The following is a 113,458-nucleotide window of genomic DNA, read 5'->3' on the forward strand; positions in this document are numbered from 1 at the left end:
CCGACAAAATGTCAGGAACAGCAGTCATCAACGGCTCTTCGAAGCTAGATCGGCCCCAGGCGTTCGGCCTCAAGCCAGCCCGCCGGGCAACTTCTCTAGTTTATCCCGCTCGCTCTTGCTTGTCAAATCGGCTCACCGCGACTGTTTAGCGTCTCCGGTCAGCACTCATCAGCAGTTCGAGGAGTGGGAACCTCATCCTAGACCCGAGGGTCGCGATCCTCAAGAGGATCAGGATGGGGGCGGTTCTCCGCTTGAGGGGGGTAAGGCTCTCGGCCTCTCCGCATCCCTGTGGGGCGAACAAGTAATAAGTTACGTGGCTCCCAGGGGTACGGCAAATCCTGCTCGGACCCCGGGCGTGTCGTCCTGCGTTTCCGCGGTTTTCCGCGGCTTCCGGTGGCTGAGCCGGCGCAGGCCGCACGGGGGACGCGCATAGGAGGCGCACGCAGACCAGATCGTGGGGGGAATCAGCCCGCTGCTCGTGCGGCACGCCGCATCGACGACCGCCGCACCTGGACGACCATCGCCAGCGCGACTGTCACGATGCCCCACACGGCGCACGCAGGCGGGAGCACGCGGTATGCCAAATGGGCCACTGTGAAGTCATCGTCGAGCGGGCCGAAGGAAGCGAGGCCCCAAGACCACGCACCGATGAGGGCCGTCGGCAGCGAGAGCCACCACACTCCGCGAACCCACGCGGAGAGGATCCGCTCAACAGGTGCTGTGTTCGCTCGGGCGAACCAGACCAGCATCCAGACGCCGATGATCGCAAGCCCGATCACGCTGGAACCGTGCTGGAGCCAGGCGTATCCCGCCAGCGGACCCCACCGCTGGTCGAGCACCGGGACAAGGGCCACTCCCCAACGTCCCTCATGGGTGAACAGATCCCACACGATGTGAGTCACGACGCCGAAAGCCAGTGACAGGACCGTCATCGTCAGCGCTCGCACCGAGAAGCCACCGGGCCTCGGGAATCCAATCGTCTCGCGGAACGCCCCCGTCGCGGGTGCGTCCCAGTCAACGGGAAGCCGTTCGGCGAGCCAGCGCGGTGACAGCTCGCGAACCGCCGGCCGCAGAAGGCAACGCCACACGAGCAGCAGGACGAAAGCGAGCAGGATCGTCGCCGCGATCCACGTCAGGTCATGCGTGCGGCCGTAGTGCAACGCAAGTCCGCGCACGAACAGCGGCAGATCCGGGGTCATCGCGCCGATCGCGATCGCCGCCGGCACGAGCGGCGTCCGCACGAACGGCAGCGCGACGACAGCGTGGCTCGGCGTGAACGGCATTTCTCAGGCGTCGACGAACACGCCGGCCAGCGTCTTCTTGCCGCGTCGCAGCACCGACACGCCGCCGGGCAGTGCGCCCATGACCTCGGCATCGTCACCCGTGACCTTCACGCCGTCGAGCGAGACGCCGCCCTGCGCGATGGCGCGTCGGGCTTCGGACAGGCTCGCGACGAGCCCCGTCTCGACGAGAGCCTGAGTCACGGGGGTGCCCCGCGCAACGCTGGTGTTCGGCAGTTCGTCGAGTGCCGTGCGCAGGGTCGCCGCGTCGAGCGCGTGCAGATCACCCTGGCCGAACAGCGCATCGGATGCTGCGATCACAGCCGACGTCGCGTCGACACCGTGCACGTAGGTCGTGACCTCGCGCGCGAGTCGCCGCTGCGCCTCACGGCGGAACGGTTCGGCGGCGACGAGCCGCTCGTACTCCTCGATCTCGTCGCGGGTGAGGAACGTGAATACCTTGAGGCGCGAGATGACATCGGCGTCATCGGTGTTGAGCCAGAACTGGTACATCCGGTAAGGGCTGCACATCGCAGCATCCAGCCAGATCGCGTTGCCCTCGCTCTTACCGAACTTCGTGCCGTCGCTGTTGGTGATCAGCGGTGTGCCGATCGCGTGCACCGAGACACCCTCGACGCGGTGGATCAGATCCGTGCCGCTCGTGAGGTTGCCCCACTGGTCGCTGCCACCCGTCTGCAGCACGCAGTCGTACTGGCGGTACAGCTCGAGGTAGTCCATGCCCTGCAGGATCTGGTAACTGAACTCGGTGTAGCTGATGCCGGCCTCGGAGTTGAGCCGAGCTGCAACGGCGTCTTTCTTGAGCATCGTGCCGACGCGGTAGTGCTTGCCGACTTCGCGAAGGAAGTCGATCGCACTCAGCGGCGCCGTCCAGTCGAGGTTGTTGACCAAGCGAGCGGCGTTGTCGCCGTCGAAGCTGAGGAATCGCTCGACCTGTGAGCGAAGGCGGGCGACCCACTCCTGGACCGTTTCGCGCGTGTTCAAGGTGCGCTCGGCCGACGGGCGAGGATCGCCGATGAGACCGGTGGATCCCCCGACGAGCCCGAGCGGCTTGTGGCCGGCCAGCTGAAGGCGGCGCAGCAGGAGGAGCTGTACGAGGTTGCCCAGATGCAGGCTGGGAGCTGTCGGATCGAAGCCGCAGTAATACGTGATCGGGTCGCCCGACAGGAGCTCGCGGAGCGCAGTCTGATCGGTGGACACATGCACGAGTCCACGCCAGACGATCTCGTCCCAGACGTTCTCGAACGTCGGATCGTTGGCGGGCGCGGTCGCGCTCACGAGGCTGGATGACACGCTTTTCAGGTTATCAGCGCAGAAGATGGAGCTCGTGCCGCCCTCAGCGCGCGGCCCACCACACCAGCAGAGCGGCGGCGAGAGCGAGCACCCAGCTGACGAGGCTGCCGACGAGGAAGAACTCAGCCCGATTGCCGTCGCTGCTGTCACGCGAGATCTCGGGGAAGCGGACGATTCCCTTCGCCGCGAGGACCGCAGCGATGAGGGTGTAGGCGCCCGCGAGCATCAGAGCGAAGACGAGCACGCGCTCGAGCGGGCCGATGAGTCGCCCACCCTTGAGACCGCCCGTCGTCGTGGTCTCGGTCTCATCTGCACCCGCCGTGTGCTCGGCGCGCAACGCCGTGCGCACGACGATGTTGCTGGATTCGAGCAGGAACGCCACCGCGCCGGCGACGAGTATCAGCAGGTCGACGGGCACGCTCGTGCCGGGCGCCGGCAGCGCCCACAGCGTGTCGAAGGCGGGGGTCGCGGAGCGAGGACCCGCGACGATGACAGCCGCCGCGACGGCCGCCCCGAGAAGACCGACGGGCCACAGCCCGGCACGGGCGCCGCCTCGGGCCGGCATCGTGAGCACCCAGACCGCGGCGACCGCGAGGGCGACCAGTCCCCAGAGCGCGGCGTCGACGAGCACGGCGACGAGGAAGAGCAGCACTGCGGCGAGCGCCATCGCGATCCCACGGCGGCGCGTGGTCTGGAACTGACGGATCAGGTCGGCGGTGCCGACGGCGAGCAGGGCGAGCCCGGCGACGATCATGCGCGCACCTCGTGAACGAGCTGCGTCAGCCCTTCGAGGATGGACCCTGCGCCGGCAGCCGCGAGCGCCTGCGACACGGCGGACTGACTGATGCCTTCGGCCCGCGCGAGATCCCCCTGCGTTTCGCCGAGGCACCGCCCATAGGTCAGGCGCCGGGCGCGAGCGCTCATAGCCCCCACGATGTGATCGTGCGAGAGCGCGTAGGCGTTCGCGAGGCGGACGGTCTGTGCCATGGCGGCATCATGCCCTGCCGCGGCGACGACCCACGTGCGCGCGCTCGGCGCGGTGCGTTTCTGCAGGCCGTGAACGATCTCGATCGCGTCGCGCGCGGCCCACCAGCCGGGCCCTTCCGAGAGGACGCGTGTGGCCGTGGCGACGGACTCGATGGACCCCACCCCCAGACCGAAACGCAAATCGAGCCCCGGGGGCAGCGCCAGCCTGAGAAGCGCAAGCCACCTCGTCGCGGTCGGCAGGTCGCTGAACACGGCCTCGAACTCGTCGCCGACCGTGGCGCTCATCTTGACGTCGGCCCGACCGAACGCGTGCTCGATCTGGTCGATCACGCGTTCGATCGTGTGCTGCGCCGCCACCCGATCGAGCAGGCGGCGTGAGCCGACGATGTCTGCGATCACGGCTACCGACGGACTCTGCATCCGACGAGCGTATGGGCTCTCAAGGTGCCCGCGCACTGTGCGGCATGATCGGAACCGACGAATGCATCGACCCCCGATGACCTGGAGACTCCCATGATCCTTCTTGCTTCGGCTGCCCTACTGGCGGTGGCGGCCCTTGGAACCGCGACGCTGGTCTCTCGCGCGCGCTGGTCGCAGGACGCCTGGGTCGTCGTCGCCTGTGTCGTGCTGTGCATCGCCGCAATCGTCTTTGTCCTGCTCGCACCCCCGCCAACTGTGTTGGATCGGGTGATCCTCGCCATCTCGACGCTCGGCGCGGCCACGACGGCGGGCTGGCCGGTCACAGGGAAGGTGCTGGAGCGGGCTCTCCGGATCCCGTCGGAGCCGAGCGACGAGCTTCCAGCGACGGGATGGGTGGGCCTCGTCGAACGATTCGGATTCACTCTCGCGCTGATTCTCGGCCTCCCCGAAGTCGCCGCACTCCTTCTCGGCGTCAAGGCGCTCGGCTCATACGCGGTTCCCGCCGAACGCGGAAATACGACTCCCGCCGCCCGCGTCCTGGGAACCCTGACCAGCGTGGGCTGGGCTCTGCTTGCATCGGCCGGCTACCTCATCGCGGCGCAGGACTGACCTCACGCACCTCCGAGGAGCAGGTTGTCCAGCGCGAGCTTGAGCGCCGTCGCGCCTGAGCGCTGAAGCGCCTGCGAGATCGCGGACTGGGACACGCCCTCGTCGCGGGCGATGTCGGCCTGCGACCGGCCGATCCAGTACTCCCCCGCGATCCGTCGATGCCGCGGCGTCATCCGCGTGACGACGAAGTCGCGCGACACGAGGAAGGAATTCACGATGTCGTCCTGCGCGGGCGTGCCACATGAGAACCACGCGCGAAGGTATGGGTGACCGTGGTCCTGCCGGCGATGGACGGCGGCGATGGCCTCGCGCGCGCGCCACCACGCGGGGCCGTCCTGGATCGAGGTGCCTCCCACGCTCCGCTCGACCTGCTGGTACTCCCCCTCGCCGAGCCCGAACCGACAGTCGATATCCGATGGCAGGAGAACACGCACGAGCATCGTGATGCCGAGCGCTGCCTGCGCGGTGGGGTAGACGGACTGGAATTCGTCTCCCGCCGTGGCCCACAGAGGCTCGGCGGGCTCGACGACGGCGTGAGCCACTTCGAAGGCCCGATGGACGGCCACCTGCGCCTCCTGGCGATGGGCCAGATCTCGCGAGCGAACGATGTCGGTGATGACTCCTACGCCATGCATCCCGCCATCATACGCTTATCTGAGTTCAATATAAGGATGAGATCTAATTCAGGCCGAGCGCAAGCGCTGACGCCTGCACGCGTTCGATCAGCTGCGTGCGCTGCTCCGCGACGCGCTGCGGGGCGGTGCCTCCGACCCCATCACGGCTGGCGACCGACCCTTCGATCGTGAGGACGCTGCGCACCTCGGGAACCAGGTGCGCAGACACCTCGGCGAGCAGATCATCGGAGGCATCCTCGAGTCCGATCCCCCGCGTCTCGCAGGCCCGGACGAGCGAGCCCGAGATCTCGTGCGCGTCACGGAACGGGACGCCGCGCTTGACGAGCCACTCGGCGACATCCGTCGCGAGCGAGAATCCCTGGGGCGCGAGCTCAGCCATGCGTTCGACGTCGAAGCGCATCGTCGCGATCATGCCCGCGAACGCCGGCAGCACCGTCTCGAGGGTTCGCACCGAGTCGAAGACGGGCTCCTTGTCTTCCTGCAGATCGCGGTTGTACGCGAGCGGGAGTGCTTTCAGAGTCGCGAGCAGGCCCGTCAGGTTGCCGAGGAGTCGACCGGCCTTGCCCCGCGCCAGCTCAGCGATGTCGGGGTTCTTCTTCTGCGGCATGATGCTCGAACCCGTCGAGTAGCGGTCATCGAGCGTGACGAAGCCGAACTCGCGCGTGTTCCACACGATGATCTCTTCGGCGAACCGCGACAGGTCGATGCCGATCATGGCGGCGATGAAGGCGAACTCCGCGACGACGTCACGGGCCGAGGTGCCGTCGATCGAGTTCTCGGCGGGCCGGTCGAGGCCGAGTTCGGTCGCGACGAGCTGAGGGTCCAGGCCCAGCGTGGATCCGGCGAGGGCTCCGCCGCCGTACGGCGAGACGACGGCCCGCGCCATCCAGTCACGCAGTCGTTCGACATCGCGCACGAGCGGCCACGCGTGTGCCTGCAGGTGGTGAGCGAGCAGCACGGGCTGGGCGTGCTGCAGGTGGGTGCGCCCGGGCATGATGGCACCGGGGTGCGCCTCAGCCTGCGCGACGATCGCATCGACGACTCGCAGGATGTCGCGCGTGATCGTGCGCGCGTGGTCGATCAGATACATCCGCACGAGCGTCGCGATCTGGTCGTTGCGACTGCGTCCGGCGCGCAACTTGCCGCCGAGGTCGGGGCCGACCTCGGCGATGAGCGCCTGTTCGAGAGCGCCGTGCACGTCTTCGTCCGCCTCGGCGGCGACGAGGGTGCCGTCGGCGACTCGGCGGGCGAGCGCGTCGAGTCCGACGTGCATCGCGTGCTCCTCATCGGCGGTGAGGTAGCCGGCCGCGGCGAGCGCCTTCGCGTGCGCGTGCGAACCCGCGATGTCGTACAGCGCGAGGTCCCAGTCAAAGTGCGTCGAGCGACTCAGCACAGCCAGTTCGGGGGCAGGCCCCGAGGCGAATCTCGCACCCCACAGCGCGCCTTCGTTGGTGCCGTGGTCATCTGTCGTCGGGGTGTCGTCACTCACCCCGACAGCTTATCGGCGGGACCGCGTGCGCCCGGCGTCGGTCCGGACGATGAGTCGGGCGATCCGGTCGAACACCCACTCGAGCGGGCCGCGACCGATGAGCAGCGCCCATGCCGTGCAGAACACGACGAGGATCAGCGTCATAGGCCAGAACGGCTCGAGCGCCCGGAAGCCGCTGAGGTCTCCCGCGCGTCCGACGACAAGGGTCGCAATGATGGCCCACGCGACGAGCTGCGCCGTGTAGGCCGTCAGCGGCATGGCGCCGACCGCCCGCAACGGCAGCACGACCCATGTGAGTGGTGTGCGGCACAGCAGCAGGCAGCCGCCGATGACGGCGATCGCGAAGCCACCCGATCCGATGACCTCGAACAGGCCACTCGAATGCGGCTCGACCTGCAGGGCGCCCTCGGTCGCGCCGATACCGCGGCCCACTCCGTAGCCGAAGAGCGACACGACGGTCCCCCACAGCAGCATCCGCACCTGCACGCGCGCCCGACGGATGTCGGCACGCGCGACGCCCAGCCCCGCGAGGACGAACGCGATCCAGACGGTGAAGGGGTAGTGCCAGCCGAGGATGAGCGACAGTTCGGATCCACCCACCGACGACCACACAGGCAGTGCGTCCAGCGATACCTGCACGAAGGGCATGACGACCCCGAGCACTCCCGCGATGATCAGCAGAACGCGCGCCCTGAGTGAGACGAAGGCGAGCGCGAGCAGGAACATGATCGCGTACGCCGGCAGGATGACGTAGACAGGCACGCCCGTCTCGATGAGCACGACGCCGAGGACCCACAGCAGCGCAGCCCGCACGGCAAGGCGCAGCCGCGCGATCATCATCGGCGATCCGCGCAGCGGCGTCGCTCCGCCCGTCACGAGCCCGATCGATACGCCGGCAAGGGTCGCGAACAGGATCGACGAGCGTCCGTCGACGACGGCGATCCATGATTCTGGTTCGGGCCACTCGAACGCGACCTCGATGGCGATGAGGTGGGCGGTCAGCATGCCGATGACGGCGAGGCCGCGCGCGAGGTCGACGCCCGTGACCCGACCCGCGCCGTTCAGTCGCTGCCAGCGCGACGCAAGCCACGTGCGCGATGCGACCGACTTCTCGTTCACCGTCATGGTCGGGTCACCGCTGCCGCAGCAGCCAGACGAGCAGCGCCTTCTGCGCGTGCAGCCGGTTCTCGGCTTCATCCCACACGACACTCTGCGGGCCGTCGATGACGTCGGAGTCGACTTCGTACCCCCGGTCGGCCGGCAGGCAGTGGATGAAGATGGCCTCGGGGTCAGCGAGCTGCATGATCTCCTCGGTCACCTTGTAGGCGCCGAGGTCGCGAAGCCGTGCGAGCTTCTCTTCTTCCTTGCCCATCGACACCCACGTGTCGGTCACGATGACATCGGCACCTGCGGCCGCCTCGATCGCATCGGTGTACAGCGTCACCGACCCGCCCGTTTCGGCAGCGCGGCGATCGGCGTCTGCGATGACGTCGTCGCGCGGCGAGTACTCCTCGGGCGACGCGACGCGTACGTGCATCCCCGCCGTGACGCCGGCCAGGACATACGAGTGCGCCATGTTCGACTTGCCGTCGCCGAAGAAGGCAAGGGTGAGGCCCTTCAGCTCACCCTTGTGCTCGCGGATCGTCAGAAGGTCGGCCAGCAGCTGGCACGGGTGGAAGTCGTCGGAGAGGGCGTTCACGACCGGTACGCGCGTGTCCCGCGCCATCTCTTCGAGGCCCGCCTGCGCGTAGGTGCGCCAGACGATCGCCGCGACCTGCCGCTCGAGCACGCGCGCCGTGTCGGAGGGGGTCTCCTTGCCGCCGAGCTGGCTGTTCGCCGTCGAGATGATCAGCGGCGAACCGCCGAGGTCGGCGATGCCGACGGCGAACGAGACCCGCGTCCTCGTCGAGGACTTGTCGAAGATGACCGCGACGGTCTGCGGCCCCGCGAGGCTCTTGTCCGCCCAGCGGTCCTTCTTGAGCTCGATGGCGAGATCGAGGATCTCGCTCTGCTCGGCCTGCGTCAGATCGTCGTCGCGCAGCAGATGACGGGTCATGCGTTTCCTTCCAGGTCCGCCTCGACGGCCGACAGGGCTGCCGCGAAGAGCGTCTCGAATTCGTCGACCTCGACGTCGGCGATGTTCAGTGCCGGCACGAGCCGGATCGTGCTGTCATTGGGGGCGTTCACGATGAGTCCGCGCTGCATCGCCGCCTCAACGACCTGCTTCGCGACGGGATGCCGCAGCCCGACGCCGATGAGCAGTCCGAGGCCGCGGCATCCGGTCACCAGGGGTGAGTCGATGCGCGCGATGACCTGCGTCAGCTGCGCGCCGCGCTCGGCGGCATTGGCGAGCAGGCCGGACCGCTCGATCTCGCCGAGGACGGCGTTGGCTGCCGCCGTGCCGAGAGCGTTGCCGCCGAACGTCGTACCGTGCGTGCCGGGGTAGAACAGGTCGCTCGCGGCTTCGAACGTGATGAGGGCACCGATGGGGAACCCGCCCCCGATGCCCTTGGCGACCGTGATCGCGTCGGGCACGATTCCCGCGCGCTGGAAGGCGAACCACTCCCCCGTGCGGCCTGCGCCGGTCTGGATCTCGTCGATGATGAGCAGTGCGCCGTGCCGAGCCGTGAGCTCACGGGCCGCTTCGAGGTATCCCGCCGGCAGCTCCACGACGCCCGCTTCGCCCTTGACTGGTTCGAGGAACAGCGCAGCGACCCGGTCATCGAGCGCCGCTTCGAGCGCCTCGATGGTCGAGTCGATGAACTCGACCCCCGGCGTCATGGGCAGAAACGGTTCCTGCATCGCGGGCTTGCCGGTCAGGGCGAGCGTGCCCATCGTGCGGCCGTGGAAGGCGTCCGTGAGAGCCAGGATGCGCGGACGCTCCGTGCCCCCGTGCAGGCGGGCGAGCTTGAAGGCGGCCTCGTTGGCCTCGGCGCCGGAGTTGCCGAAGTACACCCGACCCGCATCGCCCGTGCCCGCGAGGCGCTTGAGGCGTGCCGCGAGCTCGAGCTGCGGCGGCGTCGCGAAGAAGTTCGACACGTGTGCCAGGATCGCCGCCTGCGATGCGACGGCGTCGACGAACACGGGGTGGGCGTGGCCGATCGAGGTGACGGCGATGCCTGCGAGAAAGTCCAGGTAGCGGCGTCCGTCGGCATCCCACACGTGGGATCCCTCGCCGCGGACGAGCATTGCCATCCGCGGTGCGAAGCTGCGAACGAGGTCTCGTCCTTCGTCGTCCTGCCAGGTCATGCGCTCACCACTTCTGTTCCGATTCCCTTGCTGGTGAAGATCTCGACGAGCACCGAGTGCGGCACGCGGCCGTCGATGATCGCGGCCGTCTCGACGCCGCCCTCGACCGCTTCCAGGCATGCGTTCATCTTCGGGATCATGCCCGACTCGAGGTGCGGAAGCATGTCGCGCAGCGCGCTCGAGGTGATGTGCGAGACGAGCGAGTCGCGGTTCGGCCAATCGGCGTAGAGACCCGCGACATCGGTCAGGATGACGAGCTTGGCGGCACCCAGCGCAACGGCGAGGGCTGACGCCGCGGCATCCGCGTTCACGTTGAGCGAATGGCCTGCCTGGTCGAGATCGGGGGCGATCGATGAGACGACGGGGATGCGCCCCGCGGCGATCTGATCGAGCACGGGCTGCGGGTCGACGTTCACGACGTCGCCCACGCGGCCGAGATCGTGCTCGACGCCCTCGATCACGACGCCGCGACGGCGACCGCCGAACAGCCCCGCGTCCTCGCCGCTCAGCCCCGTGGCGACGGGGCCGTGGGCGTTGATCTTGCCGACGAGCTGCGGGTTGATCTGTCCGGTCAGCACCATGCGCACGACCGAGATGGCTTCGGTCGAGGTGACGCGGTAGCCGCCCTTGAACTCGCTCGGGATCTCGAGCCGGTCGAGCATCGACGAGATCTGCGGTCCCCCGCCGTGCACGACGACGGGCTTGATGCCGACGTAGCGCAGATACGCGATGTCGGCGGCGAAGGCGTCCTGCAGCTCTTCGGAGACCATCGCGTTGCCGCCGTACTTGATGACGATGATCTGGTCGCTGAAGCGGCGCAGCCACGGCAGGGACTCGATGAGCGTGATCGCTCTGCGGCTCGCTTCGGCGGGATCGGTGTCCTGGATGTCTGTCATGAGGAGTAGGCGCTGTTCTCGTGGACGTAATCGTGCGTGAGGTCGTTCGTATAGATCGTCGCCGCCGCAGGACCCGTCTTGAGGTCGATCAGCAGGGCCGTCGCGCGCGGCGTGAGGTCGACGTCCTCGCGGGGTCGGTCGGGTCCGCCCTGCGTGCACACGCGCACGCCGTTCATCCAGACATCGACGTCGTACGGGTCGAAGGCCGCCTCGGTCGTGCCGATCGCGGCGAGCACGCGCCCCCAGTTGGCGTCGTTGCCGAAGATCGCGGCCTTGAAGAGGTTGTTGCGGGCGACGGATCGGCCCACCTCGACGGCGTCGTCTTCGGATGCCGCGCCGACGACCTGGATCGTGATGTCGTGGCTTGCTCCCTCGGCGTCGCCCTGCAGCTGCACGGCGAGGTCCGTGCACACGTCGATGAGCGCCCGGCGGAAATCGTCGGGGTCCGGCGTCGTACCCGACGCACCGCTCACCATCAGGGTGACCTGGTCGTTCGTGGACATGCAGCCGTCGGAGTCGAGTCGGTCGAAGCTCACGCGCGTCGCCGCCCGGAGGTGCGCGTCGGCCTCGGCAGCGGTCAGGACGGCGTCGGTCGTGAGGACCACGAGCATCGTCGCGAGGCCGGGCGCCAGCATCCCGGCACCCTTCGCGATCCCGCCGATGGCCCATCCGTCTGAGGTGACCGCGCTCGTCTTGGGCCGCGAATCGGTCGTCATGATGGCTTCGGATGCCGCGGTGCCGCCGTCGTCCGAGAGCTCGGCTATCGCCTGCTCGGTGCCGGCCAGCACTTTGGCGCGGAAGACCTCGTCGCCCGTGCCGATGAGCCCCGTCGAGCACACCTGGATGTCGCCCGCGCTCACGTCGAGGAGCGCCGCCGCCTTCTCTGCGGTCGCGTGCGTCGTCTGGAACCCGAACGCGCCCGTGAAGCAGTTCGCGCCACCGGAATTGAGCACGATGGCCTCGACCACGCCGTCCTGGATCGCGCGCTGCGACCACAGGATGGGATTCGCCTTCGCGCGGTTCGAGGTGAACACGGCCGCACCAACCTTCAGCGGGCCGCGATTGACGACGACGGCGACATCGGGCTTACCGGTCGACTTGAGTCCTGCGGCGACTCCGGCCGCTTCGAAACCTCGGGGTGTCGTGACGCTCACGGCGCAACTCCGTTCACGCTCAGCGCCGTGCCTTCGGCGAGACCGAGCGCGATGTTCATGGACTGGACAGCGGCGCCTGCCGTGCCCTTGGTGAGGTTGTCGAGGGCGGTGACCACGACGACACGGTTCGCGGCACGATCGACCGCGAGACCCATGAGCGCCGTGTTCGCGCCCAGGACGTCGGCCGTGCGCGGGAATTGCCCCTCGGGCAGAACCTGCACGAACGTCTCACCGTCGTACGCGGCCAGCCAGGCGTCGCGGATCGCGGCATCGGAAGCACCGCCGGTGATCGGCGCCGTCGAGGTCGCGAGGATCCCCCGGGCCATCGGCACGATGACCGGGGTGAATGAGATGCGAATGCCCTCATCGGCGGCCACGGGTTCCGCGGCATCCCCGCGATGTCTTGCGGCGGCGAGCGCCTGCCGGATCTCGGGGATATGCCGGTGCGTGCCGCCGACCGCATAGGGATTGGCGGAGCCGAGGATTTCGCTGGCGAGCAAGTTCGTCTTGAGGCTCTTGCCCGCTCCGCTGGGGCCGACCGCGAGCACCGTGACGATGTCGGAGGGGTCGATGACCCCCGCGGCCATGCCCGGCGCCAGGCTCAGGCTGACAGTCGAGGCGTTGCAGCCCGGCGCGGCGATCCGCGTCGCACCGACCAGCCGGTCGCGCTGCTTCATGCCGGCGACCGGCAGTTCCGGTACGCCGTACACCCACGGGTCATGGAAGTCGCCCCCGTAGAAGCGGTCCCAGTCCGACACCGATTCGAGGCGGTGGTCCGCACCGGCGTCGATCACGAGCGCGGTGTCGCCGAGAGCGTCGGTGTACTGGCCGGATTGGCCGTGGGGCAGCGCGAGGAAGACGATGTCGTGCCCCGCAAGAACCTCGGGCGTCGTCTCGCGCAAGGTCAGGTGCGCGAGCGAGCGCAGGTGCGGCTGATGCTGGATGAGTGGCTGTCCCGCGTTCGAATGCGCGGTCACGGTGCGGATCTCGACGTCGGGATGCGCGGCGAGGATCCGAAGGATCTCACCGCCCGCATAGCCGGATGCGCCGGAGACGGCGACCGAATATGTCATGGATTCCACCTTAGAGTCTGGGGTCGGGTGCCTGTGGCGGCGACTCCCGCGTCCCACGACATCGTCGGGGGTCCGCCGCACGGCGGATGACGGGGTCGCCTAGAGTCGGCGTCCGCCCAGACGTCGGCGCCCAGCTGCGCCGATCGCAACGCCCGTCGGCGCGCTCGAGGACCGCGTGCAGAGCGGGAGCGTGGCCGAAGGCATGCGCCGACGATAACCCTCGCGCCGCGGCATCCGCAACTTTCCGCGGAGGCCCGACCGGCTCATCACGCGGCCGTGAGGCTCTCGCGGCGCGAGAACAGCTTGATCTGCAGATCTTCGTCGGTGTCGTAACCGGCGTCTTCGACGACCATCAGCTGAAAGCCGACGGCGTCGCCGGGCAGGCGCTGTTTCGCCAGGTATCCCCGCGCATGCTCGACGAGAGCCCGGTACTCGGTGAGCTCTTCGAACGGCCCCTCGAGCGACTGCATGCGCATGGCGAGCCCGCTCACCACGTCGAAGAACCCCTTGTCGAGCCGGTGCGCCGGAAAATACAGGGCGTGCCACAAGGCCCGCTTGCGATGCTCATGGGTCACCTGCCAGTGATCGGCGGTGCCGTCTGCGCGCACGACTCGCACGAGAACGTGGCCGTCGGTCTGTCCGGGCTCGGGTGCGAAGAAGCGCCAGTCCGGCACGCGAAAGCTCGAGCCGAGCCAGAAGCGCACTCCGATCGGACGAGGTCTTCGCCGCAGAATAGCGGCGCGCCCGCTCGGAGCACAACGGCCACGGGGCTACTCGCGCAGCGTCGCTCCGAACCGCTCGGCTGCGACCGCCACGCCCGCGAGCTTCGCGTCGGTCGCCTCGGCGGCCGTGAGCGTGCGGTCCGGTGCCCGGAAACGAAGCGCGAACGTCAGGCTCTTGCTCCCTTCGGGCACGCCGGGACCGCGGTAGTCGTCGACGAGGCGCAGCGTTTCGAGCAGCTCCCCCGCCCCCTGGACGAGCGCAGCGCGCAGGTCGGCGGCGGCGACGTCGTCCGCGACGACGAGCGAGACGTCCTGCGTCGCCGCCGGGTAGCCCGAGAGTGATGCCGCTACGACACGGTCGCCCGCGAGCTGCAGCACGAGGTCGAGGTCGAGCTCGGCCACGACGACGCGCCCGTGCAGATCGACAGCATCCGCGACGGCGGGCAGCACTTCGCCGACGTAGCCGACCTCGGTGCCTCCGACCGACAGGATGCCGGTCCGACCGGGATGAAGCGCTGCGCGTCGGCCCTGGGCGACCTCGATCTCGACGCCGGCCGCGCTCGCGATCGTGCCGACGGCGTCGAGGGCGTCGGCGACATCCGCCATCACTGCGGGCTGGCCGGGCTGCTTGGAGACGACGGCACCCGTGAGGAGCACCGCGACATGGCGGGGCTGCGGGGGGATCGAGGCGTCGAGGTCGGCGAGCGTGGCCGCATCGGGTCGCACGGCCAACGGCGGCACGGTCGTCGTGCCGTAATCGCGGCCCGGCTCGGGCAGGAACACCGCACCGGTCTCGAACAGGGCGAGGTCGGTGAAACCGCGCGAGTGGTTGCGGTGCGCAACCTGCAGCAGGGCGGGCACGAGAGAGCGGCGCAGGAACGGGTGCTGCCCGTCGAGCGGGTTCGCGAGCTTGATCGAAGGTAGGTGTTCGCCGGACGCCGACCCATGCAGGTCGTTGTCGGCCTCGGTCGTGAAGGGGAAGGACGGGGTCTCGACGTAGCCGGCCGCGGCAAGCGCGTTCGCGACACGGCGGCGGCCCTGCTGCGCGAGCGTGAGCCCGCGACCCGAGGGCGGCGTCGGCAGCACCGACGGGATGCGGTCATACCCCTCGATGCGGGCGACCTCTTCGGCGAGCGTCCACTTGTCGGTGAGGTCCGGGCGCCACGACGGGGGGAAGACGATCCACTCGCCGTCGCGCTCGGTGACCTCGCATCCGATCATCTCGAGAGCCGTGACGATCTCGTCCCGGGTGTAGTCGACGCCGATCAGGCTCTCGACGAACCCTGCCGGAAGCGTGACCCCCGGGATCTGGACCTCTGCGAAGAGCGCTCCCCCGACGGCGGTGTCCAGCGTGCCACCGGCGTACTCGACCATGAGGTCGGCGACGCGACGTGCCGCCACGAAGGGCACGAGCGGGTCAACGCCGCGCTCGAAGCGCCGCGACGCCTCGCTGGGCAGCTTGTGGCGGCGGGCCGTGCGCGCGATCGACACGGTGTCGAAGATCGCCGCTTCGATGAGCACGTTGCGCGTGGCATCCGACATCTCGGTCGTGCCGCCGCCCATGACGCCGGCGAGACCGATGGGCCCGGACTCGTCCGTGATGAGCAGGTCCTCGGCACTGAGCGTGCGCACCTTGCCGTCGAGCGTCTCGAGGGTCTCGCCCTCGGTGGCCCGGCGAACCGTGATGCCGCCCGTGAGGCGATCGAGGTCATAGCCGTGGATCGGCTGCCCCAGTTCGAGCATGACGTAGTTCGTGATGTCGATGAGCACGCCGAGCGAGCGGATGCCGGCGAGCGTGAGCCGCGCGACCATCCACGCCGGCGTCGGCTTGGTCGGGTCGACGTCGCGCACGATGCGCACGGCGAACTCCGACGCTCCAATGCGTCCACGGATGGGCGCATCGTCGCGAACGGCGACCGGGAAGCCCGCGACGGGCTGCTGCAGGTCGCCCCACTCGCGCAGGCCCGGATCACGGAACGCTCCGCCCGTGGCGTGCGAATACTCCCGCGCGATGCCGCGCAGCGAAAGGGCGTAGCCGCGGTCGGGGGTGACGTTGACCTCGACGGCGACGTCATCGAGTCCGAGCAGCGCGATCGCGTCGGTGCCGACCGGCGCGTCGAGGCCGAGCTCGACCAGGCGAAGGATGCCGGCATGCTCGTCCCCGAGGCCGAGTTCTTTCGCCGAGGCGATCATGCCGTCCGACACATGGCCGTACGTCTTGCGCGCGGCGATCGGGAAGGGTCCGGGCAGGACCGAGCCCGGCAGGGTCACGACGACCTTGTCACCGGCGAAGAAGTTGTGTGCGCCGCACACGATGCCGCGCACTCCTCCGTGCTCGGGTCCGACGTCGACCTGGCACCAGCGGATGGTCTTGCCGTTGGACTGCGGTTCTTCGACGAACTCGACGACCTCGCCGACGACGATCGGGCCGGACAGCTCGAACCCGTGCATGCCCTCCTCTTCGAAGCCGACCGAAACCAGAGCCGCCAGGATGTCCTCGGGCGAGGCGTCCGCCGCGACATCGACGTACTCACGCAACCACGAAAGCGGGACGCGCATCAGACCACCATTCCGAACTGCTCACTGAAGCGGACATCGCCCTCGGCCATGTCGCGCATGTCCTGGACATCGCTGCGGAACATGAGCGTGCGCTCAATGCCCATACCGAACGCGAAGCCCGAGTACTCCTCCGGATCGATCCCCGCAGCGCGCAGCACGTTGGGGTTGACCATGCCGCATCCGCCCCACTCGATCCAGCGGGCGCCGCCGGTGAAGGTCGGGTGCCACAGGTCGAGCTCTGCCGACGGCTCGGTGAAGGGGAAGTAGTTGGCGCGGAAGCGCGTCTTGGCCTCGGGGCCGAAGAGCACCTTCGCGGCGTGGTCGAGCGTGCCCTTGAGGTGGGCCATCGTGATGCCCTTGTCGATGACGAGACCCTCGAACTGTGTGAACACAGGAAGATGCGTCGCGTCGAACTCGTCGGTGCGGTACACCCGTCCGGGGCACAGCACGTAGATCGGCAGGTCGCGCTCGAGCATCGAGCGCACCTGGACGGGGCTCGTGTGCGTGCGCATGACGAGGTGTCGGGCGACGGGATCGACGAAGAACGTGTCCTGCATCTGACGCGCCGGGTGGTCGACGTCGAAGTTCAGGGCGTCGAAGTTGTACCACTCGTGCTCGAGCTCGGGGCCCTCGGCGATCTCCCACCCCATCCCGACGAAGATGTCGGCGATCTGCTCCTGCAGCAGCGAGATCGGATGCCGCGCACCCGTGCGGCTGCGCGCGGCGAGCGCGGTGATGTCGATCCGCTCGGCTTCGAGCTGGGCTGCGGTCTCGGCCGCAACGAGCTCCTCTTCGCGAGCAGCGAGCGCCTGCGTCACTCGTCCGCGAGCCTGCCCGACGAGCTTGCCGAACTCGGCCTTGCGCTCGTTCGGGACGTTGCGCAACTGGGCGTTGAGTCTGGCGAGGGGCGAGCCTTCGGCGGAGTGCGCCGCACGGGCGGACTTCAGCTCGGCGGTGCTGCTCGCCGCGGTGATGGCCTCGAGGGCGCTGTGCACCGCGGCATCCACCGCCTCGGGCGTGATCGTGGGGTTCTCGGGTGCGTCGGACACGAGAACCGAGTCTACCGACGCGCGGGGCAGGGTTCCGCGCAGCCGCTACCGCCCGCCTGCTCCTCCAGCCGTGCCATCGAACTTTCCGAGGCCCCGCGCAGCGGCGATCGTCTCGGTGGCCGTCGTGGGTTCCTGACCCGCACCGGGATCGAGGGCGACGACCTTCGGGGAGCGTCGCATGCGCTTCTCGACGGCCGTCGCGACGGCCGACAGGACCAGACACAGGCCGATGTAGATGATGCCGACGACGATGGTCGCGGGCACGATCGGCGAGCCGACGCTGGCCTGCGAGCCCAGGTACTTCGCGTAGAAGAGCAGTTCGGGGTAGGTGATGATGAACCCGAGGGCGGTGTCCTTCAGCGTCACGACGAGCTGCGCGATAATGACGGGCATCATGGCGCGGATGGCCTGCGGCAGCAGCACGAGACGCATGACGCCGGCCTTGCGGAGGCCGAGCGCATAGCCCGCCTCCTGCTGACCGCGCGGCAGCGACTCGACGCCGGCACGGATGACCTCGGCGAGCACCGAGCCGTTGTAGGCGATGAGGGCGATGACGACGGCCCAGTACGGCTCCATGCGGATGCCGAGCACCGGCAGTCCGTAGTACAGCAGGAACATGAATACCAGGACGGGGATCGCCCGCAGCACCTCGACGATCGCGGTGAAAGGCCAGCGCACCCAGGCGTGGTCCGACATTCGGCCGATGGCGAGCACGAACCCGAGGATGAGGGCTCCGACGCCGGCGACGGCGAACGCACTGAGCGTGCGCAGCGTCGCGAGCCCGATCTGCACCCAGACGTTGGAGTAGGTGAAGGCCTGCCACTTCTGCGCCGTGAACTGGCCGGTGTCGAACAGTCGCCACAGCAGCAGGCCGAGGACGGCGGCCACGACGAGGACGGTGATGACTCCGAGCACGCGGTTGCGCGCGATGGCACGAGGCCCCGGGACGTCATAGAGGACGCTGCTCATCGGTTCACCCTCCAACGGTTCTCGAGTGATCGTTGAGCCCAGGAGAGGAGAAGCACGAGGGCGACGAAGATGACCATGACCCAGAGGATGACCTCGAACTGGTTGGCGCCGCGCTCACTCAGATAGCTGCGGATCGAGCCGAGGTTGACGACGGAGAAGCCCGCCGCAACGGTCGTGTTCTTCAACAGCGCGATGAAGACGCTCATCATGGGCGGAATGACCGAGCGGAAGGCCTGCGGCAGCACGACGAGCGTCATGACCTGCCCGAACGGCAGGCCCAGAGCGCGCGCGGCTTCGGCCTGCCCGACCGGAACCGTGTTGATGCCGGAACGGATCGTCTCGGCGACGTAGGTGGCGGTGTACACGCCGAGCGCGCACACCGCGAGGGTGACGTTCGTCGCGCCCGTCAGGCGCAGGCCCAGCAGAGGGGGCAGCGCAAAGCAGAAGGCGAAGAAGACGAGAGTCAGAGGGGTGTTGCGGATCGTGTTGACGTAGATCGTGCCGACGGCGCGTGCGACCGGGATCGGTGAGACGCGCATGGCCCCGACGACCAGGCCCAGGAGCAGAGCGACAGTTCCTCCTGCGAAGAACAGCAGGAGGGTGCCCAGCAGGAACTCCCACCACAGGTCGAGGTTGTCGGTGATGACGCCCACGGGGATCCTCTCAGATGTGATCAGGGGAAGGCGGGGCGGCGCCGTGCGCCGCCCCGCCAGGCCGGATTAGTCGACCTCGGGCTGGGTGCCCGAGATGCCTGCCGGTGCCAGGTGAATGTCGAACAGTCCGGTCCAGACGTCGCCGCCGTCGGTCAGGAGCGTGTTGATCCAGTCGAGGAAAGCCGTGTCGCCCTTCTCGAGGCCGACGCCGTAGCGCTCCTCGCTGAACGGCTCGCCGGCGATCTTCAGCGTGTCGGGCTCGAGCGCGACGTAGCCGGCGAGGATAGCCTCGTCGGTCGTGATCGCGTCGACCGAACCGGCCTTGAGCTGCTCGACGCACTGCGAGTAGGTGTCGTACTCGACGGTGTCGCCGGGGCTGTACTCGTCACGGATGCGCTGCAGAGGCGTCGAGCCTGTGACGGAGCAGACGATCTTGCCCTCGAGGTCCTCGGGGCCGTTGATGTCGTCGTTGTCCGCGGCGACCAGAAGGCCCTGACCCGTGATGAAGTACGGGCCAGCGAAGTCGATCTGCTCCTTGCGGGCGTCGGTGATCGAGTACGTGCCGACGTAATAGTCGATGTCACCGTTCACGATCGCCTGCTCGCGGTTCGCCGAGGGGATCGTGACGTACTCGATCTGGTCCTCGCTGAAGCCCAGCGACGCAGCGATCCAGCGCGCGATGTCGACGTCGAATCCGGTACGCTCACCCGTCGTGGCGTCTTCGTAGCCGAGGCCGGGCTGGTCGTTCTTGACGCCGACGATGACGCCGTCACGTGCGACCATGCGGTCGTAGGTGGGGCTGTCGGTCAGATCGACCTCGGTCGCGACCTCCCAGAGCGCACCGCTGTCTCCGTCGCTGCTCGTGTCGCCACCGGTCGTGTCGCCGGGCGTACCGCTGTTGCAGGCCGTCAGGGCGAGTGCCGCGATGGCGAGTCCGGCGAATGCGCCGCCGATACGTGTTCTGCGCATGTGATCCTCCTGGGTTTCTTATGCGTTTTATGCGCCGCGCCCGGTGCTGGGGGCGTGGGGTCTAGTGGGTCAGCAGCTTCGAGAGGAAGTCCTTCGCCCGGTCGCTGCGCGGCTTGGTGAAGAACTCCTCAGGCGTGCCCTCTTCGACGATCAACCCGTCGGCCATGAACACGACGCGGTCGGCCGCCTTGCGGGCGAAGCCCATCTCGTGCGTCACGACGATCATGGTCATGCCGTCGTGCGCGAGGCCGATCATGACATCGAGCACTTCGTTGATCATCTCGGGGTCGAGCGCACTCGTCGGCTCGTCGAAGAGCATGACCTTCGGCTGCATCGCGAGGGCGCGCGCGATAGCGACGCGCTGCTGCTGTCCGCCCGAGAGCTGTGCCGGGAGCTTGGATGACTGGTGGCCGACACCGACGCGGTCGAGCAGCTGCGTGGCGAGCTTGTCGGCATCCGCCTTCTTCATGCCCTTGACCTTGATCGGACCGAGCGTGACGTTCTCGAGGACCGTGAGGTGCGAGAACAGATTGAACGACTGGAACACCATGCCGACGTCGGCGCGCAGTGCGGCGAGCCCCTTGCCCTCCTTGGGCAGCTCTTTGCCGTCGATCTTGATGGTGCCGCTCGTGATGGTCTCGAGCCGGTTGATCGTGCGGCACAGCGTCGACTTGCCCGAGCCGGAGGGCCCGATCACGACGACGACCTCACCGCGGTTCACAGTGAGGTTGATGTCGGTGAGCGCCTGGAAGTCGCCGTAGTGCTTCTGCACGTCGGTGATCTCGACAAGCGGGTCACCCCTCCTGACGTTGATGTTCGACGTCTTCGGCGCAGAATCAGAGGTCGTCATAGCAAATACCCTAGGGGTGCGCGCCTACCCGTCACACGCGACGCCGCCGAGCTTTACCGATCCGTGACCGGACTCACGCCCGCTGCGCGAAGGCCGTCTCGTACAGGCAGACACTCGCAGCGGTCGCGAGGTTGAGCGATTCGGCGGCGCCGAAGATAGGCAGCCGAAGAGACAGATCGGCCAGAGCGAGCGACTCGTCGTCGAGGCCGCGCGCTTCGTTGCCGAACAGCCACGCCGTCGGCGCTGCCAGCAGCGCGCGGGCCGCGAGGAAATCCTCTCCCCCGACATCGGCCGCAATGACGCGCACGCCGGCCGACCGCGCCCGCTCGACCGCCGTGCTGAGGTCGACGCCGACAGCGATGGGCAAATGGAAGAGCGAGCCTGTCGTGGCGCGGACGACCTTCGGGTTGTAGGGATCGACGGTGCGACCGGTGAGCACGACGGCGTCGGCTCCGGCGGCATCCGCGGCTCGGATGATCGTGCCGAGGTTGCCCGGATCGCGCACCTCTTCGCAGATGACGACGAGGCGCGGGGATGCCGCGAACACGTCGCGCACCGAGGTCGGCGTCTGCCGTGCGACGGCGACGATCCCCTGAGGCGTGACCGTGTCGGCCATCGCGTCGAGCACCGCTTCGGTCGTGAAGACCACATCGATCCCGGCGTCGTCGGCGGCGTCGCGGATGTCGGCGTGCTTCTCGAGCGCCGACGGCGTCACGAACATCTCGAGGAGCGTGTCGGGGCGGTGGGCGAGCGCTTCGCGCGCGGCCTGCGGGCCCTCGAGCAGGAAGAGCCCGGTCTCCTGCCGTGCGCTACGTCTGGTGAGCTTTGCCACCGCGCGGACTCGGGGCGACCGTGGGTTCTCGAGCACGCTCCCAGCATAGATCCCACGATGGCCGGGAACGACGGAGGGCGCCCTCCCGAGGGAAGGCGCCCTTGCACATCGATGCGCCTGCGGCGCTGTTCGACCGGGTTCGGTCAGGCGCTCTTGGGAGCGTTGACGTTCTCGGGCAGTGCCGTGCGCGCGGTCTCGACGAGCGACGCGAACGTTGCCGGCTCGTTCACCGCGAGCTCTGCGAGCATGCGGCGGTCGACCTGCACACCCGCGAGGCCGAGGCCCTGGATGAAGCGGTTGTAGGTGATGCCGTTCTGGCGGGCAGCGGCGTTGATGCGCTGGATCCACAGGCGGCGGAAGTCGCCCTTGCGCTTGCGACGGTCGCGGTACGAGTAGACGAGGGAGTGGGTGACCTGCTCCTTCGCCTTGCGGTACAGACGCGAACGCTGACCCCGGTAACCGGAGGCGCGTTCGAGGATGACGCGACGCTTCTTCTGGGCGTTGACGGCCCGTTTGACTCTAGCCATTTCGTTTCGTTCCTATTCGTGCGCGGGCGCTCAGAGACCGAGGAGCTTCTTGGCGATCTTGGCGTCGCCGGGAGCCAGGATCTTGTCGGCCGACAGGCGGCGCGTGCGCTTGGTCGGCTTGCCCTCGAAGTTGTGGCGAAGGTTCGCCTGCTGCCTCATGATCTTGCCGCTGCCGGTGACCTTGAAACGCTTCTTGGCACCCGAGTGGGTCTTCTGCTTCGGCATTTCTCTTCCTTCGTTGAGTTTCCCGCCGGAGCGGGAGTCGTAACCCGCCGGAGCGGGAATCTGTGGGCCTATGCGGCGTCGGTGTCTTCGTTCGACGAGCCGTTGTCTTCGTTCGACGAGCCGGAGCGAGAAGAACGTGCTGCCTCTTTGTTGGCGGCGCGCTGAGCGTTCTGCTCGGTCTTCACTTCGGACTTGTTCTTGTGCGGTGCGATCACCATCACCATGTTTCGCCCGTCGATCGTGGGGCTCGACTCGACCGTGCCGAACTCGGCGACATCCTCGGCGAACTTGCGCAGGAGACGCACACCCTGCTCGGGACGCGACTGCTCGCGGCCACGGAAGAGGATCATCGCTTTGACCTTGTCACCGGTCTTCAGGAAGCCCTCGGCGCGCTTGCGCTTGGTCTGGTAGTCGTGCGCGTCGATCTTCAGACGGAAGCGGACCTCTTTGAGGACCGTGTTCGCCTGGTTGCGACGTGCTTCCTTGGCCTTCTGCGCAGCCTCGTACTTGAACTTCCCGTAGTCCATGATCTTGACCACAGGAGGCTTCGAGTTGGGGGCCACCTCTACGAGATCGAGGTCAGCCTCCTGCGCCAAACGCAGCGCCACTTCGATGCGGACGACGCCGACCTGCTCTCCGGCGGGACCCACGAGACGGACTTCGGGGACGCGGATGCGGTCATTGGTACGGGGATCGCTGATGCGGAGCTCCTCTTATCGTGCGGGTGTCACACCGTGGCACGGGTGTGACACGGGCGGAAGAGGAGCACTCCACCCAGACGGCGCGAACGCCGGCTTGCTGCACCCTGACTACCCCGCACGCTCTGCGCACGGGGCGGAGTACAAGACCCGGTAGCCTGGAACGGCAAGCGCGGGTGGGATGTGATCCACTTTCCACTCCGAGGCATTACGCTCCGGAGACCGCCACAGTTTAGCAGAAAGAGCGGCGTGAACACGATTCGGGATGATGAAGCACAGGATGCCGCACGCGGCGACGACGAGCGGCACCGCCGCTGGGAGGAGCAGGAGCGCGCAGCCTCCTCTGCGACGCGCGACATCGCCGACGTCCCCGCCGTCGAGATCATCACGACGGCGGCCGTGCACCTCATGAGTGCGGCAGCGGTCAAAGTCGGCCTCGCGGACGACCCCGAGACCCAGACCGACCTCGACGAGGGCCGCAAGCTCATCAACGCGCTCGCGGGCCTCATCACGGCCGGCGCTCCCGAGATCAGCGACATGCACGCGCGTTCGCTGCGCGACGGCCTGCGCTCGCTTCAGCTCGCGTTCCGTGAAGCCTCGGTCATCCAGGACCCGATCGGCAAGGGGCCCGGCGAGAAGTGGACCGGCCCGGTCACCTGACCCTCAGCCGCGGACGAGCTTGACCGTCAGCGAGTCCACGAGCACCGCGATCCGGTCATCGGCTGCCCAGCGCGAAGCCAGTCGCGCCAGCACGGCGTCGAGCGCACTCGCATCGAGGCCGTCGATGAGCTGCAGCCGCACGACGAGTTCAGGTCCACGCAGGCGCGCCGTCGGGTCGCCGGGCTCGACGGCGAGGTCGAGCACGGCGAGCTCTCCGCCGATGCTCTCGGTGAGTCCGGCGAACACCTCGGGCGACGCGAAGCTCGGCTCCCACGCGTGCCCCTGGGCGATCGCCCACACGGCGGGCCGACGCAGCACGAACTCGGTCGGCGAGGTCGGGTCGATCACGATGAGATCGGTCTCGTCTTCGGCCGCGGCGACCGCCGTGCGGATGCCGTCTGCGGGAACGGGCCGTGCCGCGGCATCCCACCGAGCCATCGTCTCGACCGAGGTGAACACCGGCAGCACGCGACGCCCGTCGGGAGCGGCCACCGTCACGATCGACAGCTCCTGCGTCTTGTCGACGACCAGGCCGTGCGGGCCGATCGTCGGCTCCTCCGCGTCGCGAAGGTCGCCCTTCTCGGCGAGCAGCGGGATCAGCAGCCGGGCGCGGCGGTAGGCCTCGACCACCGCCGACTGATCGCCGCCACCGTCGTGGAACGCGCGCAGCGCCGCGAGGAGAGCAGGATCTGCGGAGCCGTCATCCTGGGAATGCGGATTGGACTGGAAGCTGCGCCCCTCCCACGGCACACCGGCGGAATCCGCAAGGTGCGCGTCGCGGCAGCCGTCAGTGTCCTGCGACATCCAGTGCCTCGGCGAGCGTGAACGCACCCGCGTAGAGAGCTTTGCCGACGATCGCACCCTCGACGCCCAACGAGACGAGCTCGCGCAGGGCCGCGATGTCGTCGAGGCTCGAGACGCCTCCCGAGGCGATGACGGGCTTGGGGGTGCGCGAGGTGATTTCGCGCAGCAGATCGAGATTCGGCCCGTTCAGCATGCCGTCCTTCGTGACATCGGTGACGACGTAACGGCTGCAGCCGGCGTCCTCGAGACGTTCGAGCACGTGCCACAGGTCACCGCCCTCCCGGGTCCAGCCGCGCGCGGCGAGCGTCGTACCGCGCACGTCGAGGCCCACAGCGACGAAGTCGCCGTACCTGCTGATGACCGACGCCGCCCACTCGGGGTTCTCGAGCGCGGCTGTTCCGAGGTTGACACGAGATGCGCCGGACTCCAGCGCCGACTCCAGGGAACGGTCGTCACGGATACCGCCGGACACCTCGACCTGCACTCCCTTGACGTGCTTGATGACCCTGCGCAGCACACCGGCGTTGTCGCCGCGACCGAAGGCGGCATCGAGGTCGACGAGGTGGATCCACTGGGCGCCCTGCCGGGCCCAGTCGTGCGCAGCGTCGATGGGGTCGCCATAGCTCGTCTCGGTGCCCGCCGCACCCTGCGTGAGCCGGACGGCTTTGCCGCCGGCTACATCGACGGCGGGAAGCAGGATCAGTTCTGGCGTGGACGCGAAATCGTTCATGGCTCCTCGTGTGGGACTCTCACGCGGCCGGGCGGCGCGGACGACACGACTTCAGAGGCTAGTCCCTGCTGAGGCCGCCGACCCAATTCGCCAGCAGACGGATGCCGGCCTGGCCGGACTTCTCGGGGTGGAACTGCGTCGCTGAGAGCGGACCGTTCTCGACCGCAGCCAGGAAGGGCCTGCCGTGCGTGGCCCACGTCAGGGTCGGCGCAGTGAACGGCTCCTGCGGCTCGAGCTCCCAGTGCTGCGCGGCGAAGGAGTGCACGAAGTAGAAGCGCTCCTGCTCGATGCCGGCGAACAGCCGCGAACCGGAGCCGGCGTCGACCGTGTTCCAGCCGATGTGCGGCAGCACGGGCGCGTCGAGTTCAGTGACGGCGCCGGGCCATTCCCCCAGCCCTTCGGTGTCGACCCCGCGCTCGACCCCCCGGTCGAAGAGCACCTGCATTCCGACGCAGATGCCGAGCACGTGTCGGCCGCCGGCCAGTCGACGGTCGATGATGTCGTCACCGCGGATGGCGCGCAGCGCCTGCATGACGGCGCCGAAGGCTCCGACGCCGGGCACGAGGAGTCCGTCGGCGTCGAGCGCGAGCCCCCGGTCGGACGTCAGACGCGCGTCGGCTCCCGCGAGAGCCAGTGCTTTGACGGCGGAGTGGACATTTCCCGAGCCGTAGTCGAGCACCGCGACGAGCGGACGAGTGCTCACAGAGCACCCTTCGTGCTCGGGATGCCCTCGACGAGCGGGTCGAGGGCTTTCGCCTGGCGGAAGGCGCGGGCGAAGGCCTTGTACTCGGCCTCGGCGATGTGGTGGGGGTCACGGCCGGCGAGGACCCGGACGTGGGTCGTGAGCCCGCCGTGGAACGAGATCGCCTCGAACGTGTGACGCACGAGGGAGCCCGTGAAGTGACCGCCGATGAGGTGCAACTCGAATCCGTCGGGCTCGCCCGTGTGCACGAGGAAGGGCCGCCCGCTGATGTCGACGACCGCCTGCGCGAGTGCCTCGTCGAGCGGCACGAGCGCATCGCCGTACCGCGAGATGCCCGCCTTGTCGCCAAGCGCCTCGCCGATCGCCTGTCCGAGCACGATCGCGACGTCCTCGACGGTGTGGTGCGCGTCGATGTGCGTGTCACCCGAGGCGCGCACCGTGAGGTTGGTGAGGGAGTGCTTCGCAAACGCCGTCAGCATGTGGTCGAAGAACGGGACCGTCGTGTCGATGTGGCTGCGACCCGTGCCGTCGAGGTCGATCTCGAGCTCAACGGTGGACTCGCTCGTGGCGCGCCGCACGGAGGCGACACGGTGGCCGGCAGGACGGGTCATGAGATCGATTCTATCGAGGCGAGGGCGTCGAGGAATGCCGTCGTCTCGCCCTCGGTGCCCGCCGTCACCCGCAGGTGATTCGGGATTCCGACGTCGCGGATGAGGACCCCCTGGTCGTACAGCGCCTGCCATACGGCGGCGGGATCGTCGACCCCGCCGAACAGAACGAAGTTCGTCCACGACTCGTGCGGCAGGTACCCGAGCGCTTCGACAGTCGCCGAGATGCGGTCGCGCTGCACCACGATCTCATCGACCATTCCCAGCATGACGGAAGCGTGACGCAGCGCCGCCGAGGCAGCTGCCTGCGTGAGAGCACTCAGGTGATAGGGCAGACGCACCAGACGCAGCGCATCGATGACGGCGTCGTCCGCGGCGAGGTAGCCCACTCTCGCTCCGGCGAACGCGAACGCCTTGCTCATGGTGCGCGAGACGACGAGGCGCTCACGCCCCGGCAACAGGGTGAGCGCCGAGGGCGAGCCGTGCGGCGCGAACTCCTGATAGGCCTCATCAACGACGACGATGCCTGGCGCGACGTCGTAGACCGCCTCGACGATGTCGAGGGGCAGCGGGGTGCCGGTCGGGTTGTTCGGCGCGCACAGGAACACCACGTCGGGCTGGGCCTCGGCGATCTGGGATGCCGCGCTCTCGGCGGTGATCGTGAAGTCGGGCTCGCGAATGCCGGCGACCCAGGATGCGCCGGTGGCGCGCGCCAGGAGCGGATACATGGAGTACGTGGGCGTGAAGCCGAACGCCGTGCGGCCCGGTCCCCCGAAGGCCTGCAACACGTGTTGGAGCACTTCATTCGAGCCGTTCGCAGCCCAGATCTGATCAGACGTGAGACCGTGCCCCAGATACTCGGCGAAACCCTCGCGCAGCGCGCGGAACTCGCGGTCGGGGTACCGGTTGACGTCGCGCAGCGCGATCGCGATGGAGTCGAGGATGTCGTCGGCGACGTCCTGCGGGACAGGGTGCGTGTTCTCGTTGACGTTCAGCGCGACGGGAAGCGCCGCCTGCGGTGCGCCGTATGGCGTCATCCCTCGCAGGTCGTCGCGGATGGGCAGGGCGGCGAAGCGGGAGGTCACGAAGGCAATCGTAGGCCGCATCGCGAGCCCGGGCGCCTGATCCGTCAGCCCGCCGGTGCGTACTGGGCGGGGATCGCGAGTGACTGGCCGAGTTCGATCGCGCCGCCCGGCAGCGCGTTGAGGCGGGCGATCGCATCGACGACATCGCGCGGGTCGTGCTGCGGTGCGACCGCCTGCGCGATCGACCACAGGGTGTCTCCGTACCCCACCGCGACCGTTGTGAACGACGTCGAGGCCGCGCCGGTGTCGCGCGATGCCAGCGCGGAGCCCCCACTGAGAACCCCGAGAGCCAGCAACGCGGCGAGCGGCATCGCCGCTGCGGTCGCGAGCACGCGGCGGCCGCGCGTCGTCGTGCGCAGGCGGGTGCGGGGCGCGGAAGCGAGAACGGGTGCGGATGCGGATGCGGCGATGGCGGTCATGCTGTTCCTCCTGGTGGGAAGGTTCGCATCCGACTTTCGGCCGGGAAAGCCGGATGCGAACTCCTGTTCCGAAGCTATCTTCGATGTTCGATGCTGTCAACGCGATTCCGGGGATGGGGATGTTCGAATGCGACACGCTGAACGGGCGCCGCGTGAACCCCGCACAACCGGATACGGTTTCGATGGGGCCACCACACCACGGACCTCCGACATTCGAAGACAGGAGCCGATATGAGCGACGCAGCCGGGCGCGAAAAGCCCCAGACGCGGCGGCGGAAGAGCCTGAGCGACAAGCAATTGGCGATCCTCGAGGTCATCCAGCGCTCGATCGCTCGACACGGCTACCCGCCGAGCATGCGCGAGATCGGCGACGCCGTCGGACTCAAGTCGCTCTCGAGCGTCACGCACCAGCTCAACCAGCTCGAGTTGAGCGGCTACCTGCGCCGCGATGCCGGCAAGACCCGCGCGATGGAGGTGCTCATCGATCTGCCCGGCAGCGCTGCCGAGAACCCGGCCGATACCGCGCCGTCCGTCGGCGATGCCGCCCTCGTTCCGCTCGTCGGGCGCATCGCCGCAGGCGTGCCGATCACCGCGGATCAGCACATCGACGAGATCTTCCCGCTCCCCCGCCAGCTCGTCGGCAAGGGCGACCTGTTCATGCTGCGCGTCTCGGGCGACTCGATGATCGACGCCGCGATCTGCGACGGCGACTGGGTCGTCGTGCGTTCGCAGGCGACGGCCGACAACGGCGAGATCGTCGCGGCGATGCTCGACGATGAGGCCACCGTGAAGACCTTCCGCCAGCGCGACGGGCACACGTGGCTGCTCCCCCGCAACTCCGCATTCGAGCCGATCCTCGGCGATGACGCGGTCGTGCTCGGCAAGGTCGTCGCTGTCCTTCGCGCTGTGTGAGGCCTGTGTCGGCGACACCGCATAGCGTGGAGGGGTGACGACTCCCTACGGTTCCTGGCCCTCTCCCCTGACCGCCGCGGCGGTCTCCGCCGCCTCGCCCCGCATCGAGGGCGCGTCTTTCGTCGGCGACGACGTGTGGTGGGGTGAGGGGGTCCCCGAAGAGGGTGGCCGCAGCACGGTGCGCCGGCGCACCCCCGCCGGTGCGGTGGAAGACGTGCTCCCCGCGCCGTGGAGTGCGCGCTCGCGCGTGCATGAGTACGGCGGCGGCTCGTGGGCGGCGACCGACGACGGCGCGCTCGTGTTCGTCGAGAAGACCGACCAGCGAGTTCGGCTGCTGCGACCCGGCGCCGAGCCGGTCGCACTCACGCCCGCCGGCGGCGATGTGCGCTTCGGCGGTTTGACGGTGCAGGGCGGTCGGCTGCTCGCAGTGCGCGAAGCCCACGGGCAGACCCCGGTACCCACGCGCGACATCGTCGAGATCCCCCTCGATGGATCAGCCGGCGACGACCCCGATGCGATCCGCTCGCTCGCCGGCGGCACCGACTTCGTCGCGCATCCGGCGCTCAGCCCCGACCGGGCCCGCCTCGCGTGGGTCGCGTGGAACCACCCCGACATGCCCTGGGACCGCGCACAGCTGCGTGTCTGCACCCTCGACGACGGCGCCGTGACCGTGTTCGACGAAGGCACGTCGCCGCTGCAGCCCGTGTGGCTGGGCGAAGACGACCTGCTCTACGCCGACGACCCGACGGGGCGGTGGAACCTCTACCGCCGCGGGATCGACCGCGCGGCGCACGCCGTGGCCCCCGTCGACGCCGACACGGGCGGCGGCATCTGGGTTCTCGGCACCCGATGGTTCGCACCCGTAGGCGGCGACCGAGTCGTCGCCGTTCGCACGAACGGCGACGACGAACTCGTCGTCGTCGACCTCGCCGACGGCACGGCGAGGGCGCTCGGTCTGCCCGTCTCGGCAGGCGCATCCATCGAAGACGTCTCGGGAGCGCGGGTGCTCGTGAGCGGAGCCGACACGACGTCGGGCTCGACGCTCTGGCTCGTCGACATCGACGACCCCGGATCGGCAGCACCGATCCGCGGCGGCACAGCGGACTGGGGACACGAGTGGATGCCGCAGCCCCGCGCCGTCACGTTCGAAGGCCCGCACGGGCCGGTGCACGCGTTCGACTACCCACCCACCAATCCGCAGGCGACCGCCCCTGAGGGCGAGCTTCCGCCGTACGTCGTGTTCGTGCACGGCGGACCGACGGCGCACTCGGGTCCCGCTGCATCCGGCAAGGTCGCCTATCTCACGAGCCGCGGCATCGGCGTTCTCGATGTGAACTATGGCGGCTCGACGGGATACGGGCGCGCATACCGCGAACGCCTCCGCGGTCAGTGGGGCGTGGTCGATGTCGATGACGTCGCCGCGGCGGCGGCCGGTCTCGCGGCGTCCGGAGTCGCCGACCCCGCGCGCATCGCGATCGCGGGCGGCTCTGCCGGGGGGTGGACCGTGCTCGCGGCCGTGACCCGCACCGAGGCCTTCGCCGCGGGGATCTCACGTTACGGCGTGGGCGATGCGCGCGCACTCGCCGCCGATACGCACGACTTCGAGGCGCGCTACCTCGACGGCCTCATCGGGCCGCTGCCCGACGCCGAAGACGTCTACATCGAACGGTCGCCTCTCAGCCGTCCGGCACTGTTCCGGGTGCCGCTGCTTCTGCTGCAGGGCGCCGACGACACCGTCGTGCCGCCCGCGCAGTCCGAGGCCGTGCGCGACGCGCTCAAGGCCCACGGCGTGCCGCACGCGTACGTGCTCTACGAGGGCGAGGGTCACGGCTTCCGCAAGTCCGAAACCGTCGTGCACGCGCTCGAGACCGAGCTGGCATTCCTCGGCGCCGTCTTCGACTTCACCCCGCCGGGTGTGCCGCCCGTCACCCTCGCGACGGGCGACTGACGGTTCTCAGGCCGGGAAGTCCGCGAGCTCGGCGGCGAGTCGCTCGTTGACGTGTGCGTGCAGATAGGTGCCTTCGCCGCGGTGCTCCTGGTCGACGATGATGCCCGTCTCATGCGCCGCCGAGATGAGGTCGCCGCGGTCGTACGGCACGATGGCGTGCACTTCGACGGCGGGCAGTGGCAAGGCCTCATCGATCGCCGCGCGCAGTTCCTCGATGCCTTCGCCCGTGCGTGACGATACGAAGTGCGCGTCCGATTCGAGGCCGCGCAGCACGAGGCGCGTGTCGTCGTCGACGAGGTCGGCCTTGTTGAACACGACGATTTCGCGCGTCTCACGCGCGCCCACGTCGCCGATCACGTCACGGACGGTCGCGAGCTGCGCTGCAGGGTCCGGGTGCGAGGCATCGACGACGTGCAAGAGCACATCCGCCTCGCCCACCTCTTCGAGCGTCGAGCGGAACGCCTCGACGAGCTGGTGCGGCAGGTTGCGCACGAAGCCGACGGTGTCGGTGAGCGTGTAGACACGCCCATCCGAGGTCTGCGACCGCCGTACTGACGTGTCCAGCGTCGCGAACAGCGCGTTCTCGACGAGCACGCCCGCGCTTGTCAGCCGGTTGAGCAGGCTCGACTTGCCCGCGTTCGTGTAGCCGGCGATCGCCACGGCGGGGATCGTGTTGCGCTTGCGCTCGGCGCGCTTGGCTTCCCGCGAGGGCGCGAAGTCGCGGATCTGGCGGCGCAGCAGTGCCATACGGGTGCGGATGCGACGACGGTCAAGCTCGATCTTGGTCTCACCGGGACCGCGCGAGCCCATTCCGGCGCCGCCGGCACCGACCTGTCCACCGGCCTGGCGGCTCATCGAGTCACCCCAGCCGCGCAGGCGCGGCAGCAGGTACTCGAGCTGCGCCAGTTCGACCTGGGCTTTGCCCTCGCGGCTCTTGGCGTGCTGGCTGAAGATGTCGAGGATCACCGTGGTGCGGTCGATCACCTTCACTTTGACGACGTCTTCGAGCGCCCGTCGCTGGCTGGGCGCGAGCTCGGTGTCGGCGATGACCGTGTCGGCGCCGACGGCGGCGACGATGCCGCGCAGCTCTTCGGCCTTGCCCCGGCCGACGTAGGTCGCAGGGTCGGGGTGCGGGCGGCGCTGCATCACGGCGTCGAGGACGACGGCACCGGCGGTCTCGGCGAGCGCAGCGAGCTCGCGCAGCGAGTTCTCGGCATCCGTCTGCTCGCCCTGCGGGTGCACGCCCACGAGCACGACGTTCTCGAGGCGCAGCTGACGGTACTCGACCTCGGTGACGTCTTCGAGCTCGGTCGAGAGGCCGGGCACGCGGCGCAGCGCTGCGCGCTCCTCTCGGTCCCACTGCTCGCCGTCGGCGTCAGACCGAGCGACGGTGGTGTCATCCTGGAGCGCCTGCGCGGAGCCGAACACGCGAACCCCCGAGCGCGCATCGGCGCGCGCCAACACGCGATCCACCGCATCGATCTCGTCGAGCGGCGTCTCGTCGGTGGTGCCGGGTGTCGTCGTATCCGTCATGTGTTCCTTTCGGGGTGCCTCCCGGGAGGGCGGCATGGGGACGTGGTGTCGGTGTGGGAAAGCGTCCGAGGATTCTAGCCTCCACCCTGTGGGGCGTCCTCCGCTACGCTCGTGACTCATGGGGAGCGAGCATTACTTCAGCGCGACCCCCGCTAGCCCCGAGAATCTGCGCCGCATCCGCGCCACCCTCGCGGGCCGCGAGGTCGAGGTCACGACGGCCGGTGGGGTGTTCAGCCCCGCGCACGTCGATGCGGGGACGGACGTTCTTCTGGCGAACAGTCCTGCCGCGCCCCCGGGCGGCCAGCTGCTGGATCTCGGGTGCGGGTGGGGGCCGATCGCGTTGAGTCTCGCGCTCGAATCGCCGCACGCGACCGTGTGGGCGGTTGATGTCAATGAACGGGCCCTCGATCTCGTGCGCCGGAATGCGCAGTCGCTCGGGCTTGAGAACGTCAACGCCGTACGCCCCGAGGATGTTCCCGGCGACGTCGTCTTCCGCACCATCCGATCCAACCCGCCGATCCGGGTCGGCAAGAGCGAACTCCACGGTCTGCTCGAGCACTGGATCCCCCGGCTCGACCAGCGCGCCGACGCGTGGCTCGTCGTGCAGCGCAACCTCGGCTCGGACTCTTTGCAGCGCTGGCTGGCGTCGACGTTCGCGACGGGGTACAGCGTGCATCGTGCGGCGACGGGGCGCGGGTTTCGCGTCATCCGGGTGCGCCGGCACGGAACGCCGCCGAGCGGGCCCATCACGCTGCCCTGAGCCGGATCAGGCGAGCGTGACCTCGCCCGAGTAGACGAGCGTCGCAGGCCCCGACAGGTAGACCCGCCCGTCGCTCATACGCACACCCAGGCGTCCGCCGGGCACATCCACCGTCCACTGGTCCGGTGCGTTGGATCCGGCCCATTCGCGCACCGCAAGCGCTGCCGCCGCGACTCCTGTGCCGCAGCTGAGCGTCTCACCGACGCCCCGCTCGAAGACCCGCATGCGGATCGAGCCGACGCCGTCTTGCACGAGCGGGTCGCTCGGCACGACGAACTCGATGTTCGCGCCGGCAGGGGGCTCGGGGTTCAGCTGCGGACGCGCCGTCAGGTCGAGCGCTTCGAGTTCGTCGGTGTCAGGCAGAGCGACGACGATGTGTGGGTTTCCGACATCGATGCCCATGCCGGGCCGGGGCGCACCAACGCCGCGGGCACGTACGAGAACGTCGGGTTCGACGCGCCATGCCCCGAGATCGACCTCGAAGCCCCTGTCGCTGCGGGTGACCGTCTTGGTGCCGGCGCGCGTCGCGACGGGGAGCCCTTCGGAGGCGTCCGCCCAGCCCACCTCGGTCAGGTAGCGGGCGAAGACGCGCACGCCGTTGCCGCACATCTCGGCCTTCGAACCGTCGGCGTTGCGGTAGTCCATGAACCAGGTCACCCCGGCAGCGGCTGCCTCGGCGCCCTCGTCGATCGCGTCGGCGCGGACGACTCGCAGAACACCGTCGGCGCCGATCCCGAAGCGGCGGTCGCACAGGACGGCCACCTGGTCGTTCGAGAGGTCGAGGGCTCCGTCCGGATCGGGGATCACGACGAAGTCGTTCCCCGTGCCGTGGCCCTTCGTGAACGCGATGGTCTGAGGCATCTGTTCAGCCTAACCGCGCGCGACGAGCTCGCCCGCGGACGCACCTGGCGCGACCCACAGGGTGTCGTCGTAGCGCCGGAACCATGACACCTGGCGCCGCGCATAGCGGCGCGTGAGCGCCTGCGTCTGCGCGATCGCCTCCTCGCGCGTCAGCTCGCCGGCGAGCTCGGAGAGGGCCTGGGCATAACCGATCGCTCGACGCGCCGTCACGCCCCGCTCGAGACCCTGCTCGCGCAACGCCTGCACTTCGTCGAGCAACCCGTCCTCCCACATGCCCCGAACGCGCGCATCGAGCCGTTCGACCAGCTGCTCGCGCGGCATTCCGACACCGATCACGCGGGTGGGGGGATGCCACAGCACAGGCGCGTCCGGCAGAGCGGCCCCGTGTGTGCGCTCCCCCTGCGCGAGCACTTCGAGGGCCCGCACGACCCGGCGCCCGTTTCGTGGGTCGACCTTGGCTGCGGTCACGGGGTCGGCCTCGCGCAGCTGCGCGAACAGCGCACCGGGCCCGTGCTCGGCAAGCTCGGCCTCGAGGCGCGCCCGAACGGCGGCATCGCGCGGCGGAAAACGGAAGTCGTACAGCACGCTCGAGACGTAGAGACCGGATCCGCCCACCAGGATCGCGTCGGCGTCGCGCGCGTGGATCGACGTGATCGCTGCGCGCGCGGCGTCCTGATACCACGCCACCGCCGCCTCGTCGGTCACCTCGAGCGCGTCGAACAAGTGGTGCCGGATGCCGCGGCGATCGCTCACCGGAAGCTTGGCGGTGCCGATGTCCATGCCGCGGTAGAGCTGCATCGCGTCGGCGTTGACGATCTCGGCGGGGCGCCCCCGCTCGGCGAGGGCTTCGGCTAGATCGAGCGAGAGAGCGGTCTTTCCCGTACCGGTCGCCCCTACGACAGCCCACAGTCGTGCACTCGTGTCAGGCACCGGCGCACGCTCCCGCTCTGCGCGCGAGTCCGAAACGCGCGCGCGAGCCGAGCCCGCCACGCGGGGCATGCGGGAGCCGGGCACGGGTATGCCGCGCCGAAGGGTACGGGTCCACGGCCTCAGGCGGGTCGCATCGCGGGCAGCCCGAGCGAGACGGAGCGCCGGTCTCCTCCGGACGTCGGGGCGGGGACGCCGCACGAGTCGGCCTGCGCGCGGTCCCACGCGTCGCCTGACCGCGTACGCCGGATGCGCAGCGCAGCGCCGTCGGGTGAGTCTGCCAGCAGGTGGAAAGGCGCAGCGTGGGTCACGACGACCGAGACGATATCGCCGGGGCGGGGGACGTCCGAGCCTTCCGGGACCTCGAAGTGCACAAGCCGGTTGTCTTCGGCGCGGCCGGTGAGCCGGTGCGTCGCGGCGTCTTTCTTGCCTTCTCCCCTCGCGACGAGCACCTGCAGCTCACGACCGAGCTGCTTCTCGTTCTCTTCGCGGGAGATACGGTCCTGCAGCGCGGCGAGCCTCTCGTAGCGCTCCTGCACGACGGCTTTGGGCACCTGGTCGGGCATGGTCGCCGCGGGTGTGCCCTCGCGGATCGAGTACTGAAAGGTGAAGGCGCTGGCGAAGCGCGCCTGCTCGACGACACGCATCGTCTCTTCGAAATCCTCGTCGGTCTCACCGGGGAAGCCGACGATGATGTCGGTCGAGATCGCGGCATCCGGCATCTTCGCGCGCACGCGGTCCAGGATGCCGAGGAACCGCTCGCTGCGGTACGAGCGCCGCATCGCCTTGAGGATCCGGTCGCTGCCCGACTGCAGCGGCATGTGCAGCTGCGGCATGACGGAGGGGGTCTCGGCCATCGCGTCGATGACGTCGTCGGTGAACGCCGCCGGGTGCGGGCTCGTGAAGCGGATGCGCTCGAGGCCGGGGATCTCGCCCGCCGCGCGCAGGAGCTTGCCGAACGCCTGACGGTCGCCGAACTCGACGCCGTAGGAGTTGACGTTCTGGCCGAGGAGGGTGACCTCCATCGCGCCGTCTTCGACGAGCAGCCGGATCTCGCTCAGGATGTCACCCGGGCGGCGGTCTTTCTCTTTGCCGCGCAGGCTCGGCACGATGCAGAACGTGCACGTGTTGTTGCAGCCGACCGAGATCGACACCCACCCGCTGTGGATGCTGTCACGCTTGGTGGGCAGTGTCGAGGGGAACACCTCGAGCGCCTCGAGGATCTCGAGCTCGGCTTCGTCGTTGTGTCGCGCGCGCTCGAGCATGCCCGGCAACGACCCCATGTTGTGGGTGCCGAAGACGACGTCGACCCACGGAGCCTTGTGCAGCACGGCATCTTTGTCCATCTGGGCGAGGCACCCGCCGACGGCGATCTGCATGCCCGCGTGCTTGTCTTTGCGGGACTTCAGATGACCGAGCGTGCCGTAGAGCTTGCCCGCGGCGTTGTCGCGCACAGCGCACGTGTTGATGACGATGACGTCCGCCTCGACATCCGGTTCAGCACGGACGTAACCGGCGCTCTCGAGCGAGCCCGAGAGCCGCTCGGAGTCGTGCACGTTCATCTGGCAGCCGAAGGTGCGCACCTCGTAGGTGCGGGCGCTGCCGTCAGCCGTGCGTGCGGCGTCAGACGGCGCAATGAACGTCGGCGTGGTGGAGGGGGTCGTCATGATCCGCCTATTGTACGAGCCGACACTGACCCAGCGCCGCGCGACCGCCCACCGTCAGCGAAACCGGACGCCTGAGGAGGAGCCGTGCTCGTCGAGAGCCTGCTTCGCCGCGCTCAGCGCGGTGCCGCCGGAATACCCCCTGCGTGCGAGCTGACCCATGAGCCGTCGCACGGCGGTGTCACGATCGAGCGAGGCGAGGCTCCTGGCCTTGCCACGGGCGAACTCGAGTGCGCGCTCTTCATCGTCGTCGGGCAGCGAGGCGATTATGACATCGGCCACGGCGCGATCGATCCCGCGCTTGGCGAGCGTCTGCGCGATGACGTGACGCCCCTGCCCCTTGCGCTCGACCGCGGCGTACACGAGCTGATCCGCCAGCGCGGCGTCGTTGAGATAGCCGCGCCGCACGAATGTGTCGAGCAGCCGGTCGACCGCCGCCGCCTCGAGGTCGAGGGCGACGAGCGCACGTGCTTCGCGCACCGAGAGTGAGCGGCCGCGTAGCTTCTTCAGCAGCAGCTTCTCTGCGGCTTCGAACGCAGCTTCCTCGTCGTCGTTCTGCTCGTCGGCGAGCGCGATGTCGGGCGCATCCGGGGCGACCCACGTCGCATGCCACCCGGGCTCGTCAGCCACCGGCTCAGGTGACCGCTCGGAGGTCGGCGCCGTACTCTGCGGGGCAGCCGCCCGCGCCGCCGTGACCGGCATATCGCGGCCGAAGAGCGGGATGACGGGGGCGAGCGTTTCCTGCTCGCCCCCGTCGTTCCGAGGGTGTCGCGTCATCAGGCCGGGCGGCGCGCGGCCAGTTCGTCTGCGGCCGACGCGTCGACGTTCTTCGGCTGGCCGATGCCGAGCTTGACCTTGATCTTCGACTCGATGTCGGCGGCCATGTCGGGGTTCTTCAGCAGGAAGTTGCGGGCGTTCTCTTTGCCCTGCCCCAGCTGTTCACCGTCATAGGTGTACCACGCGCCCGACTTCTTGACGATGGCGTGCTCGACGCCGAAGTCGATGAGGCTGCCTTCGCGCGAGATGCCGACCCCGTACAGGATGTCGAACTCGGCCTGCTTGAACGGCGGGGCCATCTTGTTCTTGACGACCTTGACGCGCGTGCGGTTACCGACCGCATCGGTGCCGTCTTTCAGAGTCTCGATGCGACGGATGTCCAGACGCACCGATGCATAGAACTTCAGGGCCTTTCCACCCGCGGTGGTCTCGGGCGAACCGAAGAAGACGCCGATCTTCTCGCGCAGCTGGTTGATGAAGATCATGGTCGTGTTGGTCTGGCTGAGGCCACCGGTCAGCTTGCGCAGGGCCTGAGACATGAGTCGTGCCTGCAGTCCGACGTGCGAGTCGCCCATGTCGCCCTCGATCTCGGCCTTGGGCACGAGTGCGGCGACCGAGTCGATGACGACGAGGTCGATGGCTCCGGAACGCACCAGCATGTCGGCGATCTCAAGGGCCTGCTCGCCCGTGTCGGGCTGCGAAACGAGGAGAGCATCGATGTCGACGCCGAGCTTCTGTGCGTAATCGGGGTCGAGCGCGTGCTCGGCGTCGATGAACGCCGCGATGCCGCCGGCGCGCTGCGCGTTGGCGATCGCGTGCAACGTCAGCGTCGTCTTACCCGACGATTCCGGCCCGTAGATCTCGACGATGCGGCCGCGGGGCAGACCGCCGATGCCGAGCGCGACATCGAGCGCGATGGACCCGGTGGGGACGACCTCGACGGGAGCGCGCTCGTCGCTGCCGAGGCGCATGACCGAGCCCTTTCCGAACTGGCGGTCGATCTGGGCGAGGGCCGAGTCGAGGGCCTTCTCGCGGTCAGCGGGTGATGGCATGGCGTGCTCCTTGCACTTTGTCCGTCTCCGGAGGTCCGTCGCCTGTAGGCTGCCGCGTCTCGGGCCGGGTGGCCCGAGAACTGCGGCAAGGCGTGTGGTGTCGTCTGACGTGTTCCACGGTAGGCAGGGGCTCCGACATCGGTCGATGCTCCGGGCATCCCGTGGAAGACACGTCCTCGACACCCGCTGTGCAGGAGCCTATGTCGCCATCGAACGAATCTTCGACGACACGCCGCTGATCAGTCGCGCTTCGGTTCGAGTCGACCTACGCCGTGCCGCCTCGCGACGGGCACGTCCATCTCGGCGCATAGCGCCAGCCAGATCTCCCGCGGCGGCACGCCAGCGGCGAGTGCATCGATGGCGGTACGCCCTCCGGCCCCGCTGAGCGACAGGTCGGAGAGTAGCGACTCGCCGCGCGGGCCGAACTCGTCGGCGACGGCGCGCAAGAACTCACTGCGTCGCACGTGCGCCGTCGATTCCGTACGTCAGCGCAACGAGAGCTCGGGACCGACTTCGGCGACGAGGTCTGCAGGAACGACGTCGGGGAAGCCGTGCAGGCCTTCGAGCACCGAGATGCGATCGCCGACCTCGCGCATGACAGCCGAGATGGGCACATCGAGGGCCTCGGCGACCGAGGCGAGGATCTCGCTCGATGCTTCCTTCTGGCCGCGCTCGACTTCGCTGAGGTAACCGAGCGCAACACTGGCACGACTCGCAACCTGACGGAGGGTGCGGCCCTTCTGCTGGCGGAAGTCACGCAGGACTTCGCCGATCTCTTGGCGAACCAGGATCATCTCAGGCCCCCTCCCTTTCCCGTTTGTCGCTCGATCTCCGGATGGATAACGGTACAACATCGGCAGATCCCAATCTAATCCCGGGTGCTGTGGAATGGGTGGGAATCGCCGAACATGACGGAGCCGATCCGGACGCCGTCACAGGTGCTGCAGACAGGCTGCCAGCGCCGCAGCGACGGCAGCGCTGCGGATCGCCGCACGGTCCCCGGTTACGTGCGTCTCAAGCGACGCAGCGCCCTCCGGTGTGATGACCGCGATGCACACGGTGCCGACGGGCCGTCCGTCCTGCGGCGCGGGTCCGGCGACGCCCGTCGTCGCGATGCCGACATCGGCTTCGAGGAGCCGTCGCACTCCCCCGGCCATCTGCCGGGCGACCTCGGCGTGCACGGCGCCCTGTTCCGCCAGGAGCGCGCCGTCGACCCCCAGCACATCGCGCTTGATGTCGGTGGCATACGCGACGACGCCGCCGCGCATCGCCGCCGAGGCGCCGGGCACGTCGACGAGCGCCGAGGCGACGAGGCCGCCGGTCAGGGATTCAGCCACCGCGATGGTCCACCCATGCGCGGCCAGACGCCGTAGGAGCTCGGCTGCAGGGGCATCCGTCATCGTCGTCGGGCGCGCGCGCCGCGCGCTTCGGACGCGATGTAGTCGATCCCGCTCGCGATCGTGAGCACGACGGCGATCGCCATCGTGATGCCGTTGACCCAGAAGATCCACTCCCCCACGAGCGTCCACAGGGGCAGCAGTGCGAGCGACAGCGCGACCGCCTGCGCGACGGTCTTGAGCTTGCCCATCCACGCCGCGGCGAGCACGTGATCACTCACGACGGCGAAGCGGTACACCGTGATGCCGATCTCGCGCGCGAGCACGACGATCGTGACCCACCACGGCAGCTCGCCCAGGATCGACAGCCCGACGAATGCCAGCCCCGTGAGGACCTTGTCGGCGATGGGATCGAGCAGCTTGCCGAGATCCGAGACGATGTCGTGCTTGCGCGCGAGGTACCCGTCGATGCCGTCGGTCGCGATCGCAACGATGAACAGCGCCGCCGCCCACCAGCGCAGAGCGCCGTCTGCTCCACCATCGGCCAGCAGCATCCACAGGAAGACCGGAGCGCACAGGATCCGAACGATCGTGATCGCATTGGGCAGTTGCCTCGGGATCGCCATGCGCTGAGCCTACCGGCCGCGGTGCACGGTCAGTCGCGTCCCGTGAGTCCCCACGCGTCTTCGGAGCCCTCGTCGTTCTCGACGACCTCGTACCCGTCGAACTGAGCCTCGGCGGCGTCGGGCCCGTAGGGGTCGGATGCCGCCTGCTCGGGCACATCCTCACCGCGGAGCTTCGCCAGCACGCCCGGCAGCTGCTCGTTCGTCACGAGCACGTCGCGGGCCTTGGAGCCCTCGGACGGGCCGACGATCTCGCGCGACTCGAGCAGGTCCATGAGGCGCCCGGCCTTCGCGAAGCCGACGCGCAGCTTGCGCTGCAGCATCGATGTCGACCCGAACTGCGTCGAGACGATGAGCTCGGCCGCCGCCAACAGCAGTTCGAGATCATCACCGATGTCGGCGTCGACCTCTTTCTTCTCGACGACGGCGGCGACATCGGAGCGATACTCGGGCCGGGCCTGGTTCGTGACGTGTTTGACGACCTTCTCGATCTCGGCTTCGCTGACCCAGGCGCCCTGCACGCGCAGCGCCTTGGAGGTGCCCATCGGCAGGAACAGCCCGTCGCCCTGCCCGATGAGCCGGTCGGCACCGGGCTGATCGAGGATGACGCGGGAGTCGGTGACGCTCGTGACGGCGAAGGCGAGGCGCGAGGGCACGTTGGCCTTGATGAGCCCCGTGACGACGTCGACGGAAGGGCGCTGCGTCGCGAGCACGAGATGGATGCCGCTCGCGCGAGCGAGCTGCGTGATGCGCACGATCGAGTCTTCGACATCGCGCGGGGCGACCATCATGAGGTCGGCGAGCTCGTCGACGACGACGAGCAGGTAGGGGTAGGGCTTGAGCACGCGCTCACTGCCGACGGGAAGCTGGATCTCGTCGGCGACGACGGCCCTGTTGAAGTCGTCGATGTGCCGGAAGCCGAACGACGCGAGGTCGTCGTAGCGCATGTCCATCTCTTTCACGACCCACTGCAGCGCCTCGGCGGCCTTCTTGGGGTTCGTGATGATGGGGGTGATGAGGTGCGGCACGCCCGCGTACGACGTCAGCTCGACCCGCTTCGGGTCGATCAGGACCATCCGCACATCGGTCGGCTTGGCGCACATGAGCAGGCTCGTGATCATCGAGTTCACGAAGCTCGACTTGCCCGATCCGGTCGATCCCGCGACGAGCAGGTGAGGCATCTTGGCGAGGTTGGCCACGACGTAGCCGCCCCCGACGTCCTTTCCGACGCCGATCGTCATGGGGTGCGTCGAGCGCTTGGCGTTCTGCGAACGCAGCACGTCGCCCAGCGTCACGATCTCGCGGTCGGCGTTGGGGATCTCGACGCCGATCGCGCTCTTGCCGGGAATCGGCGCGAGAATGCGGACCTCGTTCGATGCGACGGCATAGGCGATGTTGTTCGTGAGCGCCGTGATGCGCTCGACCTTGACGCCGGGGCCGACCTCGATCTCGTACTGCGTCACCGTCGGGCCGCGTGAGAAGCCCGTCACCCGCGCGTCGACGGAGAACTGCTCGAAGACGTCCGTGATGGCGCGGACGACCGTGTCGTTGGCCTCGGAACGCGCCTTGTGCGGCGTGCCGGCGGCGAGTGCGTCGACCGAGGGAAGCCGATAATCGGCCGAAGACTGCGGACCGTCGGTGCCGACACCGTCGAGGCCCGGCAGCAGGCCGTCATCGACCTGGTCATGGGTCTCGTTGTCGCGCAGGCCCGTGCCCGACCGCTTGGCGGCCTTGGCTGCAGACAGCACGGCCGGGTCGATGACCTCGGTGAGGGCACCGGTCGTCGGGACCGGCGGCGGCGGGGTGGGCGGCGCGATGGCCTGCTCGAACCCGCCCTGAGGCGATCCGACCGGAAGGAGTTCAGTGAGGTCCTGCGACCCGAGACCGTCTTCGGGGTCTTTCTCGCGGCCCGTCTTGTTGCGACGCCACCACGGCAGCGACGTGTCTTCGTCGTCGCTCTCGGGAGTCTCGCTGAACTCGACGGCCGACTTGGGGGCACGCGGTTCGGTGCCGAACATCCAGGCGTAGAGCTCGCCGAGGCGGTGACCGATCCGGTTCGGCGGAGTCTTCGTGATGATCAGGATGCTGAGCGCGGCCAGCAGCGACAGCACGATGTACGCCCCGATGCCGGTCAGCAGCAGTGCGAGAGGCTCGCCGATCATCCAGCCGAACAGGCCACCCGCCTCACTGAGGGCGGGCAGTCCCGAATTCGGCTGCGGACGATTGCCCGCCACGTGACAGAAGCCGGCCACGGTCCACACGAGCAGCCCGAAGCCGATGCCGATGCGGCCGTTGTCGTGGACGGACGATGGATGACGGAAGAGCCAGCCGGCGAGCACGAGCAGCAGAACGGGCAGCACGAACGCCTCGCGGCCGAGCAGTCCGCCCACGGTGTACGCGCTGATCGTGGCGGCGACATCGTTGCCGATGAAGAACCACTCGTTGACGGCACCGGCGATGGCCAGCAGCACCAGCAGGAACGGGAAGCCGTCGCGCCGCTGGTCTTTCTCGAGCGTCTCGGGGCCGAATGCGCGGAACAGCCCGCCCGTCGCATGCGCGACTGCGAGCCAGGCGCGAACGAATCCGGACGGTCGTTCGTCGTCGCCGACGTACTTCTTGGGCGCCGGCTCGGGTTTGCGTGCGCGCGACGACGACCCGCGTGCGGGCGCGCGACCATTCTTGGTCGGGCTTGAGCTCCTGGCCATTCCCCCACGGTACGCGCCGCCCCGGACAATTCCGGGAGCGACGCGACCCTTCGGGGCGGTCGGGAGCCGGCGGATCAGGTGCCGGTGCACCGACCGCGCGGCATCCTCACGCCTCGATGACGAGAGGAACGATCATGGGGCGCCGGCGCAGCGACTGGTTCACCCAGCGCCCGATCGTGCGGCGCACGATCTGCGCGAGCGCGTGCTGGTCGCGGACGCCCGACTGCGCGGCCTCGGCGAGCGCCGCTGCGATCTTGGGCTTGACACTGTCGAACACGGCGTCGTCCTCGGCGAAGCCGCGCGCGTGGATGTCGGGTCCCGAGATCACCTTGCCCGTCGAGGCATCGACGACGACGATGACCGAGATGAAGCCCTCTTCGCCCAGGATGCGGCGGTCCTTGAGATCGGCGTCGGTGATCTCGCCGACGCTCGAGCCGTCGACGTAGACGAACCCGAGGTCGAGCTGGCCGACGACCTTGACGTCGCCGTCGCGCAGATCCATCACGGTGCCGTTCTCGGCGATGATCGTGCGCTCGGGGGCGATACCCGTCTCTTGCGCCAGGCGGGCGTTGGCCATGAGGTGGCGGTACTCGCCGTGCACGGGCAGGACGTTGCGGGGCTGGAGGATGTTGTAGCAGTACAGCAGCTCACCGGCAGCGGCGTGACCGGACACGTGCACCTTGGCGTTGCCCTTGTGCACGACGTTGGCGCCGAGCTTGGTCAGTCCGTCGATGACGCGGTAGATCGCGTTCTCGTTGCCGGGGATGAGGCTCGACGCGAGGATGACGGTGTCTCCCTCGCCCGGCTCGATCTCATGGTCGAGGTTCGCCATGCGGCTGAGCACGGCCATCGGCTCGCCCTGTGAGCCCGTCGACATGTAGACGATCTCGTTGTCGGGCAGGTTGCGCGCCTTCTTGTAGTCGATCAGCACACCCTCGGGCACCTTGAGGTAGCCGAGGTCCTCGGCGATCGTCATGTTGCGCACCATGCTGCGGCCCAGAAGCGCCACGCGGCGACCGTGCGCCGCGGCGGCATCCAGAACCTGCTGCACGCGGTGGATGTGGCTCGAGAAGCTCGCGACGACGACGCGTCGCGGGGCTCGGCCGATGACCTGGTCCAGAACGGGGCCGATCTCACGCTCGAGCGGAGTGAAGCCCGGCACGTCGGCGTTCGTCGAGTCGACGAGGAAGAGGTCGATGCCTTCTTCGCCGAGCCGCGAGAACGCCCGCAGGTCTGTCAGCCGGCCGTCGAGCGGCAGCTGGTCCATCTTGAAGTCACCGGTGGCCAGCGCCATGCCCGCGGGAGTGCGGATCGCGACGGCGAGCGCATCGGGGATCGAGTGGTTCACGGCGATGAACTCGAGGTCGAACGGCCCGAGCTGCTCGCGGTCGCCCTCTTTCACCGTGAGGGTGAACGGCTTGATCCGGTGCTCTTTGAGCTTTGCCTCAGTGAGGGCGAGCGTGAGCCCCGACCCGATCACGGGAATGTCGCGCTTGAGTCGCAGCAGGTACGGGACGGCGCCGATGTGGTCCTCGTGGCCGTGCGTGAGCACGATCCCCACGACGTCGTCGAGTCGATCCTTGATCGGCTCGAAGTCGGGCAGGATCAGGTCGACGCCCGGCTGGTGCTCTTCGGGAAACAGCACTCCGCAGTCGACGATGAGGAGCTTGCCCTCGTACTCGAAGACCGTCATGTTGCGACCCACTTCGCCGAGGCCGCCGATCGGGGTGATCCGCAGGGTGCCCTTCTCGAGAGCGGGCGGGTCGAACGGACTGTTGGGCATGTGTACCTCCTCGGTTGTCGACGACCTCTTCAGGCCGACGAGCCGGATGCCGCGGCATCCGGGAATGTCTGTCACCGCCGACGCGGTTGAATCATCTGGTCGTTCCGGACACCTTGGGCAGTGCGCCGCCGGCGGCGGCGTTGCGGTCGGGTCGGAAGTTGGAGAAGTCGATGCCGGGCACATCGGACACGAGTGCGAGCTCGTCTTCGATCTTGGCCGCCTCCCACTCCTCGGGCCCCACGAGCGGGAGCCGGACACGCGGACTCGAGATGCGGCCGAGTCCGTGCAGGATGTACTTCGCCGAGACGGTGCCCGGCACGTGCGTCATGACCGCACGCACGAGCGGCTCGAGCTGCTTGTGCGCCGCCGTCGCCTTGTGCAGGTCACCCGCGTTGACCGCGTCGACGATCACACGATACGGCGCGGCTGCGACGTTGGCCGTCACGCCGATGAGGCCGGTCGCGCCGATCGCGAGGTGCGGCAGCACGTTGGCGTCGTCGCCCGAGAAGTACATCAGGTCGGTCTGGTTGAGCACACGACTCACCTCGCTGAAGTCACCCTTGGCGTCTTTGATCGCGATGATGTTGGGGTGCTTCGCGAGGCGCAGGATCGTCTCGTACTTGATCGGCACACCCGTGCGGCCGGGGATGTCGTAGAGGATGACCGGCAGGTCGGTCGCGTCCGCGACGAGGCGGAAGTGCGTCAGGATACCCGCCTGCGTCGGCTTGTTGTAGTACGGCGTGACGATCATGATGCCGTCGGCTCCGGCGCGCTCGCTCGCCTTGTACAGCTCGATCGCGTGCGCGGTCTCGTTCGAGCCGCCGCCCGTGATGACCTTGGCTCGTCCCGCCGAGACGTCTTTGCCGACCTCGACGAGGCGGATCTTCTCGGCATCCGTGAGAGTGCTGGTCTCGCCGGTCGTGCCGGTGACGACGATGCCGTCTGCGCCGGCGGTGATGACGTCGTCCATGTGCTTCTCAACGGCAGGCCAATCGACTTCACCGTCGGCCGTCATGGGAGTGACGAGCGCGACGAGCACCTGACCGAACGGGTTGGCGGATTGCGTCATGTATTCAGGCTAGCGGGAGCGCGCGCCGCGCGGCGACGCGTCGCGGCCTCAGCGTCCCGCGCTGCCGGCTCTCGCGGCGAGATCGGCGGGGACGAACCTCGCCAGTCCGGCCAAGAGCTTGTACCTCAGGGACGGCACCGACACGGCCTTGCCTCGTGCCGCGTCGCGCAGCGACTCCGAGACGACCCGCGGGGCGTCGAGCCACATCCACTCCGGCACGCCCTCCCGCCCGGGCGGCAGGCCCGCGCGCTCGTGGAAATTGGTGTGCGTGAAGCCCGGGCAGACCGCCGTCACGGTCACGCCGCGCGGCGCGTACGCGGCGTTCGCCCAGCGGCTGAAGCTCACGACCCACGCCTTCGCGGCGCCGTACGTCGAGCGCGGGATGAACGCCGCGACCGACGCGATGTTGATGATGCGCCCGTTGCCGCGCGCGAGCATCGGCTTGAGCGCGGCGTGCGTCAGCCGCATCGTCACCTCGGTGTGCAGCCGCAGGTGCCGGACTTCGTCTTCGATGTCGTTGCGCTCGAACGCCAGCGGCAGCCCGAATCCCGCGTTGTTGACGAGCAGCTTGACCGGTCGTGTCGCATCGAGCAGCCTCGCCTCGACCTTCTCCCGCTGGCGCGGCTTCAGCAGATCGGCGACGATCACCTCGACGGCGACGCGGTTGACGCGGCGCTGCTCGGCGGCGAGGAACTCGAGTGCCTCGCGGTCGCGGGCCACGAGCACGAGGTCAGCCCCGCGCGCAGCCAGCTGACGGGCGTATTCGGCGCCGAGCCCCGAGCTCGCACCGGTGATGAGGGCAGTCGTCATGCCGACAGCCTAAGAGCCGGGGTGCAGTGTGAGGAAGCGATAGCGGATGCCAGTGCGCGACGTGTGCCAGCCTTCGACCGGCTCGACCTCGGCGATCCGCCACCCTTCACGGTCGGGCGCGCACGTGTCACCGTCGACTTCGAGATCGAGTTCGGTGACCTCGAGCAGATCCGCCCGCGGCATCGCTTCGTGAAAGAGCGCTCCTCCTCCGATGACCCACACCCGTTCAGACCCGGCGAGCGCGAGCGCCTCATCGAGGGATGCCGCACGCTCGGCGCCGTCGGCGTGCCATCGGCCGTTGCGGGTGACGACGATGTTCCGGCGCCCCGGCAGCGGCCGGAACCGGTCGGGGAAGGATTCCCATGTGCGCCGGCCCATGATGACGGGCGCCCCCATCGTGACCGCCTTGAAGTGGGCGAGATCCTCGGGCACGTGCCACGGCATGCCGCCGTCGGCGCCGATCACCCGTTCGGCCGCCTCGGCCCAGACGAGTCCGATGCGCGCGGTCATACCGCCACCGCGGCACGGATGGCCGGGTGGTGCTGGTAGTCCTCGACGGCGAAGTCTTCATACGTGTAGTCGAAGATCGACGCGGGCGTGCGCGTGAGGCGCAGCCTCGGAAGCGGGTACGGCTCACGGCTGAGCTGCTCGCGCACCTGCGCGACGTGGTTGTCGTAGATGTGGCAGTCACCGCCCGTCCAGACGAAATCGCCCGGCTCGAGGCCCGTCTGCTGCGCGATCATGATCGTCAGCAGGGCGTACGAGGCGATGTTGAACGGCACCCCGAGGAACATGTCGGCGCTGCGCTGATACAGCTGGCACGACAGCCGCCCGTCGGCGACGTAGAACTGGAAGAGGGCGTGGCACGGCGCCAGGGCCATGTCGGGGATGTCGGCGGGGTTCCACGCCGAGACGATGAGGCGACGCGAGTCGGGGTTCGTGCGGATCTGGTCGATGACCTCGGAGATCTGGTCGATCTGCCCGCCGTCCGGTGTGGGCCAGGACCGCCACTGCACGCCGTACACCGGCCCGAGTTCACCCGCGGCATCGGCCCACTCGTCCCAGATGGTGACGCCGTTGCGCTGCAGCCATCCGACATTCGACTCGCCGCGCAAGAACCACAGCAGCTCATAAGCGATCGACTTGAAATGCACGCGCTTCGTCGTGATGAGGGGGAACCCCTGCGAAAGGTCGTAGCGCAGCTGACGCCCGAAGACGCTCGTCGTGCCCGTTCCCGTGCGGTCGTCCTTGTGCGTGCCGTTCTCGAGCACGTCGCGGAGCAGGTCTTCGTAAGCAGTGGGGATCGCCGTTGTCACGGCTGCCACGATACCTGCGCCGCGGCAGCACATGGGTCTACCGAACGCCGTCGCGCGGCCGCACACGGATGGTTAGGCTGGCGATGCGGCGTCCGGAGCGCGGAGGCCCCGATTACGGAGGTTCTGATGACCGTCACGAGCGAAGCGACCACCGAATGGAAGGGCGGCCTGACCGACGGATCGGGCCAGGTCACCTTCGTCTCGTCGGGTCTGGGCACCTTCGACCTCGATTGGAAGGCCCGCAGCGAGGGATCATCGTCGGTCACGACGCCGGAAGAGCTCATCGCCGCCGCTCACGCGTCGTGCTTCAGCATGGCGCTCTCGCACGCACTGGCCGGCAACGGCACCCCTCCCGATTCGGTCTCCACGACGGCATCCGTCACGTTCAAGCCGGGCACGGGCATCACGGGAAGCCACCTCAACGTCAACGCCGTCGTCCCCGGGCTCTCGGCCGAGGACTTCGAGCGCCTCGCCCAGGAGGCGAAGACCGGCTGCCCCGTGTCGCAGGCTCTCGCGGGCATCGAGATCACCCTTGAGGCGACGCTTGCCTGATTCCCCGACGAAGCCGGGGCGCGTCGTCGTCGCGGGTTCGTCCGGGCTCATCGGCGCGGCACTCGTCGAGAGTCTGCGCGATGACGGCGTAGAGGTCACGCGTCTCGTGCGTCGCCCGCCCACCGCCGCCGACGAGGTCGAATGGCTCACAGAGGCCGCACCCCTCGACCCCGCAGTGCTCGAGGGCGCTGCGGCCGTCGTCGGGCTCAACGGAGCGAGCATCGGCCGCTTTCCGTGGACGAACCGGTACAAGAGCACGCTGCTGTGGTCGCGCATCACGCCGACTCGCGCGCTGGCCAGAGCCATACGCGAGCTGGGCACCGACGCCCCCGCGTTCGTCTCAGCGTCGGCTGTCGGTTGGTACGGCTCCGCCCCCGGGGTCGCCCTCACCGAGGATGCCCCGCGCGGCGAGTCCTTCCTGGCCGATCTGTGCGGGGAATGGGAGGCCGCGGCACACGCCGCGGGCGCGCACGCGCCCGTCACGACGCTGCGGACGGCGCCGATCGTCCACGCCCGCGGCGTGCTCGCCCCCCTGCTGGTGCTGACGAAGCTCGGGATCAGCGGGCCCATGGGGCGTGGCACACAGGCGTGGCCGTGGATCTCTCTCGATGACGAGGTCCGCGCGATCCGGCACATCATCGACACGGGCTTGACGGGGCCCGTCAACCTCTCCGGTCCAACCCGGGCGACCGCGAACGATCTCGGCTTCTCCCTGGCGATGCGGATGAACCGTCCCTATCTGCTGCGCGCGCCCGTGCCTGCCCTCAAACTCGTCCTCGGTGCGGATGCCACCGAGGCGCTCCTCACCTCCGACATGAACGTCGTCCCCGAGGCATTGCTGCGCAGCGGATTCCGTTTCGGGCATACGACCGTCGAAGAGGCCGTCGCGGCGGCGGTGCCGGCCGCGAGCTGATCAGGCTCGGCGTTCGAGCCGGATCGCGCTGCGCACAGCTTCGCGCGCGCGCCGGCGATCGCCCGAGGCGTCGTAGGCGAGCCCGAGGCGGTACCACGCCCGCCAGTCTTCGGGGTGCGCCTCGACGTCGGCCCGGTAGGCCGGGAAGAGTGCATCCGCTTCATCGCGCAGCACGCGCCCGCTCGGGCGCACGGCGACCTGCTCGGTGGGTAATGCGTCTTCCTGCTCGAGGCGGGAACCGAGCTGTTGCGCACGGACGCCGAACCACAGTTCGCGGCCCAGTGCCCACATCGCCACGAGTGGGACGACGACGAGGGCGACACCCATCGCGATCCCGAGGGGGTTGCCGCTGAACATCAGCTGCACTCCGCGGTATCCCGCGATGACGATGTACAGCGCGAGGAGCACCGCCATGACGGCGACGCCCAGGCGCACGCTCATCCGCCGACCTGAAGGTTCAGGAACGAGTCCAGACCCACGACCACTCCGGTCACGTCGCGGGCGGCGGCCAGAGCGATCCGGATGCCGGGGGCATAGGCCTGGGCGGAGTCGATCGTGTCGTGCGTGATCGTGAGCGTCTCACCCGGTCCCGACAGGATGGTCTCTTGCCGGGCGATCACGCCGGGGCGTCGCAGCGAGTGCACCGGGATGCTGGCCACCTGCTGGCCGCGGGCCCGTTGATCGACGTGGGGCGCTTCGACGGGGCCGACCTCGGAGCGCGCTGCGGCGATGAGTTCGGCCGTGCGCACAGCCGTGCCGCTCGGCGAATCGATCTTGGTGTCGCGGTGCGCCTCGACGATTTCGGCGGACGGGAAGAACGGCGCCGCGGCGGCGGCGAGCGCCGAACCCAGCACGGAGCCGATGGAGAAGTTCGGGATGAAGACCGCGCCCGTTCCGGCGGCGTCGACGAGGGGCCGCACGAGCGCGATGCGCTCTGCCGACCAGCCCGACGTGCCCACGAGGACGTTGAGGCCCCGGTCGATCGCCGCGCGCACCACCTCGATCGAGACGGCCGGGATCGAGGCATCGATCACGAGGTCGGCATTGTCGATCTCGTCGAGCGACGACGTCGACGACAGCACGGCGGTGACCTCGAACTCGTCTTCGGAGTCGACCACCTCGCGAATGATAGCACCGAGCTTGCCGGTTCCTCCCACAATGGCCACACGCGTCGTCATGCGTCCCATCCTAGGCTTCGGGCAGCACGGTCTAGGCTGAGCGCCATGGTCCGCCTGCGCCCCGAACCCGTCGACTCCCCCGCTGCGCACGAGCTTCTCGCGGAGTATTTCGTGGCCCGCACGAGCGGGTTCGCCGAGCAGGACGTCGTCTATGCGACGACGTTCCCTGATCCGGCAGTCTTCGTCCCGCCCGCCGGCGTCTTCGTCATCGTCGAAGACGACGACGGCGCACCGGTCGGGTGCGGCGGCATCCGACGCATTCCCGACGGTCCACACGGTCGGCGGTACGAGGTCAAGCACCTCTACCTGCGCCCCCAGACGCGCGGCCGAGGCTGGGGACGGCTTCTCATGGACGACCTGGAGCGGCGGGCCCGCGACCTCGGAGCGCGCGAGCTCGTGCTCGACACGCACCACTCCCTCACGGCGGCCGCTGCGCTCTACGCGAGCACCGGCTTCACCGCGATCGAGCCCTACAACGACAACCCCAACGCGACCCGCTGGTACGGCCGCGTACTCGAGCCCGCAGACTAGATCGGCGGGGTCTCGGGCAGGCCCGTGCGAAGTTCGAAGGGCAGGTGCTCGAGGTCGTTGTGCGAGAGCATCGTCCACGGGCGGCCCTGCTTCTGTGCGAGCACAGTGACGCCGCAGTTGGCCTGATTCAGCGTCATCCAGCGCCATTCGGGCGCCTGCAGCACTTCGCGCACGAACCAGGCGATGACGAAGTTGTGGGTGATGAGCAACTCGTGCACCTCGCCGCTCTTGCGCACGAGGAACTCTGCAACGGCGTCGCCCATCTGCGCGCGCCCTGCCTCGATCTCAGCCTCGGTGACGGCACCGAAGAACGGCTCGTACCCCGCGGGTGTGTCTTCGGTCATACCCGTCGGGACACAGTCGAACAGCAGTGCCGACGGCGCAGGCGAGAGCGCCGGCATGCGTTCGGCGACGACGCTCGCCGTCTCGGCCGCCCGCATCAGCGGGGAATGCCACACGGCGTCGAACGGGACGCCCGATAGACGGTCCGCGAGCAGAGCCGCCTGACGGCGACCGCGCGGCGACAGCGGCCCGTCGGTGAGGCCGTGCTCCGCGTCCTGGTGCTCGCCATGCCGCACAAGATAGATGTAGTGCGTCACCTGATCACTCCGTTGAGGGTTTGGGGCCCCTGCAGGGCGCTCTTTCCACCCTACGTCACCCGTTTGCCGGCCTCGGCCGTTCGTGCGCTACTCGGACGCCCGGGCGATGTACGCCAGCTGCGCGCGGGTCAGGTGCACACCCACACCGTGCACGAGCTCTTCGACATGGTGGGGCGCGTAGGCATTGACGATCGGCGCCGTGACGAGCTTCTGCGCGAGCAGCCACGCGACGGCGACGGCCGCGTCGGGCACACCCAGCTCGGCGCCGACGACGTCGAGCGCGCGCAGGGTGCGGTTGCCTCGCCTGTTCAGGTTCGCCGCGATCTGCGCGCCGCGCACCGACAGATCGCCGCGGCTGCGCGTGCGCTGCCGCCCCGCGAGAAAACCGTGCTCGAGCGCGTGCGACGGAGTCACGGCGATGTTCTGCGCGCCGGCGACGAGCCGTAGGTCGTGATCGAACTCATGCCGGCGCACGATGTTGAACGGCACGTCGAGCACCGTGACGCGGGGGAACCCGGCGGAGGCGAAGATACGCGCTTCGACGAGCTGCGCGGCCGTGTAGCCGACGGCGCCGATCGCGCGGACCTTGCCCGTGCCGATCAGCCACTCCGCCGTCGCGAGCGTGTCGTCGAGCGCCGCGGTCGAATCGGTCGTGGAGTCGAGGTAGAGCACGTCGATGCGATCCGTCCGCAGCCGCGTGAGCGAGGCTTCGACCGAGCGCACGAGACTCACGGCGCCCAGACCCGGGTTGTCGGGATGTCCGCCGACGCGCACGGCGAGAACGATGTCGTCGCGCAGACCCCGCGAGTGGGTCCACTGGCCGATGATGTGCTCGCTGCGCCCCGCCGAGAACGTGTCAGCGGTGTGCACGACGTTGCCGCCCCGATCGACGTACGCGTCGAGGATCTCGTGGCTCGCCTCGAGATCGACGTTCCAACCGAACTCGGCGCCGCCGAGGATCAGCGGGAAGACATCGATCCCCGACTCGCCGAGCGGTACCCGCACGCCGCGCCCGACGGGCGGGCCTTGCACGGGAATCGGAGCGGAGGGATGCACGAACGGTGATCCCGAGGCCGTGGTCTCAGTGCTGGCGCTGGCGCTCGGCGACGAGACGTCCGCGCCGCTGCTGAACGTACTCATCTTCTACCCCCGCACCCGCTGTACCGTCGAGGAACCGGCGTGGCGTTCGCCCCGCTGCACCCCCCGGCGCGTACTTAGAGGGTAAGCCAGACCACGGACACGACCGCCAAGACGGGCAGGCGGTCGGTAAACATTTCATAACGTTCGTGCCGTCGTCTCGACGCCCGCCCTGGGACGACGGATGCCCGCCCCCGATGTGGGGAGCGGGCATCCGGTCGAACAGCGGAAGAACTCAGTCCTCGGCGGGCACCTCGACGGGTGCCTCGACGACGACGATCTCCTCGACCGACTCTTCGACGACAGGCTCGAGGGAGAGCTTGCCGCGGTCATCGATCTTGGTGATGCGCACGAGCACCTTCTGGCCGACCGAGAGCACGTCATCGACGTTCTCGACCCGCTTGCCGCCGGCGAGCTTGCGGACCTCGCTGACGTGCAGCAGTCCGTCCTTGCCCGGGAGCAGCGAGATGAACGCGCCGAACGTCGCGATCTTGACGACGGTTCCGAGGAACTGCTCGCCGATCTCGGGGTTCGTCGGGTTCGCGATCGCGTTGATCTGCGCACGGGCGGCCTCGGCGGCGGGACCGTCGGTCGCACCGATGTAGACGGTGCCGTCCTCCTCGATCGAGATCTGCGCGCCGGTCTCGTCCTGGATCGCGTTGATCGTCTTGCCCTTGGGCCCGATGAGCTCGCCGATCTTGTCGACGGGGATCTGCACGCTGATGACGCGCGGAGCCGTCGGAGCCATCTCGTCGGGTCCGTCGATCGCCGCGTTGAGCACACCGAGGATCGTCAGACGCGCTTCCTTGGCCTGCGTGAGCGCCGCCGAGAGCACCGACGAGGGGATACCGTCCAGCTTCGTGTCGAGCTGGATCGCCGTGACGAACTCGCTCGTGCCGGCGACCTTGAAGTCCATGTCGCCGAGGGCATCTTCGGCGCCGAGGATGTCGGTAAGGGCCGCATAGCGCGTCTGACCGTCGACCTCATCCGAGACGAGGCCCATGGCGATACCGGCGACGGCAGCGCGCAGCGGAACACCCGCGTTGAGCAGCGACAGGGTCGAGGCGCAGACAGCACCCATCGAGGTGGAGCCGTTCGAGCTCAGCGCCTCGGAGACCTGACGGATCGCGTAGGGGAACTCCTCGCGCGACGGCAGCACCGGCATGAGGGCGCGCTCGGCGAGGAAGCCGTGCCCGATCTCGCGACGCTTGGGGCTGCCGACCCGGCCGGTCTCACCGGTCGAGTAGGGCGGGAAGTTGTAGTGGTGCATGTAACGCTTGCTCGTCGTGGGCGACAGCGAGTCGATCTGCTGCTCCATCTTGAGCATGTTGAGCGTCGTGACGCCGAGGATCTGCGTCTCGCCGCGCTGGAAGATCGCCGAGCCGTGAACGCGAGGGATGACCTGCACCTCGGCGTCGAGCGCGCGGATGTCCGCGAGACCGCGACCATCGATGCGGGCACCCTCGGTGAGGATGCGGCCGCGCACGATCTTCTTCGTGACGGACTTGTACGCCGCCGAGAACTCCAGCGGAGCCCCTGCGGGAAGCTCGCCGGCTTCGGTCGCCGCGATCAGCTCGGCCTTGACGCGGTCCTTGAGCGCGTCGTCAGCCGAGGTGCGCTCGGTCTTGTCGGCGATCTGGTAGATGCCGGCCAGCTCGTCGTGCGCACGGCTCTCGACGAAGTCGTAGACCTCGGAGCTGTACGGCGGGAAGACGGGGTAAGGCTGGATCTCCTTGGCCGTCGAGCTGGCGAGCGCGTTCTGCGCCGCGACGAGCTCGGTGATGAACGGCTTCGCTGCCTCGAGGCCCTGGGCCACAACCTCTTCGCTCGGCTTGGTGGCGCCGCCCTGGATGAGGTTCCAGCTGTTCTCGGTCGCTTCGGCCTCGACCATCATGATCGCGACCTCGCCATCGGGGCGGACACGGCCCGCGACCATGAGGTCGAAGACGGCCTGCTCGACCTGAGCGGCGTTGGGGAATGCGACCCACTGGTCGGCGTGCTCGCCCTGACCCGGGATGAGCGCGAGGCGCACACCGGCGATGGGGCCCGAGAACGGCAGACCCGAGATCTGTGTCGACATCGACGCGGCGTTGATCGCGAGGGCGTCGTAGTACTCGCCCGGTGCGATCGAGAGCACCGTGATGACGATCTGGACCTCGTTGCGAAGACCATCGACGAACGACGGGCGCAGCGGCCGGTCGATCAGACGGCAGACGAGGATCGCCTCGGTGGACGGGCGTCCTTCGCGGCGGAAGAACGAGCCGGGGATCTTTCCGGCGGCGTACGAGCGTTCTTCGACGTCGACGGTCAGCGGGAAGAAATCGAAGCCCTCGCGCGGGTGCTTTCCGGCGCTCGTGGCCGAGAGGAGCATCGTCTCCTCATCGAGGTACGCGGCAACCGCGCCCTGTGCCTGCTGTGCGAGGCGACCGGCCTCGAATCGGATCGTGCGGGTGCCGAAGCGTCCGTTGTCGAGGACGGCTTCGGAAGCGGTGATTTCAGGACCTTCCAAGAGGTCACTCCTTCTTTGTTTAGGCTCGCGTGTCCGTATGACACGCGAGCTTCGCGAAGGAGCAGGAACAGGCAGATTATCGGCGCGCGCGGGAATCCGCGGGACCGCCTGCACTGGCCACCAGTAGAAGATCACCCGGCACGAGACGCGACGAGGAAGCCACCACAGGGGACCAGCTTGCTGCCGGCCTGCTCCATGAGCTCATGTTGAATTGAGCGGATGCCGCATAGGCAACCTTGCTGAGCCTATCAGTGCCGCATGGACACGTGCCTGCGAAGGCTGGGAGCGGGCGCATTGTGGCGTCGGGATGCGGGCCATGGGAAGCTGGGAGCATGAGCACCGATGACGCGACCACGCCCTCCGAGGAGATGAAGCGCAAGTTCAAGGACGCGCTCGAGAAGAAGAATGCGCATCACCGCGAAGGCGAAGCGCATCTCGACGGCGACTCCGCGGTCCACGGCACGCACTCCGCCAAGACCAAGCGCGAGTTCCGGCGCAAGAGCGGCTGAGCGCTCACCTCCACCGGCTCGCAACGTAGAGCCGACGGCGCGAGGCCCCCGCGGCGGAGTTCCGCGGGGGCCCTCGCTCTGCCGCAGGCGAGGTCACTCCCCCGCGAGACCGCCCAGCAGGTGCCCGAACGAGCGGCCTTCTCCGAGGTAATTCGCCGGGTCGAACGGGTCGTTCGATGTGGCGGGGGCCTTCCGTGCGATCGCTTCGGCGAGCTCGCGGGCACCGCGCTCGATGCGGGCGGCCAGCGGCGCGACATCGTCTGCGCCTGCACCCCAGTCGCTCGAGGCGGCGAACACGCCCGTCGAGACAGGTTCGGCGTGCAGATAGGTGAACAGGGGCCGGATCGCGTAGTCGATCGCGAGCGAATGCCGGGCCGTGCCCGCGTTCGCCCCGATGAGCACGGGCTTGCCGGTCAGAGCATCGGGGTCGAGCACGTCGATGAACGACTTGAACAGGCCCGAGTAGCTCGTCGAGAAGATCGGCGTCACGACGATGAGCGCGTCGGCCGAGACGACGGTGTTGATCATCGATTCGAGCGCGGCCGGCGCGAACCCGGTGAGCAGGTTGTTCGTGACGTCGTGCGCATGATCGCGAAGCTCGAACGTGTCGAACGTCGCCTCGATCTGCTGCTCGTCACGCAGCGCCGTCGCCGTAGCAGCGACGAGCCGGTCGGCGAGCATTCGCGTCGATGAGGGATTGGACAGTCCTGCCGAAACGACGGCCACGCGTCGGGGTGTGCTGCTGGTCATGTCAGGTCCCCTGTCGAGTCGCGGCCGCACCGAATGCCGAACCGACCTGTGCCGCGACGTCCTGGTACGGCGACCCGGCTGTCAGGTTGTCCCCGCGGTTCGCGGCGGGCCGCGCCTCGCGCGCCGGTTCGTCGCCGTACGCCGCGCGGACGCGCGCCGCGTGGGTGGGTGCGTCCGGAACATCGGCCGGGCGGTCCTTCTGCAGCTCGCGACGCAGCACCGGCACGACTTCTCCGCCGAGCAGGTCGAGCTGCTCGAGCACCGTCTTGAGAGGCAGGCCCGCGTGGTCCATGAGGAACAGCTGCCGCTGGAAGTCGCCGTACAGGTCGCGCATGCCGGCGTACCGGTCGATGACCTGCTGAGGCGAGCCGACGGTGAGCGGGGTCATCTCGCTGAAGTCTTCGAGGCTCGGGCCGTGTCCATACACGGGCGCGTTGTCGAAGTAGGGGCGGAATGCGCGCACGGCATCCTGGGAGTTCTTCGCCATGAACACCTGACCGCCCAGACCCACGATCGCCTGCTCGGGCGTGCCGTGGCCGTAGTGCGCGTAGCGCTGGCGATAGAGCGCGATGAGGCGCTGGTAGTGCTCAGCGGGCCAGAAGATGTTGTTCGCGAAGAAGCCGTCGCCGTAATAGGCCGCCTGCTCGGCGATCTCGGGCGTGCGGATCGAGCCGTGCCAGACGAACGGCGCGATGCCGTCCAGCGGCCGCGGGGTCGCCGTGAACCCCTGCAACGGCGTGCGGAACTTACCTTCCCAATCGACGACGTCTTCGTGCCACAGCCGGTGCAGCAGGTTGTAGCTCTCGATCGCGAGTGGAAGGCCCTGTCGGATGTCCTTGCCGAACCACGGGTAGACGGGGCCGGTGTTGCCACGCCCGAGCATGAGGTCCATGCGCCCGCCCGAGAGGTGCTGCAGCATCGCGTAGTCTTCGGCGATCTTCACGGGGTCGTTCGTCGTGATGAGGGTCGTGGCCGTGGACAGGACGAGCCGCTCGGTCTGCGCCGCGATGTATGCCAGCGTCGTCGTGGGGCTCGACGACCAGAACGGCGGATTGTGGTGCTCGCCGAGCGCAAAGACATCGAGTCCGACGGCTTCCGCGTGACGCGCGATCGTGACGGCGTCGCGGATCTTCTCCGCCTCGCTCGGGGTCTTTCCCGTCGTCGGGTCCTGCGTGATGTCGCTGACCGAGAAGATGCCGAACTGGATGCCCGACCGGGTGATGTTGTCGCTCACGATCCTTCTTCCGTCTCCGAGTGCCCTCGACACTCATTATGTATGCACGTGAATGTAAGTTATAAAACACCGTGGGGCGAAGGTTATTCCCGGCCGATACCGCGATCTCCCGCATCCGCGAGACGCCGGGACCCGAGGATAAACTGACGACGCCTCATGACGGATCCTTCGAGAGCGGCCGACGCCGCGCAATCGCGCTCCCCCGCGACGGGGACGACCGACTCTCCGCGCCCGAAGCAGCGCACCCCGTTCTGGGACAACGCCCGCTTCGCGTGCATCGTTCTCGTCGTGCTCGGCCACGCGGTCCAGCAGCTGACATACGAATCCGACATCGCGCTGGGACTCTACCTCGTCGTGTACGCCTTCCACATGCCGGCGTTCGCGATCATCTCGGGCTACTTCTCGAAGTCCGACTCGCCGGGCTCTCGGCAGATGGCGCGAGTCATCACCGACATCCTGGTGCCGTACGTCATCTTCGAGACGCTGTGGACTCTGACCAAGTGGCTCGTCGAGGGGCAGGCGAACCCCAACCCGACCCAGCCCTCATGGACTCTGTGGTTCTTGCTGGCGCTCGGCATCTTCCGGCTCGTGCTGCCCTACCTGGCACTGCTGCGGTGGCCGCTCGCGTGGACCGTCGCGATCTCGATCGGCGCGGGATACCTGCCCAACGTCGATTCGACCTTCTCACTGTCGCGCACGCTGGGCCTGCTGCCGTTCTTCGCGCTGGGCTGGTGGCTGCGCGAGCGCGGCATCGTCGAGCGGCTCGGGCTGCTGCGCCGGCGCCCGTGGTGGACGATCGCCGCCTCGATCGCCGTGTTCCTCGGCGCAGGGCTGACCGCGTGGCTGCTGATCGACACATGGCGCGACATGAACCTGCGCGGATGGCTCTTCTACAACGCCGACTACGCCACCCTCGGCAGCACCGAGTGGTGGGCCGGCGGCGTGCGCCTCGCGCTGATCGCCGTGGCGCTCGTGCTGTGCACGGCGTTCTTCGCACTGCTCCCCCGCGGCGCCCACTTCTGGACGCAGTTCGGCCAGTACACGATGTACGTCTACCTGCTGCACTCGTTCGTGCTCTATCCCTTCCGCGAGTCGGGCGTGCTCCGCGACCTCGAGCCCACGTGGCTGTGGCTGCCGATCGTGATCGTCGCGTCGGTGCTCATCGCGCTGGGCCTGGCGACCAAGCCCGTGCGCCTTGTCTTCCGCCCGCTCATCGAACCGCGGCCCGCGTGGCTCTTCGCCGATCGGTCGCTCGCGCTGCGCGAAGGCCGCAATGCCGACCCGACCGGCGCGCGCCGACCCCGGGGGACGCAGCCCGCGCCGCATTCTGATCGATGAAACATTCGCCCACACGGTGCGGAATCCCTTTACGCTCGTCGTATGAGCGACCTGAACCTGCCCGTACTCGACCTCTCCGAGCTCGACAAGGGGCCCGAAGCCGCCGCCTGCTTCCGCGACGACTTGAGGGCTGCGGCGCACGAGGTCGGGTTCTTCTACCTGGTCGGCACGGGCATCCCGGCCGATCTCGAAGCTCGCCTGCACCAGGCGGCGATCGACTTCTTCGCACTGGATGACGAGGACAAGCTCGCGATCGAGAACCTCAAGAGCCCGCACTTCCGCGGGTACACGCGCGTCGGCGGCGAGCTGACGCAGGGCCGGATCGACTGGCGCGAGCAGATCGACATCGGCCCCGAGCGCGAAGCGGTCACCGACCCCGAGGCGCCCGACTTCGCCCGCCTCATCGGACCGAACCTCTGGCCGGAGGCGCAGCCCGAGCTGCGCACCGTCGTCGAGGAGTGGCAGGAGCACCTGAGCGGCGTCGCCCGCAAGCTGCTTCGCGCGTGGTCGCTCGCTCTCGGCGCGGACGAGGGGCACTTCGACCAGCATTTCGGCGACCCCGCGACCCTCATGAAGATCGTCCGCTACCCCGGCAAGGATGACCCGACGCCGCAGCAGGGAGTCGGCGCACACAAGGACGCCGGCGTGCTGACGCTGCTGTGGGTCGAGCCCGGCAAGGGCGGACTTCAGGTCGAGCGCGACGGCGAGTGGGTCGATGCGCCGCCCGTGCCCGGTGCGTTCGTCGTGAACATCGGCGAGATGCTCGAGTATGCGACGCAGGGCTACTTGACGGCGACGAACCATCGGGTCGTCTCGCCGCAGGCACCCGACCACCGCATCTCGGTGCCGTTCTTCTTCAACCCGGGCCTGGACGCGCAGTTGCCGATCATCCAGCTGCCGGCTGAGCTCGCCGCCGATGCCCGTGGGGTCTCGCAGGACCCGAGCAACCCGATCCACGACCTCTACGGCGAGAACGCCCTCAAGTGGCGCCTGCGCGCCCACCCCGACGTCGCGGCCATCCACCACGCCGACCTCGTCGCCGCCCGGGCCTCGTCCTGACCCCGGCCCGGGGCATCCCGGGCGTCAGAAACGAACGAAGGCCTCCCCACACCGTGGGGAGGCCTTCCAAGAATGTTCTGCGCGATTGAACGCTGGTCGCGTGCTCTCGACGTGTGTCGTCTTAGCGACGAAGACCGAGACGCTCGATGAGCGAGCGGTAACGGTTGATGTCGATGTCCTGGAGGTAGCCCAGGAGACGGCGGCGCTGACCGACGAGCAGGAACAGCCCACGACGCGAGTGGTGGTCGTGCTTGTGCTGCTTCAGGTGCTCGGTGAGGTCCTTGATGCGCTGCGTCAGCATCGCGACCTGCACCTCGGGGGATCCGGTGTCACCGGGGTGCGTCGCGTACTGTTCGATGATCGCCTTCTTGACGTCTGCTTCGAGTGCCATAGATGGGATCCCCTTTCTGTTCACTGCGCGGCGCCCGGCACCTGATGTGCGAGCTCTCTTTATCCGCGGCCGATCAAACGGCAACCTCCAGAGTCTACCAGCGTTGACGACGAGCGGATGCCGGCGGATCTCAGTCGACGCATCCGGCGGTCGTCCGGAGTGTCCCCCGTGGGCCTAGAGTCACTTCGTGACCACCACCCTCTCGCCCCTCCCCGACGCGCCGACGACGAGCTCGAACGCGTGGATCGCCGTGCAGTTCGTGCTGTGCGGCGTCGTCTGGGGATCGAGCTTCCTGTTCATGAAGGTCGCCCTCGAGGGGATGTCCCCCGCGCAGGTGGTGTGGTCGCGCCTCATCCTCGGCGGTCTGACGCTCGGGCTGATCGTGCTCGTGCGGCGCGACCGGCTCCCCCGGCGCATCCATGTCTGGCTGCACATGACGGTGCTCGCCGTGTCGTTCTGCGTCGTGCCGTTCATGCTCTTCTCGTGGGCCCAGCAGCACGTCACCAGCGGTATCGCGAGCATCTTCAACGCCACGACGCCGCTCATGACGGCGATCATGGCCTGGCTCGTCTTCCGCGTCGAGAAGCTGCGACCGGGGCAGATCGCCGGCATCGTTCTGGGCATGCTCGGAATCATGGTGATCATCGCCCCGTGGCAAGGTCTCGACCTGTCGCAGAGCGTCATCGCGCAGCTTGCGATCCTCGGCGCGACGGCGTGCTACGGCTTCAGCCTCGCCTACATGCGCCGGTTCGTCTCGAACACCGGCATGAGCCCGCTCGTGTTCTCTTTCCTCAACATCGGCATCGCCGCCGCGATCATGGCGCTGCTCACGCCTGCCCTCGTGCTCACCCCCGTCGCACTCGATGCCTGGATCGTCGCGAGCGTCCTGATCCTCGGCTGCGTCGGCACGGGCGTGGCCTACGTGTGGAACCAGAACACCCTGCGCGCGTGGGGGCCAACGCGCGCGTCGACCGTGACCTACATGTCCCCCGTCGTCGGGGTCATCCTCGGCATCATCGTGCTGGGCGAATCCCTCAGCTGGAACGAGCCGATCGGCGCCGTCATCGTCTTCGCGGGCATCCTGCTGGCGCAGAATCGCCTGACGCTCGCCCCGCGCGCCCGGGCATGACGAAGGGCGGATGCCGCACCCGAGTGCCGTGCGGCACGGTGCGGCATCCGCCCTTCGATCGGGTCACTCGGTCTCGAGCGCGCCCTGCAGGTCGAGGGTGACCGTGATGTCCTTGCCCACGAGCACGCCACCGGTCTCGAGCGCGGCGTTCCAGGTGAGGCCGAAGTCTTCGCGGTTGATGACGGTCTTCGCCGTCGCACCGGCCTTGTAGTTGCCCCACGGGTCGGATCCGAAGCCGCCGAACTCGAACGCGAACGTGACGGGCTTGGTCGTGCCGCGGATCGTGAGGTCGCCATCAACGAGGAAGTCGCCGTCTTCCACGCGGACACCCGTCGAGACGAAGTCGATCGTCGGGTGGTTCTCGACGTCGAAGAAGTCGGCGGAGCGCAAGTGCTGGTCACGCCCGTCATCCTTCGTCGACAGCGACGCCGCGTCGACCTGGGCGGTGACGGTCGTCTCCAGCGGGTTCTCACCCGCGACGATCGTGGCGCTCTTCACACCGAACGCGCCACGCACCTTCGAGATCATCATGTGGCGGACGCTGAACGCCACCTCGCTGTGCGAGGGGTCAAGCACCCAGGTTCCGGCCTTGTAACCGGGGATGTCGGCGATCGTGACGGTCATACTTCTCCTCCAGGGATTCGGCCGACGGTGCGGCATGTGGGGTTCAACACGCGGCCAGAGCCGATCTATTCCACTGCATGGAATTTTTCTTCTCTGAAGACGACGAAGGCGGATACCCCAGGGGCACCCGCCTTCGTCTGATGGTGTTCGTCAGGCGACGTCGATGAGGTCGATGACGAAGATGAGGGTCTTTCCACCGAGGAAGTGTCCGCCCGCGGGGCCATAGGCCAGGTGCGGCGGCACGATGAGTTCGCGGCGGCCCCCGACCTTCATGCCGGGAATGCCGTCCTGCCACCCCTGGATGAGGCCGCGCAGCGGGAACTGGATGCTCTCGCCACGCCCCCAGGAGGAGTCGAACTCCTCACCGGATTCGTACTCGACTCCGGCGTAGTGGACGGTCACGGTGTCGCCGGGCTTCGCCTCGGCGCCGTCACCCACGATGATGTCGCGGATGACGAGGTCGGTGGGCGCCGGTCCCTCGGGTGCGTCGATCTCGGGCTTGGTGCGGTCGTCAGTCATGCATCCATCCAACCCTGCGAGCACGCGGCGGTCAATGTGGGCCGCGGGCAAAACTCAGCGCCCGGGGTCGCGGCAATGCCTACGAGCCAACCGAGCGCTGAGCTTGATCTGCCCTCAGCATGCCCAGGCATCCGCGCCGTGTCAATACCCCGCCGCGGGCTCGCCGAGCGAGGTCAGGGAGCGAAGAGCGCGGCGCGCGCGGCGCTCGTGCGCGCGAGCAGTACGTGCTCGTCGCCGCGGGCGTGCGCGTCCCGACCCGAGATCGCCCGCTGTCGGGCTGCCGCGAGAGCCGTCGCATCGGCGATGAACTCGCGCATGAGGGGGCGCCGGTCGCCCCGTAGCGTGCTCGCCCACGCGAGCGCTGCTCTACGGCCGGCCGACGTCGCGAGCATGTCAGCCTCTTGCGGTGTGAACCATCCCGCGGCCGCGTAGTCCCCCAGACGCGCGCGGGTCAGCCGTGCCTCCTCTCGCCGCAGTGCGACGATTCCGAGGATGAACACGACGAACAACGGCACCTGCAGCGTCCAGTAGAGCGCGAAGAAGTCTCCGAGCATGGCCGAGCCGTTCCACAGCGCGTGCAGCACGATCGCACCCGCGAGGCCCAGCAGCAGCGCTCCGAGGGCGGCGCGCGGCGGTACTCCGCGGCGCGCGGCGAGGCCGAGCGCGAAGCCTGTCACGGCCGTGAACATGACGTGGGCGAACGGGGAGAGGATGCCGCGCACGAAGAACGTGACGGAGGTGTCGGCGGCTCCGCCCTCGATCACGCTGACGGCGAAGTACTGGATGTTCTCGGTGAAGGCGAAGCCCGCTCCCACGAGCGCGCCGTAGACGACACCGTCGACGGGGCCGTCGAACGCACGGCGCGCCGAGGCGAAGATGAGGAACACGCCGAGCCCCTTCGCGACCTCCTCGACGATAGGCGCCTGGATGACCCCGGAGATGAAGTCCGAGTCGAAGCCGCGTCCCGCACCGAACCCCATCACGAGCAGCAGGTCGACACCGAGGGCGATGCCGACGGCGGCGATCGCCCCCCACGCGATCGCGAAGACGACGAGGCCCATCGGCTCGGGCTCCCAGCGGTCGATGAGGCGTATCGCGACGAGCACGCCCGCGAGCGGGATGACCGCGAGCACCATGCCGACGATCGATGCACCCGGCCCGAGGGCGTTGAGGAAGTACGCGACGAGTACGACGAACACGAGGACCAGCAGACCGATCGCCCAGATGGGCGCTGACCTTCCCTTGCGCGGCCGCACCGGCAGCACGGCGGGGACCGCACCGACCGGAGGGATCGCGGCGGGCGCCGCGTGGGGCGGCTGAGCGAAGGGCGACGCGAACTCGGGCGGCGTCAGTGAGGGGCGCGGACGGGCGGAGTCCATCGTCATGCGCACCAGCCTATGGGCCCGTCGCGCGCGGCCGCTGCGCCAGAGCGACAGGTAGTTTAGAAGGATGCGTTTTGCCCACGTGGTCGCTCCCGGCGCCACTTCACCCCAGCTCGCCATCGTGGAAGACGCGCAAGCCGTCATCGTCGAGAACCTCTTCCCCGGAGCCCCTCGCGTGCTCGAAGAGCTCATCGCCGGCGGTGACGAACTGCTCGCCCGCGTGCGGGAGACCGATCGCGACGCGGCGGCACGGCATCCGCTCGCCGACGTCGGCTTCGCCTCGGCGGTGCTCACCCCGCCCGTCGTGCTGGCGGTGGGTCTCAACTACGCGGCGCACTCGAGCGAGCTGGGGCTGAAGACCGACTCGACGCCGACCGTGTTCGTGCTCTGGCCGAACTCGCTCGCGGGGCACGACGACACCGCGGCGTGGCCCCGTTCGCTCAGCGAATCCGTCGACTACGAGGCAGAGCTCGGTGTCATCATCGGCCGTCCGGCGAAGGACGTCTCGCCCGAGGACGCGCTCGACCACGTGTGGGGATACACCGTCGTCAACGACATCACGGCGCGAGACATCCAGTACTCCGAAGCCCAGTGGTCCCGCTGCAAGTCCTTCGACGGATTCACCCCGACGGGCCCGTTCGTCGTGACGGCGGACGAAATCCCCGACCCGCAGGACCTGCGGATCTGGACGGTGCTCGACGGCCACACGATGCAGGACGCCACGACGGGTCAGATGGTTCGGCCCGTGTCTGCTCTCGTCGCGCACCTGTCGAAGTCGGCGACGCTGCTGCCGGGCACGCTCATCTCGACGGGAAGCCCCGGCGGCGCGGGGTACAGCCGCGACCCGCAGGTGTTCCTGCGGGACCGCTCGACCGTCACGGTCGGCATCGACGGCATCGGCGAGCTGACGACGCACTGCCGCATCCTCGACTGACGGCGAGAACGAGAAAGGGCGACCCGCACGCGGATCGCCCTTTCTGGAATGCGAATCACTCGCAGGTGATCGTGCCACCCGTCGAGAGCTCGTAGACGCCGGGCGCCATGCCGTCGCACAGATCAGCGACGGCATCCAGCGAGAACATGATCAGCGCGACGATGATGATGACCGAGACCACCAGCAGCACCGCCCCGACGATGATCGCCGCCAGAGCCCACCCGTTCTTGTAGCCGGCCTTCTTGCTCTGCACGAGGGCGATGATGCCGAGGATGATTCCGACGATCTGCACGAAGAACGACACGGCGAAGGCGACGATGCCGAGGGTCTTTCCCGGGACGGTCGGCTGCGCGGGCGGAGCGGCCCCGGGCGGAGGAGCGGGAGCGTACTGCGGCGCTCCGCTCGCCGGCGGAGGAGCGGACGCGTACTGCGGTGCTCCGCTTGCCGGCGGCGGTGTGGTTTCAGGTGTGTTCGGATCAGTCATGCGGTCCCCCTGGTCGTATCTGACGTCGTCCCAGCGTACCGAGCGCGACCCACGCTGTGTGGGATGCGGCCGGTTCAGGAGTCTTCGGACGCGACGATGTCCTCGGCGCTCTGCACGATCGGGATCGCCGCCGTGATCGTCTCCAGGCCCGACAGCCGCGCGGGCGAAAGCTGCTTGGCGACTTCTTCGGCCGACATCAGACCGGCTTCGACGACGAGGTCGCCGACGTTGCGACCCGTGAGCAGCGCGGTCTTGGCGAGCGCCGCCGACGCGGCGTAGCCGATGAACGGAGTGAGTGCCGTCACGACGCCGACCGACGAGCCCACCATCGCGCCCAGGCGCGCACGGTTCGCCGTGATGCCGTCGACGCAGTTGACGCGCAGCGTCCACATCGCGCGGCGCATCCAGGTGATCGACTGGAAGATCGAGTGCGCCATGACGGGCTCGAAGGCGTTGAGCTGAAGCTGGCCGCCCTCGGCCGCCATCGTGACGGTGAGGTCGGCGCCGGCGACCGCGAAGGCGACCTGGTTGACGACCTCGGGGATGACCGGGTTCACCTTGCCCGGCATGATGCTCGAGCCGGCCTGCTGGGCGGGCAGGTTGATCTCGCCGAAACCGGCCTGCGGACCCGACGACAGCAGCCGCAGGTCGTTGCAGATCTTCGACAGCTTGATCGCGTTGCGCTTGAGCGACGACGAGAACGACATGAAGGCGCCGGTGTCGCTGGTGGACTCCACGAGGTCGGTCGCGAGCTCGATGTCGAGTCCGCTGATCTCGCGCAGGTGGCGTAGCACCGTCTGGCTGTAGTCGGGGTGCGTCGTGATGCCGGTGCCGATGGCGGTCGCACCGAGGTTGATCTCGTGCAGCAGCTTGGCGTTCTCGGTGAGCCGGCTGTGGTCCTCGGCGAGGGTCGTGGCGAAGCCGTGGAACTCCTGCCCGAGCGTCATCGGGACGGCATCCTGCAGCTGCGTGCGCCCGACCTTGAGGATGTCGTGGAACTCGACGGCCTTGGACAGGAACGCCCCGCGCAGCAGGTCGAGCTCTTCGAGAAGCGTCTTGAGGTCGAGGCTGAGCCCGACCTTGATGGCGGTCGGGTAGACGTCGTTGGTCGACTGGCTGCGGTTGGTGTGGTCGATCGGCGACAGGAACGCGTAGTCGCCCTTCTCGCGGCCGGCGAGCTCGAGCGCGACGTTGGTGATGACCTCGTTCGCGTTCATGTTGGTCGAGGTGCCCGCGCCACCCTGGATGACGCCCACGACGAACTGGTCGTGGTACTTCCCGTCGATGACGAGTTGCGCGGCCCTGTCGATGAGGTCGGCCCGTTCGAGGTCGAGCACGCCGATCTCGCGGTTCGCCCGCGCCGACGCCTGCTTGACCATCGCGAGCGCGACCACGAGGTCGCGGTACACCGAGATGGGGCGCTTCGAGATCGGGAAGTTCGCCAGCGCCCGCGCCGTGTGCACCCCCCAGTACGCGTCGGCGGGGATCTCGAGGGATCCCAGCGAATCGGTTTCTGTGCGGGTGAGCGACGTCGCGTCGGCAGTCATTCGGGCGTCCTTGGAGGTCACGACTCTGTGGGAGGGGATGCCCCGAGCCTACCCGCGCGCACGGATCGGCACCTTGTCCCCCGCGGCGGGTCGTCGGCCTCTGCTGTACGCCGAGGCCTACCGTGCGGGCTTTCGGGAGAACGCTTCGAGCCGTTCGGCCGGGGACAGCGCCGCCATCTTGTCGAGCCACTCCTGAGAGAAGCCGTCGGCCGTCGGGGAATCGAGCACGGGAACCACGGCATGCGTGATCGTCTCGTCGTACACGTGCACGAGGTGGAAGGACTGCCCCGCGTCGGTGCCGTTGACCTCGGCCGCGGGCCTTGTGAGGTTCATCGTGTAGCACGTGGCCGCCGCAACGCTGACGGGAACGCCGGCGAAGGTGCCGCTCGTCGAATAGTGCAGGTGGCCTCCGAGGATCGCCCGCACGTCGGTTCCCGCGATGACCTCGGCAAGGCGGTGCTGATCGCGCAGTTCGAGGATGTCGAACAGCCGCACGTGCGAGGGCAGCGGTGGATGATGCAGCGCGAGGATCGTGCCGAGGGGCGCCGGCTCGGCGAGGACGTCGCCCAGCCACGTGAGCTGCGCGTCGTCGAGTTCGCCGTGGTGCCACCCGGGCACACTCGTGTCCAGCCCGATCAGACGCAGGCCGCCGAGGTCGGACACGCTCGTGACGGCGGCTTGAGTCGGTTCGAGATCGAGGAGCCCCTCGCGAAGCGCGGGACGCTCATCGTGGTTGCCGGCTACCCAGATCACGGGTGCGCCGAGTCGCTCGGCGACAGGCTCGACCGCGGTGCGCAGCGCGCGGTAGGCCTCGGGTTCGCCGAGGTCGGTGAGATCGCCCGTGAACACGATCGCGTCCGGACGCAGCTGCATGCGCTCTACCGCTTCGAGTGTGCGCACGAGATTGGCCTCGGTGTCGATCCGCCCCGCGAGCAGCGCGTTGCCGGCGAGCAGGTGCGTATCGCTCAGGTGCAGGATCGTCCGCCGCGCGGGCGGGTACTGGCCGAACTGCTCGGGCCCTGCGGCATCCGCCTGCCCGCTGTCCGGGGGCGATGTGGGAGAGCGCGTGGTGACCATGACGACAGCGTACGGCGACCCTGCGACGCTCAGTGGTTGAAGACGATGAGCAGGATGCCGCCGAGCACAGCCAGCGCGCAGAGCCCGAAACATCCGTAGGCGCCCACGAGCGCGAGGCGCTTCTGCCCCTCGGTGAGCGGGCTCTTCCGGGCGGCCTTCAGCGCGGCCTTCTCTGCCCGGCGTGCCTCTTTCTCGGTGATCACCGTGATCGCGTCGGTGAACTCGGCCGGGGCGACGACCGGTGCCTTGCCGGCGCGCACGAGAAGGCGGAGCCCGACGGCGTACGACGTCACGACGAACACCCCTGCGACGAGGCTCGCGGCGAAGACCTGCAAGAACGCGATCCAGTCGATGGTGATCACCGGTTCTGCTCCTTCTGCTTCTTCGCCGCCGCGCGCTGCGCCCTGCGCTCGGCGTGCTCGACGGCGGCGACGCGGCGGGCCTCTTCGCGCGCGGCCGCACGCTGGCGGCGGGTAGGCGGCGGGTTGCGCTTGACCTTGACCGCGCGACCGGACTCGGCCACGTCGCTCATCGCGTTGGCCGAGTCGACCACGTTGCGGCGCGAGCGCCAGAACAGGCCGAGGATGATGGCGAGCGCGATCACGGCGTCGATCAGGACGCCCCACGTGCCCAGCCACACCACGACGAGAGCCGCGAGCGCGCCCACTGCTCCGGAGGCGGGGAGCGTCAGCAGCCAGCCGACCATGATGCGGCCGACGGTACCCCAGCGCACCTTGGATCCGCGCCTGCCGAGTCCCGAGCCGATGACCGAGCCCGACGCGACCTGCGTCGTCGACAGGGCGAAGCCGAGGGCGCTCGAAGCGAGGATCGTCGCCGCCGTCGACGTCTCGGCGGCGAAGCCCTGCGCGGGTTTCACATCGGTGAGCCCCTTGCCCAGGGTGCGGATGATGCGCCATCCGCCCATGTAGGTGCCGAGCGCGATCGTGACGGCGCACGCGACGATCACCCAGAACTGCGGATCGGGGTTGGCCGTTGACTGCCAGCCGACGGTGATGAGGGCGAGCGTGATGACTCCCATCGTCTTCTGTGCGTCATTGGTGCCGTGCGCGAGGGCCACGAGCGACGATGTGAAGATCTGCCCCCACCGGAAGCCGTCGCGTCCGTCGGGCTTGGTGTCGTACCGGCGGGTGATGGCGTACGCGATCTTCGTCACCGTGAACGCGATGACGCCGGCCGTCAGCGGTGCGATGAGCGCGGGCAGGATCACCTTGCTCATGACGACACCGAAGTCGATCGCCATGGCGCTCGCGCCGACGAGCGTGGCTCCGATGAGTCCGCCGAACAGCGCGTGCGACGACGACGACGGAAGCCCGAGCAGCCACGTCAGCATGTTCCACGTGATGGCGCCGATGAGTCCCGCGAAGATGATCGAGGGAAAGACGGTCGCCGATATCTCGTCTTCGCGGATCATGCCGCCCGAGATGGTCCGCGCGACCTCGGTCGACAAGAACGCGCCGACGAGGTTCAGGATGGCGGCGAGCAGCACGGCGGTGCGGGGCTTGAGTGCGCCCGTCGCAATGGGCGTCGCCATCGCGTTCGCGGTGTCGTGAAACCCGTTGGTGAAGTCGAAGAAGAGCGCCAGTGCGATGACCAGCACAATGATGAGGGTTGCGGCTTCCACGTTCGCTTTCGTAATGAGGATGCGGGGCCGACGATGTCGGCGTGACGAACGAACAGTTCACCCAGAGTTCAGCAACCGGCAACCGGCCAGAGAGAATCCTTACACCGGGCCAGCCCGCGGTCAACTCCGGCCACCTCGCGGCGGCTAACGTTGTGCCGTGACCGCTCACGATTCCGCTCCTCCTGCCCCCGTCGCCTCACCCCGTGTCTCGGTGCGCTCGCACCACGGAGACGACGTCGAGGACCGCTACGAATGGCTCCGCGACAAGGAAGACGCCGACGTCATCGCCCATCTCGAGGCCGAGAACGCCTACACCGACGCACGCACCGCCCACCTCGCGGATCTGCGCGGGCGGATCTTCGACGAGATCAAGAGCCGCACCCTCGAGACCGACCTCTCCGTGCCCGTGCGCCGCGGACAGTGGTGGTACTACGGCCGCACCGTCGAGGGCAAGCAGTACGGCATCCAGTGCCGCGCCCCCCTTGCCTCCGTCGACGACTGGACTCCCCCTTCGCTCGCCCCCGACGTCGAGGTTCCGGGCGAGCAGATCGTGCTCGACGGCAACGCCGAGGCCGAGGGCCACGAGTTCTTCTCACTCGGCAGCTTCGAGGTCACCGGCGACGGCACGCGCCTGCTGTACGGCATCGACCTGGCCGGCGACGAACGCTACACCCTCCGCGTGCGCGACCTCGAGACGGGCGAGCAGCTGCCCGACGAGATCCCCGACACGTTCGCCGGCGCGACGTTCTCGCCCGACGGCCGCTTCATCGTCTACACGACGATCGACGACGCGTGGCGACCGGACACGGTGTGGCTGCACGAGCTCGGCACGGACATCTCCTCCGACCAGAAGCTCTTCCACGAGCCCGACGAGCGGTACTGGGTCGGGGCGGGCTTCACGCGCAGCGACCGCTACCTCGTCATCGGGCTCGGGTCCTCGATCACGAGCGAGGAATGGCTGCTGGACGCCGACGACCTGCGCGGCGAACCCCGCGTCGTCTGGCCTCGCACCGAAGGGGTCGAGTACGACTCCGACCACGCCGTGATCGACGGCGAGGATGTGCTGTTCATCCTGCACAACGCCGGCGCCCTCGATTTCGAGCTCGTCCGCGTCGCGGCATCCGACCCCGCCGGTGAGCGCACGGTCGTCGTGCCCCACCGCCCGGGTGAGCGCCTGCTGGGCCTGTCGACGTTCCGCGACTGGGGTGTGCTCGGCTATCGCCGCGGCGGGCTCGCGCGGCTCGGGCTGCTCGACTACGCGACCGGCGACGTCGATGAGATCACGTTCGACGAGCCGCTCTACGCTGTGGGGGCCTCGGGCAACCCGGAGTGGGCGCCGCCGCTCGTGCGCATCGGCTTCGCGTCGTTCGTCACGCCCGGCACGGTCTACGACTACGACGTCGTGTCGAAGCGGATGCACCTGCGCAAGCGGCAGCCGGTGCTCGGCGGCTACGAGCCCGCAGACTACGCGCAGGCACGCGTGTGGGCTCCGGCGGCTGACGGCACCCGCATCCCCGTCTCGCTCGTGTGGAAGCGTTCGTTCGGCGAAGCCGGCGCCGCGCCGCGCCCCCTGCACCTCTACGGGTACGGCTCGTACGAGCACTCGATCGAGCCCGGCTTCTCCGTGGCTCGCCTGTCCGAGCTCGACCGCGGCGTCGTGTTCGCCGTCGCCCACGTGCGCGGGGGCGGCGAGATGGGCCGTCAGTGGTACGAGGACGGCAAGCTGCTGAAAAAGCGCAACTCGTTCACCGACTTCGTGGACTGCGCGCGCCACCTCATCGACGAGGGCTACACGACGCCGGCGCAGTTGGTCGGCGAGGGCGGCTCCGCCGGCGGACTGCTGATGGGCGCGGTCGCCAACCTCGCACCCGAGCTCTTCGCGGGCATCCTCGCCGACGTCCCGTTCGTGGACGCGCTCACGACGATCCTCGACCCGTCGCTCCCCCTCACGGTCATCGAGTGGGACGAGTGGGGCGATCCCCTGCACGATCCCGATGTGTACGCGTACATGAAGACGTACTCGCCGTACGAGAACGTGCGAGACGGCGTCGCGTATCCCCGCATCCTCGCGGTCACGTCGCTCAACGACACGCGCGTCATGTACGTCGAGCCGGCGAAGTGGGTCGCACGCCTGCGCGAGGTCGGCGCCGACGCGCTGCTGAAGTGCGAGATGGTCGCGGGCCACGGCGGCGTGAGCGGTCGCTACAACGCCTGGCGCGAGCGTGCATTCGAGCTCGCCTGGCTCCTCGACGTGGTCCACGCTGCCTGACACCGCCGCCCGCTGCGCGCGCGCGGGCCGCGCGATTGCCGCCGAACCGGACCGATCCCGCCGAACCGGACGACGACGCCGTCTGGTTCGGCGGGATCGGTGTGGTTCAGCGCTCGGTGGGCAGTGATCGGGAGGTCGCACCCAGCGTGGAGAGCTGAGCCCGCTGCGGCGGACGGACGGGCGTCAGACCAGACCTGCGCAGCGCGGCGTCGAGCGGGCCGCCGCGGATCGCATCCGCCCAATCCCAGCGAGCGAAACCCCGCACGCGCGCCCGCAGCCGGTCCTCGCGCCTCTTCTCGCGCACGAAGGTCGCCTTCATCACGTCGTGGTTGGACGCGTCGTACTTGCCGTATCCGTCAGACTCGCCGATGACACGGGCTCTCCGGAAGAAGAAGTCCACCCGATCCGTGCCGTGCTCGTGGTCGAATTCGACTTGCAGCTCGGGCGGCTCGTACCCCAGCCACTCGATGACGGCGCGGCTGACCGACTCGCCGGCTGACTCGGCCGCGCCGGTGGCGCGCTCCTGAACCCAGTCGAGTTGGAGAACGCCCCGGCGATTCTCCTGGGCACGGCCCCGGGCGCTGAAGTCGGTGGCGCCGTGCGACCCCAACCTGCGCAGTACGGCATCGGCGACGGCGAGTGCGAACGCGGGAGGAAGCACCCGGGCGAGGTCGACCGCGGTGTCCGCCGGCGCGGTGGTGCGCACGCCCTCGACGACATCGATCCGCCGCCCGTCCCGAGCCCCGTGGACGATGACATCGCCACGGCGCCAGGTTGCGGCATCCGGACTGAGCAGGTGGATGTGGCGCGGCTCACCGAAGATCGGCAGCCCCTGAAGCGCGGCGGCGGACTCGAGGCAGAGGACCGGCTCGGTCCAGGTCATCAGCACGGCGTGCACACGCAGCAGATACCGATCCCACGGTTTGAGCGCCTGCCACACGTCGGGCGCGACGTAGACGCCCGGTCTCACCCGGCGAAGCGCGCCCCGCCGGACAAGCGCGGGGTGCTCTCTCGCGAGGATCAGCGTCGCCGGTGCCGGAAGCAGCATCCCGCCAGCATCCCTCGCCTCGCTGCGCTCCTCCGCCCGCTCCCCCGGTTGTTGCTCGCCCGCTCCGCACACGCCCCCTGGGGAGGAACCCTCGCAACGCCACCGAACCGGACCATCCGCGTCGAACCGCACCTCGGCGACGTCGGTTTCGACGGGAATCGTCCGGTTCGGCGGGTGGGGTGGGGTGGGGTGGGGCGGGGCGAGCGGGCGAGCGGGGCGAGCGGATGCGCGGGGGGTCAACCGAACAGGGCGGCGGCCTCTTCGTAGCGGTAGAGCGGCACGGTGTTGAGTTCGCCGAGGGCCTCGGCGAACGGGACGCGCACGATGTCGGTGCCACGCAGGGCCACCATCTGGCCCCACGCCTCGTCGACGATGGCGTCGGCGCTGTGCAGGCCCAGCCGCGTCGCGAGGACGCGGTCGAAGCCCGACGGCGAACCCCCGCGCTGGATGTGGCCGAGCACCGTCGAGCGGGTCTCGATGCCGGTGATCCGCTCGATCTCGGGCGCCAGGATCTCGCCGATCCCGCCGAGCCGGGGGCGGTTGAAGGCGTCGAGGCCCTTGTCGCTGTAGGCCCGGTCCATGCCCTTGAGCGTGAACCCTTCCGACACGACGACGAGCGGCGCACGACCGCGGGCGTGGGCGCGCATCACCTGGGCCGAGATCTCTTCGAGCGACAGCGGCACCTCGGGGATGCAGATGACGTGCGCACCCGCGGCGATGCCGGCGTGCAGCGCGATCCAGCCGACGTGGCGACCCATGACCTCGGCGACCATGCAGCGCTGATGCGAATCGCCCGTCGTACGCAGCCGGTCCATGGCATCGGTGGCGATGTTGACGGCGGTGTCGAAGCCGAAGGAGTAGTCGGTCGCACGCAGGTCGTTGTCGATCGTCTTCGGCACCCCCATGACGTTGATGCCGTCCTTCGAGAGCTGGTCCGCCCCGGCGAGCGTGCCTTCGCCGCCGATCGCGATGATGCCGTCGATGCGGTGGCCGTAGAGCGTCTTGGCGATGTTCTCGGCGCCGCCGCGCGGGCCCTCGTACGGGTTCGTCCGCGACGTGCCGAGGATCGTGCCGCCGACCTTCGACAGGCCCTTGACCTCGTGACGCGTAAGCGGGAAGAAGTCGGCGTCGACCACCCCGCGCCATCCGTCGCGGATGCCGACGAACTCGAGATCGTGCGCCGTCGTGCCCTTGAGCACGATGCCGCGGATGACCGCATTGAGCCCGGGGCAGTCTCCGCCGCTGGTCAGGATGCCGATCTTCATGCTGTGGTCCTTGCTGTCGGTACGGAGGGTACGGCGACGGTGCCGCTCCGACACTATCGCCGCGGGCCGCGCCCCTGCCAGACGCACGGCGCCGACACGCCCGCACACGCGATGCCATCCGTCGCCACTCGGCAGATGAACCGGCTCGCAGGAACTCGTACAGGCGCGCGCCCGCGCGGCCCGCCGGAAGCGGGACCGCGTCGAGATGCGTGACAGCCACCTCAGTGGCCCGAGGTCACTCCCCGCCGAGCACCTGACGCAGCAGGTGCATGAGCGCCGACAGCTGAACGGAGTCGCTCGACTGCGGATCCAGCGCCTCACCGTCGAGGGCACGCGCGGCGAGACCCTGCTTCGAATCGATGAGCTCGGCGATCTTCGTGTCGATGGTGTGCGCCGCGATGATCCGCCACGCCGTGACGGGCTCGTCCTGTCCGATGCGGTGCACCCGGTCGATCGCCTGTGTCTGCTCGGCAGCCGTCCACGACAGCTCGGCGAGCACGACGTTCGACGACGCCTGCATGTTCACGCCGACGCCGGCGGCCGTGAGCGAGCACACCGCGATCCCGACCTCGGGGTCGTTGTTGAAGTCGTCGATCGCCTGCTGGCGCGCCGTCGTCGTCTGGTCTCCGCGCAGCGACACGGTCTTCAGCCCCGCCGCGGCGAAGTGCGCCTCGGCGGCATCCATCACATCGATGTGCTTCGCGAAGAAGACGACCTTGCCGACCGAGCGCTGCAGCTGCACGGCGTAGTCCGCTGCGAGGACAGCCTTGGCCTGGCCGATCCGACGCACCATCGTGAAGACGTTCTCCGAGCCGGAGCCCGCAGCCTTGGACTCTTCGAGCTCGCTGTGGGCGACGAGACGCACGATGTCGTCGTCGATCTCGCCCGGCATCAGGCCCCGGTCGCCGCGAGCCTCGATGATGCGGCGGTACTTCGCCGCGAGGCGCTCGCCCAGCTCGCGCTCGGCGGCGCGGATCGAGCGGCCGAAGTCGTCGTCGAGCTCGACCGGAAGGTCGGCGACGAGCTTGTCGGGCAGATCCGCCGCGACGTCCTTCTTGCGGCGGCGCACGATCCCCATCGAGATGACGGCGTCGCGCGCTTCGGGGTAGAAGGCTTTGTCTGCCGGCGTGAGTCCCGTGTCATCGAGCCGCTCCATCAGGAGCGGGCCCGGCTTCTCGCCGTTCGTCCACCCGAGGAACCGCCAGATCGCGTCGAAGTCCTCGACGTCGTTGATGAGCGGCGTACCGGTGAGTGCCATCAGCAGCGGGTCGCGCACCTGCTCGCGGATGAGCGCCGCGAGGGCGAGCACGTTGCGCGAGCGCTGCGACGACAGGTTCTTGATGAAGTGCGCCTCGTCGACGACCATGCCCTTGAGCCCGATCGACGAGAGCCACGACAGGTGCCTGTCGAGGATCTCGTAGTTGACGATGAAGACGTCGGCGAACGCGTCGATGTCTTCGCCGTCGCCCGAGATGACCGTCGCCCGGCGCTGCGGCGTCCACCGCTCGACTTCGCGGGCCCAGTTCATCTTCACGACGTTCGGCACCACGACCAGCAGCGGATAGGCACCGGCGACGGATGCGGCGAGCACCGACTCCGCCGTCTTGCCCAGGCCCGGCTCGTCGGCGAGGAGGAAAGTGCGGTGCCCGTGGCGCACGGACTCGAGGAACCGAGACTGGTGCACCATGACCTCGAGCCCCTTGGGCGAGATCCGGTCGAACTCGGGCACGGGCGGCAGCGGCATCGAGGCTGATCCTCCGCCGGCGCCGGTCTCGAAGGCCTTGTACAGGGGCCCCATGAGCTCCCAGCCGTCGAGTCGACGGCGCGGCGTCTCTTTCGGAGCCCGCAGAGCCAGGTCGGGCTCGAGGAAGGGGTTCGCCTCGCGGCGGGCCTCGACCTGCGGCGGGAACACCTGGCGCTCGGCCAGAGCGGCCGAGACCACGGGGGCTGCGGCGGGTGCGGCGTCGGTGATGATGAGTTCGTCGGGGGCGAGTTCAGCACCCGATTCGAGCAGCCAGTCACGGCGCATGCGCTTGGCGACCGGCGACGTTGCCTGGTCGACCTCGAGCAGCTGAATGAGCGATGTGTCGCGGGCCGCGGTCTTGGCGAGGATCGTCGCGACGCCGTCGAGGCGCTTGAGCAGCTCGGCGCGCGGTCCGTCGCCGAGCGTCGTGTCGGCCTTGACGCGCGCACGCTCTTCGCGCACGAGGAACGCGATGACCTGGAACTTCACGCGGTTCGTCGGGCCGAGCTTGCCACGCTGCGACTTGGCCTCGACCTCACGCACCTTGCGCGCGAGGATCGGGATGATGGGGGCTTCGTCATCGCGACGGGCTGACGAAACGGGCTTGCGCCGCCGCTGCGACGACGACTTGCCGGTGGTCGATGCCGTGGTCGGCATGCTCCTCCTGAGGATATGCGCCGGATACTCCGGCGGAACCGGTCGAAACCGGCGATGCTGGTGGTCCCGCGGGCGGCTTGGCAGCCGTCACTGACACGGATGGGATCTCGCCGCCTCCGGCCGCGGGCACTCGCTTCTGCGAGCTGCGACATCGGGGGCGGGCTTGCCCAGCGACCATCCTAGCGCGTCGGCAAGCTCAGCCCCACAGAGTCTCGACGATGTCTTCGGTGTAGCCCTCGGGCGAGACGTTGACCCACCGCGTCGAGACCCACCCTGAGCCACCGAGGTAGTGCGTCTCGCCGAGCGTGACGAGCTCGTCGTCCTGCGTGATCATCTCCTGCTCGATGCGGTGGATCGAGCCCTCGTGGTAGTCCTCGGAGAGGAAGCCCTCCTGCTCGAACGCCCGGAAGAGCGCATCGCGCTGCTCGGGCGTCACGATCGTCACGTTCGTCGCGATGCCGCGTTCGGATGGCGGTCCCCACGTGCAGCGCAGGGTCTCGGTCGCCGCGGACAGCATCTCGATCGCCTCGACGTTCTGCGACGAGAGCATCGTGACGCCGGGATCGTTGAGCGGCGGCACCTCGGCCTGAAGCACCACGAGCATCTCGGGCGAGTAGATCTGCTCGCACGCGGTCGGGAGCACCAGGTCATCGACGGGGTCGCCCGTCGCCGACGGCGCGGCCGAGGGCGTCGCACTGACCGAGGGCGACGGCGAGGTCGTCGGGGTGGCCGTCGGAACGGGCTCGGGCTGGCACCCCGTCGTCAGGATCGCAAGAGCGAGCGCCGAGGCGACGGCCCCGGCGCGCGTGAGCGGATGACGACGCGATGACATGGGACCTCCCGGAGCGGATGCGACGCCCCGACCCTACCTCCCGCGCGCGACCGCCTGCTGCCACTCGGATAGCGTGCCGGGATCATCGGTCACGATGCCGTCGACCCCCAGCGCCGTGACTTCACCCCAGTGCCTGTCGGAATTGAGCGTGTAGACGACGACGCGAAGGCCCGCGGCGTGCGCCTCGTCGACGATGCCGGGTCGCTCCAGCACGGCACTGCGGCTCACGACGATGCCGCGCGCTCCGGCATCGGCGGCCGCCCGCACGGCATCGGGCGGAAGATGGCGCAGGATGAGCATCCGCGGCGCCAGATCGGAGGCGTCCGCGGCGAGCGCGAGCGTGCGGGCGTCGAAGCTCGACAGCGCCACCCGGCGTTCGAGGTCGCGCGCTTCCAGTTCGTCGACGACACGCGCGAGGGATGCCGCATCCCACTCCCCCTTCAACTCGACGAGCGCCCGCTGCTCGGTCCCGGCGAGCACGTCGAGGAACTCCGCGACGGTCGGCACTCGCGTGCCGGCGTAGTCCGGATGGAACCACGCCCCGGCGTCGAGTGCGCGAATCTGCGCGAGCGTCAGGGCGTCGACCCGGCCCTGCCCGTCGGTCGTGCGATCGACCGTGGCATCGTGCATCAGCACGGCGTGGCCGTCGAGCGTCAGGGCGACGTCGACCTCGACGTAGTCGAAGCCGGCGGCGAGGGCCGCCGAGATCGCGGGAAGCGTGTTCTCGGGGGCCGTCGCCCCACCGCCGCGGTGACTCGCGATGAACGCGGCCTCACCGGGGGTGCGCGGGTCGCCGAGCAGTTCGCTCGTCCCCACCCGCGCGGGCGTCGCCCCGACGAGTGCGATCAGGATGCTCACGACCGTGAGGACACCGACCACCGCGAGCGCCTGCATCCGGTCGCCCTGACGGGCGGTGACGGTGTCGACGGGCATCGGGTGTCCTTCCACGGCGTCGTCCTCGACGCCGTGGGACCAACCCTAACCCCTCCGTTACCCTTTCGTTATTGTTTTTCGCGAGCGTCGCGGACGGCGTCCCACAGGGCGTCGGCGACAGCCCGTTTCGTCCCGTCTGCGCGGGCGGCGATGCGCCCTGCGGCATCCAGCACCACGACCTCGTTGCTTTCGGCCTCGAAGCCCTTCGCCCAGCCCACTTCGTTGACGACGAGCAGGTCCACGCCCTTGCGCGCAGCCTTGCGGCGTCCCCGGTCGACGAGCGACTCGCCCTCGGCAGGTGTCTCGGCGGCGAAGCCGACGATGGTCTGACCGAGGCGGCGAGCGCGGACGAGCCCCGCGAGGATGTCGGCGTTCTCGACGAGCTCGAGGGTCAGCCCTCCGGCGGCGTCTTCCTTCGCGAGCTTCCGCGCTGAGACGTGGGCGACGCGGTAATCCGAGACGGCGGCCGCCATGACGACGACGTCCGCGATCTCAGCAGCGGATTCCATGGCTTCGTGCAACTCGCCCGCCGTTCCGACGCGCACGATCCGCACGCGCGGATGAGCGGATGCCGCCGCCAGTACGCCGTCATCGACGTGGGCTGCGACGAGATCGACGTCGGCGCCGCGGTCGGCGGCGGCCAGGGCGACCGCGGCGCCCTGCCGGCCGCTCGAGCGATTGCCGAGGAAACGCACGGGATCGATCGGCTCACGCGTGCCGCCCGTGCTCACGGCGACGCGCCAGCCGGCGAGGTCGCGCGTGCTCGGCGCCACTGCGGCGAGCGCCGCGGCGACGATGACTTCGGGATCCGACATCCGCCCCGGGCCGCTGTCGCCGCCCGTGAGCGCGCCGTCGTCGGGACCCACGATCGTGACGCCCCGGCTGAGCAGCGTCTCGATGTTGGCGGCCGTTGCGGGATGCCGCCACATCTCGGTGTGCATGGCGGGCGCGACGACGACGGGTGCCGTCGTGGCGAGTAGGGTCGTCCCGAGGAGATCGTCCGCGAGTCCCGTGGCCATCTTCGCGAGGCTGTTCGCCGTCGCAGGCGCCACGATGACGAGATCGGCCGACTGGCCGAGCGACACGTGACGCACGCGGGCGACATCGTCGTGGACAGAGGTCGTCACGGGGTTGCGGCTGATCGACTCCCAGGTCGGCAAGCCGACGAACCGCACGGCATCGGCCGTCGGCACGACGTGCACGTCGTGTCCCTCCAGAACCAGGAGGCGCACGAGGTGCACCGACTTGTAGGCGGCGATCCCACCGGTGACTCCGACCACGACGAACATCATCCGATCTTGGCACGACCGCGCCCGACGAGACAGGAGACCGCATGTGCACCGTCGTCATCCGCGTTCCCGAGACGGCGAGTGAGGCCATCCGGCTGCTCGCGATCCGCGACGAGGACCCCGCGCGCCCGTGGAACCCGCTCGGGCGCTGGTGGCCCGAGCCGCACGAGGGCGTCATCGGCGTGCGCGACGTCCGCGCGGGCGGCGCGTGGCTCGCCGCCGACTCCGACACGCGACGGCTCGCCGTGCTGCTCAACCGCGTCGATGTGTCCACCCGGCCGGAGTCCGAGCTCGTCTCGCGCGGCGGCATCGTGTTGGACTCGGTCGCGGGGCGCTCCCCCGCGGGGTCGCCCGCGACGCACGGATTCAACCTCGTCGAGGTCGACGCGCAGAGCGCCCGGGTGTCATCGTGGGACGGCGATCGGCTGCGCACGACGACACTCGCCCCGGGCACGCACATGATCGCGCACGATGACGTCGACGACCCGACGACACCGCGCATCGCCCACTGGCTCGACGCTTTCCGCGCCGCCGAACCCGACGACGACGCCGCGTGGTGGCATCCGTGGCTCGCCGTCCTCGAAGAGTCGACGCGGCTCGAGAGCACCGACGACCGCGCGATCATCCGCGACAATCGCCCGCTCGGCTACCCGACCCTCTCGCTGCTCGCCTGCATCGCGTCGGCCGGCGCCGGCGGCATCGATGTACGCTACGGCGAACTCGACGTGCCGGGGCACTGGGGCGGCCTCGACATCGACGGACGGCCGACGAACGGCGGCTCCTGACCTGAGCCGGAGCGTCGCCGAGCGACGTGAGCCGCCGGCGGTCAGACCAGCGACTTCGTGTGCCAGACCGTCTTGATCTCGGTGAAGGCCGACATGCGGGCGAGCGAAGGCCCCGCGGCATCCGGCCCGTTCTCGGGAGGGAGCACGCGCGTCAGCGTCTCGGCGGCCGCTATCTGCAGGTCGACCCAGTCGATGTCGCCCGCGCCCACGAGGTCGAGGCCGTGCACGTCGGGGTGCGACGCGAGCCACGGTGCGATCTCGGCCGGGGAGCCGGTCAGCACGTTGACGACGCCCGCGGGCACGTCCGAGGTCGCGAGCACCTCGGCGAGCGAGATCGCCGACAGCGGGAAGCGCTCCGAAGCGACCACGACGACGGCGTTGCCCGTCACGAGTGCCGGCGCGATCGCCGAGACGAGGCCGAGAAGGGCGGTGTCCTGTGGCGCGATGACCCCGACCACGCCCGTCGGCTCGGGCACCGAGATGTTGAAGTACGGCCCCGCGACGGGGTTGCCGTTGCCGGCGACCTGAGCGAACTTGTCGCACCACCCGGCGTACCAGACCCAGCGGTCGATCGCCTCATCGACCTCGGCGAGCGCGGCGTTCGTCGACGCGCCCGTCTGGGCGACGATCTCGTCGGCGAACTGCCCGCGGCGCCCCTCGAGGATCTCCGCGACGCGGTACAGCACCTGTCCCCGGTTGTAGGGCGTCGCCCCGGACCAGCCCTTCACCGCGCCACGCGCGGCGGTGACGGCGTCGCGGGCATCCTTGCGCGAAGCGAGCGACGCGTTCGCGAGGAAGGCCCCCTTCGGGGATGCCACTTCGTAGGTGCGTCCGGATTCGCTGCGCGGGAACTTTCCGCCGATGTAGAGCTTGTACGTCTTCGGCACGGTCAGTCGCTTGCTCACTTGACGCCCCCCTTCAGGTAGGCGAGGAGGCCGTGTCGGCCGCCCTCGCGGCCGTAGCCGGATTCCTTGTATCCGCCGAACGGCGAGGATGGGTCGAATCGGTTGAACGTGTTCGCCCACACCACCCCCGCGCGCAGCCGGTCGGCGACGGCGAGGATGCGCGACCCCTTGTCGCTCCAGATGCCGGCAGACAGGCCGTAAGGGGTGTTGTTCGCCTTCTCGATCGCCTCGGCGGGCGTGCGGAAAGTGAGCACCGACAGCACCGGCCCGAAGATCTCGTCACGGGCGATGCGGTGCGAGGCCTGCACATTGGTGAAGATCGTCGGGGCGAACCAGAACCCGCTGTCGGGGATGTCGCAGTCGGGGCTCCAGCGGACGGCGCCCTCGTCTTCGCCGATCCGGCTGAGCTCGTGGATGCGGTCGAGCTGCGCGCGCGAGTTGATCGCTCCGATGTCGGTGTTCTTGTCGAGGGGGTCGCCGAGGCGAAGCGTCGACACGCGCGCCTTGAGACGGTCGACCACCTCGTCATGGATCGACTCCTGGACGAGCAGGCGGCTGCCGGCGCAGCAGACGTGGCCCTGATTGAAGAAGATGCCGTTGACGATGCCCTCGATCGCCTGATCGACGGGGGCGTCGTCGAACACGATGTTCGCCGCTTTGCCGCCGAGTTCGAGCGTGAGCTTCTTGTCGGTGCCGGCGACGGCCTTCGCGATCTCGCGCCCGACGGCCGTCGAGCCCGTGAACGCGACTTTGTTGACATCGGGATGCCGCACCAGTGCCGCACCGGTCGCTCCGGCCCCCGTCACGATATTGACCACACCGGGCGGCAGATCCGCCTGCTGCAGGATCTCGGCGAAGATCAGCGCCGAGAGGGGGGTCGTCTCTGCGGGCTTGATGACGACGGTGTTGCCCGCCGCGAGGGCGGGCGCGATCTTCCACGCCAGCATGAGCAGCGGAAAGTTCCACGGCACGACCTGACCGGCGACCCCGAGTGCCTGGGGCTTCGCGCCGAGTCCCGCGTGATCGAGCTTGTCGGCCCAGCCCGCGTAGTAGAAGAACCAGGCGGCGACCAGCGGCACGTCGACGTCGCGACTCTCTTTGATGGGCTTGCCGTTGTCGAGGCTCTCGGCCACGGCGAGCTCGCGCGCTCGCTCCTGCACGAGGCGGGCGATGCGGAAGAGGTACTTGCCGCGGTCGCGTCCGCTCATCTTCGACCACGTCTTGTCATACGCGCGGCGGGCGGCCGCGACCGCGGCATCCACGTCGGCTTCCGACGCCGAGGCGATCGTCGCGATGTGCGATTCGTCGGCGGGTGAGATCGTCGCGAACGACTCCCCCGAGCCGTCCCGGAAATCTCCGTCGATGAAGAGCCCGTAGCTGTCGCGCAGGTTCAGCACCGCGCGAGACTCCGGCGCGGGTGCGTAATCGAGGAATGTCATCTTCTCTCCCAGCTGCTGCCCTTCGGCAGGCTCAGGGACCGCCCGTGCGGCACCCATCAGTCGATCGTCACGTAGTCGGCGCCGGAGTAGTGACCGGTCCGGAGCTTCTGACGCTGCAGCAGCACATCATTGAGCAGGCTGGAGGCCCCGTAGCGGAACAGGTGCGGCTGCAGCCACTCCTCGCCCACCGTCTCGGCGACCGTCACGAGGTACTTGATGGCGTCCTTCGAGGTGCGGATGCCCCCGGCAGGCTTCACGCCGATCTTCTCGCCCGTCGCCCGGTGCCAGTCTCGGACGACCTCGAGCATGAGGAGCGTCGTCGGCAGCGTCGCCGCAGGCTGCACCTTGCCCGTCGAGGTCTTGATGAAGTCTCCGCCCGCGAGGATCGCGAGCCACGACGCGCGTTTGATGTTGTCGTAGGTGTTGAGCTCACCCGTCTCGAGGATGACCTTCAGCGAGGCGTAGGTGCCGTCCTCGCGGCGGCATGCCTGCTTGACCTGCGCGATCTGGTCGAAGACGAGGCCGTACCGCCCCGAGAGGAACGCACCGCGGTCGATGACCATGTCGATCTCGTCGGCGCCGTTCGCGACTGCCTCGGCGGTGTCCGCGAGCTTGATCGCCAACGACGCCCGTCCCGACGGGAACGCCGTCGCGACGGCCGCGACGCTCACGCCGCCGTCGTCGGGGTCACCGTGAGCCGCGCCGAGGGCTGCGACGGCGTCGGGCACCATGTCGCCGTAGACGCAGACCGCGGCGACGCGCGGGCAGGTGGGATCCGAGGCATCCGGATTCAGGGCCTTCGCGACCAGCGAGCGCACTTTGCCCGGGGTGTCGGCACCCTCGAGCGTCGTGAGGTCGATGAGCTGGATGATCTTGTCGAGCGCCCACGCCTTCGAGGACGTCTTGATCGAGCGGGTGCCGAGCGCTGCGGCGCGCTGCTCGAGGCCCACCGCGTCGACCCCCGGGAGCCCGTGCAGATACCGTCGCAGCGTCGTGTCGTCCGGTTCGCCGCCGAGGACGCTCCGAGTGATCTGACCACGGTCTCTCGCAGCCGCGAGTTCGTGTGAAGTCATGTCTGGTGGTCCTGTCTGGTCGTGCATCCGCGATGGCCTCGTGAAGCCGTTCGCCTCCGATGCTATGTTCTCCGCGCCGCTGCGTGGGACGCGTCGGTGATCGGGGCCCGGACGACCTCGACGGTCGAGTCGAGGGTTTGCCGTGGGACGAGCGTGCGCCCGCCCCACGGCAGACGATCAGAGGCAGCTCTCGATGTAGAAGTACTTCGAGATCTCCGGGTCGTCAGCGTTCTCCGTCGTCGCGATGATGTTCTCGAGCACCTTCGGCGACTCGATCGATGCCGTGTCGCCGGTCAGCTGCGCGTAGGCGTACTCGACACCGAGGCGTCCCTCCTGGATGAAGTCCTGGACGACGAGGATGTTGATGTTGCCGGCGCGGAGCTGCTCCACGGTCCCGGGCTCGGCGTCGTAGCCGGCCACGACGATCTCACCCTGACGGCCCGCGTTGACCACGGCGTTCGCCGCGCCCGTCGCCGAGTTGCCGTTGACGCCGAACACTCCGGTGAGGTCGGGGTGAGCGAGCATGAGCGCCTGGACCTGGCTCTCTGCCGTCGCAACGACCGACCGCGAGAACTCCGGCTCCAGGACCGTGACGTCCGGGAACTTCTCCTCCATCACGGCGCGGAAGCCGTCGACGCGATCGACGTCGGTCGTGGCTCCGGGCACACCGGAGATGATCGCCACGGTGCCCTGCCCGCCGATCGCTTCACCGAGGGCCTCAGCCGCAGCGCCGCCGCCCTGGCGTCACGACACCGATTCGGCCGCGCGGGGTCGCACGACGACCGGGGTGCGCTGCGCTCGACGGCAGTCGCCGGAAGCACCGGCATGCCGCAGCCGGCGGCCACAGCGGCAGCGAGCAGAAGACGCCGCCGACGCGGACCGAGCGCCGACGGAGTCGACGCGGTTCGTGCGCGCCTCGACGGTCAGCTCAGGGTGCGGCGCACCCGCTCGACATCGTCGGCCATCTGCTCGATGAGGGCGTCGATACCCTCGAACGCCACCATGCCGCGCACCCGATCGATGAACTGCACCTCGACGCGGTGACCGTACAGGTCGAGCTCGGTCTCATCGAGCACGTGGGCTTCGACCTGCCGCACGGGGACATCGTCGAACGTCGGATTCGTGCCGACGCTGATCGCTGCGGGATGACGGATGCCGGGACGCAGTCCGTCGGCGGAGGTCTCATCGACGAGCCAGCCCGCGTAGACACCGTCGGCAGGCACGAAGCCTTCGAGATCGGGGCTGAGATTGGCGGTGGGAAAGCCCATCTCGCGACCTCGCTTGAGACCGTGGACGACCTCTCCCCACACGGCGTGGGGGCGACCCAGCAGCTTCGCCGCGGTCGCGACCTCGCCCTCGGCGAGGAGCTCGCGCACCCAGGTCGAGGACACCCGGCGATCTCCCTCGACGGCTCGGACATCGTCGACGACCTGCACGTCGAAACCGAACTCGCGTCCGAGGTCGCGCAGCACTTCGACGGTGCCGGATCCTCGACTGCCGAAGCGGAAATCCCCGCCCACGAGCACGACGCTCGCGCCCAGCGCATCGACGAGCACGCGCTTAACGAACTCGCGCGGGCTCTGGTCGGCCAGCGCCTGATCGAAGGTCAGCATGAGCGTCGCGTCGACGCCCGTCTGAGCGAGGAGCTGCAGCTTCTGATTCACCCCGACCAGGGTGGGCGGGCAGAGGTCGGGCCGCAGCAGGGCGAGCGGGTTGCGGTCGAACGTCACGGCCACCACGCGAGCGCCGCTGGCCGCGGCATCCACCATCGCCCGGCCGATGACGGCACGGTGACCCGAGTGCACGCCGTCGAACTTGCCGATCGCGACGATCGACGGGCCGAAGCCCGAGGGCACCTCGGCGGGGTCGCGAAAGACGATCACGAGGCCACCGTGGGAGCAGCTGCGGTCGCGTCACGCGTGCGGTGGGTGATGAGCCACCACAGCCCCAGGAATGGCAGCACGAGCGGCACGAAGACATAACCGAGCCCGAACCAGGACCACACCGTCGGGTGGCCGAAGATCTGGGGCACGACGAGCGACAGCGTGCCGACGACCAGCACGCCGACAAGTTCGAAGGCGATCGCCGCCCAGGCGATGCGGTACCACGCACGAGAGCTCGAGAAGACGAGCGCGAGCGTCGCGAGGATGTAGACGACGGCGGCGAGGGCCGACAGCGAGTACGCCAGCGGAGCCTCGTCGAATTCGCGGACGATCTGGACGAAGGACCGACCGGTGGCGGCGAGCGCCATGACCGCGTAGACGATCACGAGCACACGGCCGATGCCGGTCATGCGGGGGCGAGCAGGCGACGTCATGACCTGTCAATCCTAGGACGGATGCCGCTTGTCCGCGCCGCGCGCCCGGTCATGCGACCTGCACGGTCCAGATGACCTGCATGCGCCACACCATGACGGCGACCGACAGCGCCGCGATGCCCATGATGACAGTGCTCCAGCGGCTGCGTTCGACCAGAGCCCACAGCGCCGCGGCGGGAGGCAGGATGACGGCCGAGACGAGGTACACCCACAGTTCGAGAAGGCTGCCCGTCGGCGGATTTCCCGCGAGCGGCGAGACGATCGCGATGACGACCTGGGCGATGAGCAGCAGCTCGATGAGCGCGAGGGAGCCCACCGTCAGGTCACTCGGGCGGCGCCCCATGAGCCCCAGGACGACGCACAGCACTCCTGCCGAAACGGCGACCACCAGCTGGGCGATCGTGAACCACAGGATCATCGGGGTGCCTCCTCAGGCATGTTCATGGCGCTCTTGATGTCGGCGCCGCGCCGCTCGACGATGCCGACGAGGGCGCCGTCGGGTGCGATGACGGCGGTCGGCGAGTGCGGCAGACGGGATGCGGCATCGATGAGGCGCTTGCCGTGTCGCAGGTCGCGCGCTTCGTCCTGGGTCACGTCGAGGCGGCCGAGAACGGCCACCGCCGCGGCGGCCGGGCTCAGGTGGTCGGCATCGGCCAGGTCGTCGATGGATGCCGCCTCGGCGAGGGGGAACGGCCCGATGCGTGTGCGCCGCAGCGCCGTGAGGTGCCCGCCGACGCCGAGCGCGGAGCCGAGGTCTCGCGCGAGAGCGCGGATGTACGTGCCGCTCGAGCAGTCCACGGCGACGTCGAGGTCGAGGACGCCCGGCTCCGAGGTCGCTTCGGGCCGGCGGATGTCCAGCACCTCGAACCGCGACACGGTGACCTCGCGCGGCTTGAGTTCTACGGCTTCACCCGAGCGCGCGAGGTCGTACGCGCGACGTCCGTCGACCTTGATCGCGGAATACGTGCTCGGCACCTGCGAGATCCGGCCCGTGATCCGGGCGATCTCGTGGGCGATGGCGGCATCGTCGAGGCCGGCGGCATCCGTCGTGGCCGTGGTCTCGCCCTCGGCGTCGTCTGTGTCGGTCGTGACTCCGAGGCGGATCGTCGCCTCGTAGGTCTTGTCGAGGCCGACGATGTAGGTGAGCAGGCGCGTGGCCCCCTCGACACCCAGCACGAGTAGCCCCGTCGCCATCGGGTCGAGCGTGCCGGCGTGGCCGACCTTGCGGGTACCCAAGGCGCGGCGCGCGCGCGCGACGACGTCGTGACTCGTGATGCCCTGGGGCTTGTCGACGAGGACGATGCAGGGCGCGGGCATACCCTCCAGCTTACGGCGCGCCCTCCGGCCGGAAGACGGCCTCGCGGGCGCGCGGCGGGGCGGATCGAGGCTTAGGCTGGCGGGCGTGCCCGACCTCACGACGCCGCTCATCGCGTGGTATCGGCGGAACGCGCGCGACCTGCCGTGGCGCCGCGCCGGGTACGGCGCATGGGGCATCCTCGTCAGTGAGTTCATGCTGCAGCAGACGCCGGTGGCCCGCGTCATTCCGCTGCTGGCCTCCTGGCTCGAGCGCTGGCCGACCCCCTCGGCCCTCGCCGCGGCCACTCCGGCCGACGCCGTGCGCGAGTGGGCGAACCTCGGTTACCCCCGGCGCGCGCTGTGGCTGCACCGCGCCGCGACCGAGATCCGCGACCGTCACGACGACACCGTGCCGCGCGACGTCGGCGAACTGCTCGCCCTCACCGGCATCGGCGACTACACGGCACGCGCCGTCGCCGTCTTCGCGTACGGGGACCGGCACCCGGTCGTCGACACGAACACCCGACGCGTGCTCGCCCGCGCGGTCGACGGGCGCAGCCAGCCCGGCCCGCCCGCCACGCGCGACCTCGCGGCGATGGCGGCCCTCCTGCCCGGTGACGACGCCGATGCCGCCGTCGTCAACGCCGCCGCGATGGAGTTGGGCGCCCTCGTGTGCACGGCCCGGACTCCCCGCTGCGGTGAATGCCCCCTGGCCGACCGCTGCGCATGGCGTGCGGCGGGGTACCCCGACACGGGCGACAAGCGCCGCAGGCAGGCGCGCTACGAAGGCAGCGACCGACAGGCCCGCGGTGCGGTGCTGAAGACGTTGCGGGATGCCACCGACCACCGCGCGCCGCTGACCGAGGTCATCCCCGACTGGGCAGATGCCCGCCAGCGTGATCGCGCGATCGACTCCCTCATCGCCGACGGCCTCGCCGAGGCGACGGACGGTGTCCTCGCACTCCCCCGCTGACCACGGCGCCCGCCCTTCGTCCGACAGACGGCGTTCCGTTCATATGTCGCCGAGTGCGCCGCGCGGCTGCACTCGACAGCACAGTGAGGCACATGAGCGAGGGGCGTTCCGTTCACTTGTCGCAGACTGACGGCGGGGAGGTCAGCCGAATCAGGCAAACGAGCGACCGGAGCGTCGACGGACGACGCACATCCGAATCCCGGAAACGAAGAAAGCGGATGCCGCGTGGCACCCGCTCTCTTCATCGACGTGGATCACTCCGCGTCGTCACTCTTTTCGTACGGGTCGGCGTCGCCCGCGTAATCCGCGGATGCCGCGAGTCCGGCCACAGCCGCATCCCGCTCGCGTGCCTCGCGCAGCAGGTGCTCGATGTGGCCCGCGTTCTCGGGGATCGCGTCGGGGATGAACTCCAGCGTCGGGGTGAGCCGCACGTTGAGCTGGCGTCCGACCTCGCTGCGCAGCAACCCGGTCGCGGACGTGAGCGCCTGGGCGCTTGCCGCGCGCTCCTCATCTGTGCCGAGGACGGTGTAGAACACCGACGCGTGCTGCAGGTCGCCCGTGACGCGCACGTCGGTGATCGTGACGAACCCGAGACGGGGGTCGCGCAGACCCTTCTCAAGCCGCTCGGCCAGCACGACCTTGATGCGGTCGGCGACACGTGCTTGGCGTTCCGATGCCATGATGACTCCTTTCGAAACGTGGGGGACGCCCGACGGCATCCCCCACGTCGACGATCACGTACGAGGCTTCTCGACCATTTCGGTGGTCTCGATCTCGTCGCCCACCTGGATGTCGTTGTACTTTCCGAGGCCGATACCGGCTTCGAAGTCGGTGCGCACCTCGGTGACGTCGTCCTTGAAGCGGCGCAGCGAGTCGATGGCCAGGCCATCGGCGATCACGACGCCGTCGCGGATGACGCGCGCCTTGGCGTTGCGCGTGATGGTGCCCGAGCGGACGATGACACCGGCGATGTTGCCGTACTTCGAGGAGCGGAACACCTCGCGGATCTCGGCGACACCGGAGCGGACCTCTTCGAACTCCGGCTTGAGCAGGCCCTTGAGCGACTGCTCGACATCGTCGATCGCGTTGTAGATGACCGAGTAGAACCGGACGTCCACACCCTCACGGGCAGCGCGCTCGCGCGCCTTCGTGTCGGGACGGACGTTGAACCCGATGACGATCGCGTTGTCGATCGTCGCGAGGTTGATGTCCGACTCGGTGATCGCACCGACACCGCGGTGGATGATCCGAAGCTGCACGGAATCGTCGACCTCGATCTTGAGGAGCGACTCCTCCAGCGCCTCGACGGCACCGGACACGTCGCCCTTGATGATGAGGTTGAGCGACTCGACCTTGCCCTCTTCGAGAGCACGCGTGAAGTCCTCGAGCGAGATGCGCTTGCGAGCCTTCGCAAGCTGCGCGTTGCGCTCGGCGGCTTCGCGCTTCTCGGCGATCTGGCGTGCCATGCGGTCCTCGTCGGTGACGATGAACACGTCACCGGCGCGGGGCACGGAGTTCAGACCCTGCACCTGGACCGGACGCGAGGGGTAGGCCTCGTGGACGGCGTCGCCGTTCTCGTCGATCATGGCGCGCACGCGGCCATAGGCCGTGCCCGCGACGATCGCATCGCCGACGCGCAGCGTTCCGGACTGGATGAGCACGGTGGCAACCGAACCGCGGCCCTTGTCGAGCTTCGCTTCGATCGCGATGCCGCGCGCCGCCTTGTTCGGGTTCGCCGTGAGGTCGAGTCCCGCATCGGCGGTCAGCAGCACGGCGTCCAGAAGCTCCTGGATGCCGGTTCCGTTGCGCGCCGAGATGTCGACGAACATGACGTCGCCGCCATACTCCTCTGCGACCAGGCCGTACTCGGTGAGCTGCTGACGCACGCGCGCGGGGTTCGCATCGGGCTTGTCGATCTTGTTGACCGCGACCACGACCGGCACACCTGCAGCCTGTGCGTGGTTGAGCGCCTCGACCGTCTGCGGCATGATGCCGTCGTCGGCGGCGACCACGAGGACCGCGATGTCGGTGACCTGCGCACCACGGGCACGCATGGCGGTGAACGCCTCGTGACCGGGGGTGTCGATGAAGGTCAGCGCGCGCTCGATGCCATCGTGCTCGGTCCAGACCTGGTACGCACCGATGTGCTGCGTGATGCCACCGGCCTCGCCCGCGACCACATTGGTCTGGCGGATGGCGTCCAACGTGCGGGTCTTACCGTGGTCGACGTGACCCATGACGGTGACGACGGGCGGACGGATCTCGAGGTCGTCCTCGCTCTCCGCCTCGAGTTCGGCCTCGAGATCGAGACCGAAGCCCTCGAGGAGCTCCTTGTCTTCGTCCTCGGGCGACACCATCTGAATCTTGTAGCCGAGCTCAGCACCGAGAACCTCGAACGTCGCCTCATCGAGCGACTCGGTGGCCGTGGCCATCTCACCGAGGTTGAACAGGATCGTCACGAGCGTGCCGGGCTGCACGGTGTAGCCGCGCAGCGCCTCGAGCTTGTCGGCGAAGTCGGCGATGGATGCACCGCGGCGAAGGCGGATGATCTCGCCGTTGCCCTTCGAGACGTTGACGCCGCCGACGACCGGCGCCGACCGCATCTCGAACTCTTGACGCTTCGCCCTACGCGACTTGCGCTGCTTCGACTTGCCGCCACCCTTACCGAAGGCACCTGCAGTGCCACCGCCGGGGCCACGACCGCGACCGCCACCACCACCGGGGCGACCGGCGAAGCCGCCGGTCGGACCACCGGGACGCTGGAAGCCACCAGCGGCACCGCCGGGACGGCCGGGACCGCCGGGACGCTGCTGGAACGGTGCACCGGGACGACCGCCGCCACCGGGGCGGGCGCCCTGACGCGGGGCGCCCGGACGGGGAGCTCCGGGACGCGGAGCCTGCGGGCGCGGGATGTTGCCGGGGTTGGGCCGCTGGCCCATGCCCTGCGCCGAAGCGAACGGGTTGTTGCCCGGACGCGGGCCGGCGGGCCGCTGGCCCATGCCCTGCGCAGAAGCGAACGGGTTGTTACCGGGACGCGGGGTACCACCCGGACGGGGCGGCTGCGGCGTCGCTGCACCGGGGGTGCCTGCGCCGGCGTCGGTCTGTGCGACCGGAGCCGCGGGGGCCTCAGCAGCGGGCGCGGCAGGCGCGGGAGCCGCCGGAGCCGGCGTGGCCGGAGCGGGCGCCGCCGGAGCGGGCGCGGCCGGAGCGGGCGCGGCCGGAGCGGGCTTCGGCGCTGCGGGAGCAGGTGCGGGGGTCGGTGCCGCAGGGCGCGCGGGACCGGGACGGCCCGCGGGGCGCGCGGGAGCGGGCTTGCTCTCGCCGCCTTCAGCGGGCTTCTTGGCGCCATCTGCCTCGAGGGCGGCGCGAAGTTTGCGAGCCACGGGCGGCTCGATCGTCGACGAGGGGCTCTTGACGAATTCGCCGAGCTCCTTCAGCTTGGCGAGGGCCACCTTGCTGTCGACACCGAGTTCCGATGCGATCTCGTGGACGCGGGGTTTGGCGTTTGCCACAGTTCTCCTGTCTGGGGTCTGCCCAGACAGGACAGACCATTAGTCGCGGACGGGTCTCATTTCGAGCCGTTCACTTTGTTTCCATAGCCATTCAGCCGTTTCTCGATGGTCTGCGTGTCAGGCTGCCCTGACACACGGAGTGCACGCACGAAGGCATGGCGCCGAAGGGCGGCGGCCATGCACTCATGTGTGTCGTGGACCCACGCGCCCCGCCCCGGCAGAATCGCCCGCTCGTCGGGGACGAGGGTCGATTCGATGGAGACCACCCTCAGAAGGGCGGACCGTGGCGCGCGCATGCGGCAACCGACACACGTTCGTACGGGGTCCATGGTACACCTCGACGCTGAACGCCCGGCGCGCGTCAGCCCTCTTCCAGAATGGAGTCGGGCTGGATGTCGATCTTCGCGCCCGTGAGCTTGGCCGCGAGGCGAGCATTCTGCCCTTCTTTTCCGATCGCCAGCGACAGCTGATAGTCGGGTACGAGCGCCCGCACGGCCTTGCTCGAGGCGTCGAGCACGAAGCTCGAGGTGACCTTGGCGGGCGAGAGCGCATTGGCGACGAACTTGGGCAGCTCGGGGTCATAGTCGACGATGTCGATCTTCTCGCCGCTCAGCTCTTCGGTGACGGCCCGCACGCGGCGGCCGAGCTCGCCGATGCAGGCGCCCTTGGCGTTGATCGTGGGGTCGTTCGCCTTGACGGCGAGCTTCGTGCGGTGTCCGGCTTCGCGGGCGAGCGAGACGATCTCGACCAGGCCCGACGCGATCTCGGGCACCTCGAGAGCGAACAGCTTGCGCACGAGTCCGGGGTGAGTGCGCGAGACGGTGATCTGCGGCCCCTTCGTGCCCCGCGACACCGAGGTGACGTAGACGCGCAGGCGCAGGCCGTGGGTGTACTCCTCGCCCGGTACCTGTTCTTCGGGCGGCAGGATCGCCTCGACCGTGCCGAGGTCGATGTGCACCATGCGGGGGTTCGGACCCTGCTGCACGACACCGGCGACGATGTCGCCCTCGCGCCCGCGGAACTCACCCAGCACGGCGTCGTCGGCGATGTCACGCAGACGCTGGCTGATGACCTGCTTCGCGGCGAACGCGGCGATGCGGCCGAAGTCCTCGGGCGTGGACTCCTCTTCGCCGATGACGACGTCTTCCTCATCGCGCAGCGGGATGAAGACCGAGACGTGGCCCGTCTTGCGGTTGAGCTCAGCCCGCGCACCGGCGGGGAGTTCGCCGTCAGGCGATGTGTGCTTGGCGTAGGCGGTCAGGATCGCCTGCTCGATGATGCGAACGAGTTCGTCGAAGGGAATCTCCTTCTCGCGTTCGACGGTCCTCAGCAGTCCGAGATCGATGTCCACGATGGGCCTCCGTATTCAGCTCTCACCGGCGCGTCGAGCGCGCCGGAACCATATGACTTTACCGGATGCCGCCGCGGTCACCGACCTCTCAGCGGAGGCAGTCGTCCAGCGGCAGGTCGCGCCCACCCAGCACGGCATCCGTCCACGAGATGAGCAGCGGCAGGAAGCGTGAGCGGGGCAGCAGGGTGCCCAGATGGTCGTAGCCGCTGTAGACGGCCCAGCGCACCTGCTCGCCGTCGGCGCACAGTCGCTGCACGAACTCCTGCTGCAGCCGCGGGGGGATGACTTCGTCCTGATCACCCCACGTGACGAGGATCGGCGTGCCCCACGGCCCCGTCGCGGCATTCTCGGCGAGCCGTTCGCCGAGGGCGCCGGCGGTCAGGTCGCCGATGTACAGTGGCCGATCCTCGGAGACGCCCAGGGCGGTGGCCACCGAGACGATGACGCCGGGCTCTTCGGGGCAGCGCTGGGTCATCTCGCGCACGATCGTCTCGGCCCCCGTGGCGACGTAGCGCGTCAAGTCGACGTCGGCATACGTATCGGCGTACGGCACGAGCACCCACGACGTGAGGATCGTCAGCAGCGCGTTGCTGTCGCTCTGCAGCATCTCTTCGGCGAGCGCGAGTGGCTCGGCGACGGGCGCGAGCACCGCCGTTCCGCGGATGTCGAGTTCGGGCGCGTACTCCTCGGCGATCTCCGACATCCACAGCGCCGCGTGCCCACCCTGCGAGTGCCCCCATGCGACCGTGCGCGGCGACAGGATCGACCCCTCGAGTTCGCGCGCGGCCAGCACGGCATCAAGCGACGAACGGGCCTCGCCCTGGCCGATGAGGTAGGGGAAGACCCCCGGCGCCCCCTGACCGGAATAGTCCGACGCCACCACGATCCATCCGTTGGCGAGCGCGCGGTCGAGCCCGGGGATCGCCCAGCGCGTGGCGGACGCATCGCGCAGGCTCGGTGCGCAGCCGCGCGCCACGCCTGTCGTGCCGTGGTTCCATGCGATGACCGGGCGCGCACCGGGCGGGCGCTCATCGGGGACGATGACGAGCGCGCTCGCGACGGCCGCACGCCCCAGGGCGTCGCTCGTCGTGTACAGGATGCGGGTCACCTCGGCACCGGGCGGATGCTGCCCCACGAAGTCGTCGGAGCGGATCAGGCGACCGTGCTCATAGGGCACGAGGTCGGGCGGGTCGTAGAACGCGTCGACGACCTTGGCGCCCTCCTGCAGCCAGTCATTGAGCCACCAGCCGCCGGATGCCGTCACGACCAGCAGCGCGGCGAGCGCGTATCGGCCGGCGGCCGCCCATGCACGCACGCGCGCACTGCGGCGCTGCCCCGTCTCACCCGCCGGCGCAGGCTCGGACGTTCCGTGGCGGAACCCGCGCACAGCGCGCACGAGCGTCGTGATGCCGAAGACGGTGGTGCGCACACCGAACACGATCGCGACGACGAGCACCGTGACGTCGGGCCAGGTCAGCGCGAGCACACCGAAGGCGATCTGCGCTCCCGCCCACGCGAACGCGAGGACGCGACGACTGACACTGCCTCGTGTGAACGCGTCGAAGAGCGAACCGAGGCCGCCGAGGATGAGCAGGTACGCCAGGAGCACGGGGAGGAACTCGAGGGTGCGTCCGAAGCCGACGAGCACGGCGAGCCCGAGAACGATCCACGCGCCCGCGAAGATCCGCCGTGGCCAGGTCGCCGCCCGGCGACCGGCGAGGTCGGCGACGCCGGAGACGACGGCGCTCAGCCCGATGTAGATCGTCAGGATGACAAGCGATGTGAGCGGCCGCGTGATGATGAGCAGCCCCAACAGCAGGGCGAGGGCACCGACGAGCAGCAGCACGAGCGGCGGGGCTTTCGCGACGAGGCGCGGCAGTGCGCTCCACCGTGGGGCGACCCCCGCCTTGCGCTCCTGACTCACCGTTTTGATTGTAGATCGGCTCGCGGGCTTGCGAGGATGCGTCAGCTCGCGGTGCCGAGGCCGTTCACGGCGCGGATCAGCCGGTACAGCGACCCGACCTGGAACTGGTCGAACACCACCGCGAGCCGCGGCAGGTCGACGCGGTCGTCGTCTTCACGTTCGGGCCGGAGCGCCTCGGACCGCTCGATGCGGCCCTCGGCCGCGAGGAACCCGAAGCGTTCGTTGAGCTCGTCGATCTCGGCATCCGTGGGCTCGTGGCGCAACCGCAGCACGAGCCGTCGACCGACCCAGCGCAGGGAGTCGTAATTTCGCCAGAATCCGGTGATCTCGGATGCGGCGACCTCGACGGAGTCGGTGACCAGCACGCGGTCGAAGTCGTCAGGCGAGATGACGCCCGACGCCACCAGCTGCTCGTCGACGAAGTGCCGCAAGCCGGCCCAGAACGTGCCCCCCGGCGCATCCAGCAGCACGATGGGTGTCGGGTCGGCCTTTCCCGTCTGCTGCAGCGTCAGCAGCTCGAACATCTCGTCGAGCGTGCCGAACCCGCCCGGCACGCAGACGAACCCGCGGGACTCTTTCACGAGCATGAGCTTGCGGGTGAAGAAGTACTTCATCGTCACGTTGTTCGCCGCCGACGAGATGACGGCGTTCGGCTTCTCTTCGAAAGGCAGACGGATCGACACCCCCAGGGAGCGCTCGGCGCCCGCACCCTCGGCCCCCGCCTGCATGATTCCGGGGCCGGCGCCCGTGACGATCATCCAGCCGCGCTCAGCGAGCGCCGCAGCGACCTCGGATGCCTGGCGGTAGAGCGCGTCCTCTGGGCGGGTGCGCGCCGAGCCGAAGATCGTCACTTTGGGGACGTCCTCATAGGGGGCGAAGAGCCGGAACGCCGCACGCATCTCGGTGAGCGCGGCCGATGTGATCTTGAGGTTGAGCCGGTCGGACTCGTCGAGCCCCATGCCGACGCCGGTCGCGAGGATGCGTGCGATGAGATCTTTGTTCTCGTGGATGCCGGCATCCTCGATCGCCTCGCGGATGCGGTGGGTGACTTCGGGAGGGACAACGCTCTCGGTCATGACTCCAGCGTCGCATGAACCACCGTCGCAGGGTGCGCCTGAACGTCGATCTATGCTGGCCCCGTGCCCTCCGCGCCCGCTGTGAAGTCCGCCGCCCGAGAAGCGGCATCCAACCCCGTGCTGCGCCTGCTCGCCCGTGCGGGGTATGTCGCCAACGGAATCGTGCACGTGCTCATCGGTGCCATCGTGCTCGCGATCGCCTTCGGAGCGCCTGGCGAGGGCGATCAGGCCGGAGCGCTGAAAGCGGTCGCCTCGGCGCCGCTCGGATTCCTGCTGCTGTGGGTCCTCGCCGTCGCACTCATGGCCCTGGGTCTCTGGCACGCGTTCGCGGGCATCATCGCCCGCGCGGCGCGCGACGATGTCAAGGGAGCGGCGAAGAAATGGGGACGGCGCGCGTCGGAATGGGGCCAGGCGGCGGTCTTCCTCGCGCTCGGGATCATCACTGCCGCCGTCGCGCTGGGAGCCCGCCCCGACGCCGAGGAGACGGCGGAATCCGCGAGTCGCGGCGTGCTGCAGCTTCCGGGAGGCCCTTTCGTTCTCGGCCTGACGGGGCTGGGGATCGCGATCGGAGGCGTCTCCTTCATCGTGATGGGCGTGCTGCGCAGCTTCCGGAAACGGATGGACCTCCCCGACGGCAAACGAGGTCATGGGCTCACGGTGGCCGGGAGCGTCGGCTTCATCGCGAAGGGCATCTCACTCGGGGTCGTCGGCGTCCTCGTGGTCGCCGCCGCGGTGCAGAAGGACGCCGCGGCCGCGGGTGGGCTCGACGGCGCCATCGACGCCCTTCTGGAACTCTTCCTCGGTCACCTTCTGGCAGGGCTCGTCGGTGGCGGGTTCGTCATATACGGCGTCTTCACCGTGTTCCGCGCCCGCTACGCGAAGCTGGACGGTTAGACGTCGCCGCCCCGGCTGTCAATCCCCTCGCGGCGGCCATGCCATCCGCCGAGGCTGGAGCCATGACAGACAGCGAGGCGCAGGAAGTGACCGGGCCCGAGGCGATCGCCCGGGTGAAGGAGCTCGTCGAGGACATCGATCTGACGATGCTGACCACCCAGGACGCCGAGGGTCACCTCGTCGCCCGGCCGATGAGCACGAGGCAGATGGACGACGACGCGGCGATCTGGTTCTTCACCCTCGAAGACACCAAGAAGATCGACGAGGCCCAGGCCGAGCGTGACGTCGGACTGTCCTACATCGACCCCAAAGGGCACCGCTACGTGTCGATAGCAGGCAAGGCGAGCGTCGTCGACGACCGTTCCAAGATGGAGGAGCTGTACACCTCGTCGCTGGACATCTGGTTCGAAGACGGGCTCCAGACCCCCGGCATCACCCTGCTGCAGGTCACGCCCGTGGAGTGCGAGTTCTGGGAGCCCAAGAGCGGCAGGCTCGTCACGGCGGCGGGCATGCTCAAGGCGCTCGTCACTCGCGACTCCCCCGATGACACGATGCGCCACGGACGAGTCCGGTTCTGAGCGACCGGGCCCGCCTCAGCGGCGGAGGCGGCTGACCGCCTCAGCGGCGGGGACGACGTCGCGCTGGCCGGTGCGGCGATCCCACAGCTCGACCTCGCCGGCCGCGGCGCCGCGTCCGACGATGACGATGTGCGGGACGCCGACGAGCTCGGCGTCACCGAACTTGACGCCGGGCGAAACCTTCGGGCGGTCGTCGTAGAGCACGTCGAAGCCCGCGGCCTCGAGCTCGGCGGACACCGCTTCGGCAAGCTCGAAGGCTGCGGCATCGCGTCCTGTCGCGACCACGTGCACGTCGAACGGGGCGACGGATTCGGGCCACACGAGGCCCTTGTCGTCGTTGTTGAGCTCGGCGATGATCGCGAGGATGCGGGTGATGCCGATGCCGTACGAACCCATCGTGACGGTCACGAGCTTGCCGTTCTCGTCGAGCACCTTGAGCCCGAGCGCCTCGGCGTACTTGCGTCCGAGCTGGAACACGTGGCCGATCTCCATGCCGCGGGCGAGTTCGACGGGGCCCGAGCCGTCGGGTGCGGGGTCTCCCGCGCGCACCGTGGCGACCTCGATGAAACCATCGGCGGTGAAGTCACGACCCGCGACGAGCGAGTGCACGTGCTTCTGGTCGATGTTCGCGCCCGTGATCCACGCCGTGCCGTCGACGACCCGCGGATCCAGCAGATACCGGATGCCGGTCGCCGACTCTTCGCCGAGGATCGGTCCCATCTCGGACCAGGGGCCGATGTAGCCCTTGACCAGCAGCGGGTGGCGCTCGAAGTCCTCGGGCGTCGCCGGTTCGACCTCGGCCGGGGCGAAGGCGACCTCGACCCGCTTGTCGTCGACGTCGCGATCACCCGGCAGCCCGATGATGACGAGCTCGCGCGTGCCATCGAGGTGCGTGAGGGCGAGCACGACGTTCTTGAGCGTGTCGGCCGCGGTGTATTCGCCGTCCAGCACGGCGTTCGAGTGTGCGACGAGCGTGTCGATCGTCGGTGTGTCCGGCGAGTCGAAGATGACGGGAGCGGGCAGGCCGTCGAACGGGATCGGCTCGGGTACGACCGTCGTGAACGCCTCGACATTGGCGGCATAGCCGCCGGCCGAGCGCACGAAGGTGTCCTCGCCCACCGGCGTCGGGTGCAGGAACTCCTCGGAGCGCGATCCGCCCATGGCGCCCGCATCCGCCTGCACGATGACGTACTCGAGGCCCAGACGCTGGAAGATGCGCTCGTACGCGTCGCGCTGCGCCTGGTAGCTCGCCTCGAGGCCCGCGTCACTCGCGTCGAACGAGTAGGCGTCCTTCATCGTGAACTCTCGCCCGCGCAGGAGGCCGGCGCGGGGACGCGCCTCATCGCGGTACTTGTCCTGGATCTGGTAGATCGTCAGCGGCAGGTCCTTGTACGACGAGTACATGTCCTTCACGAGCAGAGTGAAGACCTCTTCGTGTGTGGGCGCGAGCAGGTAGTCGGCTCCCTTGCGGTCCTGCAGGCGGAACAGCGCATCGCCGTACTCCTCCCACCGGCCGGTCTGCTCGTACGGATCGCGCGGCAGCAGCGCCGGGAAGTGCACTTCGTAGGCACCCGCCGCCGCCATCTCGTCGCGGACGATCTGCTCGATCTTGCCCTTGACCCGCAGGCCGAGCGGCAGCCAGGCGAAGACGCCGGGCGCCTGGCGGCGGATGTAGCCCGCGCGCACGAGCAGTCGATGACTGGTGACCTCGGCATCGGCGGGGTCTTCGCGGAGCGTGCGGAGGAAGAAGTGCGAGAGACGGGTGACCACGAGCGACAAGTCTAGGGCGCGGGTCGCGTCGCGGGTTCCCTGAACCCCGGAAGCGTGTGCAGCGGTCAGCCCGCGCGGAGCACCTTCTCTATGGTCTTGCCTCGTGCGAGCTCGTCGACGAGCTTGTCCATGTAGCGAATCTTCTGCATCAGGGGGTCCTCGATCTCCTCGACCCGCACGCCGCAGATGACCCCCGTGATCTGCTCGGCCGCGGGGTTCAGAGCCGCGTCCTCGAAGAACGAGGTCAGGTCTGTCTCCTCCTCGATGTGGCGTGCGAGAGCCGCGTCGTCGAAGCCGGTGAGCCAGCGGAGCACCGCGTCGAGCTCCTCCTTCGTGCGTCCCTTCCGCTCGACCTTGGCGACGTAGAGCGGATAGATCCGCCCGAAGCTCATTCCGAAGATCTTGTGCACGCCGCCACCCTACGCCCGACCCGTGCACGGCACTCGCTGCACCCTCGCCGCAGCGAGCGCCCGGGTCTTTACCGTGTCGACGACCGGGCGTACCGTGCTGACATGGCTCTCGAAGCGCCGGTGACGGCGTGGCTTCTGGATTCGGACCCGGCCCTGCGCTGGCAGGTTGAGCGCGATCTGAGTGGCGCTCCGGAAGAGGTCTGGCAGGCGACCCGGCGACGCGTCGCGACCGAGGGGTTCGGCGCCGCGCTGCTGGCCCAGCAGGACGCCGACGGCCAGTGGGCCGGGGGCGCATACTTCCCGCGCGGTTACTTCGACAGCGCCGAGCGTGACGAGCCGGGCCAGCCGTGGGTCGGGACGACCTGGGCACTGAAGGACCTGCGGGAGTGGGGCCTCGACGCCGAGTCACTGGGCGATACGGCGGAGCGTCTCGCTGCCCACAGCCGGTGGGAGTATGACGATCTCCCCTACTGGGGCGGCGAGGTCGATGTCTGCATCAACTCCTTCACTCTCGCCAACGGCGTCTGGCTCGGCGCAGATGTGTCGCGGCTGGTTGCATGGTTCCCCGAGCATCGCCTCGCAGACGGAGGCTGGAACTGCGAAGCGGAAGAGGGCGATTCGGTGCGCTCCTCCTTCCACTCCACCCTCAACGCGGTCCGCGGCATCCTGTCGTACGAGCAGGTGACGCCCGACCCCGCCCTGCGCGCCGCCCGCCACGCCGGCCAGGAGTACCTGCTCGAGCGTCGACTGCTGCATCGACTGTCGACGGGTGAGGTCGTAGGAGAGTTCGCGACGCAGTTCCTCTATCCGAACCGGTATCGCTACAGCACACTTGCCGCGCTGGACCATTTCCGCGCGGCAGCGCTCCTCGAGGGAACCGCTCCCGATCCTCGCCTCGCCGACGCGATCGAGACGGTGCGCGCGGCGCGGCGGCCCGACGGCACCTGGCTGCAGGAAGGTCGGCTGGACGGACGCACGTGGTTCGACATCGACGTGCCACCGGGCGAGCCGTCGCGCTGGCTGACACTCATCGGCACGCGCGTGCTGGAGTGGTGGGACGGCGCCGGGCGGTGAGCCCGCTTCTCACGCCGCGCGCAGCACCGTGACGGTGGCTGCGCCTCAGCGTCCGAGCAGATCCAGCGCGGCGTCGACGATGCTGACCACGTCGATGCCGTGCAGCGCGTAGGCGTCCTCGAGGCTCGACGACTGGCCGAACTGCGAGACGCCGAGGCTGCGGAGGCGGTCTCCCCGAACCGCGGCGAGGAACGACAGCGTGTGCGGATGCCCGTCGGCAACGGTGACGATCGGCACGGTGCGCGATGCAGGAAAGAGCTGGTCGACGATGGCGCTGCGCGAGGACTCGTCGAGTCGATCTCGGCTCTGCAGTGAGCGGAAGACGAGGTCGGGGCTCGTGAGGCACACGACACCGGCGGCGACGCCGAGGCTCTCGAGCCGCTCCGCGGCGGACAGCACCTCGGGCATGATCGCGCCGACGCCGACGAGGGTGACCTCCTCATCCGCGCCCGCGTCGACGAGTCGATACCCACCCGCCACGACCTGCCGCCGGCGACGCTCGAGCATCGCCGGATCCTCGGGAAGGCGGGCGAGCGCCTGATCGATCGGTCGCGTGGTCAGTCGGAAATACGCCGACGTGCCGTCCGGCGTGCCGATCCGGCTCATCGCCTCGAGCATCGTCCACTCGAGGTCCTGAGCGAACGCCGGCTCCCACGCGATGCAACCGGGCTGCTCGAGCCCGATCGACGGAGTCGTGATCGACTGGTGCGCGCCACCCTCGGGGGCGAGCGTCACCCCCGAGGGCGTGCCGACGAGGATCGACTGACCGCCCGCGTAGATGCCGTACGACCAGGGCTCGAGCGCGCGAGTGACGAACGGATCGTAGATCGTCGCGATCGGGATGATCGGCTGCCCCCACCTGCTCCACGTCGCGCCGAGTTCGCCGGCGAGGCTCACGAGGTTGACCTCGGCGATGCCCAGTTCGATGTGCTGACCGCTCGATGTCTCCGACCACTTCAGCAGCCGGTCCGCGTCGTCGGCGAACCAGTCGCGGCGCTCCCCGACCGCCCACACGCCGGTCTTATTGATCCAGCCGCCCAGGTTCGTCGACGAGGCGACGTCGGGGCTCAGCGTCACGACGCGGCGCGCGGCGTCGGGAGCCGCGCGGGTGAGGTCCGAGAGGAAACGGCCCAGCGCCGCCTGTGTCGAGATGACCGCCCGGTACCCCCACGGCAGCGACGCCGGCACGGCGGTCGGTTCCGCGAGCGGGATGTCGGGACGGCGAAGGCGTTCGGCCGCGGCTGCGATGACCGCCTGCTCGTCGGTGCCGTCGTCGAAGGCCCGCCACGGGTCATCCAACGACGTCCCCGACAGCACGGCGAGCTCGTCGAGCTGTGCGGCGTTCAGCTGCGCGGAGTGGTTGTTCGGGTGCCCCTCGGTCGCGAGACCGCGGCCCTTCACGGTATAGGCGAAGAGCACCGACGGGCGGGTCGGATCGATCTGCTCGTACGTGTCCAGCAGCATCCGGATGTCGTGTCCGCCGAGGTCGCGGATGGCGGCGGCCAGCTCCTGCTCCTCAAGGGAATCGACGCAGGCACGCAACCCGTCGGACGGCGCGGGGCCGGCGACGCGCGCCGCCAGCCCGGACGGATGCGAACGCAGCAGGCGCTGATATTCCTCGTTCGGCATGGACTCGAGGCGTTTCCGCAGCTCGTCGCCGCCGGGACGCTCGAAGATCGCGCGGATGCGCCGCCCCCATTTGACCGTCAGGACCTGCCAGCCCGCCGCAGCGAACATCCCCTGCAGCCGTTGGATCTGGATGTCGGGGATGACCCGATCCAGCGACTGCCGGTTGAGGTCGACGATCCACAGCAGCTCGCCCATGCGCGACACCTGCGGGTCGCAGATGGCCTCCCACACGGCACCCTCGTCGAGCTCGGCGTCGCCGAGCAGCGAGATGAAGCGCCCCGATCGCGGCGTCTCGGGAAACTGGTCACGCAGATAGCGGTGCGACAGGGCCGCCCAGATCGGCGCCGTCGCACCGATGCCGACGCTGCCGGTCGAGAAGTCGACGGTGTCGGGGTCCTTCGTGCGACTCGGGTAGCTCTGCAGGCCGCCCTTTTCGCGCAGGCGCGGCAGATACGACGCATCGAGCCCACCGAGCAGGTAGTTGATGGCGTGCAGTGCGGGCGACGCGTGCGGCTTGACCGACACCCGATCGTCGGCGGTGAGCTCAGAGAACCACAACGACGTCATGATCCCGACCATCGACGCACTCGATGCCTGGTGCCCGCCGACCTTGACGCCCGACGGATTCGGGCGTCCGCGGTTCGCACCGTCGACGATGGCGGTCGACAGCCACAGCACGCGCTGCGCGATCCGATCAAGCACGTCGTCGCCGAGCGACGCAGCGGCCGAGAGGGGGCGGTCGTTGACGGAAGGGGCGACGGCCTCGTCTATGTCAGTCACCACGGAAGACTAACGAAACAGTCCGCTGTATGCGTTGAGCGCCAGCTGGCCGCCCAGGTGCGCGTAGAGCACGTTGCTCGTCGCGGGGATCTCCTTCGATGCCACGAGATCGATGAGTCCCGCGAGCGACTTGCCCTCGTACACGGTGTCGGTGATCATCGCCTCGAGTGAGCCCCCGAGCCGGATGGCTTCGAGCGTGGATTCGACGGGGATGCCGTAAAGGTCACCCGCCCACCCTTCGAGGATCGTGATCTCGTCATCGCGCAGGTCGCGACCGAGACCGATGAGCTCGGCGGTGTTGCGCGCGATGCGCTCGACCTGAGCGCGGGTCTTGTCGATCGTCGCCGACGCGTCGATACCGATGACGCGGCGGGGGCGGTCCTGTCCCGCGAACCCGGCGATCATGCCGGCGTGAGTCGAGCCCGTCACGGTGCAGACGATGATCGTGTCGAAGAAGACGCCCAGTTCGCGCTCCTGCTGCTCGACCTCGTAGGCCCAGTTCGCGAAGCCGAGGCCGCCGAGCGGGTGATCCGAAGCACCGGCGGGGATCGCGTAGGGCTTGCCGCCCTCGGCGACGACCTCGTCGATCGCCTGCTGCCAGCTCGATCGGATGCCGATGTCGAAGCCGGCGGAGTCGAGTGTGACCTTCGCCCCCATGATGCGCGACAGCTGGATGTTGCCGACCCGGTCGCTCAGCGGGTCGGGCCACTCGACCCAGTTCTCCTGCACGAGGCGGGCCTTGAGCCCGAGCTTCGCGGCCACCGCGGCGACCTGACGGGTGTGGTTGGACTGGTAGCCGCCGATCGAGACGAGCGTGTCGGCACCCTGCGCGAGCGCCTCGGGCACGAGGTATTCGAGCTTTCGGGTCTTGTTGCCGCCGAAGGCGAGGCCGCTGTTGACGTCTTCCCGCTTGGCCCAGATCTGAGCACCGCCGAGGTGCTGCGTCAGGCGCGGCAGATGCTGGATCGGGCTCGGCCCGAAGGTGAGGGGGTAGCGCTCGAAGTCGGTGATAGCCATGTCGTCCTCGTCAGGTCGTGGGGAAGAAGTGCCGCAAACCTACCGCAATATTTTGGATATCGCATTTCGGATGTCAGATTCGGCCGTAGAATGCCGGAAGACCCATCCTCGCGAGGAGCTCCATGCCTGTCCCCTCTGCCAGCCCCGTGCCGGCACGCGAACTCCTGCGCGACAACGTGTACACCGCGTTGCGGGACGCCATCGTCGACGGCACGCTCGCTCCCGGCGAGCGCCTGCGCGACACCGAGATCGAAGCATGGCTCGGGGTCAGCCGCACCCCGATCCGCGAAGCGCTGCTGCGCCTCGAGCGGGCCGGACTCGTCGTCTCGCAGCCGGGACGCGCAACGATCATCGCGCCGCTCGACGCGGATTCGACACGCAGCGCGCAGCAGGTCGCGGCATCCATGCACGAGCTGGCCGCGCGACTTGCCGTCCCCGCCATGACAGACGCCGAGCTGGATGACCTCGCGGCGGCCAACGACGCGTTCGCAGCGGCGATCGAGGCCGGCGACACCGACGCGGCACTCGCTGAGGACGACCGCTTCCACGGCGCGTTCGTGCATGCGTGCGGCAACCCCCTCGTCACCGAGGTGCTCGAGATCGCGACTCCCCTGCTGCGCCGCGTCGAACGACTGAGATTCGGCTCTCACTCGGGGCGCGACTCGGTCGATCAGCACGCCGAGATCATCGCCGCGGCTCGCGCACGCGACGCCGAGGGCACAGCGCGCCTGTGTCGCGAGAATTGGCTGTCGCTGCGCTACGCCGCGGAGCCGTGACTCGACGCGCCCGCGAGCAGCGTGATCGTCAGCTGGTGACGACCTGGGCCGTTCCCACGGCGGCATCCGGACCCATTTCGGCCGCGATGCGGTTCGCCTCTTCGATGAGCGTCTGCACGATCTCGGCTTCGGGCACGGTCTTGATGACCTGACCCTTGACGAAGATCTGGCCCTTTCCGTTTCCGGATGCCACACCCAGATCGGCCTCGCGTGCCTCACCCGGGCCGTTCACGACGCAGCCCATCACGGCCACGCGCAGCGGCACGGTCATGTCCTTCAGGCCCTCGGTGACGTTGTCGGCCAGCGTATAGACGTCGACCTGAGCCCGCCCGCAGGACGGGCACGAGACGATCTCGAGCTTGCGCTCGCGCAGGTTGAGCGACTGCAGGATCTGGTGTCCGACCTTGACCTCTTCTGCCGGCGGGGCCGACAGCGACACCCGGATCGTGTCGCCGATGCCCTCGGCGAGCAGAATGCCGAACGCCGTGGCGGACTTGATCGTGCCTTGGAAGGCGGGACCGGCCTCGGTCACCCCGAGGTGCAACGGCCAGTCGCCGCGCTCGGCGAGCAGGCGGTACGCCTTCACCATCACGATCGGGTCGTTGTGCTTGACCGAGATCTTGAAGTCGTGGAAGTCGTGCTCCTCGAACAGCGAGGCCTCCCACACGGCGCTCTCCATGAGGGCTTCGGGAGTGGCTTTGCCGTACTTCTCGAGCAGGCGCCTGTCGAGCGATCCGGCGTTGACGCCGATGCGCAGCGATACTCCTGCGGCCTTCGCCGCGGCGGCGATGTCGCCCACCTTGTCGTCGAACTGGCGGATGTTGCCGGGATTGACCCGCACGGCCGCGCAACCGGCGTCGATCGCCTGGAAGACGTACTTCGGCTGGAAGTGAATGTCGGCGATGACGGGGATCTGACTCTTCGCCGCGATGATGTGCAGCACATCGGCATCGTCCTGCGACGGCACCGCAACGCGCACGATCTCGCAGCCCGACGCCGTGAGCTCGGCGATCTGCTGCAACGTCGCGTTGATGTTCGTCGTCGGGGTCGTCGTCATGGACTGGACGCTCACCGGCGCATTGCCGCCGACGAGCACCTTGCCGACCTTGATCTGGCGGCTCTTCCGACGCGGGGAGAGGACTTCCGGCACGCGCGGGATTCCGAGGTTCACTGCTGGCACGCCCCCAGCCTACGGCGCGGGGGCGGGGGGGGGCCTGGCAGGGCGCCGAGAGAGGCGCCTGTGGTAGTTTCGGCGCATGCCCGCGAACCTCACCTGGTGGCCCGTCTCTTAGGCGGGTGTTCGCACGACGACAGACCGCCTTCGGGCGGTCTTCTTCGTGTAAGGCGACTGCCCGCCCGACGAAAGACCGACGATGACCGGGTCCGATTCCTCCACCATCGGGGAGCTCGCTGCGCGCGGCATCCCCTTCGCCCTCATCGCGCGCAACGGTGAGACCGTCGAGCTGCTGCGAGGCGACGTCGTCGACGTCGATCTGCTCGCGGACATCCCCCTCGAAGACGCCGACGGCACGCCGCGCGAAGTCCTCGCGCTCGTGCCCTACCGCCAAGTGCGCGAACGCGGCTTCACGTGCCACGACGACAACGCGCCGCTGCGCTGCCTCGTCGTGACGACGCACGAGCACCTGGCACGCGACGAGGTCATCGCAGCTCTCCCGTCGCAGCCGGTCCCCCTCGACGATGCCGGCTTCGACATCTCCGACGACGACTACGCCGACATCGTGCGTCACGTCATCGCAGATGAGATCGGTCGGGGCGAGGGCGCGAACTTCGTGATCCGCCGCGACTTCACCGCGGATGTCGGGACGGATGCCACCGTCGCAGCGCTGACGTGGTTCCGTGCGCTGCTCGAGCACGAACGCGGTGCGTACTGGACGTTCGTCGTCGTCACCCCCGACCACATCGCCGTCGGCGCGAGCCCGGAGGCGCACGTGAGCGCGCACGACGGAGTGGTCACGATGAACCCGATCTCGGGCACGTTCCGCCACCCCGAGGGGGGCGCGACAACCGAGTCGCTGACCGAGTTCCTGCGATCGACGAAAGAGACCGAAGAGCTCTTCATGGTCGTCGACGAAGAACTCAAGATGATGAGCGCCGTCTGCTCGGACGGTGGGCGGATCACCGGACCGCATCTCAAGGAGATGTCGCGCCTCACGCACACCGAGTACGTCCTGCGCGGGCGCAGCACGATGGATCCCCGCGACATCCTGCGCGAGACGATGTTCGCGCCGACGGTCACCGGATCGCCCATGCAGAACGCCTGCGCGGTCATCGAGCGGCATGAGCCCACACCTCGCGGCTACTACTCGGGCGTGGCCGCACTGTTCACGCCGATCGGCGGGCGGGGTCGGACACCCGCTGCGGGAGGGGCGACGCACGATCTCGACGCGCCGATCCTGATCCGCACTGCTTACCTCGCAGGCGGCCGCCTGCGGGTGCCCGTCGGCGCGACCCTCGTGCGCCACTCCGACCCCGACGGCGAGGTCGGCGAGACGCACGGCAAGGCCGCCGGAGTTCTCGGCGCGATCGGCGCGATCCCGCGCGACAGCGCCGCCCCCGTGGCGACCATCGACGAAGACGAGCCCGCCGCCGAGCCGCGCCGCCTGGCCGACGACCCCGAGATCAGCGCCCTCCTGCAGTCGCGCAACGCCCGTCTCGCGCAGTTCTGGCTCAACCCGCAGGACCCGGAGGGCGACGGACCGTTCGCGGGGCGCACAGCGCTCGTCGTCGACGCCGAGGACCGCTTCACCACGATGCTCGCCCACCAGTTGCGCCGACTCGGCCTCGTCGTCGAGATCGCGCCGTGGCACGCCGTCACCGACGCCCAGATCGAGACGGCCGAGCTCGTCGTCGCGGGCCCGGGTCCCGGCGACCCACGCGATGCGAACAGCCCCCGCATGGCGCGCATGCGCGATGTCGTCGCCCGACGTCGCGCGAGCGAGCGGCCGCTCCTCGCGGTCTGCCTCAGCCACCAGATCCTCTCCGACTCGCTCGGCATCGAGCTGGCCCCCCTGGCGTCCCCCCATCAGGGACTGCAGAAGACGGTCGACATCTTCGGCGAACCCGCCTCCATCGGCTTCTACAACACGTTCACGGCGCGCGTCCCCGCGGGGACGACGCACGTGGGCGAAGCGGAGATCTCGGCGGATGCCACGGGCGACGTGTACGCGCTGCGCGGCCCCGGATTCGCGTCGGTCCAGGGCCACCTCGAGTCGATCCTGTCCCGCGACGGCATCGCCACGTTGGAACGACTCGTCGCTCACGCCCTGCGCTGACCCGATTCGCGCCCTGACCGCGGGCGCTGCCCGGCGTCAGAACAGCGAGATCGGGTTGAACAGGTCGGCGAGGATGAGCACGCCACCCATCACGAGCAGCGCGATGAAGACGGCGAGCGTAACGGGCACGAGTCTCGTCGCATCGACGGGTTTGGGCGGCGGACGTCGGAACAGCTTCGCCCACGCGCGCTTGATGCCGTCCCAGAGCGCCACGACGACGTGCCCGCCGTCGAGGGGCAGCAGCGGAATGAGGTTGAACACGAACAGCGCGATGTTGAGCGAGGCGAGGAGCCCCAGGAACCCCGCCGTGCGGTTGAGGATCGGAGACTCCGACGCGGCGACCTCTCCGGCCAGGCGCCCGGCCCCGACGATGCTGAGCGGACCGTTCGGATCGCGCTCATCGCCCGTCACGAGCGCGACGCCGGTCTCCCAGATCTTCACCGGCAGCTGCCAGATGATGCCGGCGACGGCCGCGACGTTCTCGACGGCGGCCTGCGGGCCCGACCAGATGGGCTGGCGCACGTAGGCGACGGTCGGACCGATGCCGACGAACCCGACGTCTGCGTACTGCACATCGCCGTCGGCATCGAGGATCGGATAGCCGCGGTCATCGGTCACGGGCTGCTCGACCGGCACCGGCGTCACCCGCAGCGTCTGCTCGACACCGTCGCGTTCGATGAGGATGGGGATCGTGTCGCGTGCCGAGGCGCGGATGATGTCGGATGCCTCGGCGAAGGTCGTCACGGGCGTTCCGTCGACGGCGAGCACGACATCACCGGGCAGGATCCCGGCCTCAGCGGCCGGCGCGCGCGGATCCGACGGCTCGCACTGCGTGCGCTCGGCAGATGCGGGGATGGCGCACTCGCTCACCCGGGCGACCGAGGTCGTCGCGCTCTGCACGCCGATGCCGCTCAGCAGGATCGCGAAGAGCACGATCGCGAAGAGGAAGTTCATGAGCGGCCCGCCGAGCATGATGACGACGCGCTTCCACACCGGCAGGCGGTAGAAGACGCCGTCCTCGGCGCCCGCCTCGAGCGTCTCGTCGTTCGCGGCGCGGGCATCCTGCACCATCGTCGCGAAGAAGCCGCCTCCGGCGCGACCGCCGCGCTCTGCGGGCGAGGGCGGATACATGCCCGCCATCGAGATGTAGCCGCCGACCGGGATCGCCTTGACGCCGTACTCGGTCTCACCGACGCGGCGCGACCACAGGGTGGGCCCGAACCCGACCATGTACTGGCCGACGCGCACGCCGAATCGCTTGGCAGGAACGAGGTGACCGATCTCGTGGAGGGCGATCGACACGGCGAGACCGACGACGAGCAGCACGACGCCGATCACGAATGCGAGAAACTCCACACGCACACGGTACCTGCGCGCGGCTTTGCGTTGGCTCGGAGCCCGCGCGTGCTCTACTGTGACGATCGGAGAGGATCCCATGCACACGCGCCACACCCGGACGCTGCGCGGCGCTGCCGCCGCCGCGGTCGCGACGTGGACAGCCGCTGTGTCACACACGGTCGGAGGGGGCGAGGCGCCCGCTCCCCTGCTGATCGGGGTCGTCGCCGTGCTGGCCGCACCCTTCGCCGTCGTCCTCGCGGGCCGGCGACTCGGGCTCGCGCGTCTGGCCCTCACCGTTCTCAGCGCACAGGTGCTCTTCCACGTGGCGTTCGCCGCGACGGCGGGCGCGGGCGGAACGGTGCGCGGTCACGTGCACGGCCGCCCCCTCCTGACGGGCGGCGCGAGCACGGCATTTGTCCACCCCGACCTCGGAATGTTCGTCGCGCACATGGCCGCCGCCGTCATCACGGTCGCTCTGCTGCACCGGGGCGAGCGGATGCTGCGGGCGCTCGGCCGTGGCATCGCACGCCTGTTCGCACTCACGCCGGATGTCGTCGTGCTGCCGTGGCCCGTCGTGCTGACGCGTGCGGTCTCCCCTCGCCTCGCGCCCCTGCGGGCGCGTCTCGCCAATGACCTCGCCCGGCGGGGTCCTCCCGTCGTCGTCGCCGCAGCCTGAGGGCTGCACCCGCCCCTGCCGCGCCACGGCGGGGGAACCTCGCGCACGCCCGGATCCGGGCGGCGCCCACCGACGACGAAAGAGACACTCATGACCACTTCCCGCTTCTCCCGCCTGCTCACCGCCGGAATCATCGGCGGCGTCGCCCTCGCCGTGGCGATCCCCGTCGCCGCATCGGCGCACGTGCACGTCGACCCCGGAGCGGTCTCGGCGGGCACGACCGAGACGCTGACCTTCTCGTTCTCGCACGGCTGCGACGGCTCGCCGACGACCGCGATCGTCATCACGATCCCCGACGGGGTCGGCAACGCGACACCCATCGTGCAGGGCGGCTGGACCGTCACGCGCGAAGACGGCGCCGACGGTGTGCCCGAGACGGTGACGTTCACCGCCGACAAGGCGATCGACGACGGGCTGAAGGCCACGGTCTCGATCGACGCGATGTTCGAAGAGGGAACCGCAGGCCAGACCCTCGCCTTCCCCGTGCTGCAGGAGTGCGCCGAGGGCTCGAACGACTGGAGCGAGATCGCCGAGGACGGCCAGGATCCGCACGACCTCGCCGCACCGGCACCGCTCGTCGAGGTCGGCGAAGCGGTCGCGGCCGGTGACGGACACGGCGACGCGGGCGATGCTGCGGAGGCCGAAGAGGGCTCGGCGTCCGGACATGACGGCGAGGCCGTATCGGCATCCGTCGCGGGTGACGACACAACCGCTCGCTGGCTGGCCGGTGGCGCCCTCGTCGCGGCGCTCGCGGCCCTCGGCGTCGCGCTCGTGCGAGGCCGTTCAGCCAAGCGCTGAGGCGATCCTGGGAAGGCCGCATCCTCGGCCTTCCCAGGACACCCCGCGCGGGTGATTAGATGGACTGGCCATGCCCAGCGACTCCCCCCTCTCGAACCTCCCGCCTGTTCTCCGGCCGGATGCTCCGCCCGTCCACGCGCTCGATGATCTCGCCGCCCGCTTCAACGCCGACGTGCGCGGCTCCACCGCCGGCGTCCAGCTGAGCGGATTGACCCTCGCAACGGCGGATCTTCGCCCCGGCGACCTCTTCGTCGCCGCGCAGGGCGGCACGCGCCACGGCGCCGAGTTCGCCCAGACCGCCGCCGCCAAGGGCGCTGTGGCGGTCGTGACGGATGCCGCCGGAGCCGACCTCGCCGAGGCATCCGGTCTTCCCGTGCTCGTCGTCGACGACCCGCGGGGGCTGCTCGGCGACCTGTCGGCGTGGGTCTACGGCACGGGGCGCGACGATGACCTGCCGATTCTGTTCGGCACGACCGGGACCAACGGCAAGACGAGCGTCTCGCACCTGCTCGAGGGCATCCTGGGCCAGCTCGGGGTGGTGACGGGCCTGTCATCGACGGCCGAGCGGCACATCGCGGGTCAGATCATCGTGTCGCGCCTGACGACGCCCGAAGCGTACGAGATGCACTCACTGCTCGCCCTCATGCGCGAGCGCGGCGTCGAAGCGGTAGCCGTCGAGGTGAGCGCTCAGGCGCTGAGCCGCCGCCGCGTCGACGGTCTCGTGTTCGATGTCGCGGGCTTCACGAACCTCACGCACGACCACCTCGACGATTACGCCGACATGCGCGAGTACTTCGAGGCGAAGATGCCGCTGTTCCGCCCCGATCGGGCCCGACGTGCCGTCATCAGCATCGACCACCCCTCCGGCGCCGAGATCCTCGCCCGCAGCGAGATCCCCGCGCTCACGGTCGGCATGCCTGCCGTGGCTGTCGATCCCGATGCCGCACGCGCGGCCGACTGGGTCGTCGAGGTGCTCGATGAGCGACAGGACGGCACCCGCTTCCGCCTCACGGGGCCAGAAGGCCGCACCCTCACGACCGTCGTGCCCGTCATCGGCACGCACATGGCCGCCAACGCCGCGCTCGCGATCGTCATGATCCTCGAGGCCGGATACGCGTGGGAGCGCGTGCGCGACGCCCTCGACGGGGGACGCATCACGGCCTATCTGCCCGGCCGCACCGAGCTCGTCTCAGGCGACCGCGGACCCGCCGTGTACGTCGACTTCGGACACACTCCGGATGCCTTCGAGAAGACCCTCGCGGCCGTCCGCCGGGTGACCCCCGGCAAGGTGGTCATGCTCGTCGGCGCCGACGGCGACCGCGACGCGACGAAGCGCCTCGATATGGGGCGCACGGCGGCCGAAGGCAGCGACATCCTCGTCATCACCGACCACCACCCGCGGTTCGAGGATCCTGAGTCCATCCGCGCGACTCTCATCGAGGGCGCGCGCCGTGCTC

Annotated in this window: 110 protein-coding genes and 1 pseudogene (1 of these 111 cut by a window edge); 24 read left to right on the forward strand and 87 right to left on the reverse strand. The window is 69.1% G+C overall.

Going from position 1 to position 113,458, the window contains the following annotated elements:
• Window positions 1-464: 464 nt before the first annotated feature.
• The 4 genes from AC25Y0_RS05355 to AC25Y0_RS05370 are packed head-to-tail and all read right to left on the reverse strand — an operon-like array spanning window position 465 to window position 3,998.
• The gene (locus AC25Y0_RS05355) at window positions 465-1,283 is read right to left on the reverse strand and encodes a DUF4184 family protein (RefSeq protein WP_488122278.1); all 819 of its coding nucleotides are present in this window, start codon (window positions 1,281-1,283) and stop codon (window positions 465-467) included.
• 3 nt (window positions 1,284-1,286) lie between these two features.
• The gene (tyrS, locus tag AC25Y0_RS05360; protein ID WP_488122305.1) at window positions 1,287-2,600 is read right to left on the reverse strand and encodes a tyrosine--tRNA ligase; all 1,314 of its coding nucleotides are present in this window, start codon (window positions 2,598-2,600) and stop codon (window positions 1,287-1,289) included.
• Window positions 2,601-2,634: 34 nt separating this feature from the next.
• Window positions 2,635-3,345 (reverse strand): hypothetical protein, encoded by a 711-nt coding sequence (locus AC25Y0_RS05365; RefSeq protein ID WP_488122277.1) that lies wholly within the window; start codon window positions 3,343-3,345, stop codon window positions 2,635-2,637.
• On the reverse strand, window positions 3,342-3,998 hold the full coding sequence (locus tag AC25Y0_RS05370) for a SatD family protein (RefSeq protein WP_488134349.1): 657 nt from the start codon (window positions 3,996-3,998) through the stop codon (window positions 3,342-3,344). The genes AC25Y0_RS05365 and AC25Y0_RS05370 overlap by 4 nt, the downstream gene beginning before the upstream one ends.
• Window positions 3,999-4,091: 93 nt before the next feature.
• Between AC25Y0_RS05370 and AC25Y0_RS05375 the strand changes: the two genes are divergently transcribed.
• On the forward strand, window positions 4,092-4,607 hold the full coding sequence (locus AC25Y0_RS05375; protein ID WP_488134350.1) for a hypothetical protein: 516 nt from the start codon (window positions 4,092-4,094) through the stop codon (window positions 4,605-4,607).
• A gap of 2 nt (window positions 4,608-4,609) precedes the next feature.
• Here the strand turns inward: AC25Y0_RS05375 and AC25Y0_RS05380 are convergent, their stop codons facing one another.
• The 19 genes from AC25Y0_RS05380 to infC form a co-directional block, all read right to left on the reverse strand.
• Window positions 4,610-5,242 carry a SatD family protein gene (locus tag AC25Y0_RS05380; RefSeq protein ID WP_488134351.1) on the reverse strand — a complete coding sequence of 211 codons (633 nt, stop codon included), beginning with the start codon at window positions 5,240-5,242 and terminating at the stop codon, window positions 4,610-4,612.
• A 43-nt stretch (window positions 5,243-5,285) separates the two neighbouring features.
• A complete protein-coding gene (gene argH, locus AC25Y0_RS05385) occupies window positions 5,286-6,731 on the reverse strand; it encodes an argininosuccinate lyase (RefSeq protein ID WP_488122273.1) in 1,446 nt (481 codons plus the stop codon).
• A gap of 9 nt (window positions 6,732-6,740) precedes the next feature.
• Entirely contained in the window at window positions 6,741-7,856 is a 1,116-nt protein-coding gene (locus AC25Y0_RS05390) for a heparan-alpha-glucosaminide N-acetyltransferase domain-containing protein (RefSeq protein WP_488122272.1), read from the reverse strand.
• Between the two features lie 7 nt (window positions 7,857-7,863).
• On the reverse strand, window positions 7,864-8,787 hold the full coding sequence (argF, locus tag AC25Y0_RS05395) for an ornithine carbamoyltransferase (protein WP_488122271.1): 924 nt from the start codon (window positions 8,785-8,787) through the stop codon (window positions 7,864-7,866).
• Window positions 8,784-9,980: an acetylornithine transaminase gene (locus AC25Y0_RS05400; protein WP_488122270.1), complete on the reverse strand. Its 1,197-nt coding sequence runs from the start codon at window positions 9,978-9,980 to the stop codon at window positions 8,784-8,786. The genes argF and AC25Y0_RS05400 overlap by 4 nt, the downstream gene beginning before the upstream one ends.
• Window positions 9,977-10,876 carry an acetylglutamate kinase gene (gene argB, locus AC25Y0_RS05405; protein WP_488122269.1) on the reverse strand — a complete coding sequence of 300 codons (900 nt, stop codon included), beginning with the start codon at window positions 10,874-10,876 and terminating at the stop codon, window positions 9,977-9,979. Before argB ends, AC25Y0_RS05400 begins: the two co-directional genes overlap by 4 nt.
• Window positions 10,873-12,030 carry a bifunctional glutamate N-acetyltransferase/amino-acid acetyltransferase ArgJ gene (argJ, locus tag AC25Y0_RS05410; protein WP_488134352.1) on the reverse strand — a complete coding sequence of 386 codons (1,158 nt, stop codon included), beginning with the start codon at window positions 12,028-12,030 and terminating at the stop codon, window positions 10,873-10,875. The genes argB and argJ overlap by 4 nt, the downstream gene beginning before the upstream one ends.
• Complete coding sequence (gene argC / locus AC25Y0_RS05415) at window positions 12,027-13,103, reverse strand: N-acetyl-gamma-glutamyl-phosphate reductase (protein WP_488122267.1); 1,077 nt, start codon at window positions 13,101-13,103, stop codon at window positions 12,027-12,029. The genes argJ and argC overlap by 4 nt, the downstream gene beginning before the upstream one ends.
• Before the next feature lie 266 nt (window positions 13,104-13,369).
• Window positions 13,370-13,807, reverse strand: coding sequence for a hypothetical protein (locus AC25Y0_RS05420; protein ID WP_488134353.1), 438 nt, complete (start codon window positions 13,805-13,807; stop codon window positions 13,370-13,372).
• 66 nt (window positions 13,808-13,873) lie between these two features.
• Window positions 13,874-16,384 (reverse strand): phenylalanine--tRNA ligase subunit beta, encoded by a 2,511-nt coding sequence (gene pheT / locus AC25Y0_RS05425; RefSeq protein ID WP_488134354.1) that lies wholly within the window; start codon window positions 16,382-16,384, stop codon window positions 13,874-13,876.
• Window positions 16,384-17,433, reverse strand: coding sequence for a phenylalanine--tRNA ligase subunit alpha (gene pheS, locus AC25Y0_RS05430; protein ID WP_488134355.1), 1,050 nt, complete (start codon window positions 17,431-17,433; stop codon window positions 16,384-16,386). Before pheS ends, pheT begins: the two co-directional genes overlap by 1 nt.
• 45 nt (window positions 17,434-17,478) lie before the next feature.
• On the reverse strand, window positions 17,479-18,402 hold the full coding sequence (locus tag AC25Y0_RS05435; RefSeq protein ID WP_488122263.1) for an amino acid ABC transporter permease: 924 nt from the start codon (window positions 18,400-18,402) through the stop codon (window positions 17,479-17,481).
• On the reverse strand, window positions 18,399-19,055 hold the full coding sequence (locus AC25Y0_RS05440) for an amino acid ABC transporter permease (RefSeq protein ID WP_488122262.1): 657 nt from the start codon (window positions 19,053-19,055) through the stop codon (window positions 18,399-18,401). Before AC25Y0_RS05440 ends, AC25Y0_RS05435 begins: the two co-directional genes overlap by 4 nt.
• Before the next feature lie 66 nt (window positions 19,056-19,121).
• Window positions 19,122-20,024, reverse strand: coding sequence for a glutamate ABC transporter substrate-binding protein (locus AC25Y0_RS05445; RefSeq protein ID WP_488134356.1), 903 nt, complete (start codon window positions 20,022-20,024; stop codon window positions 19,122-19,124).
• Window positions 20,025-20,085: 61 nt separating this feature from the next.
• Window positions 20,086-20,874 (reverse strand): amino acid ABC transporter ATP-binding protein, encoded by a 789-nt coding sequence (locus tag AC25Y0_RS05450; protein ID WP_488122260.1) that lies wholly within the window; start codon window positions 20,872-20,874, stop codon window positions 20,086-20,088.
• Window positions 20,875-20,947: 73 nt separating this feature from the next.
• Window positions 20,948-21,742, reverse strand: a complete 795-nt coding sequence (locus AC25Y0_RS05455; protein ID WP_488134357.1) for a TrmH family RNA methyltransferase — start codon at window positions 21,740-21,742, stop codon at window positions 20,948-20,950.
• 107 nt (window positions 21,743-21,849) lie between these two features.
• The gene (gene rplT / locus AC25Y0_RS05460) at window positions 21,850-22,233 is read right to left on the reverse strand and encodes a 50S ribosomal protein L20 (RefSeq protein ID WP_488122258.1); all 384 of its coding nucleotides are present in this window, start codon (window positions 22,231-22,233) and stop codon (window positions 21,850-21,852) included.
• 30 nt (window positions 22,234-22,263) lie between these two features.
• Window positions 22,264-22,458 carry a 50S ribosomal protein L35 gene (gene rpmI / locus AC25Y0_RS05465; protein WP_488122257.1) on the reverse strand — a complete coding sequence of 65 codons (195 nt, stop codon included), beginning with the start codon at window positions 22,456-22,458 and terminating at the stop codon, window positions 22,264-22,266.
• A gap of 68 nt (window positions 22,459-22,526) precedes the next feature.
• Window positions 22,527-23,159: a translation initiation factor IF-3 gene (gene infC / locus AC25Y0_RS05470; protein WP_488122304.1), complete on the reverse strand. Its 633-nt coding sequence runs from the start codon at window positions 23,157-23,159 to the stop codon at window positions 22,527-22,529.
• A gap of 246 nt (window positions 23,160-23,405) precedes the next feature.
• Here infC and AC25Y0_RS05475 point away from each other — a divergent pair, with 246 nt between their 5' ends.
• Window positions 23,406-23,816, forward strand: coding sequence for a DUF1844 domain-containing protein (locus tag AC25Y0_RS05475; RefSeq protein ID WP_488122256.1), 411 nt, complete (start codon window positions 23,406-23,408; stop codon window positions 23,814-23,816).
• A 3-nt stretch (window positions 23,817-23,819) separates the two neighbouring features.
• On the opposite strand, the gene AC25Y0_RS05480 is transcribed toward AC25Y0_RS05475, so the two are convergent.
• Genes AC25Y0_RS05480 through AC25Y0_RS05505 form a run of 6 tightly spaced genes read right to left on the reverse strand, consistent with a single transcriptional unit; the run spans window position 23,820 to window position 28,165 of the window.
• Complete coding sequence (locus tag AC25Y0_RS05480) at window positions 23,820-24,620, reverse strand: SseB family protein (RefSeq protein WP_488122255.1); 801 nt, start codon at window positions 24,618-24,620, stop codon at window positions 23,820-23,822.
• A complete protein-coding gene (gene priA, locus AC25Y0_RS05485) occupies window positions 24,604-25,350 on the reverse strand; it encodes a bifunctional 1-(5-phosphoribosyl)-5-((5-phosphoribosylamino)methylideneamino)imidazole-4-carboxamide isomerase/phosphoribosylanthranilate isomerase PriA (RefSeq protein WP_488122254.1) in 747 nt (248 codons plus the stop codon). The genes AC25Y0_RS05480 and priA overlap by 17 nt, the downstream gene beginning before the upstream one ends.
• 58 nt (window positions 25,351-25,408) lie before the next feature.
• On the reverse strand, window positions 25,409-26,053 hold the full coding sequence (hisH, locus tag AC25Y0_RS05490) for an imidazole glycerol phosphate synthase subunit HisH (protein ID WP_488122253.1): 645 nt from the start codon (window positions 26,051-26,053) through the stop codon (window positions 25,409-25,411).
• A complete protein-coding gene (hisB, locus tag AC25Y0_RS05495; RefSeq protein ID WP_488122252.1) occupies window positions 26,050-26,664 on the reverse strand; it encodes an imidazoleglycerol-phosphate dehydratase HisB in 615 nt (204 codons plus the stop codon). The genes hisH and hisB overlap by 4 nt, the downstream gene beginning before the upstream one ends.
• A complete protein-coding gene (locus AC25Y0_RS05500) occupies window positions 26,661-27,767 on the reverse strand; it encodes a histidinol-phosphate transaminase (RefSeq protein ID WP_488122251.1) in 1,107 nt (368 codons plus the stop codon). The genes hisB and AC25Y0_RS05500 overlap by 4 nt, the downstream gene beginning before the upstream one ends.
• Window positions 27,768-27,790: 23 nt before the next feature.
• Window positions 27,791-28,165 (reverse strand): LysM peptidoglycan-binding domain-containing protein, encoded by a 375-nt coding sequence (locus AC25Y0_RS05505; RefSeq protein WP_488122250.1) that lies wholly within the window; start codon window positions 28,163-28,165, stop codon window positions 27,791-27,793.
• Between the two features lie 231 nt (window positions 28,166-28,396).
• On the opposite strand from AC25Y0_RS05505, the gene lexA reads away from it, so the two are divergent.
• Both lexA and AC25Y0_RS05515 read left to right on the forward strand, forming a co-directional pair.
• Entirely contained in the window at window positions 28,397-29,077 is a 681-nt protein-coding gene (gene lexA / locus AC25Y0_RS05510; protein ID WP_488122249.1) for a transcriptional repressor LexA, read from the forward strand.
• Between the two features lie 34 nt (window positions 29,078-29,111).
• Entirely contained in the window at window positions 29,112-31,025 is a 1,914-nt protein-coding gene (locus tag AC25Y0_RS05515) for a S9 family peptidase (RefSeq protein WP_488134358.1), read from the forward strand.
• A gap of 6 nt (window positions 31,026-31,031) precedes the next feature.
• Here AC25Y0_RS05515 and hflX read toward each other — a convergent pair whose 3' ends face one another.
• Complete coding sequence (gene hflX, locus AC25Y0_RS05520; RefSeq protein ID WP_488122247.1) at window positions 31,032-32,558, reverse strand: GTPase HflX; 1,527 nt, start codon at window positions 32,556-32,558, stop codon at window positions 31,032-31,034.
• Between the two features lie 118 nt (window positions 32,559-32,676).
• Here hflX and AC25Y0_RS05525 point away from each other — a divergent pair, with 118 nt between their 5' ends.
• On the forward strand, window positions 32,677-33,318 hold the full coding sequence (locus AC25Y0_RS05525) for a class I SAM-dependent methyltransferase (protein WP_488122246.1): 642 nt from the start codon (window positions 32,677-32,679) through the stop codon (window positions 33,316-33,318).
• Between the two features lie 6 nt (window positions 33,319-33,324).
• On the opposite strand, the gene dapF is transcribed toward AC25Y0_RS05525, so the two are convergent.
• The 15 genes from dapF to AC25Y0_RS05600 all read right to left on the reverse strand — a co-directional run bounded on the left by dapF (window position 33,325) and on the right by AC25Y0_RS05600 (window position 48,275).
• The gene (dapF, locus tag AC25Y0_RS05530) at window positions 33,325-34,179 is read right to left on the reverse strand and encodes a diaminopimelate epimerase (protein ID WP_488122245.1); all 855 of its coding nucleotides are present in this window, start codon (window positions 34,177-34,179) and stop codon (window positions 33,325-33,327) included.
• A 9-nt stretch (window positions 34,180-34,188) separates the two neighbouring features.
• Complete coding sequence (miaA, locus tag AC25Y0_RS05535) at window positions 34,189-35,109, reverse strand: tRNA (adenosine(37)-N6)-dimethylallyltransferase MiaA (RefSeq protein WP_488122244.1); 921 nt, start codon at window positions 35,107-35,109, stop codon at window positions 34,189-34,191.
• 119 nt (window positions 35,110-35,228) lie between these two features.
• Complete coding sequence (miaB, locus tag AC25Y0_RS05540; RefSeq protein WP_488122243.1) at window positions 35,229-36,773, reverse strand: tRNA (N6-isopentenyl adenosine(37)-C2)-methylthiotransferase MiaB; 1,545 nt, start codon at window positions 36,771-36,773, stop codon at window positions 35,229-35,231.
• Window positions 36,774-36,827: 54 nt separating this feature from the next.
• Window positions 36,828-37,400 carry a regulatory protein RecX gene (locus tag AC25Y0_RS05545; protein WP_488122242.1) on the reverse strand — a complete coding sequence of 191 codons (573 nt, stop codon included), beginning with the start codon at window positions 37,398-37,400 and terminating at the stop codon, window positions 36,828-36,830.
• 146 nt (window positions 37,401-37,546) lie between these two features.
• Window positions 37,547-38,599, reverse strand: a complete 1,053-nt coding sequence (gene recA, locus AC25Y0_RS05550; protein ID WP_488122241.1) for a recombinase RecA — start codon at window positions 38,597-38,599, stop codon at window positions 37,547-37,549.
• 239 nt (window positions 38,600-38,838) lie between these two features.
• The gene (locus AC25Y0_RS05555; RefSeq protein ID WP_488122240.1) at window positions 38,839-39,063 is read right to left on the reverse strand and encodes a DUF3046 domain-containing protein; all 225 of its coding nucleotides are present in this window, start codon (window positions 39,061-39,063) and stop codon (window positions 38,839-38,841) included.
• 21 nt (window positions 39,064-39,084) lie between these two features.
• A complete protein-coding gene (locus AC25Y0_RS05560; protein ID WP_488122239.1) occupies window positions 39,085-39,393 on the reverse strand; it encodes a helix-turn-helix domain-containing protein in 309 nt (102 codons plus the stop codon).
• Between the two features lie 138 nt (window positions 39,394-39,531).
• The gene (locus AC25Y0_RS05565) at window positions 39,532-39,999 is read right to left on the reverse strand and encodes a CinA family protein (RefSeq protein WP_488122238.1); all 468 of its coding nucleotides are present in this window, start codon (window positions 39,997-39,999) and stop codon (window positions 39,532-39,534) included.
• Window positions 39,996-40,562, reverse strand: a complete 567-nt coding sequence (gene pgsA / locus AC25Y0_RS05570; protein ID WP_488122237.1) for a CDP-diacylglycerol--glycerol-3-phosphate 3-phosphatidyltransferase — start codon at window positions 40,560-40,562, stop codon at window positions 39,996-39,998. The genes AC25Y0_RS05565 and pgsA overlap by 4 nt, the downstream gene beginning before the upstream one ends.
• 29 nt (window positions 40,563-40,591) lie before the next feature.
• The gene (locus tag AC25Y0_RS05575) at window positions 40,592-43,264 is read right to left on the reverse strand and encodes a DNA translocase FtsK (RefSeq protein WP_488122236.1); all 2,673 of its coding nucleotides are present in this window, start codon (window positions 43,262-43,264) and stop codon (window positions 40,592-40,594) included.
• A 106-nt stretch (window positions 43,265-43,370) separates the two neighbouring features.
• Window positions 43,371-45,047, reverse strand: coding sequence for a ribonuclease J (locus AC25Y0_RS05580; protein WP_488122235.1), 1,677 nt, complete (start codon window positions 45,045-45,047; stop codon window positions 43,371-43,373).
• Between the two features lie 91 nt (window positions 45,048-45,138).
• Entirely contained in the window at window positions 45,139-46,116 is a 978-nt protein-coding gene (gene dapA, locus AC25Y0_RS05585) for a 4-hydroxy-tetrahydrodipicolinate synthase (RefSeq protein WP_488122234.1), read from the reverse strand.
• Between the two features lie 48 nt (window positions 46,117-46,164).
• Window positions 46,165-46,926, reverse strand: coding sequence for an SDR family NAD(P)-dependent oxidoreductase (locus AC25Y0_RS05590; RefSeq protein WP_488122233.1), 762 nt, complete (start codon window positions 46,924-46,926; stop codon window positions 46,165-46,167).
• Window positions 46,927-46,935: 9 nt separating this feature from the next.
• Entirely contained in the window at window positions 46,936-47,436 is a 501-nt protein-coding gene (locus AC25Y0_RS05595) for a dihydrofolate reductase (protein WP_488122232.1), read from the reverse strand.
• A complete protein-coding gene (locus AC25Y0_RS05600) occupies window positions 47,433-48,275 on the reverse strand; it encodes a thymidylate synthase (RefSeq protein ID WP_488122231.1) in 843 nt (280 codons plus the stop codon). The genes AC25Y0_RS05595 and AC25Y0_RS05600 overlap by 4 nt, the downstream gene beginning before the upstream one ends.
• A 93-nt stretch (window positions 48,276-48,368) precedes the next feature.
• Between AC25Y0_RS05600 and AC25Y0_RS05605 the strand changes: the two genes are divergently transcribed.
• Window positions 48,369-48,794, forward strand: a complete 426-nt coding sequence (locus AC25Y0_RS05605) for an OsmC family peroxiredoxin (protein ID WP_488122230.1) — start codon at window positions 48,369-48,371, stop codon at window positions 48,792-48,794.
• On the forward strand, window positions 48,787-49,707 hold the full coding sequence (locus AC25Y0_RS05610; protein WP_488122229.1) for a TIGR01777 family oxidoreductase: 921 nt from the start codon (window positions 48,787-48,789) through the stop codon (window positions 49,705-49,707). The genes AC25Y0_RS05605 and AC25Y0_RS05610 overlap by 8 nt, the downstream gene beginning before the upstream one ends.
• On the opposite strand, the gene AC25Y0_RS05615 is transcribed toward AC25Y0_RS05610, so the two are convergent.
• Both AC25Y0_RS05615 and dapB read right to left on the reverse strand, forming a co-directional pair.
• Entirely contained in the window at window positions 49,708-50,148 is a 441-nt protein-coding gene (locus tag AC25Y0_RS05615; protein ID WP_488122228.1) for a hypothetical protein, read from the reverse strand.
• The gene (dapB, locus tag AC25Y0_RS05620) at window positions 50,145-50,885 is read right to left on the reverse strand and encodes a 4-hydroxy-tetrahydrodipicolinate reductase (protein ID WP_488122227.1); all 741 of its coding nucleotides are present in this window, start codon (window positions 50,883-50,885) and stop codon (window positions 50,145-50,147) included. Before dapB ends, AC25Y0_RS05615 begins: the two co-directional genes overlap by 4 nt.
• A gap of 45 nt (window positions 50,886-50,930) precedes the next feature.
• Between dapB and AC25Y0_RS05625 the strand changes: the two genes are divergently transcribed.
• A complete protein-coding gene (locus AC25Y0_RS05625) occupies window positions 50,931-51,416 on the forward strand; it encodes a GNAT family N-acetyltransferase (protein WP_488122226.1) in 486 nt (161 codons plus the stop codon).
• Here AC25Y0_RS05625 and AC25Y0_RS05630 read toward each other — a convergent pair.
• From AC25Y0_RS05630 to AC25Y0_RS05640, 3 genes are all read right to left on the reverse strand, one after another.
• The gene (locus AC25Y0_RS05630; RefSeq protein ID WP_488122225.1) at window positions 51,413-52,015 is read right to left on the reverse strand and encodes a histidine phosphatase family protein; all 603 of its coding nucleotides are present in this window, start codon (window positions 52,013-52,015) and stop codon (window positions 51,413-51,415) included. The genes AC25Y0_RS05625 and AC25Y0_RS05630 overlap by 4 nt on opposite strands.
• An 87-nt stretch (window positions 52,016-52,102) precedes the next feature.
• Entirely contained in the window at window positions 52,103-53,155 is a 1,053-nt protein-coding gene (locus AC25Y0_RS05635; RefSeq protein ID WP_488134359.1) for an aldo/keto reductase, read from the reverse strand.
• A gap of 232 nt (window positions 53,156-53,387) precedes the next feature.
• Window positions 53,388-55,661, reverse strand: a complete 2,274-nt coding sequence (locus AC25Y0_RS05640) for a polyribonucleotide nucleotidyltransferase (protein ID WP_488122223.1) — start codon at window positions 55,659-55,661, stop codon at window positions 53,388-53,390.
• Window positions 55,662-55,993: 332 nt separating this feature from the next.
• Between AC25Y0_RS05640 and AC25Y0_RS05645 the strand changes: the two genes are divergently transcribed.
• Window positions 55,994-56,170, forward strand: coding sequence for a DUF5302 domain-containing protein (locus tag AC25Y0_RS05645; protein ID WP_488122222.1), 177 nt, complete (start codon window positions 55,994-55,996; stop codon window positions 56,168-56,170).
• 93 nt (window positions 56,171-56,263) lie between these two features.
• Here the strand turns inward: AC25Y0_RS05645 and AC25Y0_RS05650 are convergent, their stop codons facing one another.
• Window positions 56,264-56,920, reverse strand: a complete 657-nt coding sequence (locus AC25Y0_RS05650) for a CE1759 family FMN reductase (RefSeq protein ID WP_488122221.1) — start codon at window positions 56,918-56,920, stop codon at window positions 56,264-56,266.
• 1 nt (window position 56,921) lies between these two features.
• Window positions 56,922-58,127 (reverse strand): LLM class flavin-dependent oxidoreductase, encoded by a 1,206-nt coding sequence (locus AC25Y0_RS05655; protein ID WP_488122303.1) that lies wholly within the window; start codon window positions 58,125-58,127, stop codon window positions 56,922-56,924.
• Window positions 58,128-58,310: 183 nt separating this feature from the next.
• On the opposite strand from AC25Y0_RS05655, the gene AC25Y0_RS05660 reads away from it, so the two are divergent.
• Together AC25Y0_RS05660 and AC25Y0_RS05665 are read left to right on the forward strand one after the other, a co-directional pair.
• Entirely contained in the window at window positions 58,311-59,492 is a 1,182-nt protein-coding gene (locus AC25Y0_RS05660) for an acyltransferase family protein (protein ID WP_488122220.1), read from the forward strand.
• Between the two features lie 42 nt (window positions 59,493-59,534).
• Window positions 59,535-60,551, forward strand: coding sequence for an isopenicillin N synthase family dioxygenase (locus tag AC25Y0_RS05665; protein ID WP_488122219.1), 1,017 nt, complete (start codon window positions 59,535-59,537; stop codon window positions 60,549-60,551).
• Window positions 60,552-60,672: 121 nt separating this feature from the next.
• Here AC25Y0_RS05665 and rpsO read toward each other — a convergent pair whose 3' ends face one another.
• Entirely contained in the window at window positions 60,673-60,942 is a 270-nt protein-coding gene (gene rpsO, locus AC25Y0_RS05670; RefSeq protein WP_488122218.1) for a 30S ribosomal protein S15, read from the reverse strand.
• Window positions 60,943-61,129: 187 nt separating this feature from the next.
• Between rpsO and AC25Y0_RS05675 the strand changes: the two genes are divergently transcribed.
• A complete protein-coding gene (locus AC25Y0_RS05675) occupies window positions 61,130-62,071 on the forward strand; it encodes a DMT family transporter (RefSeq protein ID WP_488122217.1) in 942 nt (313 codons plus the stop codon).
• Window positions 62,072-62,134: 63 nt separating this feature from the next.
• On the opposite strand, the gene AC25Y0_RS05680 is transcribed toward AC25Y0_RS05675, so the two are convergent.
• The 3 genes from AC25Y0_RS05680 to AC25Y0_RS05690 all read right to left on the reverse strand — a co-directional run bounded on the left by AC25Y0_RS05680 (window position 62,135) and on the right by AC25Y0_RS05690 (window position 64,599).
• A complete protein-coding gene (locus tag AC25Y0_RS05680; RefSeq protein ID WP_488122216.1) occupies window positions 62,135-62,695 on the reverse strand; it encodes a YceI family protein in 561 nt (186 codons plus the stop codon).
• Between the two features lie 150 nt (window positions 62,696-62,845).
• Window positions 62,846-63,214, reverse strand: coding sequence for an FKBP-type peptidyl-prolyl cis-trans isomerase (locus AC25Y0_RS05685; protein ID WP_488122215.1), 369 nt, complete (start codon window positions 63,212-63,214; stop codon window positions 62,846-62,848).
• Window positions 63,215-63,387: 173 nt separating this feature from the next.
• Window positions 63,388-64,599 carry a PrsW family intramembrane metalloprotease gene (locus AC25Y0_RS05690; RefSeq protein WP_488122214.1) on the reverse strand — a complete coding sequence of 404 codons (1,212 nt, stop codon included), beginning with the start codon at window positions 64,597-64,599 and terminating at the stop codon, window positions 63,388-63,390.
• Between the two features lie 64 nt (window positions 64,600-64,663).
• On the opposite strand from AC25Y0_RS05690, the gene AC25Y0_RS05695 reads away from it, so the two are divergent.
• Complete coding sequence (locus tag AC25Y0_RS05695; protein ID WP_488122213.1) at window positions 64,664-65,530, forward strand: fumarylacetoacetate hydrolase family protein; 867 nt, start codon at window positions 64,664-64,666, stop codon at window positions 65,528-65,530.
• Window positions 65,531-65,585: 55 nt separating this feature from the next.
• On the opposite strand, the gene AC25Y0_RS05700 is transcribed toward AC25Y0_RS05695, so the two are convergent.
• From AC25Y0_RS05700 to AC25Y0_RS05720, 5 genes are all read right to left on the reverse strand, one after another.
• Entirely contained in the window at window positions 65,586-66,014 is a 429-nt protein-coding gene (locus tag AC25Y0_RS05700; RefSeq protein ID WP_488122212.1) for a DUF4190 domain-containing protein, read from the reverse strand.
• Window positions 66,015-66,088: 74 nt separating this feature from the next.
• Window positions 66,089-67,561, reverse strand: coding sequence for an aspartate ammonia-lyase (locus tag AC25Y0_RS05705; protein WP_488122211.1), 1,473 nt, complete (start codon window positions 67,559-67,561; stop codon window positions 66,089-66,091).
• 117 nt (window positions 67,562-67,678) lie between these two features.
• Window positions 67,679-68,638 carry a phosphodiesterase gene (locus AC25Y0_RS05710; RefSeq protein WP_488134360.1) on the reverse strand — a complete coding sequence of 320 codons (960 nt, stop codon included), beginning with the start codon at window positions 68,636-68,638 and terminating at the stop codon, window positions 67,679-67,681.
• A 29-nt stretch (window positions 68,639-68,667) separates the two neighbouring features.
• Window positions 68,668-69,000, reverse strand: coding sequence for a peptidase (locus AC25Y0_RS05715; protein ID WP_488122209.1), 333 nt, complete (start codon window positions 68,998-69,000; stop codon window positions 68,668-68,670).
• Window positions 68,997-70,280 carry an anion permease gene (locus AC25Y0_RS05720; RefSeq protein ID WP_488122208.1) on the reverse strand — a complete coding sequence of 428 codons (1,284 nt, stop codon included), beginning with the start codon at window positions 70,278-70,280 and terminating at the stop codon, window positions 68,997-68,999. The genes AC25Y0_RS05715 and AC25Y0_RS05720 overlap by 4 nt, the downstream gene beginning before the upstream one ends.
• A 157-nt stretch (window positions 70,281-70,437) precedes the next feature.
• Between AC25Y0_RS05720 and AC25Y0_RS05725 the strand changes: the two genes are divergently transcribed.
• On the forward strand, window positions 70,438-72,549 hold the full coding sequence (locus AC25Y0_RS05725) for a S9 family peptidase (protein ID WP_488134361.1): 2,112 nt from the start codon (window positions 70,438-70,440) through the stop codon (window positions 72,547-72,549).
• A 106-nt stretch (window positions 72,550-72,655) separates the two neighbouring features.
• On the opposite strand, the gene AC25Y0_RS05730 is transcribed toward AC25Y0_RS05725, so the two are convergent.
• The 6 genes from AC25Y0_RS05730 to coaBC form a co-directional block, all read right to left on the reverse strand.
• The gene (locus AC25Y0_RS05730) at window positions 72,656-73,597 is read right to left on the reverse strand and encodes a type IV toxin-antitoxin system AbiEi family antitoxin (RefSeq protein WP_488122206.1); all 942 of its coding nucleotides are present in this window, start codon (window positions 73,595-73,597) and stop codon (window positions 72,656-72,658) included.
• Window positions 73,598-73,833: 236 nt separating this feature from the next.
• Complete coding sequence (locus AC25Y0_RS05735; protein ID WP_488122205.1) at window positions 73,834-74,862, reverse strand: ATP-dependent 6-phosphofructokinase; 1,029 nt, start codon at window positions 74,860-74,862, stop codon at window positions 73,834-73,836.
• Between the two features lie 235 nt (window positions 74,863-75,097).
• Entirely contained in the window at window positions 75,098-77,263 is a 2,166-nt protein-coding gene (locus AC25Y0_RS05740) for a DEAD/DEAH box helicase (protein WP_488134362.1), read from the reverse strand.
• A gap of 196 nt (window positions 77,264-77,459) precedes the next feature.
• Window positions 77,460-78,095, reverse strand: a complete 636-nt coding sequence (locus AC25Y0_RS05745) for a hypothetical protein (protein ID WP_488122203.1) — start codon at window positions 78,093-78,095, stop codon at window positions 77,460-77,462.
• Window positions 78,096-78,128: 33 nt separating this feature from the next.
• On the reverse strand, window positions 78,129-79,028 hold the full coding sequence (locus tag AC25Y0_RS05750; RefSeq protein ID WP_488122202.1) for a glycerophosphodiester phosphodiesterase: 900 nt from the start codon (window positions 79,026-79,028) through the stop codon (window positions 78,129-78,131).
• Between the two features lie 68 nt (window positions 79,029-79,096).
• On the reverse strand, window positions 79,097-80,317 hold the full coding sequence (coaBC, locus tag AC25Y0_RS05755) for a bifunctional phosphopantothenoylcysteine decarboxylase/phosphopantothenate--cysteine ligase CoaBC (protein WP_488122201.1): 1,221 nt from the start codon (window positions 80,315-80,317) through the stop codon (window positions 79,097-79,099).
• A gap of 44 nt (window positions 80,318-80,361) precedes the next feature.
• Here coaBC and AC25Y0_RS05760 point away from each other — a divergent pair, with 44 nt between their 5' ends.
• On the forward strand, window positions 80,362-81,102 hold the full coding sequence (locus tag AC25Y0_RS05760; protein ID WP_488122200.1) for an NRDE family protein: 741 nt from the start codon (window positions 80,362-80,364) through the stop codon (window positions 81,100-81,102).
• 41 nt (window positions 81,103-81,143) lie between these two features.
• On the opposite strand, the gene AC25Y0_RS05765 is transcribed toward AC25Y0_RS05760, so the two are convergent.
• The 8 genes and pseudogenes from AC25Y0_RS05765 to truB form a co-directional block, all read right to left on the reverse strand.
• A complete protein-coding gene (locus AC25Y0_RS05765; protein WP_488122199.1) occupies window positions 81,144-82,007 on the reverse strand; it encodes an aldehyde dehydrogenase family protein in 864 nt (287 codons plus the stop codon).
• A complete protein-coding gene (locus tag AC25Y0_RS05770) occupies window positions 82,004-83,446 on the reverse strand; it encodes an aldehyde dehydrogenase family protein (protein ID WP_488134443.1) in 1,443 nt (480 codons plus the stop codon). Before AC25Y0_RS05770 ends, AC25Y0_RS05765 begins: the two co-directional genes overlap by 4 nt.
• A gap of 56 nt (window positions 83,447-83,502) precedes the next feature.
• Complete coding sequence (deoC, locus tag AC25Y0_RS05775) at window positions 83,503-84,519, reverse strand: deoxyribose-phosphate aldolase (protein WP_488122198.1); 1,017 nt, start codon at window positions 84,517-84,519, stop codon at window positions 83,503-83,505.
• Between the two features lie 177 nt (window positions 84,520-84,696).
• Window positions 84,697-85,248: pseudogene (locus AC25Y0_RS05780) on the reverse strand (substrate-binding domain-containing protein); the annotation flags it as partial.
• Between the two features lie 194 nt (window positions 85,249-85,442).
• On the reverse strand, window positions 85,443-86,402 hold the full coding sequence (locus AC25Y0_RS05785; protein WP_488122189.1) for a bifunctional riboflavin kinase/FAD synthetase: 960 nt from the start codon (window positions 86,400-86,402) through the stop codon (window positions 85,443-85,445).
• Complete coding sequence (locus AC25Y0_RS05790; protein WP_488134363.1) at window positions 86,399-86,836, reverse strand: hypothetical protein; 438 nt, start codon at window positions 86,834-86,836, stop codon at window positions 86,399-86,401. The genes AC25Y0_RS05785 and AC25Y0_RS05790 overlap by 4 nt, the downstream gene beginning before the upstream one ends.
• A gap of 49 nt (window positions 86,837-86,885) precedes the next feature.
• Window positions 86,886-87,254, reverse strand: coding sequence for a hypothetical protein (locus tag AC25Y0_RS05795; protein ID WP_488122187.1), 369 nt, complete (start codon window positions 87,252-87,254; stop codon window positions 86,886-86,888).
• On the reverse strand, window positions 87,251-88,153 hold the full coding sequence (truB, locus tag AC25Y0_RS05800) for a tRNA pseudouridine(55) synthase TruB (protein ID WP_488122186.1): 903 nt from the start codon (window positions 88,151-88,153) through the stop codon (window positions 87,251-87,253). Before truB ends, AC25Y0_RS05795 begins: the two co-directional genes overlap by 4 nt.
• A gap of 85 nt (window positions 88,154-88,238) precedes the next feature.
• Between truB and AC25Y0_RS05805 the strand changes: the two genes are divergently transcribed.
• Window positions 88,239-89,105: an HhH-GPD family protein gene (locus tag AC25Y0_RS05805; protein WP_488122185.1), complete on the forward strand. Its 867-nt coding sequence runs from the start codon at window positions 88,239-88,241 to the stop codon at window positions 89,103-89,105.
• Window positions 89,106-89,359: 254 nt separating this feature from the next.
• On the opposite strand, the gene rbfA is transcribed toward AC25Y0_RS05805, so the two are convergent.
• The 6 genes from rbfA to AC25Y0_RS05835 form a co-directional block, all read right to left on the reverse strand.
• Window positions 89,360-89,785 (reverse strand): 30S ribosome-binding factor RbfA, encoded by a 426-nt coding sequence (gene rbfA / locus AC25Y0_RS05810; RefSeq protein WP_488122184.1) that lies wholly within the window; start codon window positions 89,783-89,785, stop codon window positions 89,360-89,362.
• 54 nt (window positions 89,786-89,839) lie between these two features.
• Complete coding sequence (gene infB / locus AC25Y0_RS05815; protein WP_488122183.1) at window positions 89,840-92,617, reverse strand: translation initiation factor IF-2; 2,778 nt, start codon at window positions 92,615-92,617, stop codon at window positions 89,840-89,842.
• A 56-nt stretch (window positions 92,618-92,673) separates the two neighbouring features.
• Entirely contained in the window at window positions 92,674-92,946 is a 273-nt protein-coding gene (locus AC25Y0_RS05820) for a YlxR family protein (RefSeq protein ID WP_488122182.1), read from the reverse strand.
• Window positions 92,947-92,978: 32 nt separating this feature from the next.
• On the reverse strand, window positions 92,979-93,968 hold the full coding sequence (gene nusA / locus AC25Y0_RS05825) for a transcription termination factor NusA (protein ID WP_488122181.1): 990 nt from the start codon (window positions 93,966-93,968) through the stop codon (window positions 92,979-92,981).
• A gap of 88 nt (window positions 93,969-94,056) precedes the next feature.
• A complete protein-coding gene (locus tag AC25Y0_RS05830; protein WP_488122180.1) occupies window positions 94,057-95,892 on the reverse strand; it encodes a lipase family protein in 1,836 nt (611 codons plus the stop codon).
• A 41-nt stretch (window positions 95,893-95,933) separates the two neighbouring features.
• Window positions 95,934-96,968 carry an LOG family protein gene (locus AC25Y0_RS05835; protein WP_488122179.1) on the reverse strand — a complete coding sequence of 345 codons (1,035 nt, stop codon included), beginning with the start codon at window positions 96,966-96,968 and terminating at the stop codon, window positions 95,934-95,936.
• Window positions 96,969-97,031: 63 nt separating this feature from the next.
• On the opposite strand from AC25Y0_RS05835, the gene AC25Y0_RS05840 reads away from it, so the two are divergent.
• Window positions 97,032-97,862 carry a DUF1206 domain-containing protein gene (locus AC25Y0_RS05840; protein ID WP_488122178.1) on the forward strand — a complete coding sequence of 277 codons (831 nt, stop codon included), beginning with the start codon at window positions 97,032-97,034 and terminating at the stop codon, window positions 97,860-97,862.
• 62 nt (window positions 97,863-97,924) lie between these two features.
• Window positions 97,925-98,440, forward strand: coding sequence for a pyridoxamine 5'-phosphate oxidase family protein (locus AC25Y0_RS05845; protein ID WP_488134364.1), 516 nt, complete (start codon window positions 97,925-97,927; stop codon window positions 98,438-98,440).
• 15 nt (window positions 98,441-98,455) lie between these two features.
• On the opposite strand, the gene AC25Y0_RS05850 is transcribed toward AC25Y0_RS05845, so the two are convergent.
• Window positions 98,456-100,210, reverse strand: a complete 1,755-nt coding sequence (locus AC25Y0_RS05850; RefSeq protein ID WP_488122176.1) for a proline--tRNA ligase — start codon at window positions 100,208-100,210, stop codon at window positions 98,456-98,458.
• 65 nt (window positions 100,211-100,275) lie between these two features.
• Window positions 100,276-100,620 carry a DUF2200 domain-containing protein gene (locus AC25Y0_RS05855; RefSeq protein WP_488122175.1) on the reverse strand — a complete coding sequence of 115 codons (345 nt, stop codon included), beginning with the start codon at window positions 100,618-100,620 and terminating at the stop codon, window positions 100,276-100,278.
• Window positions 100,621-100,722: 102 nt separating this feature from the next.
• Here AC25Y0_RS05855 and AC25Y0_RS05860 point away from each other — a divergent pair, with 102 nt between their 5' ends.
• Window positions 100,723-101,694, forward strand: a complete 972-nt coding sequence (locus tag AC25Y0_RS05860) for a squalene cyclase (protein WP_488122174.1) — start codon at window positions 100,723-100,725, stop codon at window positions 101,692-101,694.
• Window positions 101,695-101,739: 45 nt separating this feature from the next.
• Here AC25Y0_RS05860 and AC25Y0_RS05865 read toward each other — a convergent pair whose 3' ends face one another.
• Both AC25Y0_RS05865 and AC25Y0_RS05870 read right to left on the reverse strand, forming a co-directional pair.
• Window positions 101,740-104,103 (reverse strand): transketolase-like TK C-terminal-containing protein, encoded by a 2,364-nt coding sequence (locus AC25Y0_RS05865; protein WP_488134365.1) that lies wholly within the window; start codon window positions 104,101-104,103, stop codon window positions 101,740-101,742.
• A 9-nt stretch (window positions 104,104-104,112) separates the two neighbouring features.
• The gene (locus AC25Y0_RS05870; RefSeq protein WP_488122172.1) at window positions 104,113-105,120 is read right to left on the reverse strand and encodes a 1-aminocyclopropane-1-carboxylate deaminase; all 1,008 of its coding nucleotides are present in this window, start codon (window positions 105,118-105,120) and stop codon (window positions 104,113-104,115) included.
• 122 nt (window positions 105,121-105,242) lie between these two features.
• On the opposite strand from AC25Y0_RS05870, the gene AC25Y0_RS05875 reads away from it, so the two are divergent.
• On the forward strand, window positions 105,243-105,896 hold the full coding sequence (locus AC25Y0_RS05875) for a GntR family transcriptional regulator (protein ID WP_488122171.1): 654 nt from the start codon (window positions 105,243-105,245) through the stop codon (window positions 105,894-105,896).
• 28 nt (window positions 105,897-105,924) lie between these two features.
• Here the strand turns inward: AC25Y0_RS05875 and ispG are convergent, their stop codons facing one another.
• Complete coding sequence (ispG, locus tag AC25Y0_RS05880; RefSeq protein ID WP_488122170.1) at window positions 105,925-107,076, reverse strand: flavodoxin-dependent (E)-4-hydroxy-3-methylbut-2-enyl-diphosphate synthase; 1,152 nt, start codon at window positions 107,074-107,076, stop codon at window positions 105,925-105,927.
• Window positions 107,077-107,269: 193 nt separating this feature from the next.
• Here ispG and AC25Y0_RS05885 point away from each other — a divergent pair, with 193 nt between their 5' ends.
• Window positions 107,270-109,189: an anthranilate synthase family protein gene (locus tag AC25Y0_RS05885; RefSeq protein WP_488134366.1), complete on the forward strand. Its 1,920-nt coding sequence runs from the start codon at window positions 107,270-107,272 to the stop codon at window positions 109,187-109,189.
• Between the two features lie 36 nt (window positions 109,190-109,225).
• On the opposite strand, the gene AC25Y0_RS05890 is transcribed toward AC25Y0_RS05885, so the two are convergent.
• Window positions 109,226-110,545, reverse strand: coding sequence for a M50 family metallopeptidase (locus AC25Y0_RS05890; protein ID WP_488122168.1), 1,320 nt, complete (start codon window positions 110,543-110,545; stop codon window positions 109,226-109,228).
• A gap of 79 nt (window positions 110,546-110,624) precedes the next feature.
• On the opposite strand from AC25Y0_RS05890, the gene AC25Y0_RS05895 reads away from it, so the two are divergent.
• The 3 genes from AC25Y0_RS05895 to AC25Y0_RS05905 form a co-directional block, all read left to right on the forward strand.
• Complete coding sequence (locus AC25Y0_RS05895) at window positions 110,625-111,203, forward strand: hypothetical protein (RefSeq protein ID WP_488134367.1); 579 nt, start codon at window positions 110,625-110,627, stop codon at window positions 111,201-111,203.
• A gap of 90 nt (window positions 111,204-111,293) precedes the next feature.
• Entirely contained in the window at window positions 111,294-112,001 is a 708-nt protein-coding gene (locus AC25Y0_RS05900; protein ID WP_488122166.1) for a YcnI family copper-binding membrane protein, read from the forward strand.
• Between the two features lie 70 nt (window positions 112,002-112,071).
• Window positions 112,072-113,458, forward strand: the 5' portion of a protein-coding gene (locus AC25Y0_RS05905; protein WP_488122165.1) for a Mur ligase family protein. It continues 272 nt past the right edge of the window; the window shows 1,387 of its 1,659 coding nt (coding positions 1-1,387); it begins with the start codon at window positions 112,072-112,074; its stop codon lies beyond the right edge, outside the window.

The sequence above is a fragment of the Microbacterium sp. Y547 genome (assembly GCF_057669785.1).

Coding starts and splice junctions, on each gene's coding strand:
- AC25Y0_RS05595 (WP_488122232.1), bottom strand. CDS start 47,436: ATGACCGCGCGCATCGGACTCGTCTGGGCCGAGGCGGCCGAACGGGTG.
- hflX (WP_488122247.1), bottom strand. CDS start 32,558: ATGACGGATACGACGACACCCGGCACCACCGACGAGACGCCGCTCGAC.
- AC25Y0_RS05770 (WP_488134443.1), bottom strand. CDS start 83,446: ATGACATTCCTCGATTACGCACCCGCGCCGGAGTCTCGCGCGGTGCTG.
- AC25Y0_RS05380 (WP_488134351.1), bottom strand. CDS start 5,242: ATGCATGGCGTAGGAGTCATCACCGACATCGTTCGCTCGCGAGATCTG.
- AC25Y0_RS05500 (WP_488122251.1), bottom strand. CDS start 27,767: ATGCGGCCTACGATTGCCTTCGTGACCTCCCGCTTCGCCGCCCTGCCC.
- AC25Y0_RS05730 (WP_488122206.1), bottom strand. CDS start 73,597: ATGCTGCTTCCGGCACCGGCGACGCTGATCCTCGCGAGAGAGCACCCC.
- argC (WP_488122267.1), bottom strand. CDS start 13,103: ATGACATATTCGGTCGCCGTCTCCGGCGCATCCGGCTATGCGGGCGGT.
- pgsA (WP_488122237.1), bottom strand. CDS start 40,562: ATGGCGATCCCGAGGCAACTGCCCAATGCGATCACGATCGTTCGGATC.
- AC25Y0_RS05795 (WP_488122187.1), bottom strand. CDS start 87,254: ATGATCCTGTGGTTCACGATCGCCCAGCTGGTGGTCGCCGTTTCGGCA.
- argF (WP_488122271.1), bottom strand. CDS start 8,787: ATGACCCGTCATCTGCTGCGCGACGACGATCTGACGCAGGCCGAGCAG.
- hisB (WP_488122252.1), bottom strand. CDS start 26,664: ATGACCCGTCCTGCCGGCCACCGTGTCGCCTCCGTGCGGCGCGCCACG.
- AC25Y0_RS05355 (WP_488122278.1), bottom strand. CDS start 1,283: ATGCCGTTCACGCCGAGCCACGCTGTCGTCGCGCTGCCGTTCGTGCGG.
- AC25Y0_RS05565 (WP_488122238.1), bottom strand. CDS start 39,999: ATGACGGATGCCCCTGCAGCCGAGCTCCTACGGCGTCTGGCCGCGCAT.
- rbfA (WP_488122184.1), bottom strand. CDS start 89,785: ATGGCATCGGAACGCCAAGCACGTGTCGCCGACCGCATCAAGGTCGTG.
- AC25Y0_RS05750 (WP_488122202.1), bottom strand. CDS start 79,028: ATGCCCGTCGACACCGTCACCGCCCGTCAGGGCGACCGGATGCAGGCG.
- AC25Y0_RS05560 (WP_488122239.1), bottom strand. CDS start 39,393: ATGATCCTGGTTCGCCAAGAGATCGGCGAAGTCCTGCGTGACTTCCGC.
- AC25Y0_RS05365 (WP_488122277.1), bottom strand. CDS start 3,345: ATGATCGTCGCCGGGCTCGCCCTGCTCGCCGTCGGCACCGCCGACCTG.
- AC25Y0_RS05845 (WP_488134364.1), top strand. CDS start 97,925: ATGACAGACAGCGAGGCGCAGGAAGTGACCGGGCCCGAGGCGATCGCC.
- AC25Y0_RS05900 (WP_488122166.1), top strand. CDS start 111,294: ATGACCACTTCCCGCTTCTCCCGCCTGCTCACCGCCGGAATCATCGGC.
- AC25Y0_RS05685 (WP_488122215.1), bottom strand. CDS start 63,214: ATGACTGACGACCGCACCAAGCCCGAGATCGACGCACCCGAGGGACCG.
- AC25Y0_RS05450 (WP_488122260.1), bottom strand. CDS start 20,874: ATGACGACCTCTGATTCTGCGCCGAAGACGTCGAACATCAACGTCAGG.
- AC25Y0_RS05690 (WP_488122214.1), bottom strand. CDS start 64,599: ATGACGATGGACTCCGCCCGTCCGCGCCCCTCACTGACGCCGCCCGAG.
- AC25Y0_RS05710 (WP_488134360.1), bottom strand. CDS start 68,638: ATGGTCACCACGCGCTCTCCCACATCGCCCCCGGACAGCGGGCAGGCG.
- coaBC (WP_488122201.1), bottom strand. CDS start 80,317: ATGTTCGTCGTGGTCGGAGTCACCGGTGGGATCGCCGCCTACAAGTCG.
- AC25Y0_RS05745 (WP_488122203.1), bottom strand. CDS start 78,095: ATGTCATCGCGTCGTCATCCGCTCACGCGCGCCGGGGCCGTCGCCTCG.
- rpmI (WP_488122257.1), bottom strand. CDS start 22,458: ATGCCGAAGCAGAAGACCCACTCGGGTGCCAAGAAGCGTTTCAAGGTC.
- AC25Y0_RS05835 (WP_488122179.1), bottom strand. CDS start 96,968: ATGACCGAGAGCGTTGTCCCTCCCGAAGTCACCCACCGCATCCGCGAG.
- dapB (WP_488122227.1), bottom strand. CDS start 50,885: ATGACGACGCGTGTGGCCATTGTGGGAGGAACCGGCAAGCTCGGTGCT.
- AC25Y0_RS05645 (WP_488122222.1), top strand. CDS start 55,994: ATGAGCACCGATGACGCGACCACGCCCTCCGAGGAGATGAAGCGCAAG.
- lexA (WP_488122249.1), top strand. CDS start 28,397: ATGAGCGACGCAGCCGGGCGCGAAAAGCCCCAGACGCGGCGGCGGAAG.
- priA (WP_488122254.1), bottom strand. CDS start 25,350: ATGAACGATTTCGCGTCCACGCCAGAACTGATCCTGCTTCCCGCCGTC.
- AC25Y0_RS05445 (WP_488134356.1), bottom strand. CDS start 20,024: ATGCGCAGAACACGTATCGGCGGCGCATTCGCCGGACTCGCCATCGCG.
- AC25Y0_RS05575 (WP_488122236.1), bottom strand. CDS start 43,264: ATGGCCAGGAGCTCAAGCCCGACCAAGAATGGTCGCGCGCCCGCACGC.
- AC25Y0_RS05860 (WP_488122174.1), top strand. CDS start 100,723: ATGGCTCTCGAAGCGCCGGTGACGGCGTGGCTTCTGGATTCGGACCCG.
- argB (WP_488122269.1), bottom strand. CDS start 10,876: ATGACAGACATCCAGGACACCGATCCCGCCGAAGCGAGCCGCAGAGCG.
- AC25Y0_RS05625 (WP_488122226.1), top strand. CDS start 50,931: ATGGTCCGCCTGCGCCCCGAACCCGTCGACTCCCCCGCTGCGCACGAG.
- AC25Y0_RS05870 (WP_488122172.1), bottom strand. CDS start 105,120: ATGGCTATCACCGACTTCGAGCGCTACCCCCTCACCTTCGGGCCGAGC.
- AC25Y0_RS05390 (WP_488122272.1), bottom strand. CDS start 7,856: ATGACGGTGAACGAGAAGTCGGTCGCATCGCGCACGTGGCTTGCGTCG.
- AC25Y0_RS05600 (WP_488122231.1), bottom strand. CDS start 48,275: ATGTGCTGCCGCGGCGCAGGTATCGTGGCAGCCGTGACAACGGCGATC.
- AC25Y0_RS05525 (WP_488122246.1), top strand. CDS start 32,677: ATGGGGAGCGAGCATTACTTCAGCGCGACCCCCGCTAGCCCCGAGAAT.
- AC25Y0_RS05480 (WP_488122255.1), bottom strand. CDS start 24,620: ATGTCGCAGGACACTGACGGCTGCCGCGACGCGCACCTTGCGGATTCC.
- deoC (WP_488122198.1), bottom strand. CDS start 84,519: ATGACTTCACACGAACTCGCGGCTGCGAGAGACCGTGGTCAGATCACT.
- dapF (WP_488122245.1), bottom strand. CDS start 34,179: ATGCCTCAGACCATCGCGTTCACGAAGGGCCACGGCACGGGGAACGAC.
- AC25Y0_RS05435 (WP_488122263.1), bottom strand. CDS start 18,402: ATGAGCAGCGTCCTCTATGACGTCCCGGGGCCTCGTGCCATCGCGCGC.
- AC25Y0_RS05605 (WP_488122230.1), top strand. CDS start 48,369: ATGACCGTCACGAGCGAAGCGACCACCGAATGGAAGGGCGGCCTGACC.
- miaB (WP_488122243.1), bottom strand. CDS start 36,773: ATGACGACCCCCTCCACCACGCCGACGTTCATTGCGCCGTCTGACGCC.
- AC25Y0_RS05505 (WP_488122250.1), bottom strand. CDS start 28,165: ATGACCGCCATCGCCGCATCCGCATCCGCACCCGTTCTCGCTTCCGCG.
- AC25Y0_RS05875 (WP_488122171.1), top strand. CDS start 105,243: ATGCCTGTCCCCTCTGCCAGCCCCGTGCCGGCACGCGAACTCCTGCGC.
- AC25Y0_RS05665 (WP_488122219.1), top strand. CDS start 59,535: ATGAGCGACCTGAACCTGCCCGTACTCGACCTCTCCGAGCTCGACAAG.
- AC25Y0_RS05660 (WP_488122220.1), top strand. CDS start 58,311: ATGACGGATCCTTCGAGAGCGGCCGACGCCGCGCAATCGCGCTCCCCC.
- AC25Y0_RS05895 (WP_488134367.1), top strand. CDS start 110,625: ATGCACACGCGCCACACCCGGACGCTGCGCGGCGCTGCCGCCGCCGCG.
- AC25Y0_RS05705 (WP_488122211.1), bottom strand. CDS start 67,561: ATGACTGCCGACGCGACGTCGCTCACCCGCACAGAAACCGATTCGCTG.
- AC25Y0_RS05680 (WP_488122216.1), bottom strand. CDS start 62,695: ATGACCGTCACGATCGCCGACATCCCCGGTTACAAGGCCGGAACCTGG.
- AC25Y0_RS05375 (WP_488134350.1), top strand. CDS start 4,092: ATGATCCTTCTTGCTTCGGCTGCCCTACTGGCGGTGGCGGCCCTTGGA.
- AC25Y0_RS05760 (WP_488122200.1), top strand. CDS start 80,362: ATGTGCACCGTCGTCATCCGCGTTCCCGAGACGGCGAGTGAGGCCATC.
- AC25Y0_RS05615 (WP_488122228.1), bottom strand. CDS start 50,148: ATGAGCGTGCGCCTGGGCGTCGCCGTCATGGCGGTGCTCCTCGCGCTG.
- pheT (WP_488134354.1), bottom strand. CDS start 16,384: ATGCGCGTCCCGCTTTCGTGGTTGCGTGAGTACGTCGATGTCGCGGCG.
- AC25Y0_RS05370 (WP_488134349.1), bottom strand. CDS start 3,998: ATGCAGAGTCCGTCGGTAGCCGTGATCGCAGACATCGTCGGCTCACGC.
- AC25Y0_RS05735 (WP_488122205.1), bottom strand. CDS start 74,862: ATGAAGATCGGCATCCTGACCAGCGGCGGAGACTGCCCCGGGCTCAAT.
- rplT (WP_488122258.1), bottom strand. CDS start 22,233: ATGGCTAGAGTCAAACGGGCCGTCAACGCCCAGAAGAAGCGTCGCGTC.
- truB (WP_488122186.1), bottom strand. CDS start 88,153: ATGCCCGCGCCCTGCATCGTCCTCGTCGACAAGCCCCAGGGCATCACG.
- AC25Y0_RS05580 (WP_488122235.1), bottom strand. CDS start 45,047: ATGCCCAACAGTCCGTTCGACCCGCCCGCTCTCGAGAAGGGCACCCTG.
- AC25Y0_RS05885 (WP_488134366.1), top strand. CDS start 107,270: ATGACCGGGTCCGATTCCTCCACCATCGGGGAGCTCGCTGCGCGCGGC.
- dapA (WP_488122234.1), bottom strand. CDS start 46,116: ATGACGCAATCCGCCAACCCGTTCGGTCAGGTGCTCGTCGCGCTCGTC.
- AC25Y0_RS05790 (WP_488134363.1), bottom strand. CDS start 86,836: ATGACGTCGCCTGCTCGCCCCCGCATGACCGGCATCGGCCGTGTGCTC.
- AC25Y0_RS05695 (WP_488122213.1), top strand. CDS start 64,664: ATGCGTTTTGCCCACGTGGTCGCTCCCGGCGCCACTTCACCCCAGCTC.
- AC25Y0_RS05700 (WP_488122212.1), bottom strand. CDS start 66,014: ATGACTGATCCGAACACACCTGAAACCACACCGCCGCCGGCAAGCGGA.
- recA (WP_488122241.1), bottom strand. CDS start 38,599: ATGCCATCACCCGCTGACCGCGAGAAGGCCCTCGACTCGGCCCTCGCC.
- AC25Y0_RS05740 (WP_488134362.1), bottom strand. CDS start 77,263: ATGCCGACCACGGCATCGACCACCGGCAAGTCGTCGTCGCAGCGGCGG.
- AC25Y0_RS05820 (WP_488122182.1), bottom strand. CDS start 92,946: ATGGACCCCGTACGAACGTGTGTCGGTTGCCGCATGCGCGCGCCACGG.
- rpsO (WP_488122218.1), bottom strand. CDS start 60,942: ATGGCACTCGAAGCAGACGTCAAGAAGGCGATCATCGAACAGTACGCG.
- AC25Y0_RS05590 (WP_488122233.1), bottom strand. CDS start 46,926: ATGACGACTGCCCTCATCACCGGTGCGAGCTCGGGGCTCGGCGCCGAA.
- AC25Y0_RS05400 (WP_488122270.1), bottom strand. CDS start 9,980: ATGACCTGGCAGGACGACGAAGGACGAGACCTCGTTCGCAGCTTCGCA.
- AC25Y0_RS05650 (WP_488122221.1), bottom strand. CDS start 56,920: ATGACCAGCAGCACACCCCGACGCGTGGCCGTCGTTTCGGCAGGACTG.
- AC25Y0_RS05635 (WP_488134359.1), bottom strand. CDS start 53,155: ATGAGTACGTTCAGCAGCGGCGCGGACGTCTCGTCGCCGAGCGCCAGC.